The 112,754-nt window shown below is 70.5% G+C and carries 106 protein-coding genes and 6 pseudogenes (1 of these 112 only partly in view); 63 read left to right on the plus strand and 49 right to left on the minus strand.

Annotated features, from left to right (window positions below; all coding sequences use genetic code 11):
* The first annotated feature begins 131 nt into the window (after positions 1–131).
* From OG520_RS06605 to OG520_RS06620, 4 genes are all read left to right on the plus strand, one after another.
* Complete coding sequence (locus OG520_RS06605) at positions 132–1,427, plus strand: extracellular solute-binding protein (RefSeq protein ID WP_399329835.1); 1,296 nt, start codon at positions 132–134, stop codon at positions 1,425–1,427.
* A complete protein-coding gene (locus OG520_RS06610; RefSeq protein ID WP_399329836.1) occupies positions 1,417–2,331 on the plus strand; it encodes a carbohydrate ABC transporter permease in 915 nt (304 codons plus the stop codon). The genes OG520_RS06605 and OG520_RS06610 overlap by 11 nt, the downstream gene beginning before the upstream one ends.
* A 74-nt stretch (positions 2,332–2,405) precedes the next feature.
* Positions 2,406–3,185 (plus strand): carbohydrate ABC transporter permease, encoded by a 780-nt coding sequence (locus OG520_RS06615; protein ID WP_406016432.1) that lies wholly within the window; start codon positions 2,406–2,408, stop codon positions 3,183–3,185.
* Positions 3,186–3,253: 68 nt separating this feature from the next.
* On the plus strand, positions 3,254–4,354 hold the full coding sequence (locus OG520_RS06620) for a radical SAM protein (RefSeq protein ID WP_406012522.1): 1,101 nt from the start codon (positions 3,254–3,256) through the stop codon (positions 4,352–4,354).
* Here OG520_RS06620 and OG520_RS06625 read toward each other — a convergent pair.
* From OG520_RS06625 to OG520_RS06635, 3 genes are all read right to left on the minus strand, one after another.
* Complete coding sequence (locus OG520_RS06625) at positions 4,336–5,322, minus strand: mevalonate kinase (RefSeq protein WP_406012523.1); 987 nt, start codon at positions 5,320–5,322, stop codon at positions 4,336–4,338. The two genes, OG520_RS06620 and OG520_RS06625, sit on opposite strands and share 19 nt — an antisense overlap.
* Positions 5,319–5,813 (minus strand): NUDIX domain-containing protein, encoded by a 495-nt coding sequence (locus OG520_RS06630; RefSeq protein ID WP_406012524.1) that lies wholly within the window; start codon positions 5,811–5,813, stop codon positions 5,319–5,321. The genes OG520_RS06625 and OG520_RS06630 overlap by 4 nt, the downstream gene beginning before the upstream one ends.
* Positions 5,814–5,874: 61 nt before the next feature.
* Complete coding sequence (locus OG520_RS06635; RefSeq protein WP_406012525.1) at positions 5,875–6,960, minus strand: NAD-dependent epimerase/dehydratase family protein; 1,086 nt, start codon at positions 6,958–6,960, stop codon at positions 5,875–5,877.
* Between the two features lie 217 nt (positions 6,961–7,177).
* Between OG520_RS06635 and OG520_RS06640 the strand changes: the two genes are divergently transcribed.
* The gene (locus tag OG520_RS06640) at positions 7,178–8,821 is read left to right on the plus strand and encodes a hypothetical protein (protein ID WP_406012526.1); all 1,644 of its coding nucleotides are present in this window, start codon (positions 7,178–7,180) and stop codon (positions 8,819–8,821) included.
* 29 nt (positions 8,822–8,850) lie between these two features.
* On the opposite strand, the gene asnB is transcribed toward OG520_RS06640, so the two are convergent.
* A complete protein-coding gene (gene asnB / locus OG520_RS06645) occupies positions 8,851–10,698 on the minus strand; it encodes an asparagine synthase (glutamine-hydrolyzing) (protein ID WP_406012527.1) in 1,848 nt (615 codons plus the stop codon).
* A gap of 573 nt (positions 10,699–11,271) precedes the next feature.
* Here asnB and OG520_RS06650 point away from each other — a divergent pair.
* Both OG520_RS06650 and OG520_RS06655 read left to right on the plus strand, forming a co-directional pair.
* A complete protein-coding gene (locus OG520_RS06650) occupies positions 11,272–11,511 on the plus strand; it encodes a hypothetical protein (RefSeq protein ID WP_406012528.1) in 240 nt (79 codons plus the stop codon).
* 93 nt (positions 11,512–11,604) lie between these two features.
* The gene (locus tag OG520_RS06655) at positions 11,605–12,345 is read left to right on the plus strand and encodes a carbon-nitrogen hydrolase family protein (protein WP_406012529.1); all 741 of its coding nucleotides are present in this window, start codon (positions 11,605–11,607) and stop codon (positions 12,343–12,345) included.
* On the opposite strand, the gene OG520_RS06660 is transcribed toward OG520_RS06655, so the two are convergent.
* From OG520_RS06660 to OG520_RS06700, 9 genes are all read right to left on the minus strand, one after another.
* Positions 12,342–12,917, minus strand: coding sequence for a GNAT family N-acetyltransferase (locus tag OG520_RS06660; protein WP_406012530.1), 576 nt, complete (start codon positions 12,915–12,917; stop codon positions 12,342–12,344). The two genes, OG520_RS06655 and OG520_RS06660, sit on opposite strands and share 4 nt — an antisense overlap.
* Before the next feature lie 59 nt (positions 12,918–12,976).
* A complete protein-coding gene (locus OG520_RS06665; RefSeq protein WP_406012531.1) occupies positions 12,977–13,666 on the minus strand; it encodes an oligogalacturonate lyase family protein in 690 nt (229 codons plus the stop codon).
* Positions 13,666–14,037, minus strand: a complete 372-nt coding sequence (locus tag OG520_RS06670; RefSeq protein WP_406012532.1) for a hypothetical protein — start codon at positions 14,035–14,037, stop codon at positions 13,666–13,668. Before OG520_RS06670 ends, OG520_RS06665 begins: the two co-directional genes overlap by 1 nt.
* A 10-nt stretch (positions 14,038–14,047) precedes the next feature.
* Positions 14,048–16,399, minus strand: a complete 2,352-nt coding sequence (locus tag OG520_RS06675; protein WP_406012533.1) for a hypothetical protein — start codon at positions 16,397–16,399, stop codon at positions 14,048–14,050.
* Between the two features lie 366 nt (positions 16,400–16,765).
* Complete coding sequence (locus OG520_RS06680) at positions 16,766–18,595, minus strand: CocE/NonD family hydrolase (protein WP_406012534.1); 1,830 nt, start codon at positions 18,593–18,595, stop codon at positions 16,766–16,768.
* A gap of 127 nt (positions 18,596–18,722) precedes the next feature.
* Complete coding sequence (locus OG520_RS06685) at positions 18,723–19,667, minus strand: LD-carboxypeptidase (protein WP_406012535.1); 945 nt, start codon at positions 19,665–19,667, stop codon at positions 18,723–18,725.
* On the minus strand, positions 19,664–21,646 hold the full coding sequence (locus OG520_RS06690) for an LpqB family beta-propeller domain-containing protein (RefSeq protein ID WP_406012536.1): 1,983 nt from the start codon (positions 21,644–21,646) through the stop codon (positions 19,664–19,666). The genes OG520_RS06685 and OG520_RS06690 overlap by 4 nt, the downstream gene beginning before the upstream one ends.
* A gap of 18 nt (positions 21,647–21,664) precedes the next feature.
* Positions 21,665–23,008, minus strand: a complete 1,344-nt coding sequence (locus tag OG520_RS06695) for a M20/M25/M40 family metallo-hydrolase (protein ID WP_406012537.1) — start codon at positions 23,006–23,008, stop codon at positions 21,665–21,667.
* Positions 23,001–23,834: a M55 family metallopeptidase gene (locus OG520_RS06700; protein ID WP_399329852.1), complete on the minus strand. Its 834-nt coding sequence runs from the start codon at positions 23,832–23,834 to the stop codon at positions 23,001–23,003. Before OG520_RS06700 ends, OG520_RS06695 begins: the two co-directional genes overlap by 8 nt.
* A 216-nt stretch (positions 23,835–24,050) precedes the next feature.
* Between OG520_RS06700 and OG520_RS06705 the strand changes: the two are divergent.
* A pseudogene (locus OG520_RS06705) lies at positions 24,051–25,068 on the plus strand (ABC transporter ATP-binding protein).
* A 46-nt stretch (positions 25,069–25,114) separates the two neighbouring features.
* Entirely contained in the window at positions 25,115–25,522 is a 408-nt protein-coding gene (locus OG520_RS06710; RefSeq protein WP_406012538.1) for a GntR family transcriptional regulator, read from the plus strand.
* A gap of 69 nt (positions 25,523–25,591) precedes the next feature.
* On the opposite strand, the gene OG520_RS06715 is transcribed toward OG520_RS06710, so the two are convergent.
* From OG520_RS06715 to OG520_RS06725, 3 genes are read right to left on the minus strand one after another with little or no spacing between them, the layout of a single operon-like run.
* A complete protein-coding gene (locus tag OG520_RS06715; RefSeq protein WP_406012539.1) occupies positions 25,592–26,149 on the minus strand; it encodes a DinB family protein in 558 nt (185 codons plus the stop codon).
* A gap of 58 nt (positions 26,150–26,207) precedes the next feature.
* A complete protein-coding gene (locus OG520_RS06720) occupies positions 26,208–27,101 on the minus strand; it encodes an alpha/beta fold hydrolase (protein WP_406012540.1) in 894 nt (297 codons plus the stop codon).
* Complete coding sequence (locus OG520_RS06725) at positions 27,098–27,748, minus strand: TetR/AcrR family transcriptional regulator (protein WP_406012541.1); 651 nt, start codon at positions 27,746–27,748, stop codon at positions 27,098–27,100. Before OG520_RS06725 ends, OG520_RS06720 begins: the two co-directional genes overlap by 4 nt.
* 47 nt (positions 27,749–27,795) lie before the next feature.
* Here OG520_RS06725 and OG520_RS06730 point away from each other — a divergent pair, with 47 nt between their 5' ends.
* A complete protein-coding gene (locus OG520_RS06730) occupies positions 27,796–29,229 on the plus strand; it encodes an amidase (protein WP_406012542.1) in 1,434 nt (477 codons plus the stop codon).
* A 253-nt stretch (positions 29,230–29,482) separates the two neighbouring features.
* Here OG520_RS06730 and OG520_RS06735 read toward each other — a convergent pair whose 3' ends face one another.
* From OG520_RS06735 to OG520_RS06750, 4 genes are all read right to left on the minus strand, one after another.
* Positions 29,483–30,226, minus strand: coding sequence for a methyltransferase domain-containing protein (locus OG520_RS06735; protein WP_406012543.1), 744 nt, complete (start codon positions 30,224–30,226; stop codon positions 29,483–29,485).
* 111 nt (positions 30,227–30,337) lie between these two features.
* Entirely contained in the window at positions 30,338–32,770 is a 2,433-nt protein-coding gene (locus OG520_RS06740; protein WP_406012544.1) for a SpoIIE family protein phosphatase, read from the minus strand.
* 202 nt (positions 32,771–32,972) lie between these two features.
* Positions 32,973–35,432 (minus strand): MFS transporter, encoded by a 2,460-nt coding sequence (locus OG520_RS06745; RefSeq protein ID WP_406012545.1) that lies wholly within the window; start codon positions 35,430–35,432, stop codon positions 32,973–32,975.
* Positions 35,433–35,619: 187 nt separating this feature from the next.
* The gene (locus tag OG520_RS06750; RefSeq protein WP_406012546.1) at positions 35,620–36,063 is read right to left on the minus strand and encodes an SRPBCC family protein; all 444 of its coding nucleotides are present in this window, start codon (positions 36,061–36,063) and stop codon (positions 35,620–35,622) included.
* Positions 36,064–36,212: 149 nt separating this feature from the next.
* Between OG520_RS06750 and OG520_RS06755 the strand changes: the two genes are divergently transcribed.
* From OG520_RS06755 to OG520_RS06770, 4 genes are all read left to right on the plus strand, one after another.
* Entirely contained in the window at positions 36,213–37,253 is a 1,041-nt protein-coding gene (locus tag OG520_RS06755) for an Rv2578c family radical SAM protein (protein WP_399334795.1), read from the plus strand.
* A gap of 150 nt (positions 37,254–37,403) precedes the next feature.
* Positions 37,404–39,008, plus strand: coding sequence for an alpha/beta hydrolase (locus OG520_RS06760; protein WP_406012547.1), 1,605 nt, complete (start codon positions 37,404–37,406; stop codon positions 39,006–39,008).
* Between the two features lie 59 nt (positions 39,009–39,067).
* The gene (locus tag OG520_RS06765) at positions 39,068–39,325 is read left to right on the plus strand and encodes a hypothetical protein (RefSeq protein WP_406012548.1); all 258 of its coding nucleotides are present in this window, start codon (positions 39,068–39,070) and stop codon (positions 39,323–39,325) included.
* Between the two features lie 222 nt (positions 39,326–39,547).
* Positions 39,548–39,793, plus strand: coding sequence for a GNAT family N-acetyltransferase (locus tag OG520_RS06770; RefSeq protein ID WP_406012549.1), 246 nt, complete (start codon positions 39,548–39,550; stop codon positions 39,791–39,793).
* 14 nt (positions 39,794–39,807) lie between these two features.
* On the opposite strand, the gene OG520_RS06775 is transcribed toward OG520_RS06770, so the two are convergent.
* Positions 39,808–40,389 (minus strand): adenylosuccinate lyase, encoded by a 582-nt coding sequence (locus tag OG520_RS06775; RefSeq protein WP_406012550.1) that lies wholly within the window; start codon positions 40,387–40,389, stop codon positions 39,808–39,810.
* A gap of 359 nt (positions 40,390–40,748) precedes the next feature.
* On the opposite strand from OG520_RS06775, the gene OG520_RS06780 reads away from it, so the two are divergent.
* From OG520_RS06780 to OG520_RS06815, 8 genes are all read left to right on the plus strand, one after another.
* Complete coding sequence (locus OG520_RS06780; RefSeq protein ID WP_406012551.1) at positions 40,749–42,530, plus strand: 3-hydroxyacyl-CoA dehydrogenase family protein; 1,782 nt, start codon at positions 40,749–40,751, stop codon at positions 42,528–42,530.
* A gap of 133 nt (positions 42,531–42,663) precedes the next feature.
* Complete coding sequence (locus OG520_RS06785; RefSeq protein WP_385339086.1) at positions 42,664–43,479, plus strand: TetR family transcriptional regulator; 816 nt, start codon at positions 42,664–42,666, stop codon at positions 43,477–43,479.
* An 80-nt stretch (positions 43,480–43,559) separates the two neighbouring features.
* Positions 43,560–44,354: a GNAT family N-acetyltransferase gene (locus OG520_RS06790; RefSeq protein ID WP_406012552.1), complete on the plus strand. Its 795-nt coding sequence runs from the start codon at positions 43,560–43,562 to the stop codon at positions 44,352–44,354.
* A 370-nt stretch (positions 44,355–44,724) separates the two neighbouring features.
* Positions 44,725–46,098, plus strand: coding sequence for a crotonyl-CoA carboxylase/reductase (gene ccrA, locus OG520_RS06795; protein WP_406012553.1), 1,374 nt, complete (start codon positions 44,725–44,727; stop codon positions 46,096–46,098).
* A 1-nt stretch (position 46,099) separates the two neighbouring features.
* Positions 46,100–48,112 (plus strand): protein meaA, encoded by a 2,013-nt coding sequence (locus OG520_RS06800; RefSeq protein ID WP_406012554.1) that lies wholly within the window; start codon positions 46,100–46,102, stop codon positions 48,110–48,112.
* Positions 48,109–49,071 carry an HpcH/HpaI aldolase/citrate lyase family protein gene (locus OG520_RS06805; RefSeq protein WP_385338505.1) on the plus strand — a complete coding sequence of 321 codons (963 nt, stop codon included), beginning with the start codon at positions 48,109–48,111 and terminating at the stop codon, positions 49,069–49,071. The genes OG520_RS06800 and OG520_RS06805 overlap by 4 nt, the downstream gene beginning before the upstream one ends.
* Positions 49,072–49,073: 2 nt before the next feature.
* Positions 49,074–49,601 (plus strand): MaoC family dehydratase, encoded by a 528-nt coding sequence (locus tag OG520_RS06810; RefSeq protein WP_399334778.1) that lies wholly within the window; start codon positions 49,074–49,076, stop codon positions 49,599–49,601.
* 2 nt (positions 49,602–49,603) lie between these two features.
* Positions 49,604–50,809: an acyl-CoA dehydrogenase family protein gene (locus tag OG520_RS06815; RefSeq protein ID WP_406012555.1), complete on the plus strand. Its 1,206-nt coding sequence runs from the start codon at positions 49,604–49,606 to the stop codon at positions 50,807–50,809.
* Positions 50,810–50,844: 35 nt separating this feature from the next.
* Here the strand turns inward: OG520_RS06815 and OG520_RS06820 are convergent, their stop codons facing one another.
* A complete protein-coding gene (locus OG520_RS06820; RefSeq protein WP_266429158.1) occupies positions 50,845–50,988 on the minus strand; it encodes a hypothetical protein in 144 nt (47 codons plus the stop codon).
* Positions 50,989–50,990: 2 nt separating this feature from the next.
* Here OG520_RS06820 and OG520_RS06825 point away from each other — a divergent pair, with 2 nt between their 5' ends.
* On the plus strand, positions 50,991–51,638 hold the full coding sequence (locus OG520_RS06825; RefSeq protein WP_266429156.1) for a phosphatidylserine decarboxylase: 648 nt from the start codon (positions 50,991–50,993) through the stop codon (positions 51,636–51,638).
* 22 nt (positions 51,639–51,660) lie between these two features.
* Positions 51,661–52,482 (plus strand): CDP-diacylglycerol--serine O-phosphatidyltransferase, encoded by an 822-nt coding sequence (gene pssA / locus OG520_RS06830; RefSeq protein WP_399334774.1) that lies wholly within the window; start codon positions 51,661–51,663, stop codon positions 52,480–52,482.
* A gap of 157 nt (positions 52,483–52,639) precedes the next feature.
* Here pssA and OG520_RS06835 read toward each other — a convergent pair whose 3' ends face one another.
* A complete protein-coding gene (locus tag OG520_RS06835) occupies positions 52,640–53,161 on the minus strand; it encodes a hypothetical protein (protein WP_389976449.1) in 522 nt (173 codons plus the stop codon).
* A gap of 354 nt (positions 53,162–53,515) precedes the next feature.
* Here OG520_RS06835 and OG520_RS06840 point away from each other — a divergent pair, with 354 nt between their 5' ends.
* Positions 53,516–53,914: a DUF6221 family protein gene (locus OG520_RS06840; RefSeq protein ID WP_406012556.1), complete on the plus strand. Its 399-nt coding sequence runs from the start codon at positions 53,516–53,518 to the stop codon at positions 53,912–53,914.
* A 48-nt stretch (positions 53,915–53,962) separates the two neighbouring features.
* Here the strand turns inward: OG520_RS06840 and OG520_RS06845 are convergent.
* Positions 53,963–54,179, minus strand: a pseudogene (locus OG520_RS06845) (MFS transporter); the annotation flags it as partial.
* A 163-nt stretch (positions 54,180–54,342) separates the two neighbouring features.
* Here OG520_RS06845 and OG520_RS06850 point away from each other — a divergent pair.
* The 3 genes from OG520_RS06850 (at position 54,343) to OG520_RS06860 (ending at position 56,999) form a co-directional block, all read left to right on the plus strand.
* The gene (locus OG520_RS06850) at positions 54,343–55,170 is read left to right on the plus strand and encodes a PP2C family protein-serine/threonine phosphatase (protein ID WP_406012557.1); all 828 of its coding nucleotides are present in this window, start codon (positions 54,343–54,345) and stop codon (positions 55,168–55,170) included.
* A 201-nt stretch (positions 55,171–55,371) separates the two neighbouring features.
* A complete protein-coding gene (locus OG520_RS06855; protein ID WP_406012558.1) occupies positions 55,372–56,313 on the plus strand; it encodes an MASE1 domain-containing protein in 942 nt (313 codons plus the stop codon).
* A gap of 128 nt (positions 56,314–56,441) precedes the next feature.
* Entirely contained in the window at positions 56,442–56,999 is a 558-nt protein-coding gene (locus OG520_RS06860) for an SRPBCC family protein (protein WP_406012559.1), read from the plus strand.
* Positions 57,000–57,142: 143 nt separating this feature from the next.
* Here OG520_RS06860 and OG520_RS06865 read toward each other — a convergent pair whose 3' ends face one another.
* A complete protein-coding gene (locus tag OG520_RS06865) occupies positions 57,143–58,258 on the minus strand; it encodes a glycerate kinase (RefSeq protein WP_406012560.1) in 1,116 nt (371 codons plus the stop codon).
* A gap of 135 nt (positions 58,259–58,393) precedes the next feature.
* Here OG520_RS06865 and OG520_RS06870 point away from each other — a divergent pair, with 135 nt between their 5' ends.
* From OG520_RS06870 to OG520_RS06885, 4 genes are all read left to right on the plus strand, one after another.
* A complete protein-coding gene (locus tag OG520_RS06870) occupies positions 58,394–58,888 on the plus strand; it encodes an NUDIX domain-containing protein (protein WP_406012561.1) in 495 nt (164 codons plus the stop codon).
* Positions 58,889–59,076: 188 nt separating this feature from the next.
* On the plus strand, positions 59,077–60,285 hold the full coding sequence (locus OG520_RS06875) for a hypothetical protein (RefSeq protein WP_406012562.1): 1,209 nt from the start codon (positions 59,077–59,079) through the stop codon (positions 60,283–60,285).
* Between the two features lie 123 nt (positions 60,286–60,408).
* The gene (locus tag OG520_RS06880) at positions 60,409–61,170 is read left to right on the plus strand and encodes an SIR2 family NAD-dependent protein deacylase (RefSeq protein ID WP_406012563.1); all 762 of its coding nucleotides are present in this window, start codon (positions 60,409–60,411) and stop codon (positions 61,168–61,170) included.
* A 90-nt stretch (positions 61,171–61,260) separates the two neighbouring features.
* On the plus strand, positions 61,261–61,914 hold the full coding sequence (locus OG520_RS06885; RefSeq protein ID WP_406012564.1) for a class I SAM-dependent methyltransferase: 654 nt from the start codon (positions 61,261–61,263) through the stop codon (positions 61,912–61,914).
* A gap of 45 nt (positions 61,915–61,959) precedes the next feature.
* Here the strand turns inward: OG520_RS06885 and OG520_RS06890 are convergent, their stop codons facing one another.
* Entirely contained in the window at positions 61,960–62,364 is a 405-nt protein-coding gene (locus OG520_RS06890; RefSeq protein WP_406012565.1) for a (2Fe-2S) ferredoxin domain-containing protein, read from the minus strand.
* 336 nt (positions 62,365–62,700) lie between these two features.
* Here OG520_RS06890 and OG520_RS06895 point away from each other — a divergent pair, with 336 nt between their 5' ends.
* A complete protein-coding gene (locus OG520_RS06895) occupies positions 62,701–63,285 on the plus strand; it encodes a TMEM165/GDT1 family protein (RefSeq protein WP_266429130.1) in 585 nt (194 codons plus the stop codon).
* 85 nt (positions 63,286–63,370) lie between these two features.
* On the opposite strand, the pseudogene OG520_RS06900 reads toward OG520_RS06895, so the two are convergent.
* The 3 genes and pseudogenes from OG520_RS06900 to OG520_RS06910 all read right to left on the minus strand — a co-directional run bounded on the left by OG520_RS06900 (position 63,371) and on the right by OG520_RS06910 (position 66,888).
* Positions 63,371–64,548, minus strand: a pseudogene (locus tag OG520_RS06900) (IS30 family transposase).
* Between the two features lie 322 nt (positions 64,549–64,870).
* Positions 64,871–65,395: a methylated-DNA--[protein]-cysteine S-methyltransferase gene (locus OG520_RS06905; protein WP_406012566.1), complete on the minus strand. Its 525-nt coding sequence runs from the start codon at positions 65,393–65,395 to the stop codon at positions 64,871–64,873.
* 20 nt (positions 65,396–65,415) lie between these two features.
* Positions 65,416–66,888: an AlkA N-terminal domain-containing protein gene (locus OG520_RS06910; protein WP_406012567.1), complete on the minus strand. Its 1,473-nt coding sequence runs from the start codon at positions 66,886–66,888 to the stop codon at positions 65,416–65,418.
* 55 nt (positions 66,889–66,943) lie between these two features.
* On the opposite strand from OG520_RS06910, the gene OG520_RS06915 reads away from it, so the two are divergent.
* A complete protein-coding gene (locus OG520_RS06915; RefSeq protein ID WP_399334747.1) occupies positions 66,944–67,177 on the plus strand; it encodes a hypothetical protein in 234 nt (77 codons plus the stop codon).
* Here the strand turns inward: OG520_RS06915 and rpsN are convergent.
* Entirely contained in the window at positions 67,158–67,463 is a 306-nt protein-coding gene (rpsN, locus tag OG520_RS06920; RefSeq protein WP_399334745.1) for a 30S ribosomal protein S14, read from the minus strand. The genes OG520_RS06915 and rpsN overlap by 20 nt on opposite strands.
* Positions 67,463–67,699, minus strand: coding sequence for a 50S ribosomal protein L28 (gene rpmB, locus OG520_RS06925; protein WP_399334743.1), 237 nt, complete (start codon positions 67,697–67,699; stop codon positions 67,463–67,465). Before rpmB ends, rpsN begins: the two co-directional genes overlap by 1 nt.
* 66 nt (positions 67,700–67,765) lie before the next feature.
* Between rpmB and rpmG the strand changes: the two genes are divergently transcribed.
* From rpmG to rpsR, 4 genes are read left to right on the plus strand one after another with little or no spacing between them, the layout of a single operon-like run.
* The gene (gene rpmG / locus OG520_RS06930; RefSeq protein WP_406012568.1) at positions 67,766–67,930 is read left to right on the plus strand and encodes a 50S ribosomal protein L33; all 165 of its coding nucleotides are present in this window, start codon (positions 67,766–67,768) and stop codon (positions 67,928–67,930) included.
* Positions 67,931–67,963: 33 nt separating this feature from the next.
* Positions 67,964–68,218 carry a type B 50S ribosomal protein L31 gene (locus OG520_RS06935; RefSeq protein WP_406012569.1) on the plus strand — a complete coding sequence of 85 codons (255 nt, stop codon included), beginning with the start codon at positions 67,964–67,966 and terminating at the stop codon, positions 68,216–68,218.
* Complete coding sequence (locus OG520_RS06940) at positions 68,218–69,372, plus strand: CobW family GTP-binding protein (RefSeq protein WP_406012570.1); 1,155 nt, start codon at positions 68,218–68,220, stop codon at positions 69,370–69,372. The genes OG520_RS06935 and OG520_RS06940 overlap by 1 nt, the downstream gene beginning before the upstream one ends.
* Before the next feature lie 15 nt (positions 69,373–69,387).
* The gene (gene rpsR, locus OG520_RS06945) at positions 69,388–69,624 is read left to right on the plus strand and encodes a 30S ribosomal protein S18 (RefSeq protein ID WP_399334734.1); all 237 of its coding nucleotides are present in this window, start codon (positions 69,388–69,390) and stop codon (positions 69,622–69,624) included.
* A gap of 66 nt (positions 69,625–69,690) precedes the next feature.
* Here the strand turns inward: rpsR and OG520_RS06950 are convergent, their stop codons facing one another.
* Together OG520_RS06950 and OG520_RS06955 are read right to left on the minus strand one after the other, a co-directional pair.
* Positions 69,691–70,227 carry an O-acetyl-ADP-ribose deacetylase gene (locus OG520_RS06950; protein WP_385338564.1) on the minus strand — a complete coding sequence of 179 codons (537 nt, stop codon included), beginning with the start codon at positions 70,225–70,227 and terminating at the stop codon, positions 69,691–69,693.
* Between the two features lie 73 nt (positions 70,228–70,300).
* On the minus strand, positions 70,301–71,716 hold the full coding sequence (locus tag OG520_RS06955; RefSeq protein ID WP_399334730.1) for a phytoene desaturase family protein: 1,416 nt from the start codon (positions 71,714–71,716) through the stop codon (positions 70,301–70,303).
* A gap of 158 nt (positions 71,717–71,874) precedes the next feature.
* Here OG520_RS06955 and OG520_RS06960 point away from each other — a divergent pair, with 158 nt between their 5' ends.
* Positions 71,875–72,651 carry a DUF4037 domain-containing protein gene (locus OG520_RS06960; protein WP_406016433.1) on the plus strand — a complete coding sequence of 259 codons (777 nt, stop codon included), beginning with the start codon at positions 71,875–71,877 and terminating at the stop codon, positions 72,649–72,651.
* A gap of 168 nt (positions 72,652–72,819) precedes the next feature.
* Positions 72,820–73,609: pseudogene (locus OG520_RS06965) on the plus strand (SDR family NAD(P)-dependent oxidoreductase).
* Between the two features lie 16 nt (positions 73,610–73,625).
* On the opposite strand, the gene OG520_RS06970 reads toward OG520_RS06965, so the two are convergent.
* Positions 73,626–74,453: an inositol monophosphatase family protein gene (locus OG520_RS06970; RefSeq protein ID WP_406012571.1), complete on the minus strand. Its 828-nt coding sequence runs from the start codon at positions 74,451–74,453 to the stop codon at positions 73,626–73,628.
* Positions 74,454–74,516: 63 nt separating this feature from the next.
* A complete protein-coding gene (locus OG520_RS06975; protein WP_406012572.1) occupies positions 74,517–76,322 on the minus strand; it encodes a gamma-glutamyltransferase family protein in 1,806 nt (601 codons plus the stop codon).
* A 1,148-nt stretch (positions 76,323–77,470) separates the two neighbouring features.
* Here OG520_RS06975 and OG520_RS06980 point away from each other — a divergent pair.
* The 15 genes from OG520_RS06980 to OG520_RS07050 all read left to right on the plus strand — a co-directional run bounded on the left by OG520_RS06980 (position 77,471) and on the right by OG520_RS07050 (position 92,746).
* A complete protein-coding gene (locus OG520_RS06980) occupies positions 77,471–78,826 on the plus strand; it encodes a LuxR C-terminal-related transcriptional regulator (RefSeq protein WP_406012573.1) in 1,356 nt (451 codons plus the stop codon).
* 240 nt (positions 78,827–79,066) lie between these two features.
* Entirely contained in the window at positions 79,067–79,492 is a 426-nt protein-coding gene (locus tag OG520_RS06985; RefSeq protein WP_406012574.1) for a MarR family winged helix-turn-helix transcriptional regulator, read from the plus strand.
* Positions 79,493–79,550: 58 nt separating this feature from the next.
* Positions 79,551–81,014, plus strand: a complete 1,464-nt coding sequence (locus OG520_RS06990; protein WP_406012575.1) for an FAD-dependent monooxygenase — start codon at positions 79,551–79,553, stop codon at positions 81,012–81,014.
* 18 nt (positions 81,015–81,032) lie between these two features.
* Positions 81,033–81,356, plus strand: a complete 324-nt coding sequence (locus tag OG520_RS06995; RefSeq protein WP_406012576.1) for a TcmI family type II polyketide cyclase — start codon at positions 81,033–81,035, stop codon at positions 81,354–81,356.
* Positions 81,356–82,639: a beta-ketoacyl-[acyl-carrier-protein] synthase family protein gene (locus OG520_RS07000; protein ID WP_399334716.1), complete on the plus strand. Its 1,284-nt coding sequence runs from the start codon at positions 81,356–81,358 to the stop codon at positions 82,637–82,639. The genes OG520_RS06995 and OG520_RS07000 overlap by 1 nt, the downstream gene beginning before the upstream one ends.
* Positions 82,636–83,856 carry a ketosynthase chain-length factor gene (locus tag OG520_RS07005; RefSeq protein ID WP_406012577.1) on the plus strand — a complete coding sequence of 407 codons (1,221 nt, stop codon included), beginning with the start codon at positions 82,636–82,638 and terminating at the stop codon, positions 83,854–83,856. Before OG520_RS07000 ends, OG520_RS07005 begins: the two co-directional genes overlap by 4 nt.
* Positions 83,857–83,869: 13 nt before the next feature.
* Complete coding sequence (locus OG520_RS07010) at positions 83,870–84,139, plus strand: acyl carrier protein (protein WP_399334712.1); 270 nt, start codon at positions 83,870–83,872, stop codon at positions 84,137–84,139.
* A gap of 13 nt (positions 84,140–84,152) precedes the next feature.
* Complete coding sequence (locus OG520_RS07015) at positions 84,153–84,941, plus strand: SDR family NAD(P)-dependent oxidoreductase (protein ID WP_399334710.1); 789 nt, start codon at positions 84,153–84,155, stop codon at positions 84,939–84,941.
* 31 nt (positions 84,942–84,972) lie between these two features.
* Complete coding sequence (locus OG520_RS07020) at positions 84,973–85,911, plus strand: aromatase/cyclase (protein WP_406012578.1); 939 nt, start codon at positions 84,973–84,975, stop codon at positions 85,909–85,911.
* Between the two features lie 3 nt (positions 85,912–85,914).
* Positions 85,915–87,921: an SDR family oxidoreductase gene (locus OG520_RS07025; RefSeq protein ID WP_406012579.1), complete on the plus strand. Its 2,007-nt coding sequence runs from the start codon at positions 85,915–85,917 to the stop codon at positions 87,919–87,921.
* A 505-nt stretch (positions 87,922–88,426) separates the two neighbouring features.
* Positions 88,427–90,001: an acyl-CoA carboxylase subunit beta gene (locus OG520_RS07030; protein ID WP_399334704.1), complete on the plus strand. Its 1,575-nt coding sequence runs from the start codon at positions 88,427–88,429 to the stop codon at positions 89,999–90,001.
* Between the two features lie 8 nt (positions 90,002–90,009).
* Positions 90,010–90,222 (plus strand): acyl-CoA carboxylase subunit epsilon, encoded by a 213-nt coding sequence (locus OG520_RS07035; protein ID WP_406012580.1) that lies wholly within the window; start codon positions 90,010–90,012, stop codon positions 90,220–90,222.
* Positions 90,223–90,256: 34 nt separating this feature from the next.
* Complete coding sequence (locus tag OG520_RS07040) at positions 90,257–91,282, plus strand: LLM class flavin-dependent oxidoreductase (protein WP_406012581.1); 1,026 nt, start codon at positions 90,257–90,259, stop codon at positions 91,280–91,282.
* Entirely contained in the window at positions 91,275–92,525 is a 1,251-nt protein-coding gene (locus OG520_RS07045) for an MFS transporter (protein ID WP_406012582.1), read from the plus strand. The genes OG520_RS07040 and OG520_RS07045 overlap by 8 nt, the downstream gene beginning before the upstream one ends.
* Positions 92,522–92,746: a ferredoxin gene (locus OG520_RS07050; RefSeq protein WP_406012583.1), complete on the plus strand. Its 225-nt coding sequence runs from the start codon at positions 92,522–92,524 to the stop codon at positions 92,744–92,746. The genes OG520_RS07045 and OG520_RS07050 overlap by 4 nt, the downstream gene beginning before the upstream one ends.
* 99 nt (positions 92,747–92,845) lie before the next feature.
* On the opposite strand, the gene OG520_RS07055 is transcribed toward OG520_RS07050, so the two are convergent.
* The 7 genes from OG520_RS07055 to OG520_RS07085 all read right to left on the minus strand — a co-directional run bounded on the left by OG520_RS07055 (position 92,846) and on the right by OG520_RS07085 (position 99,316).
* Positions 92,846–93,970: a cytochrome P450 gene (locus tag OG520_RS07055; RefSeq protein WP_406012584.1), complete on the minus strand. Its 1,125-nt coding sequence runs from the start codon at positions 93,968–93,970 to the stop codon at positions 92,846–92,848.
* A 142-nt stretch (positions 93,971–94,112) separates the two neighbouring features.
* Positions 94,113–95,063, minus strand: a complete 951-nt coding sequence (locus OG520_RS07060; protein WP_406012585.1) for an SDR family NAD(P)-dependent oxidoreductase — start codon at positions 95,061–95,063, stop codon at positions 94,113–94,115.
* Between the two features lie 18 nt (positions 95,064–95,081).
* Complete coding sequence (locus OG520_RS07065; RefSeq protein ID WP_406012586.1) at positions 95,082–95,621, minus strand: TetR/AcrR family transcriptional regulator; 540 nt, start codon at positions 95,619–95,621, stop codon at positions 95,082–95,084.
* A gap of 179 nt (positions 95,622–95,800) precedes the next feature.
* Positions 95,801–96,547 (minus strand): class I SAM-dependent methyltransferase, encoded by a 747-nt coding sequence (locus tag OG520_RS07070; protein ID WP_406012587.1) that lies wholly within the window; start codon positions 96,545–96,547, stop codon positions 95,801–95,803.
* Between the two features lie 81 nt (positions 96,548–96,628).
* A complete protein-coding gene (locus tag OG520_RS07075; RefSeq protein ID WP_406012588.1) occupies positions 96,629–98,053 on the minus strand; it encodes an MFS transporter in 1,425 nt (474 codons plus the stop codon).
* Positions 98,054–98,180: 127 nt separating this feature from the next.
* The gene (locus OG520_RS07080; protein WP_399334684.1) at positions 98,181–98,630 is read right to left on the minus strand and encodes an RrF2 family transcriptional regulator; all 450 of its coding nucleotides are present in this window, start codon (positions 98,628–98,630) and stop codon (positions 98,181–98,183) included.
* A 182-nt stretch (positions 98,631–98,812) separates the two neighbouring features.
* Complete coding sequence (locus OG520_RS07085; protein WP_399334682.1) at positions 98,813–99,316, minus strand: nuclear transport factor 2 family protein; 504 nt, start codon at positions 99,314–99,316, stop codon at positions 98,813–98,815.
* Between the two features lie 188 nt (positions 99,317–99,504).
* Between OG520_RS07085 and OG520_RS07090 the strand changes: the two genes are divergently transcribed.
* Positions 99,505–100,290 (plus strand): SDR family oxidoreductase, encoded by a 786-nt coding sequence (locus tag OG520_RS07090; RefSeq protein ID WP_406012589.1) that lies wholly within the window; start codon positions 99,505–99,507, stop codon positions 100,288–100,290.
* Between the two features lie 73 nt (positions 100,291–100,363).
* Here the strand turns inward: OG520_RS07090 and OG520_RS07095 are convergent, their stop codons facing one another.
* On the minus strand, positions 100,364–101,152 hold the full coding sequence (locus OG520_RS07095) for an SDR family oxidoreductase (protein WP_406012590.1): 789 nt from the start codon (positions 101,150–101,152) through the stop codon (positions 100,364–100,366).
* Positions 101,153–101,982: 830 nt separating this feature from the next.
* On the opposite strand from OG520_RS07095, the gene OG520_RS07100 reads away from it, so the two are divergent.
* Positions 101,983–103,215, plus strand: coding sequence for a LuxR C-terminal-related transcriptional regulator (locus OG520_RS07100; RefSeq protein ID WP_406012591.1), 1,233 nt, complete (start codon positions 101,983–101,985; stop codon positions 103,213–103,215).
* A 111-nt stretch (positions 103,216–103,326) separates the two neighbouring features.
* Here the strand turns inward: OG520_RS07100 and OG520_RS07105 are convergent.
* Positions 103,327–103,552 (minus strand): annotated as a pseudogene (locus tag OG520_RS07105) (IS200/IS605 family accessory protein TnpB-related protein); the annotation flags it as partial.
* Positions 103,545–104,086, minus strand: a pseudogene (locus tag OG520_RS07110) (IS607 family transposase). The pseudogenes OG520_RS07110 and OG520_RS07105, both read right to left, overlap by 8 nt.
* A 114-nt stretch (positions 104,087–104,200) precedes the next feature.
* On the opposite strand from OG520_RS07110, the gene OG520_RS07115 reads away from it, so the two are divergent.
* Complete coding sequence (locus OG520_RS07115) at positions 104,201–104,932, plus strand: RNA-guided endonuclease InsQ/TnpB family protein (RefSeq protein ID WP_406012592.1); 732 nt, start codon at positions 104,201–104,203, stop codon at positions 104,930–104,932.
* A 626-nt stretch (positions 104,933–105,558) separates the two neighbouring features.
* On the opposite strand, the gene OG520_RS07120 is transcribed toward OG520_RS07115, so the two are convergent.
* The gene (locus OG520_RS07120) at positions 105,559–105,918 is read right to left on the minus strand and encodes a Zn-ribbon domain-containing OB-fold protein (protein ID WP_406012593.1); all 360 of its coding nucleotides are present in this window, start codon (positions 105,916–105,918) and stop codon (positions 105,559–105,561) included.
* 144 nt (positions 105,919–106,062) lie between these two features.
* Positions 106,063–106,734 (minus strand): TetR family transcriptional regulator, encoded by a 672-nt coding sequence (locus tag OG520_RS07125; RefSeq protein ID WP_399334824.1) that lies wholly within the window; start codon positions 106,732–106,734, stop codon positions 106,063–106,065.
* Positions 106,735–106,878: 144 nt separating this feature from the next.
* Between OG520_RS07125 and OG520_RS07130 the strand changes: the two genes are divergently transcribed.
* The 4 genes from OG520_RS07130 (at position 106,879) to OG520_RS07145 (ending at position 110,285) form a co-directional block, all read left to right on the plus strand.
* Positions 106,879–107,664: an electron transfer flavoprotein subunit beta/FixA family protein gene (locus tag OG520_RS07130; protein ID WP_406012594.1), complete on the plus strand. Its 786-nt coding sequence runs from the start codon at positions 106,879–106,881 to the stop codon at positions 107,662–107,664.
* A gap of 58 nt (positions 107,665–107,722) precedes the next feature.
* The gene (locus OG520_RS07135) at positions 107,723–108,685 is read left to right on the plus strand and encodes an electron transfer flavoprotein subunit alpha/FixB family protein (protein ID WP_406012595.1); all 963 of its coding nucleotides are present in this window, start codon (positions 107,723–107,725) and stop codon (positions 108,683–108,685) included.
* 308 nt (positions 108,686–108,993) lie between these two features.
* Complete coding sequence (locus OG520_RS07140; RefSeq protein WP_406012596.1) at positions 108,994–110,028, plus strand: sporulation protein; 1,035 nt, start codon at positions 108,994–108,996, stop codon at positions 110,026–110,028.
* Positions 110,028–110,285 (plus strand): twin-arginine translocase TatA/TatE family subunit, encoded by a 258-nt coding sequence (locus OG520_RS07145; RefSeq protein ID WP_406012597.1) that lies wholly within the window; start codon positions 110,028–110,030, stop codon positions 110,283–110,285. The genes OG520_RS07140 and OG520_RS07145 overlap by 1 nt, the downstream gene beginning before the upstream one ends.
* A 201-nt stretch (positions 110,286–110,486) precedes the next feature.
* Here the strand turns inward: OG520_RS07145 and OG520_RS07150 are convergent, their stop codons facing one another.
* Positions 110,487–111,512, minus strand: a complete 1,026-nt coding sequence (locus tag OG520_RS07150; protein WP_406012598.1) for an endonuclease/exonuclease/phosphatase family protein — start codon at positions 111,510–111,512, stop codon at positions 110,487–110,489.
* 54 nt (positions 111,513–111,566) lie between these two features.
* On the minus strand, positions 111,567–112,211 hold the full coding sequence (locus tag OG520_RS07155; RefSeq protein ID WP_399332897.1) for a M15 family metallopeptidase: 645 nt from the start codon (positions 112,209–112,211) through the stop codon (positions 111,567–111,569).
* Between the two features lie 186 nt (positions 112,212–112,397).
* Between OG520_RS07155 and OG520_RS07160 the strand changes: the two genes are divergently transcribed.
* Positions 112,398–112,754: the 5' portion of a response regulator transcription factor gene (locus OG520_RS07160; RefSeq protein ID WP_406012599.1), read on the plus strand. 339 nt of this gene lie beyond the right edge of the window; only the first 357 of its 696 coding nucleotides appear in the window; its start codon is at positions 112,398–112,400; the stop codon falls past the right edge of the window.

Here is a 112,754-nt window from a genome sequence, read left to right on the forward strand (position 1 = left end):
ACCACCGTCTTCCGGCCGAAACTCCGTGTCGCGGCGGGGAGCCTCGGTCCACGGGGTAGTGAGAAGACCGTCGCCGAAGTCGCCGTCGCCGAAGTCCTGTACGTCTCGATGAATCCCGCACGGAGGAATCCATGACACTGCGCCTGCCCCGTCGATCCGCGGTCCTGGGAGCCCTGCTGCTGTTCGCGGTGACGGGCTGCAGCTCGGGGGAGGGTGGCACATCGGGCGGACGGGCGGACGGCAACGGTCTGACGGTGTGGCTGACGGTGGACGCCCGCGAGAGCTGGCCGGAGATGGTCGCCTCCGCCAACGCCCGGTTCGCGAAGAAGCACCCGGGTGTGAAGGTCGACGTCCAGTACCAGCAGTGGACGACGAAGAACCAGAAACTGGACGCCGTCCTCGCGGGCCGGAACGTGCCCGACGTGGTCGAGATGGGCAACAGCGAGACCACCAACTACATCGTCAACGAAGCCTTCGCGCCGCTGGACCCGAAGACCTTCGAGCGATCCGGGCAATGGCTGCCCGCTCTCGCCGACGCCTGTCGCCTCGACAACCGGACGTACTGCGTGCCGTACTACGCGGGAGCGCGCGTCGGCGTCTACCGCACCGACTACTTCAAGAGCACCGGGATCACCCACGCCCCGCGCACCTATCCCGAGCTGATCTCCGACCTCGACCGGCTCAAGGCGAAGTACGGTGCCGAGGACCCCGGCTTCTCGGCCTTCTACATGCCCGGCCGCTACTGGTCCGCCGCCATGGGCTTCGTCAAGGACGCGGGCGGTGAGATGGCGGTGGAGAAGGACGGCCGCTGGCAGGGCGCCCTCTCCTCGCCGAAGTCCGTCGCCGGGCTCACCACCTGGAAGAAGCTCCTGGACGACTACTACGTCGGCGACCGGGCGAAGGACAACGGCGACCAGCCGGCCGTCGTCGGGCAGGGCAAGGTCGGCGTCTTCTACGGCAACACCTGGGAGGCGCAGGCCGCCGCCGACGCCCGCTCCGGCGGCGACCCACGCCTCAAGGGCAAGTTCGCCACCTTCGCCTTCCCCGGCCCCTCCGGGAAGCTGCTCCCGCCGTTCCTCGGTGGCTCCACGCTGGCCGTTCCCGCCAAGTCGCGGAACCAGGAGCTGGCCGCCGACTGGATCCGCGTGTTCACCGACGGCGAGTCGCAACGGAAGCTGATCGCCGCCAACACCCTCCCGAACAACACCGTGCAGCTCGCCGACGTCGCCGCCGGAGGAATCAACGGTCCGGCCGCCCAGGCCGCCGCGCGCGGCTGGGTCACCCCGCTCGCCCCCGGCTGGACCTCGGTGGAGAAGTCCAACGTCCTGCCCGAGATGCTGGAGCGCATCGCCACCGGAAAGGCGTCCGTGCGGGACGCCGCACGCGAGGCGGACCGCAGGATCGACGCGGTGATCAATGAGCGCTGATCCGGCCGGGCGAAGGCCGCGCCCCCATCTGCCCTACCTGCTGATCGCCCCGTCCTTCCTCGCCCTCCTCGTGGTCCTCGGCTACCCGCTGGTCGACATGGTGACCCTGGCCTTCCAGGACATGACCCGCAAGGAGCTGTTCAGCGGCGCGGCGCCGCCCTGGGCCGGTCTCGGACAGTTCCGGACGATCCTCGGCGACGGGTTCTTCTGGACGGTGGTGGCCCGCACGGCCCTGTTCACCGTCGTCTGTGTCGCCCTCACCATGGCGCTCGGCCTGTTCATCGCGCTGCTGATGCGGCGGACGTCGCCATGGGTACGGGCGGTCCTCGCCGGTGTGCTCGTCGCGGTGTGGGCGATGCCGGTGATGGTCGCCGCGGCCATCTTCCGCTGGCTCTTCGACGCGGACTACGGGCTCGTCAACTGGCTCCTGTCGACGCTGCCCGGCATCGACCTCGCCCGGCACAACTGGTTCACCGACCCCTGGCAGGGCTTCGCCGTGATCACCGCGGTCGTCGTCTGGGGCGCGCTGCCGTTCGCCGCCGTCAGCCTGCACGCGGCCCTCACCCAGATCCCGCCGGAACTGGAGGAGGCCGCCCTCATCGACGGCGCCCGCCCGTCCCAGCTCTTCCGCTACGTCACCTTCCCCGCGATCAAGCCTCTCTTCGTGATGGTCACCACGCTGATGGCGATCTGGGACTTCGGCGTCTTCAACCAGATCTGGCTGATGCGCGGCGGTCAGCCGGAGCGCGAGTACTACCTGCTCGGCGTCTACTCCTTCATCGAGTCGTTCGCCGTCAACCGCTACAGCACCGGGGCCGCGATCGCGCTGGTCACCGTCGTCCTGCTGCTCGCCGGTGCCGTCGTGTACCTGCGGCAGATGCTGAGGCTGGGTGAGACCGAATGAGAGCGGTACGGAAGGGGCAGAGGTCGGCGGCCGTGCGGCGGCCCCGACGCCGTTACGATCTCCTGGGCCTTCTCGTGGCCGCCACCCTGGGCTTCCCCGTCTATTGGATGGTCCTCACCGCGTTCCGGCCCGCGACCGAGATCCTCAGCCTGCCGCCCGAGTTCTGGCCGAGCAATCCCACTCTCGGCAACTTCGCCCGTGCGATGCGCACGGAGACCTTCTGGGCCAACGTCCGCTCCAGCGCCGTCATCGGTCTCGGTACCGTCCTCGTCTCCCTCCTGGTCGGCACCCTCGCCGCGTTCGCCCTCGCCCGCTTCCGCTTCGCCGGCCGCAAGGCGTTCGTCGTCGTGATCCTCACCGTCCAGATGATCCCGCTCGCCGCCCTCATCATCCCCGTCTACCTGCTGCTCAATGACGCCGGTCTCACCGACAGCCTCGGCGGCGTGATCCTCGTCTACCTCGTCTTCACGCTGCCGTTCACCGTGTGGATGCTGCACGGCTTCATCGCCGCGATCCCGGCGGAGCTGGAGGAAGCGGCGATGGTCGACGGCTGCGGCCGGTTCGGAGCCTTCGTCCGCATCGTCCTGCCGCTGCTCGCCCCCGGGCTCGTCGCCACCTCCGTCTTCGCGATGGTGCAGGCGTGGAACGAGTACGTCCTCGTCTACGTCCTGCTGTCCACCCCGGAGAAGCAGACCCTGAGCATCTGGCTGGTCTCCTTCCAGACCAGCTTCGGCACCGACTACGGCGGGCTGATGGCGGGCGCCACGCTCACCGCCCTGCCCGTCGTCATCTTCTTCCTGGCCGTCCAGCGCAAGATCGCCGCGGGACTGGCCACCGGAGCGGTCAAGGGCTGAGCGACAGCCGACCGCGACACCGGTACGACCCGCCGCCGACACCCGTACATCCCACGGAGGAGAACCCTGTGACGCACGACCGTCTCGACCTCGTCTCCAAGCTGTACCAGCCCACGGGCTGGCCCCGGATCCTCCGGGCCGCCGCCGGCGAACCCTCCTCCGCGCCGCTGGTCGTGGACCTCGACCCGACCACGTTCTGCGACCTGGCCTGCCCCGAGTGCATCAGCGGAAAGCTCCTCAACCAGGGCCGGTTCACCCCGGAACGGCTCGCCGCCCTCGCCGAGGAACTCGTCACCATGTCCGTACGGGCGGTGGTCCTCATAGGCGGCGGGGAACCGCTCGCCCATCGCGGCACCCGCAAGGTCTTACGCATCCTCGGCGAAGCGGGCCTGGCCGTCGGAGTCGTCACCAACGGCACGATGATCCGGCAGAACCTCGCCGAGCTCGCCCGGTACGCCACCTGGGTCCGGGTCTCCGTCGACGCCGGCACCGCCGGGACGTACGGCCTGTTCCGGCCCGACCGCAAGGGCCGCAGCGTCTTCGACAAGGTGATCGAGAACATGCGGCTGCTCGCCGCCGAGAAGACCGGCGCCCTCGGTTACTCCTTCCTGGTGATGTCGCGTCAGGAACCGGGCGGGCCGACCGTGACCAACCACCACGAGGTGCTGCGCGCTGCCGAACTCGCCCATGACATCGGCTGCGACTACTTCGAGACCAAGGCCATGTTCGACGACGACCACCACATCGTGCAGGTCCCCGGCGAGATGCTGGAGTCCGTCGACCGTCAGCTCGCCGAGGCCGCCCGGCTGGAGAGCGAGAGCTTCCAGCTCGTCAACTCCTCCACCCTCACCTCGCTGCGCGGCCACGTCGGTGCCGTCCAGCCCAAGGAGTACGACCGCTGCCGGGTCGCCGAACTCCGCACGCTGATCACCCCGTCCGGGGTGTACGTGTGCTCCTACCACCGGGGCAACCCGCTCGCGAAGATCGGCGACGCCGTCACCGACGACCTCGCCACCATCTGGCAGGACGCGGACCGGCGGGGGATCGTCGACCCCAGCCGGGACTGCCGGTTCCACTGCGCGCGCCACCGCTCCAACCTGGAGTTGGAGCGCATCGCCCGCGGAACCGGCGAACTCCCCGACGGGCAGGACTACGACCCCTTCCTCTGACCTCCGGCCACCGGTACCGGCTCCTGCCGGGCGCCCGGGGCTGCCGTGGTGGGCACGACCCGGGCCCCCGGATGGGAGACGAGCAGCGCCCGAGCGAGACGGGCCGCCGTCTCCGCCGCCTCGTCCGCCGGGCAGATGCCGACCAGCGCACCGCCCCCGCCGGCCCCGCTGAGCTTCAGCGGCAGGCCGGCGGAGCGCAGCGCGACCGTCCGCAGCTCCTCGAGGAACGGCGTGGACATCCGCTGGTGGTCCCGCATGGCTTCGTGGGCATCGGCCATTGCGGCCCCGAGCTCCGCCAGGTCCCGGCAGCGCAGCGCCTCCCACACCCGGCCCGACGCCTCGTCGGTCACGGAACGGTAGGCGGCCAGCGCGGGGTCGCCGGCCGCGAGTTGCGCCCGTACGTCCCGGATGTGGTGCCGGGTGTCCTTGCGGGTGCCGGAATCCACGACGACCACCCGCCACTGCTCGGGGAACTCCAGCCGGTCCCGGATGGCCGGAAGCCCGCGCTCGCGGCCGTCGAGGAGGAGCGCACCGCCTTCGACGACTGCCAGGTGGTCCATGCCGCCACCGTTGAAGACGGCGAACTCGAACTCGTACGCCCACTGCGTGATCGTGGCGTCGGAGACACGCTTCCCGCGGAGGGAAGTGTCCGCGAACGCCCGGAACAGCGCCACGATCCGCGCCGTGGACGACGACAGCCCGCTCGCCGCGGGTGCCTCGCTGCGTACCGTGACGGCGGGCGGTCGCGGGGCGAGTCCGGGCAGCCGTGCGCGCAGGAACGCCCACACCTCCCGCTGCCAGCTGTCCTCGGCCGCTTCGCCCGGCGCGGGGCCGGGACCGACCTCCACGGTCGTCATCAGGCCGAGCGCGAGACTCACCGATCGGCCCCCGCCGAGCCAGTCCAGGTCCTCGCCGGACAGACAGGCCCGGCAGGGCACCACCGCGCGTATCGGATGTATGGGGTTCACCGGGCCTGGAACCTGCCTTCCACGCGGAATCTCTCGTACATGGACAGCACCACCTCCGTGGGCGGATGCAGCGGTCGGGGCGGGGCGTCGAGCGGCCGGAACACGGCCTGGCGCACCTCGTCGGCGCCGGGCGACAGCTCCCCCGACCAGCGCCGGGTGACGAAGCAGAGCGCGAAGCAGTGCGTCACGTCCCCGTTCGGATAGGTCAGGGTGTGCACCCGGGGGTCGGAGAGGGTCCCGAACGCCACCAGGTCGTCCCGCTCCACCCGCAGGCCGGTCTCCTCCGCGACCTCGCGGACGGCGGCGTCGGTGAAGCCGCCGCCCTCCTCGCAGGAGCCGGCCGGGAGCTCCCAGACCCCGGTGTCCGCGCGCTGCTGGAACAGCCCACGGCCCTCGGCGTCGATCAGAAGCACCTGTGCGCCGGGCACCAGCAGCGTCCTGGAGCCGACTTGTCGGCGCAACGACCAGATGTAGGAACCGGTGTAGCTCATTGTGTACGTGTCGCCTTCGTCGCAGTCCGTGCGCCCCGCGGGCCCGTCCGTGCGCAGCGTGTCACGCCCCTTCCGGTTCGCCGGGCTCCTCGGCCAGCCAGCGTGGCATGGCGCCCGGCGTCGCCAGCAGCCACCGCACGTACCGGTCCACGCCCTCCGGGAGTTCGATGTGGGCCTGCCAGCGCAGGAGCTCGCGGGAGCGCTCGACGCAGGCGTAGCCGCCGAGCGGATCCCCCTCCGGGCGCGGGGTGACGATCCGCCGTGAGCCGGGGAAGTACGGGGCGATCAGATCGGCCACCTCGCGGACCGAAGTGGGCCGGCCCGTACCGACGTTCACGGTCTGCTCGGCCATCTGTTCCTCGATCAGGGCGAGCGCGGTGGCCTCGGCGACGTCGTCGACATGGATGAGGTCACGGACCTGGTTCCCGCCGCCGTTGAGCCGCATGGGCCGGCCGAGGCGCGCCTGGAGCGAGAGCCAGGGCACCATCCAGGAGTGGCTGCCCGGTTTGGGGATCTGGGGCTCGCCGTACACGGAGAAGTAGCGCACCACCGCGTACTCGGTGCCGCTGGAGGCGTCGAGCATCAGCCGGGTCTGGTGCTCCGCCCAGAGCTTGCCGTTGGCGTACACGGACACCGGGTTGAGCGGCATGTCCTCGTGGAAGACCTGCGGCCCCTCGACGTCGGGTGCGCCGTTGCCGTACACGGACGCCGAGGAGACGAGCACGAGTCGCTGAACCGGGAACCGCGCGGCCTGTTCCAGGACGACCTGGGTCCCCTCGACGTTGGCACGGAAGGCGATGTCGGGGCGCCGGGTGCAGGCTGCGACGTCCGCGTAGGCAGCCGCGTGGACCACGAAGTCGGCCTCCCTCAGCAGCGCCGCGACGGTGTCGGCGTCACGGACGTCGCCGACGACCAGCCGGGCGCCGCTGCGAGCCACGCCGAAGGTCTCGTGGCCGGACTCGGGATAGGCGTCCATGCGGTCCAGGACGGTGACGACGGCTCCGGCGCTCTGCAGCAGCGCGACCAGCCTGCTGCCGACGAGTCCGCCGCCGCCGGTCACGACGATGCGGGCATCGCGGAGCTTGTCGAGCCGGGAGCGGACGGTCTCCGCGGCGGCGACAGCGGTCGATTGGGGTAACGCGGGCATGAAAGCCTCTTTCCGGCGTCGGGGGAAATGCACGCGGTTCACGGACCCCGGCGTGCCGGGCCCAGCATCACGGGCCCGCCGTCCGCCTGCCAGAGGGCCATTTCGGCACTCTTGCGGGCCGTCGGCGCCGCCCGTACTGTCCGAATCCGGCTGGCTGACCCGGGCTTCGGACGGATACCCGGTGCGGTCCGGGCCGATCCGGACAGAGGGAGGACGTATGGCACGCCAACGGCTCAGCGCGGTGGTCATGACCCATCCCAGACGCCTGGCGGCGGCCGAGAAACTGGCCCTGAGCGCGCCTTCCGGCCTTCTGCGGGTCGTCATGGACCCCGACCCCACGGGCACTCCGTCGGTGCTGCGCACCGCGCTCGCCGCGTGGTCGTCGATCGAGGACGGGGCCACACATCAATTGGTGGTCCAGGACGACATGGTGTTGTCCGAAACCTTCCTCGACCGGGTCCGGTGCGCCATCGAGGAACTTCCGGACGCGGCGCTGGCCCTGTTCGCGCTCTGGGACTCCCGTAACGGGGCGGCTGCGCGCCTGGGGGCGATGGCGGGCGCCCGCTGGGTCGGCGCCGTCAACGAGTACTTCCCGTGCGTGGCGATCGTGCTGCCGCGCCGGTACGCCGAAGGATTCGTCGCCTACGGCAGGGAACGGCTCGGCGGCTGGCCCGACGACATCCTGATGCACCGCTATCTGAGCGTCCATGGTGTGCCGCGCTATGTCGCCGTACCCAATCTCGCCGAGCACGAGGACCGCGGCTCGATCTCCGGGAACGCCTTCCGCGGCCCGCGCCGCTCGGTCTGCTTCGTACCGGGTGACCGGCCCGGGAAGGAGGGCAGTACCCTCACCGGCCTGACGGTGCTGCCGTTCTTCAAGTACGGCGTCGCGCAGTGCGCGGTACGGGTCCAGGGCCCCGGCCCGCAACGGTGGCTGCACCTGGACGCGGAGCAGTACCTCCGCGGTGCCGGACTGTCCGCCGCGCTGCTGCGCCCACCCGGCGCCGACGCGGCCGAAGCGGACGTGAGAGGGACCTGGCTGACGGCTCTGGCCATGGGCTTCGAAGCCGCCCGCGCCGGACTCGACGACCCGCCCGCGGCATCGGAGGCATACGCGGAGGCGGTGGCGACGATCGGACCGGGCGGCATCAGCAACGCCAGCACGGAGGATCACATCGCACGCCGCCGCGAGCCCCTGGCCGAAGTGGCGCGGCGGGCGCTCCAGGCCGGGCGCGAAGCCGCCGCCGAGCACCGCACACGCCCGCGACGGCCGGGGGGCCTCGTCTGGCGCGGGGCGGCGACCCCGCTCGGCGAACATCTCGCGCGCAGGCTGGCCGACCGGCGGGAGCGGTGCGCCGCCGTGATCGACCTGACGCGACTCCACTCCGCCGAACCGGAGGTGATGGTCCATCCACAGGGTGACCCGGCCCCGTACACACTGAGCGTGGGTGAGCTCTACGGCCCCGGCTGCTCACGCCGCACCCCGATCGGCCGCATGGTGTGGGATGCGCTGCGCAGCCACCCGGTCGCGGCCGAGGGCGACCCGGACGCCGAGGTGCATCCCGTGTACGTGAACGACCTCGCCGACGCGATCGAGGCGGTTCTGCGTGCCCGGCCGGAGAACCGCGACATCGCGGTCGTCGCCGAGAAGCCGTGCACGGCTGCCGAACTGGCGCAGGCCGTGCACGGCGCCGTGCGGCCCGTACCGGTGCGGGCGGTGCCGGACGTCGAGCCGGGGTGGCACACCCCGGCCGGCACCGTGCGGCCCCCCGGCTGGACGCCCGCGACGGGGCTGGCACGTGGACTGCACTCCTTCGCCCAGTGGCTCGCCTACGAGGGAGTGCTGTCCGAATCGGACTGACCGTCATATGTGGGCCGTCGGCGGCCTGTTCAGCCGAGGAACAGTTCGGGCTCGTACAGATCCAGCCACATGGCCAGGTCCAGGGTGCGTTCCAGGCCGCGGCGGGACGCCGAGGTGACCTGGGGCGCGTGGTGGTCGGCCGCCCTGCGGAGCCGGTCGCGGTCGACGAGGTCGAACACGCGGTGGTCCGGGCGGGCGAGCAGTTCGCGGGCGTACCCCTGCAGGGCGATGGCGTACTTGGGGTCCTGGGTCGACGGATAGGGGCTCTTGGTCCTGTCGTACACCGACCGGGGCAGCACATCCGCGGTGGCCTCGCGCAGCAGGCTCTTCTCCCGGCCGTCGAAGGACTTGATGGCCCAGGGCGCGTTGTAGACGTACTCGACGAGCCGGTGGTCGCAGAAGGGCACCCGGACCTCCAGACCGACCGCCATGCTGGCGCGGTCCTTCCGGTCGAGCAGGACGCGCACGAACCGGGTCAGGTGGAGGTGACAGATCTTGCGCATGCGGTACTCGAAGTCGCTCTCGCCGGCGAGGCGTTCGATGCCGGCGACGGCGGTCTCGTAGCTGTCGCGGACGTACTCCCCCAGGTCGAGGGCCCGGCCGAGGTCGTCGCGGAGCACGCCCGAGTCCTCGCCGAAGTGCTCGGCGAACCGCACCAGCCAGGGGAAGGTGTCGGCGCTGCGGGCCTCCTCGTCGAAGAACTGGAGGTAGCCGCCGAAGACCTCGTCGGCGGACTCGCCGGACAGCGCGACGGTCGAGTGTTCGCGGATGGCCCGGAAGAGCAGATAGAGCGAGGCGTCCATGTCGCCGAGGCCCATGGGGATGTCCCGGGCCCGGATCATCCGGGCCCGTACCTCGGGGTCGGCGAGGGTGTCGGGGTCGAGCACGATGTCCCGGTGGAGGGTGCCCGCCTGCTGGGCCACGTCGTGCACGAACGGGGTGTCGGGGGTGGTGCGGAGCTCGTCGGCGACGAAGTTCTCGGTGCGTCCCACGAAGTCGACGGCGAAGGTGCGGACCTTCTCGCCGCTCTCGGCGAGCTGCCGGGCGGCGAGTGCGGTGACCGCCGACGAGTCGAGTCCGCCGGAGAGCAGGATGCAGCGGGGTACGTCGGAGACCAGCTGACGGCGCACGATGTCGTCGAGCAGCGACCGTACGGTGGCGATCGAGGTGTCCCGGTCGTCGGGGTGCGGGCGGGTCTCCAGCCGCCAGTAGACGTGCCGGCGCAGGCCGCCGCGGTCCACGGTGACGACCGTGCCGGGCTCCACCTCGTACATGCCGTCCCACACGGCGTGGCCGGGGGTCTTGACGACGGTGAAGAGCTCCCGCAGCCCGTCGAGGGTCACCCGGGGCCTGGCCAGCGGATTGGCCAGGATGGCCTTGGGCTCCGAGCCGAAGAGCACACCGTCGGGCGTCGGCCAGTAGTAGAAGGGCTTGACGCCCATCCGGTCGCGGATCATGACGAGCCGGTCGTGGCGGCCGTCCCAGATCGCGAAGGCGTACATGCCGTTGAGCCGCTCGGCGAGGGCCTCGCCCCACTCCAGATAGCCGCGCAGCACCACCTCGGTGTCCGAGTCGGTGGTGAACCGGTGCCCGCGGGCGGTCAGTTCACCGCGGAGTTCGATGAAGTTGTACGCCTCACCGGAGTAGACGAGGGCGACCGCCCCCTCGGGTGTGTCGACGGTCATGGGCTGACGCCCACCGGGCAGGTCGATGATCGCGAGCCGCCGGTGTCCGAGCGAGGCGTGACCGGCGGTCCAGGTCCCCCGGTCGTCGGGTCCCCGGCAGGACATGGTCTCCGTCATCGCGTCCAGTTTCGCGACCTCCTCGGCCCCCCGCAGATCGCGGTCGAAGGAGACCCAGCCGGCGATGCCACACATATGCGTCCTCCCGATCCGGTCCCGCCCGGCAGAACCAGTTGTATTTAGCAGCTATATGAGGAGCGTCTGCCTGCGATTGCGTACGGTCAACACGACCGTTACCTGGACGGGGGCACGCCCCTCATATTTTCGGCCGCGGTTTTCCGCTTCCTGTACGGAGCGCCGCGCTCCGGAACCCTTGTGGGAACGGCTCGTGGGCTCGGCAAGGAGCCCGAATCAGCCATCGGTAAAGACTTGCTCAACCCGGGGTCGGCCAGTGGGGTGGAAGGGTCCGGGCAAGGGGTCCGTGGTGGGTGCGTGGTGCGACGAGCGCGTCGATCTGGCTGCTGCCCCCATCGTTCGATCAACGAGCAGTCGATCACCGTCGATCAACTGAGTGAGAGACCCCCACCGGACGGAGCACGTCATTTCTCTCGTCGAGCACTCCTCCTCCACCCCCGCCGATGCGCGAACGGAACACCGCCCGCCGCCGTCCGGGAGCCTGCTGCGCCGGTGGGCGCCGTGGGCCCCCGGCCCGATGGCGCTGCTCGTCGGGCTCTGGGGAATCTGCCGCCCGACAGGATCCGGGAGCGCATGCCGGCCGACGAACGCATCGTGGTCGTACACGGCCTGGCGGGCCGGCCGCTGGAGACGGACGCACGCGAGGTGGTGAAGCGGGCGACCCTCGACGAGTTCTTCGAGGAGTGCACCGACCGGACGGTCACCCAGGCACGCATCACCGTGTTCGAGAGGCCCGGCCACTGCCGAATCGCCCCACCCCGCCCCGCCCCGGGTCACGGCCCGGGACCGCACCGGCCGGGGACCGCCCGATAGGCTGTCCACGACCCTGTTCGCGTCGGTGACCTGCGGTCCCTCCGGGGCAGCCCGCCCCGGAACGCCCGGCCGACCGGCTGATCCGGAGTACCCGTGCCCGTCCCCGCCCCGCTCACCGTCGCCGTCGCCCAGCCCGCCTGCGTTCCTCTCGACGTCGCCGCCAACTCCGCGGCCCACGCGGCGGCGGTCCGGCGTTCGGGGGCTCGGCTGGTCGTCTTCCCGGAGCTCTCGCTCACCGGCTACGACCTCGCCGCCGAGGCCGTGTCCCCCGACGACCCCCGGCTGCGCCCGCTCGTCACGGCCTGCGGCGAGGCGGGGGCGACGGCCCTGGCCGGGGCGCCGGTACGCGCCGCGGACGGGCGCGAGTATCTCGCCACCCTGGCCGTCACGGGACAGGGCGCGCGATGCGTGTACGGCAAGATGTGGCTGCACGGCGTGGAGTCCGACCGGTTCACCCCCGGCGAGAAGCCGCAGGTCCTGGTGGTCGACGGGCATCGGCTGGGGCTTGCGGTGTGCTACGACGCCGCGGTTCCCGAACACGCCGCCGGCACCGCCGCGCTCGGCATCGACGCCTATGTGGCGAGTACCCTCTACGGCCCCGGGCCCGAGCAGGCCGCCCGCCGCGACGGACACATGAGCCGCACGGCGCTCGCCCATGGGGTGTGGGCGGTGCTGGCCACCTCGGCAGGGCCGAGCGGAACGTACGAACAGACATCGGGCGGCTCCGGCATCTGGGCGCCGGACGGAACCGCGGTCGTGCAGGCCGGGCCCGAAGCCGGCGCCCTGGTGTCCGCCGCGGTGGGCGGGGCCCGGCCCGCGTCAAAGGCTTCCTAGGACTTCTCGCCGGTCATCTCGGCGGTCATCTCGGCGGTGATGGCCCACCGCTCGTGGTCGCGCCAGGCTCCGTCGATGAAGAGGAAGTCCGGCGAGAAGCCTTCGAGACGGAATCCGGCCCGTCGGACGAGGGCGAGGGAACCCTCGTTGCCGGGCTGGATGTTGGCTTCGAGGCGGTGCAGACCGAGCGGCCCGAAGGCGTACCGCAGGACCAGGTCCAGCCCATCGCCCATGAGGCCGCGTCCTGCCGCGTGGGCGAAGGCCCCGTATCCGAGCGCACCGCAGCGGAACGCGCCGCTGACGATGTTGTTGATGTTGATGAACCCCGCGATCCCGGCGGCGGGCCCGCTCCCGCCGCCGCGCTCGCAGACGAGGAAGCCCGCCCTCGTGGGGTCGTCGATCAGCCGGCCCGCGTAGGCGGCGTACGCGCGGGCCTCGTCGGGCGGGAAGAGCCAGGGGCTGTGCAAGTCCCGGCTCTCCCGCGCCCGACTGGTGAACTCCTCGGCATCGGCCAGTGCGAAGGGGCGGATGGCCGTGCGCCGCCCCTCGGCCAGATAGTCGCTCTCGGACATCACGCCAGCCTAAGGGCTGTCCCGCAATCCCTGGCGGGCGCGTGCCCCGGGACGGGTACTCAGGACACGGCCCGGGGCACGGGGACCCGGGCCACCGCGACCTCGCCGGTCGACGGATCGCCGTGGTTGTGGAGGACGGCGGTGCCGTCGGGCGTGAACACCGGGTGCGGGTGCCGGGGGTGCCGGTCGGCCGCCGTCCGGGCCAGGGGCGTACGGGCGCCCGTGGCGACGTCGACGAGCACGATGTCGGAGACCTGCCCCGCGTTCTGCCAGCCCCGGCCCGGCGCGTCGTGGGGACCGGTCGTGTCGACGACGGCCCACCGTCCGTCGCGGCTGATGTCGCAGTGCCAGTACCGTTCCCCCTCGCTGACGAGGCGTGCCGCCCGGCCGTCCGGGTGGACCGTGTACAGGCCGCGCGGCCCCGCCTCGCTCTCGCCGTACGCGCACACCACGGCGCCCAGGTCGTGGAACATCCAGCGTTCGTGACCCACGGCGAGCGTTGCGCCGTCGACCGCCTGCTCGAAGACGCACCGGCCCTCCGGCGCCCGCGTGGGGTGCCGGACCCAGATCCGGTCCGGGATCTCCCGGGCGGGCCCCTCGTGGGCGAAGGTCAGCCATGACTCGTCGTGCGGGCTGTGGGCCGGGTGGTTGGCGAACCAGCCCTTGCCGAAAAGCTCGTCGGCCTTTCCGGTGGACACGGAGATCTCCAGGCAGGTCACCGGTGCCTCCCGGTCCCCGGGCCGTTCCATCACCACCACCCGGTCCCCCGATGCCGTGAGGGAGCACAGGTTCTGCAGGGTGTGCCCGGGAGCGGCCGTGTACAGCCGCTCGGGGCACCGGAGTCCAGGTCGAGGACGTGGACCGCACCGTTCCAGACCCAGGCCACCCGTTCGGCGGCCAGGGCCACATCCGGCCAGAGCAGCTGCTCCGGCCCCGTGATGCTGGGTTCCGGTTCGTACAGGGGGCGTGCGGCACGCTCCTCGTCGCGCCAGCGGACGCTGGTGAGCCCGAGGGCGCCGGTGGCCGGTGAGTACCGGGTCAGCACCAGTCGTTCGCCCTCGGCGTGGAATCCGTTGGTGTGGGGGTAGGGCAGGTGCGCACCGGCGAGCAGAAGAGTCATCGCACGAGCCTCACGGACCGGAACAGGGGGGGTTCTTGGGCGAGGCGCCCACTCCGGCACCCCATTGGAGGTAGCCGTCACGCGCGTCGGTGGCGGTGCCCGCGTCGGCGTCGTTGACGAGGAACGACAGTCCGAACGTCCCGGTGGGCGGCCGGTCGAATCCGAGCGAGGTCCAGGGGACGGCGAGCCGGTAGGTGGTGGTCCGGGCCTTCTCGTCACGCACGACGGAGACATCCGCGCCCGGCGTGGGCCCGGCCTGCTGACCCGGCGGGGCGGCCCAGGTGTAGGCGACGGGGCCGCTCGGCAGCAGCGCCGCACCGACCTCCACCCGGTTGCCGTCGGGCGTGCCGGGGAAGCCCGAGTAGAGGTCGTACTGGATGGAGTCGACCTGCCAGGCCGCCGAAGGATCCGTCCGGTCCGCGTTGTGCACGTCGTCCTTGATGACCGCGTCCAGGATCAGGTCCTGGTCCGTGTGGGTGTAGCGGATGGTCCCGGAGAGATCGTCGGGGCCGGTCCTGGTACCACCCCGCAGACTCGCCCAGTTCCCGACGGAGTTCAGGTCCGCCGGTTCGAGGATGGTGTCACCCGCGGGTTCGACGGGGCTGAGGCTGAGCGAGCCGGAGTCCGCGGCATCGCCGGTCGTGACGGAGTAGGCGTAGGGCACGAACTGAGCGGTCCCGGTGGGGAGTTCGACGGTTCTCTCGGACGACTTCCCGGCCGGGACCGGGCCCGGATCCGCGATCGTGCCCATCCACGGCCCGACTCGCCAGCCCACCGGCGAAGGTGCCAGCGCCCGTTCCGGGTCGTTGTTGGTGATCCTCACGGTGAGGCCGCCACCGGTCCTCCTGATGTCGGGCCGCCCGGTCACGGTGTACGGCTCGACCACCTTCGTCGTGGTGCGCAGCAGGGCCCGACGGCCGAAGGAGGAGCTGACATCGCGTACGCCGGTGGTCGCGGTGGCGGGCACCTGCAGCGTGAGCGAGGTCCTCGCACCCGGCTTGGTCCTCAGCATGCCGTGCACGCCGTCGACCGTGACCGGCAGCCGGCGGGGCAGTGCGCCCGCCTCGGTGCGGTCCGCGGTGACGGTGACCTTCAGGCCGGCGCCGGTGACCGACTGCTCGGCCGTGCTCAGCGAGAGCGGCGAGTTCGTGACCGCCACGCCGGCGACCGGCCCTTCGAGGAAGACGGGGCTGCCGTCGAGGCCGAGCGTGACGCGCCCGGCCGTCGGAACGAGTGTGCTCCGCTTGCCGAACTGATCGGTCAGTGTCAGGGGCTTGTCGGTGCGGACCGAGACCGTGCGGGGCGAAGTGGCCCACAGGGAACGGGTGGTGGTGCCGTACGGGTAGACGTGGACGGCCGGGTCGCCCGCGCTCTCCCGGGCGCCGAGCTGCTTGCCCGCGGTCTGGCGGATGAGGACGGCGTTGGTGACGGCGGCGGGCTTGGGGGCCAGCCCTTGGACGCCGCCCCCGGCGCGCCGGAACAGGCCGAAGCGGTGTTCGCGTTCACCGGGGTTGTCGCCGTCGTCGAGGATGTCGTACCAGAAGTACTTGTCGGCACCGGCCGCGCGGGCCAGCGTCTGGGCGCGGATCAGATAGTCGGCCTGCTGGGTCTCGCTCCAACCGCCGGTGTTCGTGGGCCAGCCGTTCTCGGTGACCCAGATCGGCATCTTCTTGTGCGCCTCGACCTTCTTCACCAGCTGTGTGAACTCCCCGAGTGCCTTGATCTCCTCCGGCGGCGTGCCGGGCGCGTCGCCCGCGCTGCTGTAGTAGTTGACGCTGAAGGTGTCGAGGTAGTCCAGGCCGCCGCGGGCGATGAAGTCGTCGTGCCAGGCGAGCTGGGTGCCGGCCGAGGTGGGGCCCACCACATTGGCGTCCGGCATGGCCTGCTTCACCGCTCTGGCCATGTCGATATAGCACTTGGCGGTGATGCCGCAGGCCCCGTCGTTGAATCCGGTCCCGTTGAACTCGTTGTAGACGGAGAAGTCCTTGGTGTACGGGGCGTAGGCAGCGGCCGCTGCCGCGCCGAACCTGGCGAAGGCCGCCAGCCCCTCGGGGGAGCTCGGTGTCTTGCCGCCGTCGTAGAGCGGGTTGCGGTATCCGAGGATCGGCATGGTCCTGATGCCGCGTTTCGCCGCGTTCTTCAGCCCCGCGTCGAGGGGGTAGGCGCCGAAGTCGTAGACGCCCTTCTGCTTCTCCACCGACCAGTTGGCATCGGATCTGACCTCGCTCCAGCCCACGGTGGCGGCGGAATCGAGCAGTGCGTCCTCCCACCCCGGCTGCCAGCCGTAGTGCATGGCCACGGCGTAGTAGGGATCCTTGGCGGGCGCCGGGGTGACGACACCGAACGAGGTGGTCCGCGTCACCGGGGCGCCGGAGTCGGCGGTGGCGGTGAGCGTGTAGTAGCCGGGGCCGAGATCCTTGATGTCGAGGGCGGCCTTGCCCGACGCGACCTGCGCCGTGCCGGACTTCAGGGGTACGCCGTTCGCGTCGCCGATGGTCCAGCCGACCCGGTCGGCCGCGGAGGCGAAGGTGATCGGGCCCTGGTCCGCGCCCTGGGCGAAGAGCAGACGGCGAGCTGCTCGCGCAGCGCATCCGGAACCCGGACGGTCCGCACGAGGTACGGCACATCCTGCTGCCCGTCGAGATCCGGACGCGCGACTCCGCGCAGGCGTATCTGCGGGTGGTCGGGGCCGGGCAGGCCCGGCCGGCCTGACCCCGACCGGGCCGCGTCACTTCAGCCGGCCGCCGACCACCGGAAGCTCCAGCACGCCGGTGTCCTCCGGGGCGCTGACCACCGTGACCGGCTTGATTCCCCGGTTGCCCGAGTACGCGCTGTCGCTCGCCGCGATCACGAATTCGAGCCGGTGTCCGGCTTCGTACCGGTGGACGATGCCCGGGAGCCGCACGGTGAACGAGCGGGTGACGTCCGGCACCCGCACCGGGGAGACCAGCCGGTTCACCAGCGTCCTGCTCCCGTCCGGGGCCACGTCGTAGACCTTGGCGAACAGGACGAGCTTGTCGGCGGCGTCGCCGCTGTTCTGGACCCGCTCCGTCTTCGGCGAGACCACCTTCAGGGTGGCCTTCGGTGCGCCGACGACATCGACGGGGGACGTCAGCGGGGCGCTGGTCCAGCCGAGGTAGGTGCCCTTGGTGTCATAGGGCCTGGGGTCGGGCAGTCCGATCAGGCCGGCGAGCGAGTTCTCCGAATGGCTGGTGGGAACGGGCCAGTTGGCGTACTGACGGCTGCCCCGGGCGACCTTGGACCGGTTGTCGACGAGCTTGCCGTCGCCGGACAGGTACACCTTCTGCGAGAGGGCCGGCACGGAGTCCGCGGTGCCGTAACCGCTCTCCCAGTCGCGGTAGTAGGCGAAGTCCGGCCCGGTGTCGGTGTTCTTCCGGTGCTGGAGGTAGCGGTCGAACCAGGCGAGGACCCGCTGTCCGACGTAGCTGGTCTCCAGGTTGCCCTTGCCCAGGTCGAGTTCGCCGGGCACCTGCCCGCCGCTGTGCCCCCAGGCCTGCCAGATCATCTTGGCCGTGGTGCCCTGTGCCTTGAGGGTGTCGTACGTGGCGGTGGCCTCGTTCAGGTTGAACAGGCTGTCGGCCTGGCCCTGGACGAGTAGTGTGGGTGCCTTGACCTTGCCGAGGTAGTCGACCGGCGAGACGCTGCGCGCGTAGTCGAGCATCGCGGCGGTCCGGTCCGCCGGGTAGCGGCCGGAGTTGAGCAGCCGGATGGTGTCGCAGGCCCGTGACGCGAAGTGGAGGCAGGTGAGGTTGTTGAACCGGGACGGGTCGAGGCCGGCGTTGAGGACCGTCTGCCCCTCCCCCATCAGATAGAAGCCGTTGGTCCACTGCCACTTGAAGACCCCGCCGGTGTCGGACGAAACACCCTTGCGCGTACCGGCGTTGTTCGGGGCGAGCGCGTACGCCAGGTCGTTCCAGGTGATCAGCGGTACGAGGGCATCGACGCGGCGGTCGACGGCCGCGGTGGCCATCTGGATGGCACCGCCGTACGAGCCGCCGATCATGCCGACCCTGGGGTCGCCCCTGCCGTCCCGGGTGACGTAGTCGGCCTCCGTGCCGTCGTCGGCGGCGCGGGTCCCGGCGAGGAAGTCGATGAGCCCGGCGGCCGCCCTGCCGTCGATGGCCGGGTCGTCGAGGGTGATGAGACAGCCCGACTTGCCGAAGCCGAGGCCGGAGTAGACGAGGCCGACATAGCCGCGGGAGGCGAAGGCCTTGCCGATGGCGTCGGTCGAGCCGTCCGACTTGCTGCCGCCGAAACCGTTGGTGGCGAGTACGGCGGGGGCCGGGTGCTGTGCGTCGACCCCGGCGGGGCGGTACAGATCGGCATCGACGGTGCAGGAGCGACCGCCCGCCCGAAGGGTGAACTCCAGCGAGGTGACGGTGTATTGGCCGGCCTCGGCAGCGGTCGCCCGCGCCGCACCGGTGAGGACCAGGGGTGCGGCGAGCGCGGCTCCGGCCACATAGGCGACCGACTTCCGGGAGAACGTCCGGTAGCCGGACCGGGGGCGGGGAACAGCACGCGACACGAAGACCTCCACACCGAGGGCGCCTTACCGACCGGTAAGCAATGGACCGCGCTCATGCTGTGACACGTGTCATAGTGATGTCAACGCCCGGGTCGGCGTTTCCTGAACAATGCTCAACTTCTTTGCGGTACGAGGCCGTTCAGCGCAGCGCCGGCACCTCGACGGTGAGCGTGGCGGGACCGCCGTCGGCCGGTGCGTCCAGCGCGGCGGGCACGCCGAGCGGAATCGTGAGCGCCGTCGGTCCGTGCCCGAAGCCCAGCTCCTCGACGACGGGTACGCCCAGCGGGCCGAACCGGTCGGCGAGTACCGCCCGCACCTTCTCGTACGGACCGCAGCCCGCCCAGGAGCCGCAGACCACCCCGGACACCCCGTCGAGCGCCCCGGCCCGCAGCAGCTGGGTGAGGATGCGGTCGATGCTGTACGGGTCCTCGGTCGTGTCCTCGATCACCAGCAGCCCGCCCCGGGCCGACGTCCGGGCGTGCGGGGTGCCGAGGTCGGCGGCGAGCAGACTCACACAGCCGCCGTAGGTGATGCCGCGGGCCCTGCCGGGGACCAGTGCCCGCGCGGTAGGCAGTCCGAGGGTCCGTACCGAATCGGGCTCGAACAGGGTGGCCCGCAGGGACTCCTGGGTGTCCGGGTCCTTGAGGAAGGTCTCGGTGCCGGCCATCGGGCCGTGCAGGGTGGCGAGCCCCATGCGCCGGGCGAACGCCTCGTGGAGCACGGTGATGTCGCTGTATCCGACGAACACCTTCGGCCCGGCCGCGCGCATCGCCGCCCAGTCGACCAGGTCGACCATCCGGTGCACGCCGTATCCGCCGCGGGCGCAGATCACCGCGTCCACGGCCGGATCGCACCAGGCCTCCTGGAGATCCCTGGCCCGTGCCTCGTCGGTACCGGCGAGGTAGTCCAGCTCGGGATGGACCTGGCGCGCATGCGGTGCCTCGACGGGGTCCAGGCCCCAGCCGCGCAGTACGTCCAGGCCCGCCTCCAGCCGGTCGGCGGGCACCGGCCCGCTCGGTGACACGACGGCGATCCTGGCTCCCGGGCGCAGCCGGGCCGGGCGGGTCAGCGGTGCGAGGGTCACTTCTTCAGCTCCAGCCGCGGTACGTCGGTGCGGTCGATCCCGAAGGTCTGTGCGTACAGGGAGAGTTCGGCCTCCAGTGCGCGGATCATGGTGTCGGCGCGCCGGAAGCCGTGGCCCTCGCCCTCGAAGGTGAGATACGCGTGCGGGATGCCGCGTCCGTCGAGCGCGGCCAGGAACCGCTCGCACTGGACGGGCGGGCAGATCGGGTCGTCCAGCCCCTGGAGGAGGAGGAAGGGCGTGGTCAGCCGGTCGGTGCGGCCGGCCGGCGAGCGTTCGCGGTAGCGGTCCGGGACTTCGGCGAGCGGGCCGACCAGGGACTCCAGGTACTGCGACTCGAAGTCATGGGTCTCGTCGGTGCCCCAGCCGGTCAGGTCGAGGATGGGATAGATGATCGTCCCGCAGGCGTAGACATCGGTACCGGTCAGCGAGGCCGCGGTGGTCCAGCCGCCGGCGCTGCCGCCCCGGACGGCGAGCCGCCGCCGGTCGGCCGTGCCCTCGTCGGCCAGTGCCGCGGCGACGGCCGCGCAGTCCTCGACGTCGACGACGCCCCACTGCTCGCGAAGCCGGTTGCGGTAGGTCCTGCCGTAGCCGGTGGAGCCGCCGTAGTTCACCTCGGCGACGCCGATGCCCCGCGAGGTGAAGTAGGCGATCTCCAGGTCGAGTACGAGTGCGGCATGGCCGGTGGGGCCGCCGTGCGCCCAGACCACGTAGGGCGGCCGTTCGTCCTCGGGGCCGGACCGGTCGGGGCTGCGCGGCGGGTAGATGTGGGCGTGGATCTCGCGTCCGTCGGGCCCGGTGAAGGTGCGTTGCTCGGGCCGCGGGTAGTACGCGGGGTCGACGGCGTCCTGGTGCGGTGCCCCGATGACGCGGGTGCGGCCGGTCGCGGTGTCCAGTTCCACCACTTCGAACGCGCTGTACGGGCTCGCGGCGACGCCGATGACCCGGCTGCCGTGCACGGCGAGCGTCTCGGCCCACTCGGTCCAGGGCCCGGCGACGTCGACCAGTTCGCCGGTCTGCGGGTCGAGGATGCCGAGCGTGGTGGTGCCCTTGCCGTGGATGGTGGCGATCAGGCCGTTGTCCAGCGGCCGGAACCAGCTGAGGCCGATCTTCCAGAGCGGTCCGGCGAACTCCTGCTCGCGGGGGCAGAGCGCGACCGCGCCCCCGTTCGGGTCGGCGCGGTACAGGTTCCACCAGCCGCTGCGGTCACTGGCGAGGACGAGCTGCCCGTCGGCGCCCCACTCGATCTGCGGCACCGACTCCTCGGGTCCGCCGCCGAAGGCCCGGGGGTGGTGGAAGGTGCCGTCCTCGGCGACGTCCGCGAGGATCACCTCGGTGCCGTCCCACGGCATCCGGGGGTGGTCCCAGGCGATCCAGGCGGCCCGCCGCCCATCGGGCGAGAGCTTCGGCCCGGTGACGAACCGGCGGCTGTCGTCGGTGAGTTCGCGTACGGCGGAGCGGTCGTCGGCGGCCGAGCCGTCCAGCGGTACGGCGGCGATCACCCGGCGCAGCTCGGTGGGGCCCTCGCCGGTGAACTCCTCCAGGACGCACCACACTTCGCCCCGGTCGGGGTGGAGCTGCGGATCGGCCCAGCGCAGCCCGCCGCCGACGGCCGAGACCGGGGTGAGCGGCCAGGGCTCGTCGGTGCCGTCGGGGGCGTAGGCGTACAGCCGCTGGTCGGCGAAGTGGACGAAGACGATCAGCGGGCCGCCCTCGGCGCGCGCGGTCCCGGCCCAGGGCCGTCCGCCGTACTCGATGACCCGGCTCCGTACGTTCCACGGAGCGGGCAGCACGCACTGGGCGTCCCCGTCCGGCCGGCGGCGGACCAGGGCGCGGCGGCCCGCCTCGGCGGGGCGCGGCTCCGTCCACCACACCTCGTCGCCGACGGTGCCGACATACTCCGGGCGTCCGTCGTGGGAGGCGGCGAGCGCGGCGTCGATCGGCGACGGCCAGGTTCCGTGAGCCCCGGTGGGCAGCTTCATCGATTCCCCCTGTAGCGGTCAGGCAGTACGCAGATAGTGATCGAGGACGCGGACGCCGAAGTGCAGTGCCTCGACGGGGACGCGTTCGTCGACGCCATGGAACAGCGCCTGGTAGTCGAAGCCGACGGGCAGCTTCAGCGGCGAGAAGCCGTAGCCGGTGATGCCGAGCCGGGAGAACTGCTTGGCGTCCGTGCCGCCCGACATGCAGTACGGCACGACGTGGCCGGCCGGGTCGAAGCGTTCGATCGCGGCACGCAGCTTCGCGAACGTCGGCGAGTCGACCGGGGCCTGGAGCGGGACCTCGCGGTGGTGGAACTCCCAGTCGACGTCGGGGCCGGTCAGCCGGTCCAGGGTGGCGTGGAACTCGTCCTCGCCGCCGGGCACCATTCGGCCGTCGACGAAGGCGGTGGCGTGGCCCGGGATCACGTTGACCTTGTACCCGGCCTCCAGCATGGTCGGGTTGGAGCTGTTGCGGACGGTCGGTGCGACCAGGTCGGCGGCGGGGCCGAGCTTGCCGAGCAGTTCGTCCACGTCGAAGCCGGGGGCGTCGAGGTCGGCGTGGATGCCATGCAGGGCGGCGATCTCGGTGAGCGCGGCGCGGACCGTCGGGGTGAGCCGGACGGGCCATTCGTGCTCGCCTATCCGGGAGACGGCGGCGGCCAGTGCGCTGACCGCGTTGGCCGTGTTGACCTTGGAGCCGTGCCCGGCCTTGCCGTGCGCGGTGAGCTTCAGCCAGGCGGTGCCGCGCTCGCCCGCGGCGATCGGGTAGAGCGGCATGTCCGGTCCGCCGTGGAAGGTGAAGGCGCCGGATTCGCTGATGCCCTCCGTACAGCCGTCGAAGAGCTCGGCGTGCCGGTCGGCGAGGAAGCCGGAGCCGTCGTCGGCGCTGGCCTCCTCGTCGGCGGTGTACGCGATCACGATGTCGCGGCGGGGGCGGACCCCGGCCCGTGCCCAGGCGCGTGCGACGGCCAGGACCATCGCGTCCATGTTCTTCATGTCGATGGCGCCGCGCCCCCAGACGACACCGTCGCGGACCTCTCCGGAGAACGGGTGCACGGACCAGTCGGCCGCCTCGGCCGGGACCACGTCGAGGTGGCCGTGGACGAGCAGGGCGTCGGCGGACGGGTCGGTGCCGGGAATCCGGGCGACCACATTGGTGCGTCCGGGGGTGCGCTCCAGCAGGGTGGGTTCCAGTCCGGCGGCGGCCAGCCGCTCGGCGACGTACTCGGCGGCCGGGCGTTCGCGGCAGTCGCCGTCGCCGCGGTTGGTCGTGTCGATCCGGATCAGTTCGGAAGTGAACGTCACCGATTCGTCGAGCGCCTGCTGGTCGACGCTCTCCTGGGGGCGGGTCGCCTCAGCCATACTGTTCCTCCACGGCGGACGACACGATCGTCGTCACCGCCTTGAACGTGCGGATACCTTCGTACATCGTCGCGCTGGTGTAGGCGACGCGCCGTTCGCCGCTGGGTGCCACCCCGGGGACGACGGTGGCCGCCTGGGCCAGGTGCTCGGCGTCGAACTCCAGCTCCACGGTGAAGGGGCCGCCCTCCACCGGTGTGTGCCGCACGGCGAGCGCGGCGGCGTCCTTCGCCGCGGCGCGGATGTCCGCCGCGGTACGGGCCGGGGTGCGGCAGACCGCCGCGTACCGCGACACATGGTCCTTGACGGCGACCTTGCGGGCCCGGGGTGCGTAGCCCTCGGCGTCCACGCAGGTCAGGTCGTCGCCGGTGACGAGGACGACGGGTACCCCGTACTCGGCCACGACATGCGCGTTGAGCAGTCCCTCGCTCGCGCGGGCGCCGTTGAGCCAGACCCCGGTGATGGAGTTCGCCAGGTAGGTATGGGCGAGGACCCCCTCCGCGCCGGCGCCCGTGTGGTAGCCGACGAAGGCGATGGCGTCGACGTCGCCGTGCTGGATGCCCTCGACCATGGAGAGGGACTTGTGCCGGCCGGTGAGCATCTGGACCCGGTCGTCGAGCCGCTCCAGCAGGAGGTTGCGCATGGACCAGTGGGCCTCGTTGACGAGGACCTCGTCCGCGCCGCCGTCGTAGAAGCCGAGCGCCGCCGCGTTCACGTCGGAGGTGAACATGGCACGGCACCGCTCCCACTGGGAGGTGCCCGGCAGCACGTCGGCCGGCCAGGTCACACCGGTGGCGCCTTCCATGTCCGCGCTGATCAGGATCTTCATGCGGGCTCACGCTACGCGCCGAAGAACCGCCAGGCCAGAGCCGTCCGAACGTTCAATGGTCCAGTCCTCCGAAGGAAGCGCCGGGTACCCACCCGAACAGGTGCATGACGGATATCCACGTCACCGTCCGCAAGAGCCGATGCCCGAGGCGGTTTGACAGCCCCTCCCATCCCAGACCATGATTCCATTAATTGACTAATGGAATTGGGGCTATGCATGGCAGACGCATTCACTCCGGGAGGTGCCTCCGGCGCCTGGGCGCTGGAGGCCCGTGGACTCGGTAGGCAGTACCGGCGCGGCTGGGCACTGCGCGACTGCTCCTTCCGGCTTCCGGCCGGCCGGATCTGCGGTCTCGTCGGCCCCAACGGGGCCGGGAAGAGCACCCTGTTGGGGATGGCGACGCAGCAGGTGCAGCCGAGTCACGGGGAACTCCGGGTCTTCGGCGTGCCTGCCGAGGACCCCGCGGTGACGCCGAGGTTCGCTTTCCTCGGGCAGGACAAGCCGCTGTTCAAGAGGTTCACGGTGGCGGAGACGCTGCGGCTGGGCGCGGAGTTGAACCCCGGCTGGGACATGGCCGCGTCGGAGCGGATCGTCCGTTCGGGCCAGGTACCTCTGCACGCCAAGGTCGGCACGCTCTCCGGCGGTCAGCGCACCAGTGTCGCGTTCGCGCTCGCCTTCGGCAAGCGGCCCGATCTGCTGCTGCTCGACGAGCCGATGGCCGACCTCGACCCGCTGGCCCGCCACGACATGGGCGCGCTGCTGATGTCGGAGGCCGTCGAGCGCGGCACCACCGTGGTGATGTCCTCCCACATGCTCTCCGAGCTGGAGGACATGTGCGACTTCCTGCTGGTCGTCTCCGAGGGCAGGCTGCGGATGGCGGGCGACGCCGACGCGCTGGTCCCGGCCCACACGCTGGTGACGGGGCTGGTCACGGACGGGAACCCGGCCGATCTGCTGGCCCCCCACACGGTCATCGAAGCCACCGTCAAGGGCCGGCAGTTCCACGCGCTGGTGCGACCCGACGGCAAACTCTTCGGCTGGGGTCACTGCACCACCGACCGAAGCGGCGCACGATGCCTGCGTCAGGGAGAACGGCATCGTCGACAACGTGGTCGAGTACCTGAGGTACGACCAGATGCCGACCATGCAGTGGACCGGGGCGGGCTTCCTGCTCCTGGCCACGGTCGCCCTCACGGCGTTCACCCTGTGGCGGGACTCACGGCGCCCTCTTTAGGACCTGCCGCCGCGATTACGTATCGTTTCGGCAGTCCAACTGGAGGGTGAAGACGGTGGTCGTGTTCCGCATCGACAGACGCAGCGGAGTGGCAACGTACCTCCAGATCGTGCGACAGGTCGAACAGGCGCTGCGCATGGGCGCCCTGGAGGAGGGGGACCGGCTGCCCACGGCCGCGCAGGTCGCGGCCGAGACCAAGGTCAACCCGAACACGACCCTCAAGGCGTACCGCGAGCTGGAACGCGCGGGCCTCGCCGAGGTCCGGCAGGGAGCGGGCACCTTCGTCACCCGCTCCCTCGCCCCGGCCCAGGCGGGCCCCGACTCCCCTCTGCGCGCCTCGCTCGCCGAGTGGCTGAACGAGGCACGGGCGCAGGGGCTCAGCGGCCAGGAGGTCGACGCCCTCTTCCGGTCGGCCCACGCGGCCGTGTATCCGCCCGGGACGGACGACGGCTGAGAGGCGCTTCCGTACGCGTCGGGGTGTGCGGCTGCTCCGGTCCCGGGCCGGGACCGGAGCAGCCGCACCTCATCCCCCCACCGGGTAGTCGCCGGTGGCGCCGTCGGTCCGCTCGCGCAGCAGGTCCGCGTGGCCGTTGTGGCGGGCGTACTCCTGGATCATCACCAGGTACACCCAGCGCAGGCTGACGGTCCGGCCCCGGGTGGCCGACACGAACGTCTCGTCGAGGCCGCGCCCCGCCACGGCGGCCTCGCACGCCTCGATCTCGGCACGGAAGGCGGCGAAGTCGCGCTCGGCGTGCGCGGCGTCGACCCCTTCGATCCCCTCGTCACCGTCGCCCGGACCGGTGAAGACGTCACCGATCGGCTGGCCCGCGAAGCTCCGGCGGAACCACCAGCGCTCGATCTCCGCCATGTGCCGCACCAGGCCGAGCAGGCTGAGGTCAGACGGCTCGGCAGCGGTGCGCACGAGCTGTGCCGGGGCGAGCCCGGCGCACTTGGTGAGCAGTGTCTCGCGGTGCCACCGGAGCCAGCCGTCCAGCATGACCCGCTCGTCCACGGTGCTCGGGACGTTCAGCTGGTCGCCGTCGACCGTCGTACGTGCGATGCGAGGTGCCGTCCAGGTCATGACGGCCATCCTCACACCGGCGGTACGGGGTGTGAAGGACGACCGCCGCACACACCGCTCAGGTCAGTTCCCGCAGGAGCGGCTCCGGGTCCGCGAGGAGGAACAGATGACCGCCGTCGGTGACGGTGCGCAGCTCGGCGCCGGGAATCTGCGCGTGCGCCCAGCGCGCCACCTCGACGGGGACGTTGCCGTCCGCCTCGCCGTGCAGGAACAGGGTCGGTACGGAGAGCGAGCCCAGCGGGTCCGGCAGCGGGAGGGAGTAGCCGGCGAGGTCGGTGATGGCCGCGTCCACCCCCTGGCGCTGGCCCTCGGCCGTGTCCACGTCGGAGAGCGCCCGGAAGGCGGGGGTGCTCATGATCAGCCGATCGGAACGGGGCCAGGCGTCGAGGTTCGGCTCGCGCCTCGTCTTCTTGAAGATCCCCTTCCCCGCGAGCATCGGCCGGGCTATCGCCGGAGCCCAGAGGACGATCCGGTTCAGCCACTTGACCAGCGGGATCCGGCGCGCGTACGCCTCGCGGGGAGCCCCGGGAACGGCGGCGCAGGCGAGGATCAGTCGCGTGACCCGCTCGGGGTGCTTCTGGGCCGCCGAGAGCGCGTACCCGCCGCCGCCCGAGATCGCCACGAGCGGAGCCCGCTCGTGGCCGAGGTGGTCGAGCAGGGCCACGAAGTCGTCGTTCCAGCGGTGGAAGCCGCGGCCGGGCACAGGGTCGGTCCCGCCGTAGCCCGGACGGTCCGGGAAGACCAGATGCAGGCCCTCGTCCGCCGCCGCCTGCCGCAGCGCGAGGCCCTCGTATCGGCTGCCGGGGGTGCCGTGGAGCACGATCACGGGCGGGGCGGCGGGGTCGCCGTAGGAGCAGTACGTGATGCGGCGCCCGTTCGGGGCCGTCAGGCGATGCGTCTCCGGCAGGTCCGTCTCCGGCGTCTTCGGCAGGTCCGGCGGGGAGGGGGTCATCTCTGCTCCTCGTGGGATACGGGGTTGGCGGCAGCGGCGGCGATTCCGCCGATGACGAAGTCGAGGCCGAAGGAGAACCGGCGGTCGTAGTCGTGGTGGTCCGCGAACACCGACGCGGCCCGGCGTTCCGACGGGAGCTGGTGCAGTTCCAGATCGCCGCGGCCGAGGCGGATCGCCACATGGCCGGTGACGAAGTCGTGCAGGGTGCCGTACGCGTACGCGGCGGCCTCCTCGTCGAGCCCCGCACCGCGCAGCGCCGCCACGACCCGGTACGCGACGTCGTCGGCGCCGGGCCCGACGAGGGAGGCGCGGCGGTGCGCCTCCAGGATGACGGGGTGCCGCATGAGCAGGTCGTGGAGCGTGTCCGCGAACAGCAGGACGATGCCGCGCCAGTCGTCCGGCCAGTCCACCGACCGGGTCACCTCGCCGACGATCCGGGACACCAGCGCGTGCTGCAGCGCGTCGATGCCGCCCGTCGTGCGGTGGATCGCCATCGCTGACACGTCCAGCCGGTCGGCCAGCGCGCGGAAGCTCACGGCACCGAGCCCCTGGTCGTCGGCCAGTTCGGTCGCCGCGTCCAGGATCGCGTCGAGCGTCACCGCCCGGGGACGGCCGTTCTTCGGAGTGCTTGCCTTCTCGCCCACCATGCCCGCACCATATCGATACGCGTAACGAAACGGCAATGGGAGCGCCCATGACGGAATTGCACGACCTCACCGCCCTTCAACTGGCGGCCGCCTACCAGCGCGGCGAAACCAGTCCCACCGAAGTCGTGGACCATCTGCTGGCCAGGATCGGGGACGGCGACCGGGTGGGGGCGTTCACCACCGTGTCGGCCGACCGGGCCCGCGTCGCGGCGGCCGGGGCCGAACGCGTCCTGCGCACGGCGGACCGCACCGGACTGCCGCGCCTGTTCGGCGTACCCACCGCGGTCAAGGATCTGGAAGCCACCGAGGGCGTGCGCACCACGCTGGGTTCCGCGCTGTTCCGCGACTGGATTCCCGGGCACAACGACGAGATCGTCGAGGTCATGGCCGACGCCGGGCTGATCAGCCTGGGCAAGACCACCGTTCCCGAATTCGGGGCGGCCTGCTACACCGAGCCCGAGGTGTCCGCCCCGGCGCGCAGTCCCTTCGACCTCACCCGCAGCGCGGCCGGCAGCAGTGGCGGCGCGGCCGCGGCGGTCGGCGCACTGCTGGTGCCGATCGCGCAGGGCAGCGACACCGCCGGTTCGGTGCGCTCCCCCGCGAGCGCCTGCGGGGTGGTCGGGCTCAAACCCAGCCGCGGACTCGTCACCGCGGGCCCGGCCGGCAATGACGGGATGGGGCTCTCCGTACGGGGTCCGCTCGCGCGCACCGTCCGCGACACCGCCGCGTTCCTCGACGCGCTGACCACCCGTACCGGCGTCGGCACCGTGCATCCGCCCCGGGTCGACAGCTACGAGCGCGCGTGCGACGCACCCGTGCCACGGCTACGGATCGCGCTGGCCCAGGGGTCGGTCTCGGGCTCCCCCGTGGATCCCGAGGTCGCCGCCGCCGCCGAGCTCACCGCCCGTACGCTGGCCGGGCTCGGCCATGACGTGTTCGCCCGGGACCAGGCGCCGGACCCCGAGCTCACCGAGGGTTTCCAAGTGATGTTCACGGCGCTGGTCGGGTCCAGGACCATGGCGTTCGAGGAGTCGTCCCTGCGCCCGATCGTCCGCCATCTCCGGTCCCGTTCCCAGGAGTTCACCTCGGGCGAGCTGGCCGCCGCGATCGGTGTCGTGCAGGCCCGCGCCCGCGCCTGGTCGCTCGACCACGCGAACGCGGACGTGGTGATCACCCCGACCGTGACGACCCCGCCGACGCTCGTCGGGCAGCTGCGCAACGACGCGGACCCGGCGGCGGAGCTGGCCGCGATGACCGCGTTCACGGGCAACACCGTCCTGGCGAACGCCACCGGGTTCCCGGCCATCAGCCTTCCGCTGGGCTGGAGTTCGCAGGGCCTGCCGCTCGGGGTCTCGCTCACCGCCGGCTGGGGCCGCGAAAACCTCCTGCTCGGCGTATCGGCCGCACTGGAGGAGGCCCTGCCGTGGGCCCACCGCTACGGCGACCGGTCCACGGCGCCGGCACCGGCGGGCCGCCCCTGACCGGACCGCCGCCGGACCCCCGGGCGCGGTCCGGCTACTCGCCGGTGACGCCGTCGATACGCTCCCGGAGCAGGTCGGCCTCGACGAGGAGATCCTCGACCGAATCGACGAGATCGTCCCGCCCGGGGGCACCCTCAACCCCTCGGACACCGACTACAGCAGGCCGGCCCTGGCCGCCGCGGAGCGGCGGCGCAGGCCCGCCGCCTGACCGGCCGCGGCCTGCCCGGACGAGCCGGAACCAGCCATCGCCGCGCTACCGCCGGTCTCCGTTCCGGCGCTCCGCGGGACCCAGCACGAACCAGCGCGCGGGCAGCGCGACGCGGGTTCCGTCGGGCAGGAACTCGGTCTGGGCCAGGGCGGTCGCACCGCCGGCCAGGGTGGCGAGACCGGCCTCCTGGAGCAGCCGGCGCACCTCCTCCTCGGTGGCGCTCGCGGGCTTGAGCCCGTGGGCCAGGACCCGGCGCAGCTTCTCCGGCGGGCCGTCCGGGCCCTGCGCCACCTGCTGGAGCACATCCTTGGAGGCCGGGGTCGGCTCCACGACGAAGGCCCGTCCCCGCTCCCCCACCAGTGCCGCGATCGCCGCGGCGACGGCGGCCCTGGCCCCGGGCTCGCTCTGGTGGATCACCGCGCGCATATAGACATTGGCGTCGCCGATCCGCCCGTGCAGGGCCGCCACGGCCTCCTCGTCGACAAGGTCGAGCTGGGCGAACTCGGCGACGCCCTCGGTGTCCGCGCGGCGGGCGTGCGCGATGGCCGCGTGCGAGAGATCCACACCGATCGCGCGGGCGAAACGGGTGGCGAGATAGCGGGTCTGGGTGCCGTTGCCGCAGCCGAGGTCGACGACGGGCAGTGAGGTGTCGGCATGCGGCAGCAGCAGTTCGGTGTGGGGTACGGAGGTGAGCGACGGGTCGGAGTCCCAGATCGCCTCGCCGGGTGTGTCCGAGGTGGCGGACCAGTAGCCCTCCCATGCCTCGCGGTATCGCTGTGACACGTCCATGCGCACTCCCGGGTCCGTTCGTCCTGCGCTGTTCTGTTCAGGACCGGGCTACCGTCCCGGGACGGCCTCGGCAAGAGCGCGCACAGCATCCACCCGCCCGTGGCAAGGCTTTCACCAGGCGCGCGACCGGGGGCGCGGGATCCCGCTGAGTGCCTGTTCGAACCAGACGGTCTTGCCGTGTGCCGTGGTGCTGGTGCCCCATGCGCGGGCGAGGCTGCTCACCAGGAGCAGGCCGCGGCCCGACTCGTCGTGGGAGGCGGCGTCGAGCAGGGTGGCCGGGGCGGGTTCGTCGTCGCTGACCTCGCACAGCAGGGCACCGGTGCGGACCAGGCGGAGCCCGATGTGATGGCAGCGGCCGTGCTTCACCGCGTTGGTCACGAGCTCGCTGACCATCAGCTCGGCCGCCTCCACGGCGTCCGGCAGCTCCCAGTCGAGCAGCTTCCCGCGCACCAGGCGCCGGGATCGCGCCACCTCGCGCGGGTCCAGGGCGAGTTGCCACTCGGCGACGTCCTTGTCCGGGATGCCGTTCAGCCGGGCCATCAGCAGCGCCACGTCGTCCTTGCGTCCGCCGCTCGGGTTCAGGGCCCGGATGATCGTGTCGCAGGCGTCGTCCATGGAGGCGGCGGGGTGGGCCGCGGAGGCGCAGAGCGCGGCGAGCCCGGCGCCGATGTCCTGACCGCGCACCTCGACGAGGCCGTCGGTGCACAGGACCAGACGGTCACCGGGCCGCACCCGCACGGTCGCGGTCTCGAAGGCGACGCCGCCCACACCGATCGGGGCGCCGGTGGGCAGGGTCAGGAGTTCGGCCCGGCCGTCCTCGGCACGGACGAGCACGGGCGGGATGTGCCCGGCGTTGGCGATCTGGACCTCGGAACGGATCGGGTCGTAGACGGCGTAGAGGCAGGTCGCCAGATACAGCTCACCGAGGCGCTGCGCCAGGTCGTCGAGGTTGCGCAGCAGTTGGGCCGGCGGCATCTCCATGGTGGCCATGGTCAGTACCGCGGTACGCAACTGGCCCATCATCGCGGCAGAGTTGAGGCCGTGCCCCATGACGTCGCCGACGACGAGCGCGGTCCGGGAGCCGGGCAGCTTCACCGAATCGAACCAGTCGCCGCCGATCCTTCCGAGCCGGGCACCGGGCAGGTACCGGGTGGCGATGTCGCAGCCGGCCATCCGGGGTGCGACCTGGGGCAGCATGCTGTCCTGGAGGGTCTCCGCCACGTTCTCCTGGTACGTGTACATGCGGGCGTTGTCGAGTACGAGCCCGGCACGGGCGGCGAGTTCGGCACCCGTGGTGCGGTCCATGTCGTCGAAGGGCTCACGGCCGGGACGGCGCATCAGGACCATGAAGCCGAGCACCACGTCACGGGCCTTGAGCGGCACGATGAGCAGCGACCGGTGGGTGATCAGCGGACGCAGGTCGCGCTTCTCGAACTCGCCCGAGATCCGGTTGCTCAGCTCCTCGCCGACGTACGGGATGAGGACCGGCTCACCGGTGACCATGCACTGGAAGAACGGGGTGTGCTCGGGAAAGGCGATGGACTCGCCGACCGGGACGGTGTCGTCCCAGCGGCCGGGCTCGTCGTTGTGCTCGACCCAGACCCGGTGCCAGACGGTGGTGACGTCCGGCGGCCCGTCCGGGAAGCCCTCACCGGCGAGGACCGCGGCGCGCAGATGCGTACCCGCGAAGTCGGTGAAGCGGGGTACGGCGGCGCTGGTGACCTCGCGGATGGTGCGTTCCAGGTCGAGGGAGGTGCCGATGCGGCCGCTGACCTCGTTGAGGAACTCCAGCCGTTCGCGGACCGCCGCGTATTCGAGGTCCAGTTCGGGACGGGGGACGGCGCGGGGCGCGGGTGCTCCGTCGCCACCGCTTCGCGGGCTGTGGGCAAAGTGCTGGGAGGTGCGCCGCGGCACGCCCCAGTCAGGGGTGACCGGGACCCGGCTCCGGTGGCTGAACTCCAGGACGGGATAGCCGAGTTCGAGGACCTGGGCGACGATCCTGGTCGCCTCCCCCACACTCATGCTGGGCAGGATCTCGGGCAGCCGGCCCGCCAGCTCCTGGTAGCCGGGGAAGTCGGTGTGGAGCGCGAAGGCGGGGGCGACCGTACCGGTGTCCCGGCCGTCGCCCTTGCCGCCCCCGGCCAGCCGGCCGGCGTCCGCGGCCAGGACCAGGAGCCGCTCGGAACCGGGGCCGACCAGTGGGTAGGCCCACCACAGGACGTCGATCCGGCCCCGCTCCGGTTCGTCGACCCGGGCCCGGCCCGCCGTCGGGTAGCAGAAGGTCCCGACCGGCGCCCCCTCGGACTCGGGGCCGAAGCCGGTGCCGTCCTCCTCCGCCTGCCCCAGCACACCGGAGACCGGAAGGAGTTCACCGGCCGGCGAGCCGACCGCCCCCTGTCTGGTGACGCCGAAGAGCCGTCTGGCGCCGCTCGACCAGTGGGAGACGAGCCCGCGCTCGTCGACCACCGCAACGGCGAGCGGCACACGGCCCGTCGAGGCGTCACGCGGCAGTGGTGTCCGCTGCGCCGGCACATCGCGATCCATGGGTGGAAGGCTCCTTCCCCACCGCAACGTTCTGCGGTTCGTGACTCCACGGTACGGCCCCGCGGCCGGCGCCCGCCGGTCATCGGCCCCATCGCGGCCCGGGGTGGTACGCCCGGCGCACTGGTACGCGCACGGAGCGGTCCGGCCGGTGGCGCCGGGCCGGCCGGGGCGCCACCGGCCGGCCCGCCGTTCCTCCGGACGGTCAGTCCTCGTGCCCGAGTTGGAGGTCGCGTTCGGTGCGTCCGCCACCCGCGACCTGGAGCACGGTGGCCACGGGCGGGTAGCCGGCCGCGATCACCGTGTACTCGCCGGTGGACAGGTCCACGAACCGGAATGCCCCGTCGGGCCCCGTGGTGAGTGTGTCGACCACATTGCCCGCCGCGTCCAGGAGGGTGACCCGGGCGTCCTCGACGGGGCGGCCGCCGCTCGCCCGTACGATGCCGCGCAGCACCGCGCCGCCGGCGAGTTCGATGTCCTGCCGGGTCTCCCTGGCCGCCTGCACGCTCACCGGCAGCGCGGCGGGCCGGAAGGCGGGGGCGCTGGCGGCGAGGGTGTACTCGCCCGCCACCAACTCCGTGATCACATAACCGCCTTCACGGCCGCTGCGGGTGGAGGCGACGACTTCGCCGCGGACATCGGTGAGGGTGACGGCGGCATCGCGCACCGGAATGCCGTCGGCGGTGACGACGGTCCCGGCGAGGCGCCCGGCCCCGCCGAGCACCACGTCGAGCTCGACGGGCCGTTCGCCCACGGTGACGCTGACGGCCTGCGGCTGGTGTCCGCCGGCTGCGGCGATGAGGACGTACGAACCGGAGCCGGGCACGCTCAGCGCGTACCGTCCGTCGTCGCCGCTCGCGCCCCGTCCGACCTGCTGGCCCTGGACGTCGATGAGGGTGAGGGCGGCGCGCGGGACCTTCGTACCGTCGGAGTGCTGGACGCTGCCGCACACCGGCACGCCCGACAGGTAGACGGGCGGCGGTGCGGCGGCCTCGGTGGCCGAAGTGGTGCGGGCGGCCGGAACGGTCAGGGACTCGGCGGTGCTTTCGGGGCTGTGATGGGACACCAGCGGTTTCTCCTTGAGGAAGAAGGCGAAGAACAGGCCGAGCGCGAGCACCGGCACGAGGTAGAGGAAGATCCGCGGCATCGCGTCGGCGTACGCCTGGATATAACTGTCGCGCAGCGCGGGCTCCATCGCGTGGACCAGCTGCGGGGTGATCGACTCGGGGTCGGGGAGGTCGGCGCCGGACGGCAGGCGGACGGCGAGCGCGTCCGCGAGGCGGCCCGCGAAGAGCGTCCCGAAGACGGCGGCGCCGACGCTGCCGCCGATCTGCCGGAAGTAGTTGTTGGCACTGGTGGCGGAGCCGATGTCGGCGGGCTGGACGGAGTTCTGCACGGCGAGCACCAGCACCGGCATGATCAGCCCGATCCCGATGCCGAGCACGGCCTGCGCGATGCTGTATTCGATGCGTGGGGTGTCGGTTTCGAGGCGGGAGAGCAGCCACATCCCGACCACCGAGAACGCGCCGCCGAGGATCGGGTGGATGCGGTAGCGGCCGGTGCGGGAGATCAGCTGGCCGGAGACGACGGACGCGATGACGATGCCGCCCATCATCGGGAGCATCAGCAGCCCGGATTCGGTGGCCGTGGCGCCGTCGACCATCTGGAGGAAGGTCGGCAGATAGCTGGCGGCGCCGAACAGCCCCACCCCGACGACCGCCCCGACGAGCGCGGTGACATTGAAGATCGAGTCGCGGAACAGCCGCAGCGGGATGATGGGTTCGGCGGCCCGGTGCTCGACGACCAGGAACAGCAGAGTCGTTCCGGCGGCTCCGGCCCCCAGCCCCAGGATGGTGCGCGATCCCCACGCGTACTCCGTCCCGCCCCAACTGGTCAGCAGCACCAGGCAGGTGGAGGCGGCGGCGAGCAGCAGTGCGCCGAGGACGTCGAGGCGGGGCCGGACGGTGGGCCTGGGGAGTTTCAGTACGACGGTGATGACCGCGAGCGTGACCAGGCCGAACGGGACGTTGATGTAGAAGCACCAGCGCCAGGAGGCATGGTCGGTGAAGAAGCCGCCGAGCAGGGGGCCCGCCACGGACGCGAGGCCGAACGCGGCGCCGATGAGCCCCATGAACCGGCCGCGTTCCCGGGGCGGTACGACATCCGCGATGATCGCCTGGACTCCGATCATCAGCCCGCCGCCGCCGATGCCCTGGACGGCGCGGAAGGCGATCAGCTCGTCCATGGTGCGGGACCAGCCGGCCAGCGCGGAGCCGATGACGAAGATGACGATGGCGAACTGGAAGACGCCCTTGCGGCCGAAGAGATCGCCGAGCTTTCCGTAGATCGGCAGTCCGATCGTGGAGGCGAGCAGGTACGCGGTGACGGCCCAGGACATCTTCTCCAGGCCGTGCAGCTCGCCGACGATCTTCGGGAGCGCGGTGGCGACGATCATCTGGTCGAGCGCCGCGAGCAGCAGCGTGAGCATCAGCCCGAGGAAGATCAGCCGGATGCGGCGGGGGCTGGTCTCCGGTTCGCCGGACGGGGCGGGGGCCGCCTGAGCCGGCGCGGCCTCGGCAGGAGGCGGCGGGGGCGGCCCGGCGGGCGCCTCAGCGGTCCCCGCGCCGCCCGGCTCCTCCTCCAACAGAGTGATCCCACCCACCACGTGCTGCTCCCCTCGTCGCATCTGCGCCGCCCTTTTCTCGCATCGCGCGACGAGGGAGGGCAAACGCGACGGGGGGCGCCGACGGCGTACTCGGGGGGCTTAACTCCCGGTGGGAGCCACTACGGCGCACAACCGACGGGCCGAGAAAACCACCCGAACCGGTGAGGCCGGTCAAGAGCGGGGCGGGCTACTTCTCGACCTCGGCGGCGAGGTTCTGCAGCAGCTCGTCGTAGATGCGCCCGAGCCCCTTGGGCGCGAAGGTCCTCTCGAAGAATCCGCCGATGCCGCCGGCACCGTTCCAGACGGTCGAGACGACGGCCTTCGACCTGCCCTCACCGGCCGGGGTGACGGTCCAGGTGGTGACCATCGAGGAGTTGCGGTCCTTCTCCACGAGCCGGCCGTCGGTGGGCTCGGTGACCTCCAGCAGGCAGTCGCGCACCCGCTTGCTGGTGGCCTGGAGCTTCCAGTGGACAAGGGTGCCCTCGCCGTCACCGCCCTCACGCACCTCGTACTCGCTGAAGTGTCCGGGCAGCACCTTGCCCCGGACCTCCTTGTAGTCGGCCAGCGCGTCGAACACCGTCTCCGCGTCCGCCGCGATGACTCGCTCTGTCGTGGCCTCGACCTGCGCCATGGCTGTTCCTCCAGCACTCGGTTGTTCGGGGGTGTGCTGAGCCAATCACCTCCCGCACGCCGCTCAAAATCCGGTCCGGGACGAAGGGGAGAAAACGATCAAGGGAACAAGTGTTCTATTCTCTGTCCAGTGCTACCGAGGAGGCGTCCATGCGCTGGGACAATCTGGTCGAGAACCCCGCCACGACCGGGAACGGCGCGCTCTTCACCGCCGACGCGGTGACCACGCGCACCTTTGACACCCCCGAGTTCCGGGGGATCACCTTCCACGAGATCCGGGCCCGCTCGATCGTGAACCGGGTACCGGGCGCATCGCGGATGCCGTTCGAATGGACGGTCAATCCGTACCGGGGCTGTTCGCACGCCTGTGTCTACTGTTTCGCGCGCAAGACCCACAGCTATCTGGATCTCGACACCGGCCTCGGCTTCGACTCCCAGATCGTCGTCAAGACCAACGCCCCGGAGCTGCTGCGCGCCCAGCTCGCGTCCAGCCGCTGGCACGGCGCGCACATCGCGATGGGCACCAATGTCGACTGCTACCAGCGCGCCGAGGGCCGGTACCGGTTGATGCCCGGCATCATCTCGGCCCTGCGCGATCACGCGAACCCGTTCTCGATCCTGACCAAGGGAACGCTGATCCTGCGCGATCTGGAACTGCTGCGGCAGGCGGCCGAGGTCACCGACGTCGGCATCTCCGTCTCGGTCGGCTTCGTCGACGACGCGCTGTGGCGCACCGTCGAGCCCGGCACCCCGTCCCCCGCGCGCCGCCTCGACGCCGTCCGCACCCTGAGCGAGAACGGCATCGACTGCGGCGTACTGATGGCCCCCGTCATCCCGTTCCTCGGCGACCATCCGGACCAGCTGCGCGCCACGGTCCGCGCCATCGCCGCCGCCGGGGCGACCTCGGTGACCCCGCTCGTCCTCCATCTGCGGCCCGGCGCCCGGGAGTGGTACATGCAGTGGCTCGGGAACCACCACCCCCATCTGGTGCGGCGCTACGAGCGGCTGTACGCCGAGGGGGCCTACGCACCCAAGTGGTACCAGCGCCGCATCACCCGGTACGTCCACGAGCTGGCGACCGAATTCGGCATCGGGCCCTCGCACCGCGGCGCGGCCCGACGGCTCCCGGCACGGAAGGAACAGCACTCGCCGCTCGACGGCCCCGGGCCCACGCAGCTGACCCTGCTCTGATCTGCCGGAACCACCGCGGGGACCCGACGGACCAGCGCGGGCAAACGGGTCAACTCTTGATATAACAGGTCCTTCCTGGCGCGAATGCGGGGAGCATGCGGCGGGGGCTGCGCCACGCGCAGCCGTGTTTCCCCCACCACGGGAGGCCATATGACGAAACGTTCAGGAATTCTGTTCGCCGTCGGTGCGACGGTCGCCGGTCTGGTGACCGCCGCGCCGTCCCCGGCAACCGCCGACAACGGCGCGCGGCCCACCGCCGCGAAACTCCGATGGACCGACTGCGGCACCAAGTCGTATCCGCGGCTGCAGTGCTCATCGGTCAGCACCCCGCTCGATCATGACGATCCGTCGGGTCGGCGGATCACCCTCGCGCTGTCCCGCATCCCGCACACCGCGAAGACCTTCCAGGGCCCCCTGCTCGTCAACCCGGGCGGCCCCGGCGGCAGCGGCCTGACGATGGCCGGATTCGTGGCGTCCTCGCTGCCGGGGGCGATCGCCGCCCAGTACGACGTGATCGGCTTCGACCCGCGTGGCGTCGGCAGGAGCAGGCCGGCGCTGAACTGCGTACCGAAGTACTTCGATCCGCTGCGCCCCGACTCGGTGCCCGACTCGCCGGGCGTCGAGCAGGCCAACCGGAACCGGGCCCGTTCGTTCGCCGAGGCGTGCGGGCGCAAGTACCCGGACCTGCTGCCCCACATGGACACGGTGAGCGTCGCGAAGGACCTCGATGTGATCCGGCGGGCCACCGGCTCCCGGCAGCTCAACTACTTCGGGTACTCGTACGGCACCTACCTCGGCGCGGTGTACGCCAAGCTGTTCCCGGAGCGGGTGCGACGTCTGGTCCTCGACTCGAACGTCGACCCGGACGGCGTCTGGTACGACGACAACATCGGCCAGGACTACGCCTTCGACGCCCGCCACAAGGCGTTCGCCGCCTGGGTGGCGAAGCACGACGCCACATACCGGCTCGGCACCGACCCGGCGAAGGTCGAGAGCGCCTGGTACGCGATGCGTGCGGCCGTCAAGACGCACCCCGCGGGCGGGAAGGTCGGCCCGAGCGAGCTGGAGGACACCTTCCTGCCGGGCGGCTACTACGACGGGTACTGGCCGTATCTGGCCGAGGCGTTCGCCGCGTACGCCAACGACGGCGACCAGAACGCGCTCTTGAAGGCGTACAAGAAGTTCGGCGCCGTCGACGCCGAGGGCGACAACGGGTACTCGGTCTACTCGGCCGTACAGTGCCGCGACGCCCAGTGGCCCCGGCAGTGGAACACCTGGCGCGGCGACAGCCGGCGGGTGCACGCCAAGGCACCCTTCTTCGCCTGGAACAACAACTGGTACAACGCCCCGTGCGCCGACTGGCCGGTGGAACCGCTGAATCCGGTGCGCGTCTCCAACAGAGCGCTCCCGCCGGTGCTGCTCTTCCAGGCCACCGACGACGCGGCCACACCGTACGAGGGCGGCGTCACGCTGCACCGCAGGCTGCGCGGCTCCAGCCTGGTCGTCGAGCAGGGCGGCGGCAATCACGGCATCACGCTGGGCGGCAACGACTGCCTGGACACCTACTTGGCGGACTATCTCGCCAAGGGCACCGTCCCGCGCGGCGAGGGAAACCGGGGTGACGCGGACGCGGTGTGCGCCAAGTCGCCCGACCCACGGCCGCTGACCGGCGAGGCGGCTGCGAAGACGGCGCGGCGGACGGATTCCGGCAGCAGGGGCAGCACCCTGCACGGGCTGCTCGGCTTCCGCGGCTGACGGCGGCCCGCGGCCCGACTCGCATACGGGCCATCCTGACGGATGCCAGGATGGCCCGTATGACGACAGGGACCACACCCACCGAGATACATGTCCGGGACATGACCGTCGACGACTGCGAGGCGGTCACTCGGCTCCGGGTGCGCGGCTGGCAGGCGGCCTACGCGGGACTGGTGCCTCAGTCCTACCTGGAGGGCATGGACCGCACCGTCGCCGAGGACGCGGAGCGGCGCCGCGCGTCCCTGGCCCGGGGCACCACGCTCGTGAACGTGGTGGCGGAACGGCCCGGCCTCGGTGTGATCGGCTGGGCCTGCTAGGGCCTGTCCGGCGGATCAGGGTCGGGCAGGGCGCGGCGTCTGGTGCGGTGCATCGCAAGGCGCCGGAGCGTCCTGATAGCGGAGCTATCCGGGCGTTTCGGCAACGCCGCGAGGTGCCGTGCCAGACGCCGCGCCCCCGGCCATGATCCGCCGGACAGGCCCTGAGGCCCGTACCGGGAGAACGGCGGGCCGCCGGCGCGGGGCGAGCTGTACGCGCTCTACGTGGCGCCCGAGCAGATCGGGACCGGGGCGGGCCGCGCCCTGATGGCGGAGACACTCACCCGCGCCGCGGCCGACGGCTTCCCGGACCTGGCGCTGTGGGTCCTGAAGGAGAACGCCCCGGCCCGCCGCTTCTACGAGCGCGCGGGCTTCCGTCCCGACGGCGCCGAGGAGTCCTTCGAGGCGGACGGCGCGCTCGTGCCCGAGGTGCGGTACGTACGCGCCCTCGGCGGCCCCGCCGCCTCCTGAGGCCCGGCGCTTCCTCAGGGCGCGCCCAGCCGGCCGAGCGCGTCGCGGGCCGCGCCGCCCAGCCTGGGGTGCGGCAGAGCGGCCGCCAGCAGCGGGCGGGCCCGCTCGTCCCCCAGCTGCCCGAGCCCCTCCACACAGGCGAGCGCCACCCGCCAGTACGGGTCGTCCGGGGCGAGCAGCCGTTCCAGGGTGCTCATCAGCGCCGGTACGGACTCCGGGGCCCGCAGCGCGGTGAGCAGCCGCACCGGGTGCAGGGCGTACGCGGTGCGCAGGGTGTTGGTCGCCAGGGCGGCGGCGGCCCGGGGTGTGCGGGGGTCGCCGAGGCACACCAGGGCGTGGGCGGCGGAGACACACCGCTCCGGGTCGCGGTGGTTGAGCAGCAGGACCAGCGCCTCGAAGGCCCGCCGGTCTCCGCCGCAGCCGAGCCGGAAGGCGGCCATCTCGCGGGCCCAGAGCGGGCGTTCGCGTTCCACCAGGACACGGGCCAGCTCCTCCTCGTCCTCGGTGGCGAGCAGTCCGCGGTACACCGCCGACTCCCCCGCCGCGTCCGCCTCGTCAGCAAGCCGGTCCGCCAGCGACCGGAACTCCTCGTCCATGACCGTCAGCGTATCGGCGGGGACTCTGCGTATCGAGGGGCGGGGGAATGTGGCACGGCGCACAACGACCGGGGGCTGGCGCGCTCGTTACCGGGCAGTTAATCTCATGTGAGCGGGACACGATCCCCGTTTGCTCCGGTGGCCTGGTGACGCAGCCACCCGGAGTGCTTGTCGGTTCGGCAGTTTTGCGAGACGTGACTCCGGGACAGAGTCCGTCGCCCCTTCCGGGTCCTGGCGTGCTCATCGCGCCCCGGCCCCGAGTACCACGACACGCAATTCCCGCACGTGTCGCGCCGGTTCTCCCTCTCAGTGCGCGCCGCGCCTCCTCACAGTCGTCACTCATTCTCTGGAGTCCCGTGATGGACACCCCGCTCAGCACCATTGCCGTCGTCGGCCTCGGCACCATGGGCACCGGCATCGCCGAGGTCCTGGCCCGCGCCGGCCACGAGGTCATCGGCATCGACATCAGCGACGCGGCCGCCCGTCAGGCCGTCGCCGCCCTGGAAGCCTCGACCGCCCGCGCCGTGCGGCGCGAGCGGATCACCGAGGAGGAGCGGAGCGATGTCCTCGCCCGGTTCCGTACCTTCGCCGACCTCCGGGCCGCCGCGGAGGCGGAGCTGGTCATCGAGGTCGTGCCCGAGTCGTACGAGATCAAGCAGCAGCTCTTCCGGGAGCTCGACGCGATCGTCTCTCCCACCGCGATCCTGGCGACCGGCACCAACGCCCTTTCGGTGACCCGGCTGGCCGCCGAATCGCTGCGCCCCGAGCGCGTGCTCGGTCTGCACTTCTTCAACCCGGCACCGGCGATGAAGCTGGTCGAGGTGGTGTCCTCGGTGCTGACCGCGCCGCCGGCCGTCGAGGCGGTCACCGCGCTCGCCCGCAGCCTGGGCAAGGAGCCGGTCGCGGTCGGCGACCGGCCGGGCTTCGTCGCCGACGGGCTGCTGTTCGGGTACCTCAACCAGGCCGCCGCGATGTACGAGGCCAACTACGCCTCCCGGGAGGACATCGACGCGGCGATGAAGCTCGGCTGCGGCCTGCCGATGGGCCCGCTCGCCCTGCTCGACCTGATCGGGGTCGACACCGCCCGTACCGTCCTGGAGGCGATGTACTCCGAGTCGCACGACCGGCTGCACGCCCCGGCGCCCGTTCTCCGGCAGCTGAGCGAGGCAGGGCTGACCGGCCGCAAGTCGGGCCGCGGCTTCTACACGTACCAGGCGGCCGGCAGCCAGACCGTGGTGCCGGACGCGCTGACCCCTCGGGACGGCCAGGCGGCGGTGGCCGGGCGTACCGTGCGTTCGGTGGGTGTCGCGGGTTCCGGGACGATGGCCTCGGGGATCGCCGAGGTCTTCGCGAAGGCCGGGTACGACGTGGTGCTCGCCGCCCGCGGCCAGGAGAAGGCGGACACGGCGAAGGGCCGGATCGCCAAGTCGCTGGAGCGTTCCGTCACCAAGGGGCGGCTGACGGCCGAGGCGCGGGACGGGGCCCTGGCCCGGATCACCGCGGCCGGTTCGCTGGACGCCTTCGCCGATGTCGATCTCGCGGTGGAGGCCGTCGCCGAGGACCTGTCGGTCAAGCAGCAGTTGTTCGGGACCCTGGACAAGGTCTGCAAGCCGGGTGCCGTCCTCGCCACCACCACCTCGTCGCTGCCGGTCGTGGCGATCGCGCGGGCCACCTCGCGTCCGCAGGACGTGATCGGGATGCACTTCTTCAACCCGGCGCCGGCGATGAAGCTGGTCGAGGTGGTCCGTACGGTGCTCACCGCCGACGACGTCCACGCCACCGTCCGTGAGGTGTGTGCCGAGGTCCGCAAGCACCCGGTGGACTGCGGGGACCGGGCCGGTTTCATCGTCAACGCGCTGCTGTTCCCGTATCTCAACAACGCGATCAAGATGGTCGAGGAGCACTACGCGACCCTCGACGACATCGACGCCGCGATGAAGCTGGGCGGCGGCTACCCGATGGGCCCGTTCGAACTGCTCGACGTCGTCGGGCTCGATGTCTCCCTGGCCATCGAGAAGGTGCTGCACAGCGAGTTCCGCGACCCGGGTCTGGCTCCGGCTCCGCTGCTCGAACATCTGGTGGCCGCCGGCTGCCTCGGCCGCAAGACGGGGCGCGGCTTCCGCGAACATGCCCGGCGCTGAGAGGGTCCGCGACGCCGCGGAGCCCGCCGTCGGCCCCTCCGGGCCGGGGGCGGGGTGGGGAGGGCTGCTCGATCCTTCGGGCGGCCCGCCCCCACGGGCGCACTCGCCCGACCCGATGCAGTACGTTCACACCATGTCCCAGCCCGCCAGGTCCCCCCGTGTCTCCGCCGCGCCCGACGCCCCGGAAAGTGCCGCAGGCACGCGCGCCGCCGCCCAACGGCTCAAAATGCGCCGTGAACTGGCCGCCGCGGCGATGGAACTCTTCGCCACGAAGGGGTACGAGGCAACGACGGTCGACGAGATCGCGGGCGCCGCCGGAGTCGCCCGGCGGACCTTCTTCCGGCACTTCCGCTCCAAGGAAGAGGCGATCTTCCCGGACCACGACGACACCCTCGTCAGGGCCGAGGCCGTCCTCAATGCCGCACCGGCGCACGAGCACCCCCTCGACACCGTCTGCCGCGGCATCAAGGAAGTCATGAAGATGTACGCGGCGAAGCCCGCGGTCTCCGTGGCCCGTTACAAGCTGACCCGCGAGGTCCCCACCCTGCGCGAGGCGGAGATCGCCTCGGTGGCCCGCTACGAGCGGCTGTTCACCCGCTATCTGCTGGGCCATTTCGACGAGCGCGACCACCACGTCGGCAATGACGACCCGCTGCTGGCGGAGGTCGCGGCGTCCGCCGTGGTCACCGCGCACAACCATGTGCTGCGCCGCTGGCTGCGGGCGGGCGGCGAGGGTGACGTCGAGGCGCAGCTCGACCATGCCTTCGCGATCGTCCGCGACACCTTCGGGACCGGTATCGGGGCCGGCCGGACCGTCGGCGCCGAGCCCGCGAAGCAGCCGGCCGCCTCGGTGACGTCCCAGGGCGAGGTGCTGGTCGCCGTGGCGCGGACGGACGCGCCGCTCGACGAAGTGATGCGCACGATCCAGCAGGCGCTCCAGGACCGCTGACGGGGGCGTGCCGGCCGGCATGCCCCCGCCACCGCCGAAACCTGGTTGTCGCAGCCGCGCACCGGTGCTGTGGTGGGCGGATGAATCGTGATCACGAGGCACTGCTGGCCCTTTTCGACCGCGAGATGCGCGAGCACGCCCGCCCCGACGGCCCCGGCGTCCGGGTCGAGCGCACCGGTGACGTCGTACGGCAGGTCGGCACGGCCGACGACTGGAACGCCGTCGTCTGGTCGGACCCGGACCTGGATCCCGCACGTGCGGACGCGGTGATCGCGGCCCAGGTGGCGCACTACGCGGCGCTCGGGCACGGCGAGTTCGAGTGGAAGCTGTACGCGCACGACCGGCCGGCCGATCTGGCGCACAGGCTTCTGGCGGCCGGTTTCGAGGCGGAGGAGCCGGAGACCCTGCTGGTCGCCCCGGTCGCGGACCTCTCGACGGCGGTGGAACTCCCCGACGGCGTGCGACTGCGCACCGTGAGTGACGCGCAGGACGTGGAGCTGATGGCCCGCGCCCATGAGCGGGCGTTCGGCTCGGACTGGTCGCGGCTGCGGCATCAGGTGCTGGCCAGGCTGGCCGAGGACCCGGACGGCTTCGTCGGCGTCCTCGCCATGGTGGGCGACGAGCCGGTGAGCGCGGCCCGGATGGAGCTCTACCCGGGCACGGGCTTCGCGGGGCTCTGGGGCGGCGGAACGGTCGAGGCGTGGCGCGGGAAGGGCGTCTACCGGGCTCTGGTGGCCTTCCGCGCCCGGATCGCGGCGGAGCGCGGCTACCGCTACCTTCAGGTCGATGCCTCCGACATGAGCAGCCCGATCCTCCGGTGGCTCGGATTCGTGGCCCTGAGCACCACGACCCCCTATGTGTACCGGTCTCACTGATCGATCATTCGCCATCATCTACCCGGCATATCCCTGCGAAACACCCCCCTCACCGCTCATCGGTGCCTTGCGGGTGACAAGTGAGAGAAATTGTTGGCACCGAGTGCCTTGCCAGGTGTCACGGAGTGCCATACGTTGAAGTTGTCCGGGCGGCCGGCGTGCTGAGATCTCACGTACGCCGGCTGTCCCCGCAAGCGATTTGCCTGCGCGCCCGGACGCCTGCGTCACAGGCAACCCCTTCTGCTCCACAGAGCAAGCCGAAGCTTTGACAGCCGAACCGACGGCACCACCTCCACACCACACCGCTCCCCTCTTGCTCGCAGGGACTCTCAAGCGATCCCTCAGCGCCCCCATCCGCCGGAGGCACACCGTGAAGGAAATCCTGGACGCGATCCAATCGCAGGACAGCACAGCCGCGGACTTCGCGGCCCTGTCCATTCCTGAGTCGTACCGCGCGGTGACCGTGCACAAGGACGAGACCGAGATGTTCCACGGGCTCTCCACCCGCGACAAGGACCCCCGCAAGTCGCTGCACCTCGACGAGGTCCCGGTGCCCGAACTCGGGCCCGGCGAGGCCCTGGTCGCCGTCATGGCGAGCTCGGTCAACTACAACTCCGTGTGGACCTCGATCTTCGAGCCGATGTCCACCTTCGGCTTCCTGGAGCGCTACGGAAGGCTCAGCGAGCTCACCAGGCGCCACGACCTGCCGTACCACGTCATCGGTTCCGACCTGGCGGGCGTCGTCCTGCGGACCGGTCCCGGCGTCAATGCCTGGCACCCCGGCGACGAGGTCGTCGCCCACTGCCTCTCGGTCGAACTGGAGTCCTCGGACGGCCACAACGACACGATGCTCGACCCCGAGCAGCGCATCTGGGGCTTCGAGACCAACTTCGGCGGCCTGGCGGAGATCGCACTCGTCAAGTCCAACCAGCTGATGCCGAAGCCGCAGCACCTCAGCTGGGAGGAGGCCGCGGCTCCCGGCCTGGTCAACTCCACCGCGTACCGCCAGCTCGTCTCGCGCAACGGCGCCGGCATGAAGCAGGGCGACAACGTGCTGATCTGGGGCGCCAGCGGCGGACTCGGCTCGTACGCCACGCAGTTCGCGCTGGCCGGCGGCGCCAACCCGATCTGTGTCGTCTCCAGCGAGCAGAAGGCCGACATCTGCCGGAAGATGGGCGCCGAGGCGATCATCGACCGCAACGCCGAGGGCTACAAGTTCTGGAAGGACGAGCACAACCAGGACCCGCGCGAGTGGAAGCGGTTCGGCAAGCGCATCCGTGAACTCACCGGCGGCGAGGACGTGGACATCGTCTTCGAGCACCCGGGCCGAGAGACCTTCGGCGCCTCCGTCTACGTGACCCGCAAGGGCGGCACCATCGTCACCTGCGCCTCCACCTCCGGCTACAACCACGAGTACGACAACCGCTACCTGTGGATGTCGCTGAAGAGGATCGTGGGCTCGCACTTCGCCAACTACCGCGAGGCGTGGGAGGCCAACCGGCTGGTCGCCAAGGGCAGGATCCACCCCACGCTGTCGAAGGTCTACTCCCTGGAGGAGACCGGCCAGGCCGCGTACGACGTCCACCGCAACCTGCACCAGGGCAAGGTCGGTGTGCTGGCGCTGGCGCCGCGCGAGGGGCTGGGCGTGCGCAACGAGGCACTGCGCGAGCAGCACATCGACGCCATCAACCTGTTCCGTGACGCGTCAGCGGAGCGGGCCGACGAACACAACAAGGACGTCTGAGATGAGCGGGCGTCAGAAGGACCGCCCGTGGCTCATGCGGACCTACGCCGGCCACTCGACCGCCGAGGCGTCCAACGAGCTCTACCGGCGCAACCTCGCCAAGGGCCAGACCGGCCTGTCGGTCGCCTTCGACCTGCCGACGCAGACGGGTTACGACCCCGACCACATCCTCGCCCGCGGCGAGGTCGGCCGGGTCGGCGTTCCCGTCTCGCACCTCGGTGACATGCGCCGGCTGTTCCAGGACATCCCCCTGGAGCAGATGAACACCTCGATGACGATCAACGCCACCGCGATGTGGCTGCTGGCGCTCTACCAGGTGGTCGCCGAGGAACAGGGCGCCGATCCCACGAAGCTCCAGGGCACCACGCAGAACGACATCGTCAAGGAGTACCTCTCGCGCGGGACGCACGTCTTCCCGCCCGGCCCCTCGCTGCGGCTGACCACCGACATGATCGCGTACACGGTCAACCGCATCCCGAAGTGGAACCCGATCAACATCTGCAGCTACCACCTGCAGGAGGCGGGGGCCACTCCGGTCCAGGAGATCGCGTACGCCATGTCGACGGCCATCGCGGTCCTGGACGCCGTGCGCGATTCCGGTCAGGTGCCCGAGGAGCGGTTCGGCGATGTGGTCGCGCGGATCTCCTTCTTCGTGAACGCGGGCGTCCGGTTCATCGAGGAGATGTGCAAGATGCGCGCCTTCGGCCGCATCTGGGACCAGGTCACCCGCGAGCGGTACGGCATCACCGATGCCAAGCAGCGCCGCTTCCGCTACGGCGTCCAGGTCAACTCGCTCGGGCTGACCGAGGCGCAGCCGGAGAACAACGTCCAGCGCATCGTCCTGGAGATGCTGGCCGTCACCCTCTCCAAGGACGCCCGCGCCCGCGCCGTCCAGCTGCCGGCGTGGAACGAGGCGCTGGGACTCCCCCGGCCCTGGGACCAGCAGTGGTCGCTCCGTATCCAGCAGGTGCTCGCGCACGAGAGCGATCTGCTGGAGTACGAGGACATCTTCGCCGGGTCGCACGTCATCGAGGCCAAGGTGGACGAGCTGGTCGCCGAGTCGCTCGCCGAGATCGACCGGATCGAGCGGATGGGCGGCGCCATGGCAGCCGTGGAGTCCGGCTATCTGAAGTCCGAGCTGGTCTCCTCGCACGCCGCCCGCCGGGCCCGGATCGAGGGCGGCGAGGAACGGATCGTCGGCGTCAACATCTACGAGACGACGGAACCGAACCCGCTCACAGCGGACCTCGACGGGGCGATCATGACGGTCGACCCCGCCAATGAGGCCAGGGTCGTCGCCGCCCTGCACCACTGGCGCGACAACCGCGACGAGGCTCGCGCCACCGAAGCGCTGGCGGCGCTGAAGAAGGCCGCGGCGGGCACCGACAACATGATGGAAGCGACCGTGAAGTGCGCCCGCGCGGGTGTCACCACCGGCGAGTGGTCCTGGGCGCTGCGCGATGTCTTCGGCGAGTTCCGGGCCCCGACGGGCGTCTCGTCCGCGCCGGTCGCGGTGACCGCCGAGGCGGGCACCCCGCTCGCCCTGGTCCGCGAGAAGGTCGCCCGCACCGCGGCCGACCTGGGCGCCGGACGGCTGCGGCTGCTGGTCGGCAAGCCGGGCCTGGACGGACATTCCAACGGCGCCGAGCAGATCGCCGTACGGGCCCGTGACGCCGGTTTCGAGGTCGTCTACCAGGGGATCAGGCTGACCCCCGAACAGATCGTCTCGGCCGCGCTCGCCGAGGACGTGCACTGCGTCGGCCTGTCGATCCTGTCCGGCTCGCACGCCGAGCTCGTACCGGACGTGCTCACCCGGCTGCGCGAGGCGGGCGCCGCCGACATCCCGGTCATCGCGGGCGGGATCATTCCGCCCGCCGACGCGTCGGCCCTGATCGGGGCCGGTGTCGCCGCCGTATTCACCCCGAAGGATTTCGGTATCACGGAGATCATCGGCCGTATCGTCGACGAGATCCGGAAAGCGAACAAGCTCGACCCTCTGGAGGTCCCCGCATGACTGCCGTCAACCGCCTGCGTCCGCGCCGTTCCTGCCTGGCAGTGCCCGGCTCGAACCCGCGGTTCCTGGAGAAGGCCCAGGGCCTCCCCGCCGACCAGGTCTTCCTCGACCTGGAGGACGCCTGCGCGCCGCTCGCCAAGGAGGGCGCCCGGCACACCATCGTCGACGCGCTGAACAACGGTGACTGGACGGGCAAGACCCGGGTCGTGCGGGTCAACGACTGGACCACGCACTGGACGTACCGCGACGTCGTCACGGTCGTCGAGGGCGCCGGCCAGAACCTCGACTGCATCATGCTGCCCAAGGTCCAGGACGCCCAGCAGGTCGTCGCCCTCGACCTGCTGCTGACCCAGATCGAGAAGACGATGGGCTTCGAGGTCGGGAAGATCGGCATCGAGGCGCAGATCGAGAACGCCAAGGGCCTGGTGAACATCGACGACATCGCCGCCGCCTCGCCCCGCCTGGAGACACTGATCTTCGGCCCGGCCGACTTCATGGCGTCGATCAACATGAAGACCCTGGTCGTCGGTCAGCAGCCGCCCGGGTACGGCGCGGACGCGTACCACTACATCCTGATGCGCATTCTGATGGCGGCCCGTACGCACGACCTCCAGGCGATCGACGGTCCCTTCCTGCAGATCCGTGACGTGGACGCGTACCGCGAGGTCGCGGGCCGTGCTGCGGCGCTGGGCTTCGACGGCAAGTGGGTGCTGCACCCGGGCCAGGTGGACGCGGCCAACGAGGTGTTCTCGCCCTCGCAGGAGGACTACGACCACGCCGAGCTGATCCTCGACGCATACGAGTGGTGCACCTCCGAGGAGGGCGGCAAGAAGGGCTCGGCGATGCTCGGCGACGAGATGATCGACGAGGCGAGCCGCAAGATGGCCCTGGTCATCGCGGGCAAGGGCCGCGCGGCCGGTATGCAGCGCACCTCCAAGTTCGAAGCACCGGAGGCCTGATCATGCAGTTCGGGCGCACATACGAGGAGTTCGAGGTCGGTGCGGTCTACAAGCACTGGCCCGGGAAGACGGTCACCGAGTACGACGACCACCTCTTCTGTCTGCTGACCATGAATCATCACCCGTTGCACATGGACAGCAACTACGCGGAACGGACGACGGATTTCGGAAAGAATGTTGTCGTCGGCAACTACATCTACTCGCTGTTGCTCGGCATGTCCGTCCCGGACGTCTCCGGAAAGGCGATCGCCAATCTGGAGGTCGAGTCGCTGAAGCATGTCGCACCGACCTTCCACGGCGACACGATCTACGGCGAAACGACCGTTCTCGACAAGACTCCGTCAAAATCCAAGAGCGACCGCGGAATCGTCCACGTGGAGACCAAGGGCTACAAGCAGGACGGGACACTCGTCTGCGTGTTCCGCCGCAAGGTGATGGTCCCCACCGAGACGTACATCAAGGAGCGCGGCGGCGAGCAGCCCGGCCGCCCGGAGCTGAAGCAGCCTTCGCAGAAGAACGTGGAGAAGTAGCCATGACGCGACTCGCCCAGACCGCCGGCCTCAACGACGTCCAGCAGGAAATCCTCTCCACGGTCCGGGATTTCGTCGACAAGGAGATCATTCCGGTCGCGACCGGGCTGGAGCACCGTGACGAGTACCCCACCGAGATCGTCGAGGGACTCAAGGAGCTCGGCCTGTTCGGGCTGACGATCCCCGAGGAGTACGGGGGTCTGGGTGAGTCGCTTCTCACATACGCGCTGTGCGTGGAGGAAATCGCCCGCGGCTGGATGAGCGTGTCGGGGATCATCAACACGCACTTCATCGTGGCGTACATGCTGAAGCAGCACGGCACCCAGGAGCAGAAGGACACGTTCCTGCCGCGCATGGCGCTGGGCGAGGTCCGAGGCGCGTTCTCGATGTCCGAGCCGGCGCTGGGCTCGGACGTCTCGGCAATCACCTCCAAGGGCGTCAGGGACGGCGAGGAGTACGTCCTCAACGGCCAGAAGATGTGGCTGACGAACGGTGGCACGTCCTCGCTCGTCGCCGTTCTGTGCCGGAGTGACGAAGGCCGCCCCGAGGGGACCGCCCCGCACAAGTCGATGACTACATTCCTGGTGGAGAAGGAGCCCGGTTTCGGTGCGGTCCGGCCCGGTCTCACCATTCCCGGCAAGATCGACAAAATGGGTTACAAGGGCGTCGACACGACCGAACTCATCATGGATGGGCTACGAATTCCGGCCAATCGAGTGCTGGGTGGCACCACCGGTCGAGGGTTTTACCAAATGATGGACGGAGTCGAGGTCGGCCGGGTGAATGTGGCCGCGCGTGGCTGTGGCGTCGCACAACGTGCATTCGAGTTGGGTGTTTCCTACGCCCAGCAGCGCCAGACCTTCGGAAAGCCGATCGCCCAGCACCAGGCGATCCAGTTCAAGCTGGCCGAAATGGCCACCAAGGTCGAAGCCGCCCATGCAATGATGGTAAACGCAGCGCGCAAAAAGGACTCCGGGGAACGAAACGATCTGGAGGCAGGGATGGCGAAGTACCTCGCCTCCGAGTACTGCAAGGAAGTCGTCGAGGACGCCTTCCGCATCCACGGCGGTTACGGCTTCTCCAAGGAGTACGAGATCGAGCGCCTCTACCGGGAGGCCCCGATGCTGCTCATCGGTGAAGGTACCGCCGAGATCCAGAAAATGATCATCGGGCGCCGACTCCTCGAGGAGTACCGGTTCCAGGGGTGATTGTCCCTTTCGCGGTGATTTAGCCGCGAAGAAGATCACACCCTGTCATCCTCGGCCGGTGCCTTCCAGCCGTCCGACTCGGCTGCTGGCTTGCCCAGTTGTTGCTCGCAACCGATAACATCGCCGGAAAAGCCGCCGTCCCCCGTTGCCAGCGCGGCATCATCCGCTACGAAGGTCATCCATGCCCGACAGCCAAACCTCTGCACCACGCGGCGGGGTCCGCCTTGCGCGCGGAGCTTCGCCGTGGCTCCTCCCGACCGTCGCCACCGCGGCGCTCAGCCTCACCCGGGCCCGCAAGTCCGGACGCTGGGCCGCGGTCGCCGTGCCCACCACCGCGCTCGCGGCGGGCATGCTGTGGTTCTTCCGCGACCCCGAGCGCGAGATCACCCAGGGCCGGGTCATTTCGCCGGCCGACGGCGTGGTGCAGAGCATCATGCCGTGGAAGGACGGGCGCACCCGCGTCGCGATCTTCATGAGCCCGCTGAATGTCCACGTCAACCGTGCGCCCCTGGCCGGCACGGTGACGTCGGTCGAGCACATCCCCGGCGGGTTCGTTCCGGCGTTCAACAAGGAGAGCGAGAACAACGAGCGCGTTGTCTGGCACTTCGACACCGAGCTCGGCGACATCGAGATGGTGCAGATCGCGGGTGCGGTCGCCCGGCGCATCGTCCCGTACATCCCGCAGGGCACGAAGGTGGAACAGGGCGAGCGCATCGGTCTGATCCGCTTCGGCTCGCGGGTCGACATCTACCTTCCGGAAGGTGTCGATGTCGCGGTCGAGGTCGGCCAGGCCACCACTGCGGGGGTGACTCGAATTGACCGTGATTGATCCTGATACACAGGCAGGCTGGGTGCCCGAGTCGGAGTCCGAGGAGGACGCCGGCGAGGACATGCCGCTCTCTCTGCGGCTGTCGATAGCGGACACCCTCACTCTCGGTAACGCCACGTGCGGTTTCATGGCGGTGTACTTCACCACCACCGGAATCCTCATCCCGCACCTCACGGGCAGCGACGAGAGCGGCATGGCCCGGCACTCCGCGGCCACCGCCGTGATCCTGATGCTCCTGGCGGCGGTCTTCGACCTCTTCGACGGGCTCGTGGCGCGCAAGCTGCGCTCCTCGCCGATGGGTGCCGAGCTGGACAACCTCTCGGACCTGATCAGCTTCGGGCTCGCCCCGGCGTACTTCGTCCTGGTGTACGGCATGGTCGCGGACGACGCACACCAGAAGGTATCGGCGCTGGCGGCGATCGTGGTGCTGCTGGCGGTGGTGCTCAGGCTTGCGAGATTCTCGTGCGTGACCATGAAGGACGGCATGTTCCAGGGCATGCCGAGCCCCTTCGGTGCGCTCACGGTCGTCTCGATCGTGCTCCTGGAGCTGCCCTTCGTGCCGACGCTGCTGGCGATCGTCGGGGTGGCGTGGCTGATGGTCAGCCGGGTCGAGTACCCGAAGCCGCGGGGCGTCCTCGCGGTGGCGATGCTCAGCTGGATCGTGGCCGCGATGGGGCTCCTCGCCGCGTGGGCGTTCGACGCCCCCGGCGGTCAGCTGCTCCTCCAGACCGGCTGTGCGCTCCAGGTGGTCCTCGGTGCGGTCATCCCGCTCTTCGCGACCGCTCGGCGGGTGAACACCTTCCGCGACAACCGGCGTGAGGCACGGACGGCACAGCTGCCGTAGCGGCACGCAAGACACATACGGAAGGCCCCGGGTGCTCCCCGGCGGGTTCTAGCGATCCCCGCAACACCCGGGGCCTTCCGCATGCGGTGGGAGCTCGGGCAGCCGCCCCGCGAGGTCCCGCCGCACGGGGTTCCGTCCCAGTGCACGGGGCGCTGTCTCAGTTGGCGGGTTTCGCGTACCCGCTGCAGGCGAGCCCCTCGCCCCGGCGGCTGTTCCGCGTGACGTAGCTGAGCCCCTCCCGCACGGTGTCCGTGCTGAAGTGGACCGACTCGGGCGGCCGGACACCGATGTTCGCGCTGGGGCTGAACGCCAGATAGATCCCTATCGGCAGGAACAGCAGCGAGGCGGGTATCGCCAGGACCTGGAACAGGATGTTGCCGTCGGCGAAGCCGATGATCCACAGGGCCGCGACCACGCCCAGCAGGACAACGGCCGCGACCAGGGAGCGGGCCACCGGGCCACGGCGGAGGCGCTTGGTCGTCTCCAGGTCCTGGATGACGAACACGCCCTCCCGGCCGCACCGCCCGCACTTCAGCGCGGCCCGCAGCTCACCGTGGTCGGGGCGTCGTACCACGCACGTGGTCTCCCGCGTGTTGCTGCGCGTGAGGCCGGGCTCCTGTCTGATCTCCATCTGATGCACCATGGTGAGCTTGATCTGCTCCGGTACGGTCCACGACACTGGGTGCTCCTCAGCCCGGTCCATGAGACAGCGCCCTCTGCGGACGTGACCTGGATTGCGTCCACGGCCGGCTCCCGGCCGGCGTACGTGTGCCGAACAACCGTGCGCCGATCCCTCTCGGAAGGGATCGTGCCACAGACCGCCGTGCCCGGACCAGGGTCCACCGTTCCTGGCCAACTCGCCGATCGGGTAACGGCGTTGGACGGGCAGGTGCCCGGTGTCGGCTCAGCCCGAGGTGATCGGAAGCATGGGCACAGTATGTTGGGGCCCCTGGGAGTTCGAGCGGGGCGTCCGTTCCGCGGTGGGCGCGGTCCCCGGGAACCAGGCCATGATGATGAAGGACTCGGAACCCCGATGACAGACAACTCCGACATGATCGACTTCGTTCGGGCACGCCTCGCCGAGGAGGAACGCATCGCGCAGGCGGCGGGCGGCGACAGCTGGCGGTGTCCGGCCGATGTCCCCGGCGAAGTCCACGACCGGTCCGGGGGCATCGCGTTCAGCGTGCGGAATCTCGGTTTCGACCAGCACATCGCCTTCCAGGACCCCGCGCGCACGCTGCGCCGCATCGAGACGAACAGGGTGCTCCTCGACGAGTACGCGGAGGTCGCCGGCCTGGACACCGACCGGCCCGAGTCCGACTTCCGGTCCGGCCGGGCCGTGGGGCTGGGATTCGCCGTACGGCAGCTGGCCGCGGAGCACGCCGGCCACCCCGGATACCGGGCCAGGTGGCTCCCCCGGTTCATCCAGTAGCGGCCCCGCGTGGTCGGCGCCCGCCCCCGCGGGCACCGACCACCCCTCTCAGCGCTGTGCGCCCCGGGAGGTGCCCCGGAGTCCGGCCGCCGCTGAGGACGGCTCCCAGCAGGCAGAGGACGCCGGTGACGAGCACGGCGGTGTGCACCCCGTTCATGACTGCCTGGCCGCTCCCCTCCACGACCGCCGCCCGGAGCCCGGCGGGCATGTCGGGTGAGACGGGGGCGATACCCATGGCCACCGCGTCCCCGGCCTGCTCCAGCCCGGCACCCATAGGTATGTCAAAGGATGCTCTGGCGTGACGGGAGGCCGGGCCTCGGCCGCCGACCGCCTGCCACGGCCCTCCGTGCTCCTGCCACGGGCCCCCTGCGGACGGCGGCGGGAGGCTAAGGTTTCAGAAGGGGCGCATCGGACCGCCCAGGGACGCCATGCACCGACACCGCAGGGAACCGGACAACGCCCAGGAGCTTCTCCTCACCCTCGGGCGCCTTGTCGATCAGGCCCTGGAGAACATCAGGCTCCAGCGTGCCCGCGCCGAGCTCGGCCTGTCCCTGCAGCGGCACATGCTCCCCACCGGGCTGCCCGACTTCCCGGGCCTCCGGATCGGGGCCCGGTACGCGCCCTCGCAGGACGGCCTGGCCGTCGGCGGCGACTTCTACGACGCGTTCACGATGCGGGACGGGGCGGCGGGGATCGCCATCGGCGATGTGCAGGGGCACGGGGTGGAGGCCGCCGCTTTCATGGGTGAGGCCCGCGCCAGCCTCAGGGCGCTCGCCAGCATCACGGTCGACCCCGGCAAAGTGCTGGCTTGCGCCAACGATCTGCTGATCTCGCTGGGCGGCGACCTGTTCACGACCTGCTGCCTGCTGAGCGTCGCACCGGGGAGCGGCGAGCTGTCCGTGGCACGGGCCGGACACGTACCGATCGTCTGGGGCACCGATGACGGCGGCTCCGGCATCTCCCTCGACGCCGGCGGGGTGCCCCTGGGCATACTGCCCGACCAGCGGTACCCCGTGACCCGTCGTCGGCTGGAGCAGCCCGGGTACCTGGTCCTGCTGACCGACGGGGTCGTGGAAGGGCCGTCGTATCCGATCGACGAGGGGCTCGCCGCGGTGTCGGAGCTGGTCGGCGCGGCACACGGAGCCGATCCCGGCGAACTGGCCGCGCGGGTCATCGAGGTGGCGGACCTGACCGGCCACAAAGATGACGCCGCCGTGCTCGTCGTCCGCTTCGACGGTGTGCCGGGAGCGGCCTGAGGGGACGGGGCGTGACGCGGTCCGTGCGGTGTGGCGGGCGGCGCGGATGCCGGTGACGCGGGCGAGGGTGCGGGTACCGGTGACGCGGGTGCGGGCACCATCGGCGCGGGGGCCGGAACGTACCCCGTTCGCCGCCTTCATCGGCGCGATGTCGGCGCGCCCGCCCCGGCGGCACGACGTGGCGTGGTGTCTGATGCTGCTGTGGTGGACAGCGCACGGCTCCGGCAGCAGACGGCCAAGCTCCTGACGGTTCTCGCGGTGGCCGTCTGTTACTACGCGACGGCCCGCCTGGGTCTGCTCCAGCAACTGGTACGCGGTCAGGTCACCCCACTGTGGCCGCCGACCGGGATCGCGGTCGCGGCGCTGCTCGTGTTCGGTGTGCGCATCTGGCCCGGAATCGCTCTCGGCGCCCTCGCGGCCAACATCACCATCGGGCCTTCCGCTCTGCCCGTGCTGGTCATCGCCGCCGGGAACACGGTCGCCCCGCTCTGTTCCTATCTGCTGCTGCGGCGTGCGGAATTCCGCAACGAACTCGACCGGCTGCGGGACGCGCTGGCGCTGGTCTTCCTGGGTGCGCTGTCAGGCATGCTGATCAGCGCGACCGTGGGCACCGGCATCCTGGCCCTCTCGGGCGCGATCCAAGCCTCCGACTTCTGGCCCACCTGGTCGGTCTGGTGGACGGGCGACGCCATGGGCGTCATGGTCGTGACACCGTTCCTGCTCGTCCTGCGCAGAGCCCGCCGGCCGCACGACGTCGGCCCGGCCAGGTGGGCGGAGGCCGCCGCGCTGGGGGTGTGCACCGTGGCCGTCACCGTGCTGGTGACCGACACCGCCGGTGCTTCGCTGCTCTTTCTCGTGTTCCCGTTCCTGATCTGGGCCGCCTTCCGCTTCGAGCGCGCCGGTGCCGCGTGCTGCGCGCTGGGCGTGTCCACGCTCGCGATCCTCGCCGCCGGGCGGATGACCGGTCCCTTCGCCCACCACGGCCTGCTCACCAACATGATCACTCTCCAGGCCTTCAACGGCTCCGCCGCGCTCACCTCCCTGCTGCTGGCGGCGGTCGTCACCGAGCGGAACAGCACCTACCGCGAAATCAAGCGGCTCTGTGTACAACTCTCCGAGAAGGTGACCAGACAGGACCCATGAATCACTCCATCGGTCCTGCGACGGGTGCGAGAACCTGCCATCCGAAGCAGGCTGAGGGGCGACGGCACCGCGACGAGGGCAACCGGACGCCGAAACTCGGGCGGACGGGCGCCGTAAGAGGTGGAGCCATGCCCCATGTGTCTGCGAATGTCCATGTGTCCCGCCCCGCCGACGAGATATTCTCGTTCCTCCGGGATCCGCGGAACCTGGCCGAGTGGTCCTCGAGCATAGACCGGGTGATCGAGGGCCCGATCGCCACCGAGCTGGGTGACGAGTACACCTGCAAGTTTCCGGGCAGGCGACGGGCGCACCGCCTCCGGTGCACCGCGAGCACACCCGTCGAGTACCTGGCCTTCCGCGGTGCGGGCATGTGGACGCCACTGGGCCGCCACTCGCCGGAGCTGGAGTTCCGGCTGAGTCCGAGCCGACAGGGCACGACCGTCACCGTTTCGGTCAAGCCCCATCTGGACGGCGGCATGATCATTCTCGCGCCGTTCGTGACGATGGCCTGGCGCCGGGACCTGCCTTCCGAACTCCGGTGCCTGGCCGATCTGCTGGGCGACGGGGCCACCGCGGAGTCGGGTGCGGGCGAGCCGGGGGACGGTCGGGACCCGGGTACCGCGGGGGACGGTCGGGACGCGGGGGACGGTCAGGGCACGGCGCCCTCCGTGGGGTGGCCGGGATGACCGGGGGGGCGGGCAGGGGTGGGTTCCGCTGCGCGGAGCCGTCCCCTGCCCACCCCTTCCCGAAACCGGGGACGAACCCCCGGTACCTCGTTGTGTCCTCAATCGCCGGACGGGCTTGATCGCCATGGGCCCGGCACGGCGGGCTACAGCAGGAAGTCGCGGGCGAGCACCTCGGACACCCGTTCCAGCAGCGGTCCCGCCTGGGCCATGGAGACCGCGGGGTCCGGTTCCAGGTCCGCGAGGGCGTACGCGCGGCTGATGCCCGCCGCGGTCAGGGCCTCCGGCGGCAGGGCCAGCCGGCCGCAGACCGCCACGACCTCGATCCCCGCGGCGCGGGCTGCCGCCGCCACTCCGGCCGGGGCCTTGCCGTGCAGGGTCTGCTCGTCGAGCGAACCCTCCCCGGTGATCACCAGGGTGGCGCGCGCCAGCGCCGGGGCGAAGCCGAGGACGTCGAGCATGATCTCGATGCCGGGGCGGAACCGGGCGCCGAGGGCGACCAGCGCCCCGTAGCCGATGCCGCCCGCCGCTCCCGCTCCGGGCAGCGCGGCGTGGTCCGGGCCGAGCAGGGACGCGTAGTGGGTGAGCGCCGCGTCGAGGGTCGCGATGTCCTGCGCGGTCGCGCCCTTCTGCCTGCCGTAGACCTCGGGGGCGCCCTTCGGGCCGGTCAGCGGGTTGTCCACGTCGCTGGCGAGGATCAGGTCCACCTCGGCCAGTCGCGGATCGAGTCCGGACAGGTCCGCCTCCGCCAGCTCGGCGAGGCCGCCGCCACCGGGGCCGACGGGCTTGCCGTCCGCGTCCAGGAAGCGGGCGCCGAGCGCGGCCAGCATGCCCGCGCCGCCGTCCGTGGTCGCGCTGCCGCCGACGCCGAACACAATCGTCCGGGCACCCGCGTCGAGCGCGGCGGCGAGCAGCTCGCCGGAGCCGTATGTCGTGGCCGTGAGCGGGGCGAACACCCCTGCGGGCAGGTGCTGGAGGCCCGAGGCCTCGGCCATCTCCACCACCGCCGTGGTGCCGCGCAGCGCGTACGCCGCGGTCACCGGATCCCCGAGCGGCCCGGTCACCCGCGCCTCGCGGCGCTCGAATCCCGCGACCACCGCCGCCGCCACCGTGCCGTCGCCGCCGTCCGCCACGGGCAGGGTCTCGACCCGCACCTCGGGGACGACCCGCCGCAGCCCGGCCGTCACCCGCTCCGCGACCTGCACGGCCGTGAGCGAGCCCTTGAACTTGTCCGCCGCGACGAGCACGCGTGCGGTCTCCATCACTGCTCCGTCCGCCACCTTGCATCCCTTGCTTTCGAACAGGCAGTCGCGCCGCCCCCGACCCTATCCGCAGCGGATACCCGCTGCCCAGAGCCGTCGTCGCTCCGCCTCTGCCCCTGCTACTACGCTGCCCGCGTGACCACCACTGACTACACCTCCTACATCGCGGGGCTTCCCCGGGTGCTGGCCGCCGCGGCCACCGTGTTCCGGGACGACCGGGGGCGGGTACTGATCGTCGAGCCGAACTACCGGGACGGCTGGGCCCTGCCCGGCGGAACGATCGAGTCCGACGACGGCGAGAGTCCGCGGCAGGCCGCGCGGCGCGAGACGGCCGAGGAGATCGGTCTCGATCTTCAACCGGGACGGCTGCTCGCCATCGACTGGGCACGCGGCCCGCGGCGGCCGCCGATCGCCGCCTATCTGTACGACGGCGGAGTGCTGGACGAGGCCCGGTTGAAGGCCATCCGGCTCCAGGAGGAGGAGCTCCTGTCCTGGAAGCTGGTCGAGCGCGAGGAGATCGACAACTATCTGCTCGGAACTCTCGCGCTGCGCGTGAAGGCGGCGCTGGACGTGCTCGAATCCGGTGGTGGCGCGGTGGAGCTGGAGGACGGCCGCCCGGTGGGCGACTGACCCGCGGGGCCGGTGCCCACGTCCTCCCATTGCCGCATACAGCCCGTATTCCCGTTGTGCCCCGTTGTGCTGACCGGTCGTCAACTGGTAGTCCGGTCGACGGCTGCCGGACTCGCGCGTTCATGTGCCATTGGTCCGCAGTGCACGCCCGACCGGCATCATCCGGACTCCACGACAGCGGAGGGATCATGCGTACGCACACGGGACACCTCAGCGGGCTGCTGGCCACGATCGTCGCAGCGTTCGCCTGTACGGCAGTTGTCGCCACGGCGTCGACGGCGCTCGCGGAACCGGCATCGACCCCGGCCCCGGCCGCACACGGCAAGCTGCCGCTGTCGGTCGACGGCGGCGCCTGGCAGTCCGGCCATGTCCAGGGCATGGCCATCGACCGCCGCAAGGGCTTCATGTACTTCTCGATGACCAACCTGCTGGTCAAGACCGACCTCAAGGGCAACCCGGTCGGCTCGGTCACCGGATTCACCGGCCACCTCGGCGATCTGGACTTCAACGAGAAGGACGGCCGGGTCTACGGCTCGCTGGAGTACAAGGAGGCGAAGTCCTTCTACATCGCGATCCTCGACGTCGACCGCATCACCCGGATGAACATGGACGCCCAGTCCACGGGTGTCGTCTCGACCGTCTACCTCAAGGAGGTCGTGAAGGACTTCACCGCCGACATGAACGGCGACGGCGTCTTCGACGGCGATACGGGCAACACGCCCGACCACCGTTACGGCTGCAGCGGCATCGACGGTGTCGCGTTCGGTCCGGCGTTCGGCGACCGCCGCGGCAAGCGCGCCGGGAAGAAGCTGACGGTCGCGTACGGCGTGTACGCCAACGCCGGCCGCGCGGACAACGACCACCAGGTGCTGCTCCAGTACGACGTGACCCGGTGGAAGAAGTACGAGCGCCCACTGACCGAGTCGGCCCCGCACACCAGCGGACCCGCCCACGTCGACGGCAAGTTCTTCGCGTACACCGGGAACACCAATTACGGCGTGCAGAACCTGGAGTACGACGGGCACAGCGGCAACTGGCTGATGGCCGTCTACAAGGGCGCCAAGCCCGGCTTCCCCAACTACTCGGTCTTCGCGCTGGACGGTGCGCGCAAGCCGGTGCGCGGCCTGGTGCGCGGGCAGCAGCGCCCGGAGCGCGGGCTGCTGCTCCCGCTGCTGCGCGAGGGCGCGCACGACACCACGACCAGCACGTACGGGTGGCCGGCGCCGGGACAGTACGGGCAGTACGGGCTGGTCTCGCTCGACGACGGGCGGTTCTACGTCGCGAGGAGCGGCACCGTCCAGGACGGCGGCGTCACCAAGCAGACCGCGAGCGCCGTGCTGAACACCTGGACGGGTCTGACCCCGTCGCCGTTCACCCCGGCCGGCCCTGCGGCTTGACGTCCACCGCGTCCACCACGTCCACCACACGCACCACACGCACCTCGCGCACCACGGGTCCGACGGCTTCCTGAGGTCGAAATGGCCTCGCCCGGAGTGTCCGGCGCTGCGTACGCTCGCGGCATGACTCTCGTCGCGATCCTCAGCGGCGCCGGCATCTCCACGGACTCCGGCATCCCCGACTACCGCGGGCCCAACGGGCTCTGGCGCAAGGATCCGGAGGCCGAGAAGCTCGTCACGTACGACTTCTACATGGCCGATCCGGAGATCCGCCGCCGCTCCTGGCAGATGCGTCGCACCAGTGCGACCTGGGCCGCGGAGCCCAACGCGGCCCACCGCGCGGTGGCGGAGCTGGAGCGGTCCGGCGCCCCGGTGCGGGTGATCACGCAGAACGTCGACGGTCTGCATCAGCTCGCCGGGGTCCCCGCCCGCAAGGTCCTGGAACTGCACGGGACCGCGCGTGAGGTGGTCTGCACCCGCTGTCACGCCCGCTCCCCGATGGCCGAGGCGCTGACCCGGGTGGAGGCGGGAGAGGACGACCCGTCGTGCACGGTCTGCGGCGGCATCCTGAAATCGGCCACGATCATGTTCGGTGAGCGGCTCGATCCGGTGGTACTGGGCGAGGCGGTGTCGATCGCCAAGGCCTGTGAGGTGTTCATCGCGGTCGGTACGACGCTGCAGGTGCAGCCCGCCGCCTCGCTGGCCCAGATCGCGGTGGACAACGGGGCACGGCTCATCGTGGTGAACGCGGAACCGACGCCGTACGACGAACTGGCCGAGGCCACCATCCGCGAGCCCATCGGCACGGCACTGCCCGCACTGCTGAAGCGGCTGGCCGACGGCACGGGGCCGGTCGACGGTTCCGGTACGGCCACCGGGGGCTGAGTGGCAGGTGCGGCCGAGAGGCGCTCGGCCCTGCCGCGTGTGCGCCGACCCGGCCGGGAAGTGTCGGCGGGCAGCTGTACGGTCGCCCGCATGACAGAACCTTCACCCCTCGACACCACGCGCGCCTCGTACGACACCGTCGCCGCCGACTACGCCGTGCTGCTGGCCGACGAGATGGCGGACAAGCCGTACGACAACGCCATGCTGACCGCCTTCGCGCAACTCGTGACGGCGGGCGGCGGCGGGCGGGTGGGCGATCTGGGCTGCGGTCCCGGTCGGGTGACGGCGATTCTGCGCGACCTCGGGCTGACCGCCTTCGGCATCGACCTCTCGCCGGGCATGATCGCGGTGGCCCGCGAGACGTACCCGGGCCTCGACTTCGCCGAGGGGTCGATGACCGCCCTGGACCTGGCGGACGACAGCCTGGCCGGCGCGCTCGCCTGGTACTCCCTGGTCCACACCCCGCCGGAGCAACTGCCCGCGTTCTTCGCCGAGTTCCATCGCGTCCTGGCGCCGGGCGGCCATCTGCTCATGGCTTTCAAGGTCGGCGACGAGTGCGTCCGCCTGGAGCAGGCGTACGGTCATGCGGTGACGCTCGACGTCTACCGGTTCGTGCCCGACGCGGTGGCCGACATGCTCGCGAAGGCCGGGTTCCGCGTGCAGGCCCGGCTGGTCCGCGAGGCGGTCCAGTGGGAGAAGACCCCACAGGCCTTCTTCCTGATGGTGAAGCCCGAGGCGCGGTAGCGGCCCGGCCGTGATCCGCGGCAGACGGGACTTCTAAAACACGCCCTAGTGGTCGAGTTCCTGCTGTATGCGGCGCGAGGCGCGGAACGTGTACAGGTCGAGGATCTCCGGCGGGTCCACCAGCCCCGGACCGCCCGCCTCGACCCAGGCGACGATGTCCGCCACGGCGTCCGGGTCGTTGACCAGCCCGAGCCAGACCGGGCGGCCGCCGGCGCGACGGCCCTCGGCCGACGGCTGCACGACGACGACATTGGCCTGTTCGCAGGCGTCCAGGCACTCCACGGCGCGGACCGTGGCCAGCTCGCCGAGCGAGCGCCGCAGCTCGGCGAGCTGGCCGGCGTGGTCCACGTCCGGGACCTTGGGCGTCCCGCAGCAGCAACCGCGGCAGACACTGACGGTGGGCCGGGGCGCGCCCTGGGCGGGGACCGCCCTTCGGGTGCGGCGGCTCATGCGGGGACGCTTCCGGTGCGGGCTCGGATGATCACCATGGGACTGTACCCATCCCCACCACCGGGTCGAACATCTGCTCGCCCCCGTGAGCGGGTGGGGTACAGTTGGTGGCTGCGAAGGGGAGTAGCCCCGCAAACCGGTCGTCGACACACTGGAACCTTCGGGTTCCCGGTGGCCGGGCTCGTGGATCACCGCGGGCGGGCGAGACCTTCGGTCAGGTATGACACGCCCGCACTCCGTGGGCGCTGACGTCATGCCGGGCCGAGTGGTCCTCCGGAAGCCCCAGTGGCGCTTCGCGAAGGCCCGGGGCCCGGCTCCTACAGAAAGCCACCCGGAATGCACCTCGACCCCCTGGCGATTCTCACCGCCTTCGGGCTGATCTTCCTCGCGGAACTCCCCGACAAGACGATGTTCGCGTCGCTCGCCATGGGCACCCGCATGCGACCGCTGTACGTCTGGTTCGGCACATCGTCCGCGTTCATCGTGCACGTCGCCATCGCGGTGGGGGCCGGCAGCCTGATCGGGCTGCTGCCCGACTGGATCGTCAAGCTCGTCTCGGCCTCCCTCTTCGCGTTCGGGGCCTTCATGCTGCTGCGCGCCGGCGGCGGCGACGAGGACGAGGACGGCGGCACGAAGACGGTGACTGGTTTCTGGCCGGTCTACTCGACCGCGTTCATGGCCGTCTTCATCAGCGAGTGGGGCGACCTCACCCAGATCACCACGGCCAATCTGGCCGCGAGCAACGGCACTTGGTCCACGGCGATCGGGTCCGCGGCCGCTCTGATGTCCGTCTCGGCGCTGGCACTGCTCGCCGGGCGTTTCATCGCGAAGCGCGTGCCGCTGAAGACGGTCCAGCGGATCGGCGGGCTCTGCATGCTGGGGCTGGCGATCTGGACCCTGGTGGAGATCTTCACCGGCTGACGGCGCGCCCGTACGACACCTCCCGACGCGAGAACGGGCCCCCCACCGTTGGCGGATTCTCGGGGTCCTCGCAACACCTGATGGCCTATGCGGTCGTCAGTAGATCACGCAGGCGCTCGGCTGGGGTTCTCCAGCCGAGCGTTTTGCGTGGTCGGCCGTTGAGTTGCTGAGCGACGTGTTCGAGGTCTGCGGCGCTGTGCACGGACAGGTCGGTGCTCTTGGGGAAGTACTGCCGCAGCAGACCGTTGGTGTTCTCGTTCGATCCGCGCTGCCAGGGGAGTGCGGATCGCAGAAGTAGACCGGTACTCCCGTGGCGACGGTGAACTGCTTGTGCGCGGCCATCTCGCAGCCCTGGTCCCAGGTCAGCGAGCCGCGCAGGTGCGCGGGCAGGGTCTGGATCAAGGGCACCAGCACGTCACGGACCTCCTCGGCGGTGTGTCCGCCGGGCAGATGCCCGAGCATGACGTAGCGGGTGGAACGCTCGACCAACGTCACGATCGCGCTCTCGCTGCGGGGGCCGACGATCAGATCGCCCTCCCAGTGGCCGGGCACCGCCCGGTCCTCGACCTCGGCAGGCCGCTCGGAGATCATCACCATCTCGTCGACGAACCGGCGAGTGCGCTGCTCCGGGCCACGGTGTGGCTTGCGGCGGGTGCGCCCGGTGCGCAGCGCGAGTGCGATCTCGCGCCGCAGCCCGCCACGGGCCTGGACATAGATCGCCTGGTAGACCGTCTCCGGACTCACCCGCATACCCTCGTCGTCGGGGAACTCCATGACCAGAGCGTGACAGATCTGCTCGGGTGACCACTGCTGCTGCAGTTTGCCCGCGACGTACTCGCGCAGCGGACCGTCGTGGGCGAGCTTGGACTGCTTGGGGCGTGCCCGGCTCTTCGCCCAGGCCCGCTGTGCCCGGTGGGGCTGATAGACGCCCTCGACGCAACGGGCATCGATCTCACGTTTGACGGTGGATGCCGGCCGGCCCGGTGCCCGTCCGATCGCCCGCAGTGAGCGGCCCTCACGACGCATGTCGGCGATCAACTCCCGCTCGGCCACCGTCAGGAACCGTGGGTGCAGCTCGGCTTCGACTGCCGCAAGAGAGGGCGCCGACGTGACGGCGACGGTGCTGGTCATGCCCGTTGTGTAGTCGATCCTTCGCCCATCGGGGTGCAGGCGCGCGTTGCCGATCTTCCGGATCCCGCGGTCCCAGTCCTTGGCTGTGCGCTCGTGGACCCCGACCTGCGCCGCGGCATCCCGTCGTCGCACCCCCGACGCGCGAAGCCGGTCGTACTCCGCCCGCCCCGGATGCCCACTGGTGCCCGTCTTCCCACGACCACGGACGCCGGCCTTCCGCGCCCAGCCCGCCGCCGTGTGTCGGCTCACCCCAACCGCCCGAGCAGCACCCGAGACACTCCCGTTCTCCCGGTCCAGCGCCTCGAAGAACCGCGCCTTCAACTCCTCAAAATCCACGATCCCCGCAACTCCCTGAAATCCAGGGTGTTGCGGGGATCGCTAGAACCCGCCGGATGTCCGGGCCCGTTCTCGCGTCCACGGGCACGGGCGGCGCCGGAAGCGCGCCGGGGTGTCGTCAGAAGAGCGCCGGGGTGTCGTCCTCCGTACCGTTCTCGAAGGCCAGCAGCCGCTGCTTGCGGTCGAGTCCGCCGCCGTAGCCGGTGAGGCTGCCCGAGGCGCCGATGACACGGTGGCAGGGGACGATGATGCCCACCGGATTCTTACCGTTGGCGAGTCCCACGGCACGTGAGGCGCCCGGTTTGCCGAGGTTCTCGGCCAGTTCGCCGTACGAGCGGGTCTCGCCGTACGGAATCAGCCGGAGCTGCGCCCAGACACTGCGCTGGAACGGGGTGCCGTCCAGGTGCAGCGGCAGATCGAAGGTGCGCAGTTCCCCGGCGAAGTAGGCATCGAGCTGGCGGGCGGCCTCCATGAAGGGCCGGGGGTCGGTTTCCCCGAAGGTCTCCTCCGGCGGGCGGTGCCGCTGGCCGGTCATGTAGAGGCCCGCGAGGACCCCGTCGGTGGCGACGAGGGTGAGCGGACCGTACGGGCTGTCGATGACCGTGTGCTGTCTGGTCGCCGTTCGCGGATGCGTCGTTGTCATGGCTGGACTTCCCGGATTCCTCAGGTGGGCAGGTGGTTGATGGGGTGGTCGTCCACGGTCCACAGGTACTGGACCGCGTACGCCCGCCAGGGGCGCCAGGCGGCCGCGCGGGCGGTGAGCGCCGCGGGCGTCGAGGGGAGGCCGAGCTCCTCGGCCGCGCGCCGGATGCCGAGGTCGGTGGGGAGGAAGGCGTCCGGGTCGCCGAGCGCCCGCATCGCGATGACCTCGACGGTCCAGGGGCCGAAGCCGGGAAGGGCGGTCAGTTCGGCCCGCGCCCGCTCCCAGTCGGTGTCGGTGCCGAGCCGCAGCAATCCGTCGGCGAGCGCGCCGACGAGGGTGGTGAGGGTGGTGCGGCGGCTGCGTGGCAGGGCGAGCTGTTCGGGGTCGAGTCCGGCGAGCGCCTCGGGGTCCGGGAAGAGATGGCTGAGGCCGCCCTCCGGGTCGTCGACGGGCAGGCCGTGCGCGGTGACCAGACGGGCCGCGTGGGTACGGGCGGCGGCGGTCGAGACCTGCTGTCCGAGCACCGCCCGTACGGCGAACTCCGCGCCGTCGACGGTGCGCGGGACGCGTCGGCCCGGCGCCTTGCGCACCAGGGGAGCGAGGAGCGGATCGGCGGACAGCTGCTCGTCGACGGCCACCGGGTCGGCGTCCAGGTCGAGCAGCCAGCGGCAGCGGCTGATCGCGAGGGTGAGATCGCGCGGATCGGTGAGGGAGAGGCGGCAGGCGATGTGGTCGGGGCGCGGGGCGAGAGCGACGATGCCGTGCCCGTACCGCAGGGAGAGCGTGCGCCGGTAGGCGCCGTCTCGCCACTCCTCGACGCCGGGGACGGCGGTCGCGGCGAGGTGGCCGAAGAGGTTGCTGGGGTTGAGCGGGGTACGGTACGGCAGCCGCAGCGCTATCACTCCCGGAGTGGCCGGCGGTTCCGCGGACCGGGCGGCGCGGCTGCGCAGCTCGCCCGGTGCGAGTGCGAAGACCTCGCGGACGGTGTCGTTGAACGTACGGACCGAGGAGAACCCGGCGGCGAACGCGACTTCCGCCATGGGAAGTCCGGTCGTCTCGATCAGCAGCCTCGCGGTCTGGGCACGCTGCGCGCGGGCCAGGGCGAGCGGGCCGGCGCCGAGCTCGGCGAGCAGCTGGCGCTCGATCTGCCGGGCGGAGTAGCCGAGCCGGGCCGCGAGTCCGGGGACGCCCTCGCGGTCGACGACACCGTCCCGGATGAGCCGCATCGCGCGGGCGACGGAGTCGGCTCGGGCGTTCCACTCCGGGGAGCCGGGGCTGGTGTCGGGTCTGCACCGTTTGCAGGCCCGGAACCCGGCCTGCTGACAGGCCGCGGCGCTGGGATAGAAAGTCATGTTCACGACCTTGGGCGGCACTACCGGGCAGCTGGGGCGGCAGTAGATCCGGGTGGTCAGGACCGCCGTGAAGAACCAGCCGTCGAAGCGGGCGTCCTTGGACTGGACGGCCCGTACGCAGCGCTCGGTGTCGGTGTACATGGCTCAAGGATCCGTCACCCGGTACCCGGAGACTGGCGAGAATCCGACATCAACCTTGAGCTGCCAGGACTTCTTCGGCCTTCCGCGGCCCCGTCCGGCCTCCTCGCCGCGGGGCGGGGCCACGCTGCTCGGCCATGTCCCGGATCGAGCCGGAACCCGCATCGCGGGCCGGAGCACGCCGGGGCGGGCGCTGGCCGCGGTCGCGGCACCGCCCGCCCCGGCGCACGGCCATGTCGCCCACCGGGCGGAGGTGGGCGTCGACCCGGCCCTCACCAGGAGGACTTGGTGACCCCCGGCAGGAATCCGGCATGGGCCTGCTCGCGTGCGCGGACGCGGGAGAGGCCGAACTTCCGCAGGTAGCCGCGGGGCCGCCCGTCCACACTGTCCCGGTTGCGCACCCGGGTCGCACTGGCGTCGCGCGGCTGGCGCCGGAGCTCGTCCGCGGCGGCCCGCCGTTCGGCATCCGTGGCGGACGGCCGGCGGATGACCTCCTTCAACTCGGCACGACGGGCGGCGTACCGCTCGACGGTCGCCCTGCGCCTCTCGTTCTGCGCGATCTTGCTCTTCTTGGCCATCAGACCTTCACTCCCCTGGCGCGGATACGGGCGACGGCCGCCTCGATCCCGATGTTGTCGACGGCCCTGATCGCCCTGGCGCCGAGCGTCAGCCGGACGTACCGGCCTTCACTCGGCAGCCAGTACCTCTTGCGCTGGATGTTGGGGTCGAAGCGGCGCGAGGTGCGCCGGTGCGAGTGGGAGATGTTCTTGCCGAAGCCCGGCCGGGCGCCGGTCAGCTGGCAGTGGGCGGACATGGAGCTACCTGCCTTCCACGGGAAACCACTTGTTGGAAATGGAAATCATTGCCATATAGTAGCGGCATGCCTCGCAACGAACTACGCCCGGTCATCAAGCTCCGCTCCACCGCCGGGACCGGCTACACCTACGTCACCCGCAAGAACCGCCGGAACGACCCCGAGCGCGTGGTCCTGCGCAAGTACGACCCGGTCGCCCGCGAGCACGTCGATTTCCGCGAAGAGCGCTGACCCAGCCCCCGACCCCGATCGGAAGGACACCTCATGAAGCCCGGAATCCACCCCGCGTACGGCCCAGTCGTCTTCCGCGACAAGGCCGCCGACTCCGCCTTCCTCACCCGATCCACCGCGACCGCCGCGAAGACGATCGAATGGGAGGACGGGAACACGTACCCCGTCGTCGATGTCGAGATCTCCTCCGCGAGCCATCCGTTCTGCACGGGCACCGCCCGTGTCCTGGACACCGCGGGCCGCGTCGAGCGGTTCGAGCGCCGCTACGGCCGAAGCGGGGTGAACTGATGCGGGACAGCGGCCGGTTGCCCGTCGTGATCGTCGGCGGGCTCCACTCCGACGCCCGCAGGGAGGTGGTGGACCGGCTGCTGCGCACCGTCCCCGGCAGCGTCGCGGTCCACCACGATCTGGCCACCGCCGCCGAGGGCACCGTGCGACGCCTCGTACGGGACGCCTCGGGCGACCTGTCGCTCGGGGAGGCTCCGCTCGTCAACGACTGCGCCTGCTGCGCGTTGCGCGAGGACCTGGTCCCGGAGCTGGAACGGCTGGCGGGCATCGGGCCGGCCCGGCTCGCGATCGTCGAGCTGTGGGACTCCGTGGAACCCAGGGCGATGGCCGAGGTCGTCGTCGCGCACGGCGGCGAAGTCCTCGAACTCACCAACGTGATGACCGCCGTCGACCCCGCTCTCGTACTGCCCTGCCTCGGGAACGGCGACGATCTGGCCGAGGTGGGTCTCGCGGCGGCCGCCACGGACCGCCGGACCGTCGGCGACACCTGGGCGCGACAGCTGGAGTACGCGCCCGTGCTCGCTCTCGTCGACAGCGCGGCGGCCGACGAGGAGGACCACGCGCTGCTCGCACAGCTGCACCCGACGGCCCGTCAGGTGTCGGCCGGTTCACCCCAGCTGGGCCGGCTCGCCTTCGCCGGCTTCGACGTGGAAGCGGCGGCGGCCGCCCAGCCCCCCGCATGCGCGCTGCTGCCGCAGGAGGCGGAGGAGGCCGGGGTCGCCACACTCGTCTGGCATCGCCACCGCCCCTTCCACCCCGAGCGTCTCCACCGGGCGCTGGAGGACCTCTGCTGCGCGGCGGCACGCAGCCGTGGCCGCTTCTGGCTCGCCGACCGCCCCGACACCCTGCTGGCCTGGGACGCCGCCGGTGGTGCGCTCTGCGTGGAGAGCGCGGGACCGTGGCTGGCCTCCCTGCCGGACGCGGCCTGGGACATGGTGCCTCCCGTCCGCAGGGCGGCGGCCGCCCTCGACTGGCACCCCGAGCACGGCGACCGCTGCCAGCACCTCGTCTTCACCTCCCCCGGGCTCGACCGGGACGGGCTGGCCCGGCTCCTCGAATCCTGCCTGCTCACCGACACCGAATACGCCGCGGGCCCCGAGGCGTGGAAACAGCTCCCGGCCCCCTTCGGCCCACTCCTCGACCCGATCTCCTGAACCCAAGGAATTCTCATGGCACGACGCGACGATCCCCACCGTCCGCAGAAGCCCCGTCCCAACCCCCTGGACGCGGCCGGAATCACCCGCATCGACTACAAGGACACCGAGTTGCTGCGGAAGTTCATCTCCGACCGCGGCAAGATCCGCAGCCGCCGCGTGACCCGGGTCGACGCCCAGCAGCAGCGCCGGCTCGCGCGGGCCATCCGGAACGCCCGGGAGATGGCCCTGCTGCCCTACGCGCACAGGTAGCACCCGCACGCCGCGTGCGTTCGCCGGGCCCCACCCCGTCCGTCGGGCACACGCGGCGTCCGCGGATCAGCCCCGCGCCGCCAGTACCTCTTCGAACTCCGCGTACGCATGCGCGTCGAACAGCACGAACCGCACCTCCTCCACGGGCGGCGCGGCCTCCTCCACCACCGTGCGGACGGCGATCCTCGCCCCGTCGTCCATGGGCCAGCCGTAGATCCCGGTCGAGATGGCCGGGAAGGCGACGGTACGCGCCCCCAACTCCACGGCCGTACGCAGCGATTCCCGGTAGCACGAGGCCAGGAGGGCGGAACGGTCCTCGGAGCTGCTCCAGACCGGCCCGACGGTGTGGACCACCCATCGCGCGTCGAGTTCCCCGGCCGTCGTGGCGACCGCCTGGCCGGTGCGCAGGCCCTTTCCGTACTGCGACGCGCGCAACTTCCGGCAGGCGGCGAGGATTTCCGGACCGCCGCGCCGGTGGATCGCGCCGTCGACCCCGCCGCCGCCGAGCAGGGAGGAGTTCGCCGCGTTGACGATGACATCGACGGACTGCCGGGTGATGTCACCGCGGACCAGGGTGACGGTGACGCCCTCGGGTGTACGCATGGCTGACATCATGCCCTGTGAAGCCCTCGGAGCCTGTCGGGTGACCTCTGATCGAAGGCCGCCCGACAGGCTCTCAGTCCGCCCGCAGGCGCCGCCAGACCGCCTTCGCCGCATGGTGGCCCGACATGCCGTGCACCCCGGGGCCGGGCGGAGTGGCCGAGGAGCACAGGAACACCGCCGGGTGCGCCGTCGCGTACGGCACGCGTGCGAGCTTGGGCCGGAACACCGTCTGCAGGCCGGAGAACGCACCGCACGCGATGTCGCCGCCGACGTAGTTGGCATTGCGCCTCGCGAGCTCGGGCGGTCCCGCCACCGCGCGGGCGAGGACCAGGTCGCGGAACCCGGGGGCGAAGCGCTCCAGTTGCCGTTCGATGACGTCGGTGGCGTCGCCCTCCCAGCCCGACGGGACGTGTCCGTACACCCAGAAGACGTGACGGCCCTCGGGCGCGCGGGACGGATCGACCAGGCTGGGCTGTGCGGTGATCAGGAACGGCACGCTCGGGTCGCGACCCGTCACCGCGGCCCTCAGCGCGGAGTCGATCTCGCCGGCCGTGGGGCCGACGTGGACCGTGCCGGCCCGACGGGCCTCCTCCGCGGTCCAGGGGACGGGGCCCGACAGGGCGTAATCGATCTTGAAGCAGGACGCGCCGTACCGGTAGCCGCGGTAGGCGTGACCCAGCCCGGCGATGCGGGCGAGGGCGGTGGGCGAGGTGTCGAAGACGTAGGCGCGGGCGGGCGGCAGCTCGTCCAGACGCTTGACCTCCGTACCGGTACGGATCGTGCCGCCCTGTTCGCGTATGTACGAGGCAAGGGCGTCGGAGATGGCCTGCGATCCGCCGCGCGGCACGGGCCACCCCTTCTCGTGGGCCGCCAGCGCGAACAGCAGGGCGATCCCGCCGGTCGCCGGACCGCTGGTGGGCGCTATGGCGTGGGCGGCGAGCCCGGCGAACAGACCGCGCGCCTTCGCACCGTCGAAGCGGCGGGAGAGCAGCGAAGCGGGCTGGAGCGCGTCGAGACCGAAGCGCACCCAGCGGTAGGGGTCACGGGGCAGCCCGTCCCACGGGGTGCGCAGGAAGTCCTGGGCGAGGGTGTCCCAGTGGCCGAGGTAGGGGGCGACGAGCCTGCGGTACGCCCCCGCGTCCCGGGCCCCCAACGACATGGCGCTCTCCCCCACCGAGCCGGTGAGCACGGCGGCCGTGCCGTCCGGGAACGGGTGGGCGAGCGCCAGCTCGGGCTGGAGCCACTCCAGGCCGTGCCGGGCGAGCGGCATCGCGTCGAACGCGGGTGAGCCGATGCCCAGTGGGTGGACGGCGGAACAGGGGTCGTGCCGGAATCCGGGAAGGGTGAGCTCCTCGGTACGGGCGCCGCCCCCGACGGTCTCCTCCGCTTCGAAGACCTCCACGGCGAAGCCGCGGCGGGCCAGTTCGGCCGCGGCGGTCAGTCCGTTGGGGCCTGCCCCCACGACGACTGCATCGAGCATCGACGTCACCTTCGGACTCCTTTGTCAGCCGACGGCCAGGGCACCCAGGATATTCCGAGGCACCGACAGGGCGGTCGCGGGTATGGTCGCGCGCAATGAATACACCGAACTCCCAGGCCGCGCCCGTGACGGCCCGCGAAGCCACCGTGCCCGCCCATATCGCCGGCATGGCGTCCCGGCTCACCGCCCTGCCCGGCATCCGGGCCGTCGCACTGGGCGGCAGCCGGGCCCGCGGCGCCCACCGTCCGGACTCCGACTGGGATCTGGGCGTGTACTACCGCGGCACCCCCGACGTGGCCGCGCTGACCGCGCTGGCCTCCGAGGTACAGGGTTCCCCCGCCGAGGTCGCCGGTCCCGGCGGGTGGGGACCGTGGGTCGACGGCGGGGCGTGGCTGCGGGTGGACGGTGTCCCGGTGGACTGGATCCTGCGCGATCTGGACCGGGTGGAGGCGGTCTGGGCGGACTGCCGCGAAGGACGCTTCGAAGTGGGCGTGCAGCCCGGCCATCCGCTCGGGTTCTGGTCCCCCGCGTACCCCGGCGAGGTCGCGCTGGGGCGCGTACTCGCCGATCCGCACGGGGAGTTGTCGGCGCTTCGGCAGGAGACCCGGAACTATCCGGAGCCGCTGCGCGCCGCGCTCGTCGAAGCCGCGTGGGAGGCGGAATTCTCGGTGGCGGCCGCCCGCAAGTCGGCTCCCAACGGTGACACGCTCCATGTGTCCCTGTGCCTGTCACGGGCCTTCGGCATCCTCGCCCAGTCCCTCCACGCCCACCACCGCACCTGGTGTCTGAACGAGAAGGGCGCGTCGGCTGCGGCAGCGGCCCTGCCGGACACCCCCGCGCACTACACCGAACGGATCGGCGAGGCGCTGCGGGGCCTGGACGCGGCGGCGGTGGAGCGGGCCGCGGAGATCGTGAGGGACGTACGGTCGGCCTGTGGCGGCTGAGGTGGGCCGGTCGTGGCGGCGGTGGGCGCTCGACGCCGCTCAGTCCCGCCGAACGGCCGTGACGCAGCGGGCGCAGATCTCGCAGGGCGTCCCGTTCCTCCGGGGGTGAACTCGTCGGCGAGCCGGCGTTCGATCCGTACCGTTCTGGTCACCGGTGCCACCCAGGGAATGGGCCGCCACCTCGCGCTCGATCTGGCCCGCCGGGGCGCGACGCTGCTGCTGCACGGCCGGGACCGGGCACGCCTGGACGAAGCCGCCGCCGAGGCATGCGCGGCCGGGGCCGGGGCCGCCGTGCGCACCTGCCTCGCGGACCTGGCCGACCTGGATCAGGTCCGGTCCCTGGCCGCACGGGTCCGCGAGCGGGAGCCCCGGCTCGACGTCCTGGTCAACAATGCCGTGGTGGGTGGCGGCGTCTCTCCGCTCCGGCGCGAGGTGAGCCGCCAGGGCCATGAGCTCCGGTTCGCGGTCAACTGTCTGGCGCCCTGCCTGCTGACCCATGAGCTGTGGCCGCTGCTGACCGCGTCCGTACCCGCACGCGTGGTCAACGTGGCCCATCGGCCAGGCGCCCGTCGGCTTCGACGACGTCATGATGGAGCGCCACTACGAGGGGCTGGAGGCGTACTGCCGCAGCAAGCTCGCGCTGATCATGTCGACCTTCGGCCTGGCCGACAGGACCGCGGGCAGCGGGCAGCGGGCAGCGGGCAGCGGGGGCACGGTCAATGCCCTGCACCCGGCGCATCCGATGGACACCCGCGGCGTGCGGGAGTACGGGCTCACGCCGGCCGTCCCCGTCGAGGAGGGCGTGCGGCCCACCGTCCGGCTGATCACCGATCCGGCCCTGTCCGATGTCACCGGCCGATACTTCGACCGCTTCACGGACACGGCCGCCCATGAGCAGGCGTACGACGCGCAGGCCCGCGCCCGGCTCGGGGCGCTGACCCGCGAGCTCCTCGCCTGACCGGTGTCCCGTCCGGTCAGGCTTCGCCGCGCAGCGCCGCGAGGACGCGTTCGACGGTCGCCTCGTCGCGGGCCGCCGTGAACGGCAGGGTGTTGCCTCCGGCGATACGGAACGGCTCGCCGGAGAGGGTGGCCTGGGCGCCGCCCGCCTCGGTGACCAGCAGCAGACCCGCCGCGTGGTCCCAGGCGTACTCCCAGTTGAAGGCGACCGCGTCCAGGTCACCACGGGCGACGCCGAGGTATTCGAGACCCGCCGAACCGCAGGGGCGGGCGTCGATCCCCTCGGTGCGCAGGCCGAGCAGGGCGCGCTTCTGGGCGTCGGTGGTGTAGTCGGGGTGCGACATCGCCACACTCAGAACGGCCCCGGGGGCGGGCGAGCCGGAGCGTATCGGCTTGCCGTCGAGGGTGGCGCCGCGCCCTCGGACCGCGACCGCCATCTCGTTCAGGGCCGCGGCGTACGTCCATGAGGCCAGGAGTTCGCCGCGGTGGGCGAGGGCGACCAGGATGCAGAAGCCCGGTTCGCCGCGGACGAACTGGCGGGTGCCGTCGACCGGGTCGACGATCCACACGGGTGCGTCGCCGCCCAGGGCGTCGTTCACCTTCGGGTCGGCGTGGACCGCCTCCTCGCCGACGACGACGGAGCCGGGCAGGAGCCTGGTCAGGGACGCGGTGAGGTGTTCCTCGGCGAGGCGGTCGGCGGTGGTGACGAGGTCGTGCGGGCCGCTCTTCTCGACGATCTCGTGCGCGGCGAGCTGCCGGAAGCGGGGCATGATCTCGGCGGCGGCCGCTGCGCGAACCGCCGCCTCGACATCGGTCAGGTCCCCGGTAAGGAATTCATCGATCATGGCTCCAGCCAATCACGCCCCACCGGGACCCCGACGACCTGGTCATGTCGGGGAAGTGGCCGCTCAGCGTCCGACGGCGTACCCCTGCATGCCCCGCGGGTTGGCGGCCGCGAACAGCACTCCGGTCTCCGGGTCGCGGGCCACGGCGCACAACCGGCCCTCGGACCACGGATCACCGACGGTGACGTCATGGCCGCGGCGGCGCAGTTCCTCGACGACCTCCGGGTCCATGCCCGCCTCGACGGTGACGCTGCCGGGACGCATCCCGCGCGGGTAGAAGGAGCCCGGGAAGCTGTCGTTGTGCCAGTTCGGGGCGTCGATGGCGCCCTGGAGGTCGAGTCCGCCGCGGACCTCGGCGCGCAGCGCCACCGCCAGGAAGAAGTGCACCTGCCACTGGTCCTGCTGGTCGCCGCCGGGGGTGCCGAACGCCATGACCGGGACGCCGTCGCGCAGGGCCAGGGACGGGGTGAGGGTGGTGCGGGGGCGACGGCCGGGGGTGAGGGAGTTCGGCAGGCCCTCGTCCAGCCAGGCCATCTGGAGCCGGGTGCCGAGCGGGAAGCCGAGCTCCGGCACGACCGGGTTGGACTGGAGCCAGCCGCCGCTGGGGGTGGCGGAGACCATATTGCCCCAGCGGTCGACCACATCGACGTGGCAGGTGTCACCACGGGTCGTGCCGTCCTTGGCGACGGTCGGCTCACCGACGCCCGCCGTCGGGATGCCCATGGCGTCGAAACCGGTCCCGCCGGAGGCGACCGTGTGGGCCTGGCCGCTGAGCACGGGGGTGCGGCCGTCCGGGCTGCCGGGGCGCAGCTCGTACGAGGCCTCGACGGTGATGAGGGCGCGGCGCTCGGCGTTGTACGGCTCGGAGAGCAGCGTGTCGAGCGGAACGTCGGCGGCGTCGCCGTACCAGGCCTCCCGGTCGGCCATGGCGAGCTTGCAGCCCTCGATGAGCAGGTGGACGTAGTCGGCGCTGCCGTACCGCGGCAGCTCTGCGGGGAGCAGCGCGAGCTGCTGGAGGAAGGCGGGGCCCTGGCTCCAGCCGGCCGCCTTGGCGAGCGTCCAGCCGTTCCAGTCGTACGTGGCGGGCGCCTCGTAGGACGCGGACCAGCCGGCCAGGTCGGCGGCGGTGAGCGTGCCGGTGTGGCGGGTGCCGCTGGTGTCCATGGTGGGGCGGGCGGCCTGGCGGACCAGGGCCTCGGCGATGAAGCCCTCGCTCCAGATCCTGCGGGCGGCGTCTATCTGGGCGGCCCGGTCCGCTCCGCCGGTCTCCTCGGCCTCGGCGATCAGCCGGCGCCAGGTGGCGGCGAGCGCGGGGTTGCGGAACAGCTCGCCCGGCCGGGGCGACGTGCCGCCGGACAGGTACACCTCGGCGGAGGACCGCCATTCGGTCTCGAAGAGTTCGCGGACGGCCTCCACGGTCCGGCCGACCCGCTCGACGGGTGCGTGGCCGTCCTCGGCGTAGCCGATCGCGTACCGCAGCACCTCGGCGATGGTCTTGGTGCCGTGGTCGCGCAGCAGCATCATCCAGGCGTCGAAGGCGCCCGGCACGGCCGCGGCGAGCGGTCCGGTGCCGGGGACCAGGTCGAGGCCGAGGGAGCGGTAGTGGGCGATGGTCGCGCCGGCCGGGGCCGGGCCCTGGCCGCACAGCACCCGCACCTCGCCGTCCTTCGGCGCCAGGATCATCGGCACCTCGCCGGCCGGGCCGTTGAGGTGCGGTTCGACGACATGCAGGACGAATCCGGCGGCGACGGCCGCGTCGTAGGCGTTGCCGCCGTCCTCCAGGACGGCCATCGCGGACTGCGAGGCGAGCCAGTGGGTGGAAGAGACCATGCCGAAGGTGCCCTGGAGAGTGGGCCGGGTGGTGAACACAGGGTCTTTCACCTCGCTGTTTACGTGCAGCGGCCTGGATGCTGGGCGCTCTGGATCAATCCGGGGGAGAATCTGAGGAGTCTGTGCCGCTGCTCCCCTTCTCCCGCTCCCCAGAAGGCTATCGATCGCCCTGCGTCCCGTCCGCCCCGCCTCCGGCATGAAGTGGGCGTAGTGGTCGAGGGTGATGGTCGGCGACGAGTGCCCCGGCCACTTGGCGAGGGTTACGACCGACTCTCCTGCGTCGAGGACGAGGGACGCATGTGCCTCAACACGTGGAACCCGTCCTTCGGTGCGGCTTGCCACCGCCATGGCTTCGCCCCCTTGGCCTGCGGAAGGATGACGCCTGCCCTGGCCAAAGCGGGCTTCCAGATCTCGGTATTCCATGTGCTGGCAGCGATTGCGTTCCCCTACTTCGTCGTCAGCACAAGGCTGAACTCCTTCCCCTCCCCCGCTCGTCGGATCTCAATGCCGACCGCACCATGCCGAGTTGCTCTGAAGAACGTCACCGTCTCGTTTCAAGGACTGAGATGCGGCGGGAAATTCATCCTTACAAAACGAATTCTTTACCGAAGCGCCGCCATGGCGCCATGAACGGCGACTCGGCGTGCACGACTCCTCATGGAATTAGGCCGCATCTGTGAATGACAAACCGTCCGGGAGCCCCCGAATAGGCTTCACCACCACTGCTCCTGAACACATTTCACGCCAGACCGCGATTTCAAGCCACCAGCACTGACGGCGAGGCAAGCAAAACCACCGCTCCCATTTTCCCGGCACCACGCCGCACACTTCCGCCAGAGGCGCGATCAGCCTCGCAGTCGACGGATTGTGGCAACAGTCACGTTTCGGCAACTCGCCCGCGTCAGGAAGTCGCAAGAAGTGCACTCGACGACGCACCCGAACCCGCCCGGAAATCACCAGGTCAGCACGCCGGGACGGCATGCCGGGCCTCTACATGCCGCCGATACACGCCAATTGACATGCTTTCGGGTGACCAACGTTGTTCATGCGTATGCAATGAACGCCCTGTAGCGTCGACCTGGATTGAGGGCTTCCGCGAAGCGGAATACCGCCCGAGGACCGCCCACGGCCGCGCCCGGCAGCAGATCGAAGCCAGAGACCGGATGAACAGCAAGGGGGAAATGAAGATGATCGAGCACGACCGCAGGAACATACCTCGGCAGAGAAACTTCGCCCCAGCTCAGGCGGCCACCGCGGCCGGAGCAAGGGCCGGGGCCCTCCGGGAAGGCCATGACATCTACATACCGGGACGCTTCGACTCGGTCGAGAACGAACACATATCGCCTCCCGAGGCGCGCGTCTCTTTACACAGCATCGAACTGGCCAACCTCGGGATCAAGCGTGCCCTCGTCCACCAACAGGTCGAGGCGATCCTCGCAGCGGAGGACAGCCGGGGCAACCCGCACGGCATGTGGCCGACGATCCTGACGCTCCTCTACACCGGCGACATCGTCACCGCACACGCCGAGTGCCGTCGACTGGCCAAGGACGCCCGCTGGTCGGGCTCACCGCGGCACCAGGAAGTACTGACACTGCTGCGCGCGCGGATCAGTCTGCTCGAGGGCCACGGCGTCGAGGCCTCCAGCCTGCTCGGCGCACAGCTGACCCGCGGGCTCTCGCCGCACCTCAGTGGGCTCGCCGTCGCATGGCTCATCGAGGCACATGTCCTGTCCGGTGAACTGGGGCACGCACACCAGGTACTACGGGCTCACGGCCTGGCGGGCCGGCTCGACACCAGCCCTCCGGACCTCGTCCATATCCTGGCCGCGCGCGGCGCTCTGCAGCAGGCGGCCGGCCAGTTCCAGCACAGCCTGAAGGACTTCATGGCGTGCGGACGGCTGCTCGCCGAGCGCCGGGTCGCCAACCCCGCCGTCATTCCGTGGCGTTCACGAGCCTCATCTGCCGCGCTCGCGACCCAGCGGGGCGACCTTGCGCTCACCCTGGCCGAGGAGGAGCTGGCCGCGGCCCGCACCTGGGGCTCGCCACGCTGCATCGGCCTGGCGCTGCACGCCGTCGCGGTCGCCCGCAGGGAGGACACCTCGGTGGCGCTCCTGGAAGAGGCCGTGGAACTGCTCCATCTCGGCTACGCCCAGGGTGAGTTGATCCAGGCCCTGCACGATCTGGGGACCCTGCAGATCGACCGCAAGAACCTGCCCGCGGGCCGCAGCCATCTGGAGGCCGCCCTCATGGTGGCCCGGGAGAGCGGCAACCGGCTCTGGCAGCACAGCCTGGAATCCACTCTGGAGCGCCTGGACGTCCCCTGCCTCACCAGTCAGGAGCTGCACATCGGTCAGCTGGCGAGCGCCGGTTACAGCAACCGGCAGATCGCCGAAACCCTCTTCCTGGCGATCCGTACCGTTGAGTTCCATCTGTCGAGCGTCTACCGCAAACTCGCCATTTCCGGCCGGAGCGAGCTGCACTCCGCACTCCACACTCAGCGCCTCTCTTCTCTCAGGACCGACCACTGTTCTTCCGCCGTATAACCCCTACGTTCATACGCCGCTCACCCACAGTTGGGTGGGCGGCGTTTCACATTTCAAGGGTTCCTACAAGGGGACCTACGGGTGACCCGCAAGGGACCCTGCGGGTCCACCGTAGGCTTGCCCGTGGAACCTTGTAGCACGGCAGCCGATCATGCGAGTGTCTAGTGGTTAGAAATTCAACCGCGAGTCTGTACATGCGGGTTGAGAAACTCTCCCCGTATGCGAGGAAGTAGGTGCTTCATGCTCCAGCAGAACACCACCAAGCGCATCGGATACTGGCTTCTACATCTGCACCGACTCTTCGACGAGGCCACCGCAAAGGCCCTTGCCGAAGAGAATCTCAACCGGCGGCAGTGGCAAGTTCTGCACGCCATCAGCATTGGCGTGCGAACCGTCTCGGACATTGATGCGGCATTCTCTCCATTCCTGGTCGTGGACCGTGCGGACTCCTACCAGTCGGTGGTCGATGGATTCGTGGACCGTGGCTGGGTGTTGAGGCAGGGCGGCACGGTGACGCTCACCGAATCCGGCAGTGCGGCGCACACGCGGGCCGAGGTCCTGGTGAACGCGCACGCGGCCCGCTCGCTCGCCGGAATCTCCGAAGCCGAATTCCTCGCCGCCAATAACGTACTGGCCCGCATAGCCGCCAATATCGAGACCGAGTAGGGCTTGCCGACACCCGTCACCCACCGGGATCAGCTCCCCGGACGCTCTGGAGATTCACATGGACGCTTCAGTCATTGTCGTCGGCGCCGGGCCGGCCGGGCTCATGCTGGCCGGAGAACTGCGTCTGGCGGGCGTCGACACGATCGTGCTCGACCAGCTGGCGGAACGGACCGTCGAGTCCCGCGGGATCGGCTTCACGATCCGCACGATGGAGGTCTTCGACCAGCGCGGCCTGCTACCCCGGTTCGGCGAGATCCAGACAAGTGAGGCGGGGCACTTCGGCGGCCTTCCGCTCGACCTGGCGGTCCTGGACGCCGCCCACGCATCGGCGCGCACCATTCCCCAGTCCACCACCGAGTCCGTACTGGAGTCCCGGGCACGGGAGTTGGGCGCCGTCATCCGGCGGGGCGTGGAGGTCACCGGCCTCGCCGAGGACGGCGAAGGCGTGACCGTGATGGTGCGGGACTCGGCCCGTGCACTGCGGGCCCGCTATGTGGTGGGCTGCGACGGCGGTCGCAGCACCGTCCGCAAGCTCGCCGGGTTCGACTTCCCCGGCACGCCCGCGACCACCGAGCTGTTCCTCGCCGACCTCAAGGGCGTGGACCTGGAGCCCCGGATGACCGGGCAGCCCACCGACGGCGGCCTGGTGATGGTGGCCAAGCTGCCCGGCGGCATCCACCGCATCATCGTCGGAGAGCGGGGCACTCCCCCACAACGCCGTTCGGGGCCCCCGGAGTTCAGCGAGGTCGCCGATGTGTGGAAGCGGCTCACGGACATCGACATCTCCGGTGCCGAGCCGGTCTGGGTGAGCGCGTTCAGCGACGCGGCCCGGCAGGCCACCGAGTACCGGCGCGGCCGGGTGCTGCTCTCCGGGGACGCCGCGCACGTCCATCTCCCCGCGGGCGGCCAGGGCATGAACACCTCCGTACAGGACTCGGTCAACCTGGGCTGGAAGCTCGCCGCGGTGGTGCGGGGCACGGCGCACGAGGCTCTGCTCGACAGCTACCACGAGGAGCGGCACGAGGTCGGCCGCAGGCTCCTGATCAACACGCGGGCGCAGAGCCTGCTCATCCTCGGCGGCGAGGAGGTCTCCCCCATGCGGGAAGTGCTCGGCGAACTCCTCGACCACCCCGAGGTGGTCCGCCATCTCGCGGCGCGGGTCAGCGGCCTCGACATCCGTTACGACGTCGGGAGCGGCCGCAGTCCGCTGCTCGGTGCGCGTCTTCCGCAGCTCGACATGACCTGGGCACGAGGGCGCACCACGAGCACCGCGCTCCTGCGCGCGGGGCGCGGTGTGCTGCTCGACCTCGACGACAACGCGACGCTGCGCGGGCGAGCCGAAGCCTGGCGGGACCGGGTCGACATCGTGACGGCAACCCCCGTCGGCGTACCCGACGGCAGTGATCTGAAGGGGACTTCGGCGGTGCTCGTGCGCCCGGACGGACACGTCGCCTGGGCCGCTCCCGGTAGCCACCACGACCTGCCGATGGCCCTGGACCGCTGGTTCGGGCCCGCTCGATAGACAAGGAGAAGGGAAACCATGCACAGCACTTTGATCGTGGCCAGGATGGCACCCACCTCGGCCGAGAACGTCGCCGGGCTTTTCGGGGCCTTCGACCGGACCGACATGCCCGACCGCATGGGCACGCGTCGCCGTCAGCTCTTCGCCTACCGGGGCCTGTACTTCCACCTCCAGGACTTCGACGAGGACAACGGCGCGGGCCGCATCGAGGAGGCCAAGACCGATCCGCTGTTCACCGCGATCAGCGAAGACCTCAAGCCGTACATCGAGGCGTACGACCCGGCGACCTGGCGCTCCCCCGCGGACGCCATGGCCCGCCGCTTCTACGAATGGAGCGCGTGATGGGCGACGCCCACGACCGGCGCGTCGTGATCACCGGTGTCGGGGTTACCGCGCCGGGCGGGCAGGGGGCCAAGGGCTTCTGGAAGCTGCTCACCGACGGCCGCACGGCAACACGCCGCATCTCGTTCTTCGACCCGTCGGCGTTCCGTTCGCAGGTGGCCGCCGAGGCCGACTTCGACGCGGAGCTGTCGGGACTCACCCCACAGGAGATCCGGCGCATGGACAGGGCCGCGCAGTTCGCGGTGGTCACGGCGCGCGAGGCGGTCGCGGACAGCGGCCTGGAGTTCGAGACGCTCGCCCCACACCGCACGGGAGTGACGATCGGGAGCGCGGTAGGCGCCACGATGGGCCTTGACCAGGAGTACCGGACCGTCAGCGACGGCGGCCGCCTCGAACTGGTCGACCACGCCTACGCCGTGCCGCACCTCTACAACTACATGGTGCCCAGCTCCTTCGCGACGGAGGTCGCCTGGGCGGTGGGCGCCGAGGGCCCGAGCACGGTCGTCTCCACCGGCTGCACCTCCGGTCTCGACGCGGTGGGATACGCCGCCGACGTCATCCGGGAGGGCTCCGCGGACGTGATGATCGCAGGCGCCGCCGACGCGCCCATCTCGCCCATCACGGTGGCCTGCTTCGACGCGATCAAGGCGACCACGCCGCGCAACGACGATCCGCAGCACGCCTCACGCCCCTTCGACAACAGCCGCAACGGCTTCGTCCTGGGTGAGGGCTCGGCAGTCTTCGTCCTGGAGGAGCTCGAGAGCGCCCGCGCCCGCGGGGCGCGGATCTACGCCGAGGTCGCCGGCTTCGCGACCCGGTCGAACGCCTTCCACATGACGGGGCTTCGGCCCGACGGCAAGGAGATGGCTGAGGCGATCCGGGTCGCCCTCGACGAGGCACGGCTCGCCCCGCAGGACATCGACTACATCAACGCGCACGGCTCAGGCACCAAGCAGAACGACCGGCACGAGACGGCCGCATTCAAGCGCAGCCTCGGCGACCACGCCTACCGCACGCCGGTCAGCTCCATCAAGTCGATGGTGGGGCACTCGCTCGGTGCGATCGGCTCCATCGAAGTGGCCGCCTCGGTCCTCGCCATGGCCCATGACGTCGTGCCCCCGACCGCGAACCTCTACACCCCTGATCCGGAGTGCGACTTGGACTACGTACCGCTGACGGCCCGGGAGTGGAAGACCGACGCGGTGCTCTCGGTGGGCAGTGGATTCGGCGGCTTCCAGAGCGCGATCGTGCTCGCCGCCCCCGATCGGGCAGCTGCCCGATGAGGCCACGCACGGTGGTCACGGGGCTCGGCATAGTCGCGCCGACCGGCCTCGGCCTGACGGACTACTGGGCGGCCACGCTCGCCGGTCGGGGCGCGATCGACCGGGTCACGCGGTTCGACCCGTCGCCGTACGCCTCCCGGCTCGCGGGCGAGATACGCGGGTTCGATGCCAAGGAACACCTTCCCAGCAGGCTGCTTCCGCAGACGGACCGGATGACGCGCCTCGCCCTGGTCAGCGCCGACTGGGCGTTCGCGGACGCGGGCGTCGTCCCGTCCGAGCTGCCCGACTACGACGTCGGTGTCATCACGGCAAGCCACTCCGGCGGTTTCGAGTTCGGGCAGAACGAGCTGCGCGCACTGTGGAGCAAGGGCGGCCAGTACGTCAGCGCTTATCAGTCGTTCGCCTGGTTCTACGCGGTCAACAGCGGCCAGATCTCCATCCGCGGCGGACTGCGCGGCCCGAGCAGCGTGGTGGTCAGCGACCAGGCAGGCGGCCTCGACGCGGTGGCGCAAGCCCGTCGGCAGATCCGCAAGGGCACCCGCATGGTGATCTCCGGGGCGGTCGACGCCTCCATCTGCCCGTGGGGCTGGGTGGCCCAACTAACCAGCGGGCGCCTGGCCACCAGCGACGACCCGGAGCGCGCCTATCTGCCCTTCGACGGCCGGGCCGCGGGCCATGTGCCGGGCGAGGGCGGCGCGCTGCTCGTCCTGGAGAACGCCGAGCACGCCCTGGAACGTAATGCTCCGCAGGTGTACGGGGAGATCGCCGGGCACGCCTCCACGGTCGACCCACGGCCCGGCAGCGACCGCGCGCCGACCCTGCAGCGCGCCATGGACCTCGCCCTGGCCGACGCCGACTTGGCGCCGGACGACATTGACGTGGTGTTCGCCGACGCAGCGGCCGTGCCCGACCTGGACCGGGCCGAGGCGGAGGCGATCACCAAGGTGTTCGGGGTGCGCTCGGTACCGGTGACCGCGCCGAAGACGATGACGGGCCGCCTGTACTCAGGCGCGGCACCGCTGGACCTGGCGGCCGCGTTCCTGTCGATGCGCGACGGCGTGATCCCGCCGACCACCGGCTCCACGCTGTCCCCGGACTACGACATCGACCTGGTGACCGGCGCCCCGCGTCCCCACGCGGTGCGCGCCGCTCTCGTACTCGCCCGCGGCCAGGGCGGATTCAACTCCGCGATGGTCGTGCGGGCCGCCCACCACTGACGAAAGGAACGCCATGTCCACCACCGTTTTCACCCGGTCCGAGCTCAAGCGGATCCTCCTGGAGGCCGCGGGCACCGACGAGGAGGTCGACCTGGACGGGGACATCCTCGACACCGACTTCGGCGACCTCGGCTATGAGTCGCTCGCCCTCCTGGAGACGGCGGGGCGCATCGAGCGCGAGTACGGGATCAGCCTCGACGAGGACGCCCTCGGCAAGGCCCGCACCCCGCGCGCCCTGATCGACCTCGTCACCGCCCATCTGTCCGCCACCCACGCCGCCTGACCGGGAGCCGAACATGACCGACACCACAGCACACAAGGTTGCCCTGGTCACCGGTGCGACCAGCGGGATAGGCCTGGCATCGGCCCGGCTGCTCGCCCAGCAGGGGAACCGCGTGTTTCTGTGCGCCCGCGACGAGAAGGCCGTCACGAACACCGTCAAGTCCTTGCAGAACGAGGGCCTCGACGTGGACGGCACCACCGGCGACGTGCGCTCCAAGAAGCAGGTGGCCGGTGTGGTGCAGGCCGCGGTCGCCCGGTTCGGGCCCATCGACATCCTGGTCAACAACGCGGGACGCTCGGGCGGCGGGGTGACCGCCGACATAGCCGACGAGCTGTGGGAGGACGTCATCGCGACCAATCTCACCAGCGTTTTCCTGGTGACCCGCGAAGTCCTGAACGCGGGCGGGATGCGCACCAAGGCGCATGGCCGCATTATCAACATCGCCTCCACGGCCGGCAAGCAGGGCGTGGTGCTCGGCGCCCCCTACTCGGCGTCCAAGCACGGCGTGGTCGGCTTCACCAAGGCCCTCGGCAACGAGCTCGCGCCGACCGGCGTCACGGTGAACGCGGTGTGCCCCGGCTATGTGGAGACCCCCATGGCGCAGCGGGTCCGCCAGGGCTACGCGGAGGCGTACGACACCACCGAAGACGCGATCCTGCAGAAGTTCCAGTCGAAGATCCCGCTCGGCAGGTACTCGACGCCCGAGGAGGTCGCGGGCCTGGTCGGCTATCTCGCCTCCGACCTGGCGGGTTCCATCACCGCCCAGGCCCTGAACGTGTGCGGCGGCCTCGGCAACTTCTGATCCCGCCCGACCCGACTGAGGAGCAAGCATCATGACGACCCGTGAGGTCGAGCACGAGATCACCGTCATGGCGGCGGCGAAGGAGGTCTACCGGCTGCTCGCCAAGGTGGAGAACTGGCCGCGCCTCTTCCCGCCGAACGTGTACGTCGAGCACCTGGAACAGGAGGGCGACCGGGAGCGCATACGGATCTGGGCCACCGCCAACGGCGAGGCCAAGAACTGGACGTCGCGCCGCCACCTCGACCCGGAGGGGCTGCGCATCACCTTCCAGCAGGAGGTGTCGTCGCCGCCGATCGCCGAGATGGGCGGCACGTGGATCATCGAACCGCTGGGCACGGACGAGACCCGGCTGCGACTCCTGCACTCCTACCGGGCCATCGACGACGACCCCGAGTCGCTCGCCTGGATAGACGAGGCGGTCGACAGCAACAGCCGCGCCGAGCTGCCCGCGCTCAAGGCGGGGCTCGAAGAAGCCACGCAGACAGCGGAGTTGACACTTTCGTTCACGGACTCGGTGCGGGTCGAGGGGTCCGCGAAGGACCTGTACGACTTCATCAACGAGGCCGACCGGTGGACCGAGCGCCTGCCGCACGTCAGTACCGTCAAGCTCACCGAGGACACCCCCGGCCTGCAGGTCCTGCGGATGGACACCGTCGCCAAGGACGGCTCCGCGCACACCACCGAATCGGTGCGGGTGTGCTTCCCACACCAGCGGATCGCGTACAAGCAGACCACGCTGCCCGCGCTCATGACGCTGCACACCGGGAACTGGCAGTTCGAGGAGGGCGACGACGGGGTCGTCACGGCCACGTCGCAACACACCGTCGTCGTCAACGCGGAGAACATCACCAAGGTCCTGGGCCCGGACGCGGGCGTCAAGCGGGCCAGGGAGTTCCTGCGCAGCGCGCTCGGCGCCAACAGCCGGGCCACCCTGGACCACGCCAAGCGATACGCGGAAGCGCGGCGTTGACCGATGCCGCTCATCTCGACTCCCCCGACGGACACCGATGTCGTGATCGTCGGTGCGGGGCCCGTCGGGCTGCTGCTCGCCGGGGACCTGCGCACGCACGGCGTGCGCACCACCGTCCTGGAGCAGCTCAGCAAGCCGATGACCGAGTCACGGGCATCCACGCTGCACGCCCGCACCATGGCGGTGTTCGAGGAGCGCGGCATCCTCGACCGGCTCGGTGAGCTGCCGGACGGCGGCCACGGCCACTTCGGGGGCATGCGGCTCGATCTGACCGCCGCCGACCCCGGCCACCAGTACGCCGGTCAGTGGAAGTGCCCGCAGACCCGCATCGAGTCGGTCCTCCAGGAGCGGGCCCTCGATCTCGGGGCGCAGATTCGGCGCGGTCTGCTTCTGGTGTCCCTGACCGACCGGGAGGGGCACGTCCTGCTCGAGGCCGTCGGGGACGACGGCGAGCGCGCCCGTGTCACCAGCGCTTTCGTGGTGGGGTGCGACGGAGGCGACAGCACCGTGCGGCGGCTCGCGGGCTTCGACTTCGCGGGCGATGCCGCGACGCGCGAGATGCTGCGGGCCGATGTGGCGGGCATTGACGTGCCGGCCCGGCGCTTCGAGCGGCACCCGAACGGCCTGGCCGTGGCGCACCGTTGGCCGGACGGCAGCACCCGTGTGATGGTCCATGTCTTCGGGACGGACCCGAAGGAGCGCACCGGGCCCCCCACGTTCGACGAGGTCGTCACCGCGTGGGCGGAGGTCACCGGCGAGGACATCGGCCACGGGACGCCCCTGTGGCTGAACGCGTTCGACAACACGAGCCGCCAGGCGACCCAATACCGCAAGGGTCGGGTCCTGCTCGCGGGCGACGCCGCCCATGTGCAGATGCCCGTCGGCGGGCAGGCACTCAATCTCGGCCTGCAGGACGCCGCCGAACTCGGTGGACGCCTCGCGGGGCGGGTCAGGTCACAGGACCAGGACGACCTGCTCGACGGCTACGACCTCGTGCGCAGGCCCATCGGCACGCACACCCTCAAGAACATCCAGGCGCAGTCGCTGCTGCTCCTCGGCGGACCCGAAGTGGAGCACCTGCGGGACGTGTTCGGCGAACTCCTCGGCTTCGGTCCGGTCCGCCGCCACCTGGCCCGCATGATCAGCGGCCTCAGCCGTTCCCCTGCCTCCGTGGCACCGGGAGCATCCCTCGCCGAGGGGATCCCACACGACCCGACCGCATCAAGTGACAGGAGTTCGAAGATGGGCAGGCTCGCCAACAAGACGGCGCTGGTCACCGGTTCCAGCCGGGGCATCGGCCGCGCCACCGCACAACGCCTCGCCCGGGAGGGCGCCCTCGTCATCGTGCACTACGCCTCCGACACGGCCTCCGCCGACGAGACCGTGGAGCTGGTCGAGCGGGACGGCGGCCGTGCCTTCCCGGTCCGCGCGCAGCTCGGCGTACCCGGTGACGTACACGAGCTGTTCCTCGGTGTGGAGCTGGGCCTGAAGGAGCGGACCGGGGAGACCAAGCTCGACATTCTGGTCAACAACGCGGGCGCCACCACTCCGACCGGGCTCGCCCCCGAGGACGTCACGGTCGAGGAGTTCGACCGGCTCTTCGCCGTGAACGCGAAGGCTCCTTTCTTCATCGTGCAGCGGGCGCTCTCGCTGCTTTCCGAGGGCGGCCGCATCATCAACATCTCGTCGGGGCTCACCCGGTTCGCCAGCCCCGACCAGGTGGCGTACGCCATGACGAAGGGCGCCATCGAGCAGATCTCGCTGCACTTCGCCCGGCACCTCGCCCCGCGCGGCATCACCGTGAACAGCGTGGCGCCCGGCATCACCAACAACGGCAGCGCGGTCTTCGACATCCCCGAGGCAGTGGAGCAGATGTCCCAGCTCTCCGCGTTCAAGCGGGTCGGCGAGGCCGTGGACGTCGCGGACGTCGTGACGTTCCTGGCCAGCGACGAGGCCCGCTGGATCACCGGGTCCTTCGTCGACGCGAGCGGCGGCACCCTGCTCGGCTAGGGCCTGTCCGGCGGATCAGGGCCGGACAGGGCGCGGCGGCTGGTGCGGTGCATCGCAAGGCGCCGGAGCGTCCTGATAGCAGAGCTATTCGGACGTTTCGGCAACGCTGCGAGGTGCCGTGTCAGCCGCCGCGCCCCCGGCCATGATCCGCCGGACAGGCCCTAGGGCCTTTCGTTTGGATCAGGCCGGATCAGGGAGCGGGGTCCGGTGCTGTGGATCGCAAGGCGGAGGAGGGAGCAGACGCGGAGCGTCGGCGACTGACGACAACGCGGCGAGGCGCAGCACCAGGGCACGCGAGCCCGGCGTGATCCGAACAAAGGGCCCCAGGGGGTGTCTGACAAATGCCTGCGGCGTCGCGGTGTCCGGCACGCACACTCGCGGCGTGCCGAACCGCCCACGTGGCTCCGCCACGCAGACGCTCCGGCGCCTTGCGATCGCACGCACCGGACACCGCTCCTTCTCCCGCACTCATTTATCAGACACCCCCTGACCACCAGGAGCGACGATGACCACCGCGCAGGCATCTGTGACCACCGCCACCGACCGGCTCGGCGAACTCAACGAACTCAAAGAACTGGCACGGCTCGGAGCCGACCCGAAGGCCACCGAGCGCCAACACGCCAAGGGCAAGCTCACCGCGTACGAACGCATCGACCTGCTGCTCGACCCGGGCACCTTCACCGAGGTGGAGCCGCTGCGGCGGCACCGCGCGACCGGCTTCGGCCTGGAGGCGAAGCGCCCGCACACCGACGGCGTGGTCACAGGCTGGGGCACCGTCGAGGGCCGGACGGTCTTTGTGTACGCGCATGACTTCCGCATCTTCGGAGGCGCGCTCGGCGAGGCGCACGCCCAGAAGATCCAGAAGATCATGGACATGGCCATCGCGGCCGGTGCCCCGCTGGTCTCGCTGAACGACGGCGCGGGCGCCCGAATCCAGGAGGGCGTATCGGCGCTCGCCGGGTACGGCGGCATCTTCCAGCGCAACACCCGCGCCTCCGGGGTCATCCCGCAGATCAGCGTGATGCTCGGGCCCTGCGCGGGCGGCGCGGCCTACTCGCCCGCGCTCACCGACTTCGTGTTCGCGGTCCGCGGCATCTCGCAGATGTTCATCACGGGCCCGGACGTGGTGCGTTCGGTGACGGGCGAGAAGGTCACCCAGGACGGGCTCGGCGGCGCCGATGTGCACGGCGGCGTGTCGGGCGTCGCACACTTCGTGCACGACGACGAGGAGAGCTGCCTCGCGGACGTACGCCTCCTGCTGTCGATGCTGCCGTCCAACAACCGGGAGCTGCCGCCCGAGGCACCGAACGGCGACCCGGCCGACCGGCGCGTGGACCGCCTGCTCGACCTGGTGCCCGCGGACGGGAACCGGTCGTACGACATCCGCGACGTGATCAACGAACTCGTCGACGATGACGAGGTGTTGGAGGTACATGCCCAGTGGGGCGCCAACCTCGTGTGCTCCCTGGCGCGGCTCGACGGCCAGGTGATCGGCGTCGTCGCGAGCCAGCCGTCGTCGCTCGCCGGCGTCCTGGACATCAAGGCCAGCGAGAAGGGCGCGCGGTTCGTGCAGTTCTGCGACGCCTTCAACATCCCGCTGCTCACCCTCGTCGACGTGCCGGGCTTCCTGCCCGGTGTCGACCAGGAGCACGAGGGCATCATCCGGCGCGGCGCGAAGCTCCTGTACGCGTACTGCAACGCGACCGTGCCCCGCATCTCGGTAATCCTGCGCAAGGCGTACGGCGGCGCGTACATCGTGATGGACTCCCGCTCGATCGGCACCGACCTGTCCTTCGCCTGGCCCACCAACGAGATCGCGGTGATGGGCGCGGAGGCCGCGGCCGATGTCGTCTTCCGCCGTGAGATCGCCGCGTCCCAGGACCCGGCCACGACCCGCGAGCAGAAGATCAAGGAGTACAAGCGGGAGCTCGTTCACCCCTATTACGCGGCCGAACGCGGCCTGGTCGACGATGTCATCCACCCCGGCGACACCCGCTCCGTCCTGATCCGCGCGTTCGCGATGCTGCGCCGCAAGGACGTCGACCTGCCGCAGCGCAAGCACGGCAACCCCCCGCAGTGAGCAGCCGGTTGACCGGTTCCGACGGGTCCTTCTTCCTGCGCGTGGAGAAGGGCAGCCCGGACGTGATCGAGCTGAGCGCGCTCACCACCGTCCTGTACGCCCGGCTGGCCGCCACCCAGCAGGAGCCGCAGGAGTCCGAGCGCCCGCTGGCGCGCTGGCGCCGCCCCGAGCGCGCGCCCGGCTTCCGAGGCCCGAGGACCTGGCAGCGCGGTCCCAGCTGAGCACCCGCACCCCACAAGACACGGAGACCAGAGCATGGATGTCGGACTTCTCTTCGATCTGCGCAACCCGGACCAGTGGCACAGGCCCTGGGCCGACCACTACGCCCGTTCCCTCGAATTCTGCGAGGAGGCCGACCGGCGCGGCGCGGGCGGCCTCTGGTTCACCGAGCACCACCTCTTCGAGGACGGCTACCTGCCGCAGCCCCTGACGTTCGCCGCGGCCGCCGCCGCCCGCACCCGCAACGCCCGCATCGGCACCGCGGTCCTGCTCCCCAACCTCCACAAGCCCGCCCAGCTCGCCGAGGACGCCGCGGTCGTCGACCTGATCAGCGGCGGCCGTCTGGAAATTGGCTTCGGCGCCGGATACCGGGTGCCCGAGTACGACTTGTTCGACGCCGACTTCAAGAACCGCTTCAAGCAGGTCGAGCGCAACATCGTCGAGGTCAGGCGGCTTTGGGAGGAGGGCGGCATCACTCCAGGACCGCTCCAGACGCCGGTTCCGCTGTGGGGCGGCTTCTACGGTCCGCGCGGCGCCCGCATCGCGGGACGGCTCGGCATCGGCCTCCTGCACATCTCGCACGAGATGTACGGGCACTATCGCGAGGGCCTGATCGAGGGCGGCCACGGCCCTGAGCTCGCCCGGGTCTCGGACCTGCTTCCCGTGATACTCGCCGACGACCCCGAAGCAGCGTGGCCCCGCGTCGCACCGCATGTCGCCCACCAGATGAACACCTACCGGCAAGGCTCGGTGGAGGGCACGGACCACCCCAGGCCACCGCTGCTCAGCCCCGGCGACTTCCCCGAGACCCCGAAGGCCGACGGCTCCTGGTCGACCCTGGAGATCCTCACGCCCGAGGACGCCGCGGTCCGCATCCACGAACGGACCAAGGGGCTCCCGGTGAAACACCTCATCTTCTGGGCGAGCGTCGCCGGGATGCCGGACGACCTCGTCGTCCGCAACATCGAGTTGGTCAGCGAGCGCCTGCCCGCGCTGCTCGCCGAGGCCGCCACCTCCGGCGCCGCCGAATCCCGCCCGGCCGGGGTGTCCTCAGGTGGCTGAGCCACTCGCCCGGGAAGGCACCTCCGCGCGGGCCCGACGCGGCACATGGCGGCTCCTGTTCATCCTGTCGGGGAACATGGTCCTCGACGCCATCGAGGTCTCGGTGGTACTCATCGCCCTGCCCTGGATCGGCGCCGACCTCGGCCTGTCCGTGTGGACGGTGCAGTGGCTGATGAGCGGCTTCGCCGCCGGTTTCGCCGCGACACTGCTCCTTGGCCCCCGTGCCACCGCGCGGTGGGGCCTGCGCCGCTGCTACCTCGTGGCGATGCTGGTGTTCGCCGCGGCCTCTGTGGCGGGCGGCTCGGCCGACTCGACCGCCCTCCTGATCGCCTCGCGCGTCCTCAAGGGCGGCTGCGCCGCCCTCACCGCGCCCGCCGGGCTGGCCCTGATCACCACCACGTTCCCTGACGGCCCGCAGCAGCGGCGGGCCGTGTCGGTGTACTCCCTGTTCGGCGCGGCCGGGTTCACCCTCGGCCTGCTGCTCTCCGGGGTGCTCACTGCGGCGAGCTGGCGCTGGACGTTCCTGTTCCCTGCGCCGCTCGCCCTCGTGCTCCTGGTGTGGGGGCTGCGGGTGATCCCGCGCACGGGACGCCGGACGCCGCCGCGCCTGACGGCGGGGCTCGCCCGCAACGGCCCGCTGATCCGCTCGACGCTCGGGGCGGCCACCCTCAACGGCACCTACGCGGCACTGCTCCTCCTGGTCACCTTCCAGGCGTACGACCACTTCGGATGGCGGCCCTGGCAGCTGGCGCTCGCGCTGCTCCCCGCGTGTGTACCGCTCGCGGTGTCCGTGCCCTTCGCCGGCCGTCTGGTCGCCCGATTCGGTACGCGGCTGCCGATCGCCGCCGGGGCGGCGGCCGCGTTCGCGGGCCAGCTGCTCCTGCTGCTGGGTCCCGAACCCACCTCGTACGTCATCGGTGTGCTGCCGACGCTCCTTCTCGTCGGCGCCGCCATGGCGCTGTCCTTCGCCGCCCTGAACATGCAGGCCACCCGGGACGTCGAACCCGGACTGCGCGCGGCGGCGGTGCCGCTGTTCCAGACAGGCGTGCAGCTCGGCGGCGTCCTGATGCTGCCCCTGACCGCCGCCCTGCTCACCCACTTCGGCGGCTACCGGCCGGCGCTCCTGGCCATCGCGCTCGCCGGGGCGGCCGGGGTCGGCATCGCGGTCACCGGAACACGATCCGGCCCACCGGGAGTTGACCGATCCGCCCCTGAGCCCCGGAAAGAGAGGAACTCGCCATGACCGCTTCCCTGGAGATCACCGTGGAGGAGGACAAGTGTGTGGCCTCGGGGCAGTGCGTGATGACCGTGCCGGAGGTCTTCGACCAGCGCGTCGAGGACGGTGTCGTCATCCTGCTGGACGCGCGGCCGCCCGCCGCAGCCCATGACGAGGTGCGCGCGGTGGTAGCTCTTTGCCCGGCCGCCGCCATCCGCGTCACCGAGGGGCAGCGGTCGCGCGGCTGACCCCCGACCGCGCTGTCCTGAGCAGCCTGGAGCCGCCCTCCGACCACGAGGGCGGCTCACACATGTGCGACGTTCCGCCCGGGGAATCCCCCGGGCGGATCACCACTCGGCGGGAAGGCTCTTGACCCCGTACACCAGCGATTCCGTGCGGTACTCGATCTCCTCGAACGGGACCGCGAGCCGCAGGTCCGGGAAGCGGCGGAACAGTGCGGGCAGCGCGATGCCGAGCTCGAGGCGGGCGAGTTGCTGACCGACGCACTGGTGCCGACCGTAGCCGAAGGCCAGATGCGGCACCGGCTTGCGGCGCAGGTCGAGCTCGTCCGCGGGCGAGGGCAGGGCGGCGCCGTGGTTGGCCATGAGCGTCGAGACGACGACGTGCTCCCCGGCACGTATCTCCTGGCCGTTGGCCGACAGGTCGGTGTTCGCCTTCCTGACCAGCGGGGGCGCCACCGCGAGGAGCCGCAGCAACTCCTCGACGGCACCGCCGGACAGCTCGTCGTCGTCGCGCAGGACCGCCAGCTGCTCCGGGTGCGACAACAAGGCAAGGACACTGAGCCCGATCATGCCGGAGAGGGTTCCGTGTCCGGCCACGAGGACATCCAGGCCCATGCCGACCAGCTCGTCGTCGCTGAGCTCCGCACCGTGCTTGCGCACCAGGTCCCCGAGGATGTTGTCGCCCGGTTCCCGACGGTGTGCGGTGACCAGTTCGGCCATGTAGTCGATCATGGCCGCGAAGTTGTCCTGCTGGACCTCCAGCGTGGTGTCGACGCTGCTCGCGATCGAACTGCGCTCCAGGATGCCCGCCCGGTCCTCGAGCGGTGCCCCCAGCAACTCGCAGATCACGATCAGGGGCAGCGGTTCGGCGAAGGTCTTGATCAAGTCGACGCCCGGACCGGCCTTCTCCACGGCGTCAAGGTGTTTCTCGACGATCTGCTCGATCACGCCGCTGAGCGCCCGGATCCTCTTCATCGTGAAGGCGCCGGCCTGCATCCGGCGATACCGGGTGTGCTCGTCCCCGTCGTAATTGAGCAGGACGCCCGGCTGGTTCATCACCGAGCGCGGGCCGGTCCAATGCGGATCGAAGGCGAACCCGACCTCGTAGCGAGCGTCGGCCAGCACCGCGCGGGCATCGTCCTCACGAGTAATGAGTACGGCTCCGACCTCGCCGAGCTGGGAGTTCGGCACCGGAACTCGGTGCAGCAACGGGTCTTTGTGCAGCTCCACGAGATCAGGTCCGGGCCGGAATGGACACTTGGCCTGACGGTGATTATGGGGCATCGACACCGGTTCGGTCATGGCATTCATTACCTTCCTGACGACACAAGGGTAATTCAGCGGAAAGTGCATACCGGCTGCAGGCCGTTTGTCATGAGGCGCGCACCCTGTCACGCAAGAGTTCCCGTGTGATGCTGTCGAGCCGCGCCGCGGAGCCCTTGTCGAACGCCGGGCGAAGGAGACTGAGAGGTGTGCCCTCCACAAAGGCGCTCAGCGGTTCCCGGGGCGGAGCGTCGATGATCTCGAGGATCGGCGGGACGGTGAACTCGACCGGCTGCGCGGCCCTCTTCATCTGGTCGATGTGAGCCGCGGTGGCAGCGTCGAATTCGCCCGCGAAGCCGGTGCGTGTCCCACCGGGGAACAGCAGTACATACCGGGCACGACGCGTGCTCCCTCCCTCGGCGAACGAGACACCGAGCAGGTCGTTGAGGCGGCCGCCCTGGAACATGGCCGACCAGCCGTCGTAGTTGCGTTCGAAGCCGAGGTCGTCCCACTGGATGCCCGGCGCCCCCACGCCAGGACCGGCGACGTTCATCACGACCGGCGCTTCGGCCTTGTTCATCAGGTCGGCCAGGCCGTATCCGAGCAGGTACCGGCTGAGGTAGTACAGCGCGAAATTGTGCTCGATCCCTTCGGAGGTAACCATTCGATGGCTGCGGAAGTACCGTGCACACAAAACGAGTACGTCCACCGCCGCGAACCGATCCTTGATCTCCGCAATGACGCGCTGGTTCTCGCTGACGAGGCTGAGGTCGGCCTCGATGAAGAAGGCACGGTCGGCCGCACCCACCCTCTGTGCCGTGTCGAGGAACTTCTTCCCCTTCACCGGATCCGGACCGAGGACGACCACCTGGTCGCCCCGGCCGAGATAGGTGTTCGCGAGCGCCTGCCCGATACCGGAAGTGCCCCCTGTGACAACAATGGTCTTCACCGTGATCCTCCTCGGAACACTGAGTCGTGAGATTTTGCGCGACAGAAAAGCTCCCGCCCGCGGGCAGACTCCACCCCTGGACGAGTAGCAAAGAAAGAGAAATCGGGACAAGGAGTCAGAGAAAGAAACTCAGACGGTCGCGGCGGCGATTTCCGCCCGGACCACGTCACTGGCGAGTCCGACGGCCGCTTCCGCTGCACCGGTGGAACCCAAGGTCGACCCGTTCACGTAGAGACCGTCGATGATCAGCATGATCCGGTCGCCGAGCCTGCCCGGGTCCGCGGCCGGAGTCCTGCGTGCAAGGCCCCGCAGTTGCTCGCGCACGCGTCGGAAATGCTTCAGGGAAACCTGATGTGCCGGATGGTCCGGGTCGGGAAACTCCGCATGCGTGTTACGGAGGGGGCAGCCCCTTGCGTTCGGCGCCATGCCCTGGACCGCCCGGACCAACTCGACGAGCCGGTCCTCGGGCGCGTCCACCGTGGCACACACACCGGTCACAATCCGGTCCCAGGCCTCGGCGGACCGCTCGAGATACGCCACCACCAGCTGGTCCTTGCCGGGGAACTCCCGATAGAGCAACTGCTTGCCACAGCCGGCTTCGTCGATGATCTGCTGCATACCGACCGCGTGCACGCCCCGCTGGTCGAAGAGATGGGCAGCGGCGTCCAAGATGCGCTCGCGGGTACCGGCAGCAGGTTTCCGGGGCATGGGCCGAGGCTAGCAGACCAATCGGTCCCGTACTGGCTGAATACCGATCGTCACGACTGCTCGTGTGGCACACTCCGGCCTCCATGTCCGAGTCCTGAGCCCTGGGCCGCGCCATCCACGCGAGCCAGGGCAGCGGAGCCTCACCTACGCTGCGCACGCACATAGGACATCGGTGTCAGCACCCGCCCGTGTTCGTCCACCTGGATCGCGTCCGGGCCCGGCCTGGCACCGGTGTCCCGGGCCACCGCTTCGCCCAGCTCGGCCAGGAGTTCGCGGGTGAAGCTCGTGGCGAAGACAGCTTCGGTCATGTCCTGGATCTCCCAGTGCCGGCCGAGGTTCGCGTGCAGATTGGCCTTGCTGATCAGGGCCTCCGCCACGATCGGCGTCCCCGACGGCACGGATTCCGCGAAGCAGAACAGGTGGAGCGCGGCACCCGGTCGGCACACCCGGTGGAGCGCTGCAGCGTACGCCGACCTCTGCTCGTCGTTCAGGCAGTGGTAGAGGCCGCTGTCGAGCACGGTGTCGAAATCGCTTCCGACACCGCCCAGTTCGGTGGCATCGGACATCAGGAACCGCACCTGCACGCCATGGGCCTCGGCCCGCCGCGCCGCCTGCTCGATCGCGCTGGGCGAACCGTCCACGCCGGTCACCTCATACCCTTGGCCCGCCAGCAGAATGGCGTTCTCGCCCAGTCCGCAGCCCGCGTCGAGCACCTTGCCGCTGAAGCCGCCCGCGCGCGCCAGATCCACCACGGCTCGCTGGGGCTCACCGATGTCCCAAGGAATCAGCACCTCACCGGGGGCGACGCCGTCGAAGGACGCGCGCCCCGCGTACAACGCGTCGTATTCCTTGTCCTCTTGAGAGAAAGTCCGCTCTTGCGCGGCCATGCCGGTCCCCTTGTCGCTCGCAAGCTCGTCAACCAACGCTTGGTGGATCTGGTGCGCCCTGGATGTGGGGCAGTTGCGTTCCTACTGGACGCTGTTCGCTTCTTGCGCCGTCGCGGCCGCAGGGGCTGCCTCGGCCTCGGAGCCGGCCGTGGGACGCATCCGTAACGCAACGATGAGCGTGAGGACGACGACCGCGGCCATGGCCAGGAAGACGTCGGAGTAGGCCGAGCCGTCATCGCCGGAGTAGAGGGGGTTGATGGCGTCACTGCCGCTCTGCTGCCTCGCGGACACCAGCACGCCGAACGCGGCGGGGCCGGTACCGGCCCCGAGGAACTGGGCCCCCTGGAGGATCCCGAGGCCGACACCGGCCTGCTCGTGGGGCAGCTCGCTTGCCGCAGCGCCGATGATGGTGGTCATCACAAGCATGAAGCCGATGCTCAGCCCGAGGATCCCGACACCGGCGAAGACCACCGAGGAGCCGCCGGTGAAGGACGAGAGGAACAGCGAGAACAGCCCGATGAGGCCGAGCCCGGAGAGCACCAGGAGCCGCGTGGCGACGCGGCCGGCGAGGCGCCCGATCCACGGCGAGAGAAGCGCGGTCATGACTCCGGCCGGGATCATGACCAAGGCGCCCTCACCCGGGGTGAGTTCGTTGACCTCCACCAGCAGCAGCGGGACGAACACCAGACCGCCGAGGTTGACGACCATGGCCAGGAACGCGACGAGGATGCCGGTCCGGTAGACGCGATTGGTGAACAGCGATGGCGGAACGAACGGCTGGTCGACACGGACGGTGCGCACCCCGAAGAGCACGAGCGCCGCGATCGCGACCACGAGGCTGCCCCAGGACAGGGGTTCGGTGAAGCCGGAGACCTGGGCCCGGGTCATGCCGAACAGGACGAGACCGGCTCCGAGGCCGAGGAGCATGCCACCGGGGAGGTCGAGCCGGCCCGAGCCCTGCGGAGTCTCGTCCGGGAGTACGCGCATGGCCGGGAATAGCAGCAGCAGCGAGACCACAAGCATGATCCAGAACAGTGCGGGCCAGCCGAGCGCCTGCCCGATGCCGCCGCCCAACGCCGGTCCAGCGGCGGTGCCGACGCCCGCACCGGCGGAAACGACGCCGATCCCGACACCGCGCCGCTCCGGCGGCAGCAGCGTCGTGACGGCGAAGATCGAGAGCACGGGGATCGCGGCCGCGCCGATGCCCGTCACGATCCGCCCGGCCACGAGCACGGCCAGACTCGGGGAGATCGCGCAGATCAGGCTCCCGACGGCGTAGGTGAGGAGTGCGAAGGCGAAGAGACGACGCAGGCTCACGCGGTCCGAAATGCGGCCGTACAGGGGAATCCCGACCGAGAACATCAGCAGGAAGCCAGTGACGACCCAGGCAAGCTCCGCCTCGGATGCCCCGAACTCGGACCCGATCGTCGGAAGCATCAGATTGACCATGTCGCTGGCCGTGACCGTGACGAGGATCGCCGGCATCAGCAAGGCCAGTAAGCCCATTCCTGAGCCGGTCCGCTCGGTCGTTGTCGACGTGGAAGTCATTCGAGGCCCTTCGGGTGACTTTCCGCCACCATGGTAGTTACAGTTAGGGCAAAAGAGGGGCGGAGGACACCGCCTCCGCCATCGGTCAGTTGGTGACGCGTTGCGCGACCTCGCGCTCACTGGCCAGCACTTGCCGGACAAGGTGGGCGATCGTCGTCCGCCCGAGCCGTTCCTTCATGGCCCGCTCCGCGTCCTGGAACTCCACCTCGAGCAGCTTCTGCATGTTCCGCCCCACCTCGCATTCGGCGCTCGGCGGATGCGGGTACCGCGAAAGGATCGGCCCCGCCTCTACGGCGGTGTACGCGTCGTAGAGCGTGATCTCACGGGCGGGCCGGGCAAGCGACCAGCCGCCGTTGCGCCCCTCGGTGGACCAGACCAGACCGGCATCCCGCAGACTGCCGAGGATCCGCCGCACCAGAACCGGATTACTGGCCAGGCTCTCCGCCATCTCCGCGGAGGTCAACGAGTGATCCCAGCGCCCCAGCATGGTAAGTGCGTGAATCGCGACCGCACTCCTGCTGCTGATGCTCACCATGACCCCTTCGCGACCGTCGCCTCGCCGATCCAACTGCAACAACGCTAGTAGCAGTTTGATTCAAGTGTCAATCCGGCATGCCGGTCGTGGGGTCCCTCTGGGGCACCAGTTCGAAGCGCACTGCCCCTAGAACTAGTTGAATCTGCGGACGAGCGTGGCAACGGGATCGTGCGCGTGCGACATCACCAGGGCCAGCGCCATTCCTTGTTCTGCGGAACCACCCAGTAGTGGTCCAGTTCGACGCGATCGAACAGCCATCGTCCGTCCTCGATCACATAGGTGTCGGAGAACCGGCCGACGCTCTGGTGCACGAGGTCCGCCTTGTCGAACCTGACGTGCTCCACGAAGAAGCAGGCGCCGGACGCACGGTCGCCTTCGACCTCCACCTGATGGACCTGGTTGAAGTTCCTCAGGGCCACCTCGGAGGCACCTTGGAGCTCGACCATCTTCGGCAGCAGCGCGCTGTAGTACTCCTGGATCTCCGCGCGCCCACGGGCATCGCCGAAACTTCCGTAGGCCAGGTGCGCGTCCCTCGTGAACAGGGCGCCGAGGCCGTCCCAGTCCAGCGAGTTGAGGCAGTGGTGGAAGGCATTGCGCAGCTTCGTGAGCTCACGGATCGCCTCGAGCTCCCGCACTCTGGCCGACAGTTCGTCGATCCGGGCCACCAGGTCAACCTCGTCCGCCATCGTGCATCCTCTCGAGCGCCGCCGGATCCCGTTCCGCCTCTTACCGAAACCGGACCGAGAGTCGCAGCCGCAGGACACACGTCACAAGGCCCGCGCGCCCTTCCTGTGGTCGGTCCGCAATCCTCGAATTCCCTCACGTGATTAGGGTCGAGCCGCAGGAACGCCGGCGACACCCGACGGGAGACACCGTGAACCAGTCGAAGCGCATAGCCCTGATCAGTGGCGCGGGCCGCAACATCGGCGCCGCGACGGCCAAGGAGCTGGCCGGCCGTGGTTACCACGTAATCGTGAACTACCGGAGCGACGCCGACGCGGCAGCGGAAGTGGTCACGGAGATCGAGTCGCGCGGCGGCACGGCGGAGGCGGCGCAGGCCGACGTCTGCGACGCCGACCAGGTCGGCCGCCTTGTCGAGCGGGTACGGGCCGACCACGGGCGCATCGACCTGCTGATCTGCAACGCGAACACCGTGACACCGCCCTTCGCGTCCTTCGCCGAGCTGGACTGGGATGCATTCGCCGCAAAGGTAGACGGGGAGCTCGCCGGCTCCTTCTTCCTCACCCAGCGCACACTCGCCATCATGCGCGAACAGCGGTCGGGCAGGATCATCTACATCTCCAGCACGGCGTCGGACACCATCGGCATGGCCCTGCCCCATTCTGTCGCCAAGGCTGCGCTGAACACATTCAGCCGCCACATCGCCGGTATCGCCGCCGAGCACGGGGTGACCGTGAACACCGTCGCCTTCGGCGCCGTGCACACCGACGCCACATCGGAGTTCAGTGAGGACTTCTGGAAGTACACGACCGCCCGTTCCGTGGCGGCGCGCAGGGTGGAACCGGCGGACGCCGCGCGCGCCGTGGCCCTCGTCGCCGACGACGGCTTCGGCTTCACCTCTGGCCAGGTAATCCGGGTCGACGGCGGATTCGAGGTCCTTGACCAGCAGCTGCATCCGCTGGCGGACAGTTTCCGCTGACGGCGTTCCGTAGGGCCGGCCGTCGGCGCCCGGCCCTACGGGACTCCCCGGCGCGGCGCGGGCACCCACTGGGCTATTCGAAGTGCCGCACCATCGGGTGGAGTTGTTGGTCCAGAACCTCGAAGCCGCCGTCCACTCGAAGCACTTGGCCCACCGAAGCGATGAAGTCTTCGTCGGCGAGCATCGCGATGCTGCGCGCCGCCTCGTCGGCCTCGAGCAGCCGGCCGGATGCCGATCGGCTCTCCATGAACTTGCGGAGGTCGTCCGTCATGACACACGCGGTGGCGTCGGTCCGCACCGCGCCGAATGCGACCGTGTTGACGACGACCCCGTACTGCGCGGCGACTCCCGCGACGTGCCGGCTGAAGGTGTTGAGCGCGGCCTTGGCCGTGGAGTGGGCAGCGACGGTGCCGATCGAATCCGCCGCGGTGCTCGAAACGTAGACGATCCGGCCCTTCCGTTCCTCCGTCATACCGCGCAGCACGCCCTGGGTGAGGAAGTACGCTCCCGCCAACTCCCCGTTCACCTTCCCGATGAAGTCGTCCCAGGAGAGCGTGAGCAGAGGCTCGAACGGCGGATTCACCGTGTTGGCGTTGCAGACCAGAGCGTCGATGCGGCCGCGGTCGGTGCGAATGCGGTCGAGCATCCCGGACACCTGCTCGGGGTCACAGACATCGGCTCGGACGGCCTGGGCCGATCCGCCCGCGGCCTCGATCGCGCTCACCACCTCCGCTGCCGCGTCGGCATTCTGACGGTAGTTCACGACCACGTGGTAGCCGCGCCTCCCCATCTCCCCCGCGGTAGCCGCTCCGATCCCGCGACTCGCGCCGCTGATCAGCACCACCCGCTGTGACTGCTCCACGTTTCCTCCCTGGTCCCGGGCGTCCGGGGTCTGCCCGTCACGTGACCTTGGACCCGAACCCGCCATGTTGTCTCTACGGGTCTCCACCAGATTCCCCGCCCCTTCCTACGGGCGTCCCGCGGGACTCGATACACCCTCTTGCAGGTATCGGGACCGGCTGCGAGGGTCCGTCATGCACAGATACATGGAGGGACCAGGTGCCGCATTGCCGACTGTCGAGCGATGTTCAAGTTCGCCCGACGCCTTGCTCTCTATTTTACCTTTGACAGAAGCTTGGTCTTGTGACACGATCCCGACACTGGGAGATGGACCGATCGGTCCCGAATCAATGGAGATTCGCCGTTCGGAGCTTTCAAAACCGGGGAACATTCTCAGCAGGAGGGGTTTACTCAAGGTCGAGGCAGCGATCTCGCGACACTATTGATTAACCCCAATATTAAATCTCCTGTCGGCGCCGGGGGCTACAGCCTCATGTCGCAACTGCCCTGTTTCGCCGAGCGGTCCCCAGTCCGACCTCCATCGACAGTCATCAGTGGCGATGCCGCAGATCCGGCGGTCAGTCGCAGGCGCCCTGTCCAAACTTCCCGGACAAGAGACGCCGTCATGACCATGCAGAGCGACCAGCATCTTTGCCACCGTGCGACCACCTCACGGAGCGAGGCCAAAAGCCTTCTTTCTACCCAACGCGACCCTGTCCGTTTCGTGTTGTGAAGTGGCGTCATTCGTCAACTATGGGGGTAGCAAAAATGTCCGGAGATGATAGGAAGTGCCAAACCATAAAGACCGGTGCGAGAACCGATGAGGTCTCCACGTTTCTGACGGCCAGGCAGGTGGCGATTACCTACGCACCAGGAATCTCCCTCACTGAAGACCGCACACTCTTGCCGTCTGACGAGTCAAGTCTCGCCCTGAGCAATATCGAGTTCGCGAATCGCGGAGTTGACCGCGCGATGGTCAATGAGCAGGCCAAATGGCTGCTCGATGCGGCGGAGCCGCACAAGAACCCACACCGCACGTGGCTCGCGATCCTGGCCCTGCTCTACGCCGGAGACCTCGACTCCGCCGACGCGCAGTGCAAGCGACTCCGGGACGATCCCGCGTGGGCAGACTCGGCCCCGCGTCAAGAACTGCTCACGCTGTTGCAGGCACGGAGCAGCCTGCTCGCGGGGAAGGCCTGCCGAGCCGCGGACATGCTCCAGACCATGCTCGATCGCGGTACGTCGACGCAGTCGGCCTGCCTCGCGGTCGCTTGGCTGATCGAGGCGCTGGTCCACCTCGGCGAACTCGACCGAGCGCACCGGATACTGCTCGACAGCAAGCTGGCCGGCCCGCTGGACCCCGACCTGCCTGACCGTGCGCACATCCTGGCCGCCCGTGGGGCCCTCCACATGGCCGGCGGGCAATTCCGGCACGCCATCGACGACTACATGGCCTGCGGTTGGGTCCTCGACACCTCCTTCGTAGTCAATCCGGCAGTGATCCCTTGGCGTTCGAGGGCCGTTTTCGCGGCGCTGGGCGCCCGTCGGTACGACTTGGCGCTCGCCCTTGCCGAGGAGGAGCTCATCGCGGCGAGGAAATGGGGATCACCGCGTGGAATCGGCATCGCACTGCATGCCGTGGGAGTGGCACGCCGAGACGACACCTCGGTCGCCGTGCTCGAGGAGGCCGTGGCGCTGCTGGCCCAGGGACATGCGTGCACCGATCTCATGCAGGCCCTCTACGACCTCGGCACGATGCAGATCCGGCGGCAGGACGTGGCAGAGGGACGCAGGCGGCTCGACGAGGCGGCCATGGTGGCGCACGAGTGCCGCAACGCCTTCTGGCAGGAGCGCATCCGCTTTGCCTTGGAGCGTCTCCAGGCGCCTGCCAACACCTCGAAGCTCACCCGGCAGGAGGAGAAGATCGCCTACCTGGCCCGCGCCGGACACAGCAACCGGCACATCGCGCAGATGATATTCCTGACGGTCCGGACCGTCGAATTCCACCTGTCCAGCGTGTACCGGAAGCTCTCCATCTCCGGTAGGCGGGAACTCGTTTCCGCGCTGAGCTCCGTTCCGTCATAGCCCTCGTGTCTTCAGGCGCTGTCCGCCAATACCGGTCCGGACGGCGCCTGATGACGCCAGGCCGGCTCCCGGGCCCCCTCTCGGGCCGGCCCGGTTCTTCGGGCGGCTTCTCGGCCGTCAGGCCCCGCTTACGGGCCGCCCATGACTCGGTGGAGTGCTCCAGGCCGTCCGCGCAACGCGCTTTGAGGTCCTTCGAGGCGAGCGATCCCAGATGCGCACCCACCAGGCGCAGAACCTTCTCATCCTGGAGCGTGAGGTCTTTGAGCCGGGTACGTACCGCCACACCGGACGGGCCGGGAGCGACGAACGGCGCAGCGATCGGGTGGAGGTCAGCCATGTTCGGCGGCTTCCAGTGCCTTGCGGGCGCGGTTCTTCGCCGACCTGCGCCCGTACAGGCGGGCGCAGAACGAGGTCAGTACCTCCACCATGTCGCGCACCAGGTCGTCCTCGACCACGCCGTCGTCCAGCACCAGCAGGCGACGGCCCGTCGCGGACAAGGCGGCCTCGACAAGCTCGACGTTCATCCGGCCGAGCCGGTCCTTGTGCTCCACCGCCACGCAGGTCACGTGCGGGTCGGCCAGCAGACGCCGGGCCTTGGAACGGCAGCCGTTCATCCCGGAAGCGATCTCGCCTCAACGCGAACGACTCGGTGACCGGCCTTCGCTGCCCACGCCGACAGCCGAGCGACCTGGCGTTCCAGATCGCTGTTCTGATAGCGCGAGGAGACGCGGGCATACAGGCCCAGACCGCCGATGGCCTCGTGCGTGGTGTTCGCGTCGATGTTCACCAGGATCGTGCGCGGCGCGACCCGCTGAGCCGGTTCCGGCAATATCCCTTCACGGAACCAGCGATACGCGGTCTGCGGATGCACGCCATGCGTCTTCGCTCATTCCGTCAGATTCACGCTCTGACAACGACACTCACTCACACATGGATACGCTCACTCACCCGACTTCGAGGACCAGCAGGTGCACACCCCCGTCACGTGCGCCGGGCTGAGAAACGCCTCACGAAGGCGCAGCGGGCGTTGTCGCGGGCGCGGAAGGGCTCCGCGCGCCGGGCGAAGGCGCGGCAGCGCGTCGCCCGCCTCCACCATGAGCTCGCTGTCCGGCGGGGCACGGCATTGCACACCGTGACGAAGGAGCTGGCGACCCGTTTCGCGACGGTCGCGATCGAGGACCTCAACGTCCTCGGCATGACGAGCTCGGCGCGCGGCACCGTGGAAGTGCCGGGTACGAGGGTGCGGCAGAAGGCCGGCCTCAACCGGGCCATCCTCGACGTTGCCCCTGGTGAGCTGCGGCGCCAGCTCGACTACAAGACTTCCTGGTACGGTTCCCGGCTCGCGGTCCTGGACCGCTGGTGGCCGTCCAGCAAGACCTGCTCGGCCTGCTCATGGCAAAACCCACGCCTGGCCCTGGCCGACAGGACGTTCCACTGTGACAGCTGCGGACTGCGGATCGACCGCGATACCAATGCAGCCCGCAACATCGCAGCCCACGCCGTCCTCGACGCCACCCACCCAGCAGCACAGGTCGTCCCTGGCAGAGGAGAGACCGAAAACGCCCGCGGAGCGCCTATCAGACTTCCCGACCCCCGGGCCGGGGAGCAGGCTGCGAAGAAACGGGAAGGCGCCAGGCTCACCAGCCCGGCGTCACCTCGGCGGAGCATTCCGCCGGCATCCCCCAACCCACGCCAAGAACAAGCAAAGCTGTTCTGAAAGGCCAGGCCACAAAGGGGTCCGGCCCCGGCCCACGGAGGACGACCGTCGCACCGGGTGGAGCATCACCGATTCACGCAGTCCACGACGCCCCTCCGGCAGAAACCGCCCAACCGCAGCACACGGCCTGCCGCGTCAGGAAGGCCAAGCCCATGGTCTCCAGAGCCCTCCCCGCCAGGAGAAGCCGCAGCTGAACGCCTTACCCGGGGACTCCCCAGGGGGAGCGGCTGGGGAGTCCCCGGGTTGGGCGGGGAGCTCGTGGGGAGTTTGATCTGCACAACCCACACGACGCTGAAAGGCGACGAAAGATGAATCACCGCAGGTCAGCACCACCCTTGGCGACGAATCAGCAGGTCAGCGCCCTGCGCTAGGAGCCTCCATGCCGAAGGTGCCCTGGAGAGTGGGACGAGTGGTGAACATGCCCTGCTTCCTTGTCACTTGAACGGATGCGGAGGCACGGATGACGTCACCGACGGGCCCGGAGAGAATCCCGTCGGTCCGGAACCGCTCCTCCGCCGCCCCGGCCACCGGGCAGACTGTCGATCACTCGTCGCCGCTCCGGGCCCGCCTCCGGCGAAGACCGCCGGGGCGAAGGAGCCCGGACGCGCAGGGAACCGCGGGGGCGATCAGAACCACTCGTCGCACGCGGGCGGTTCGCAGAGCTCGAAGACCACGTCACCCGCGTCCGGACCGTCCACGGCGACGGGGCGCACCTGGGCGCCGACCGACACCCGGTGCGGGGCCGCGCCCACGACACGGCAGCGGAACACGAAGCCTTCGGGGAGCCGGACGAGGGACTCGTTGCGCGCGGCCTCCGTGTAGCGGTGGACGACGCCGGACCTCACCACGACGCCCAGACCGTCGCTGTGTTCGGGCTTCAGATCGCTCGACGCGCACACCGGGCACAGCAGCCTCCGGAAGGAGGCCGTGCCGCACCAGCGGCACAGGTGGTAGTTCAGGCCGGCTTCCTCATGCACCGTCTGCACGGTGCCACTTGATGACTGGGACACGTTCGACCCCCTGCGCTCGGCTCGGATGCGCCGTACCTGCGCGTCGGCGCGTTCGCACCATAGGGCACTGAGTGCCGAAGCGTAAAGACACTCAGTGCCAGATCGAGTCGGGCCGAAGGGTCAGCCCTGCCCGATGGCCGACTCGATCTGCTGCACCACGCGCCACATCGGAGCTCCCTTCGCGGCGACCATCACCACCACGTCACCTTCGGCCGGAGGAACGGCCGCGCCCCCGGCCGTCCCGCTCCCCCACACCCGACGCACCATCCCGAGTGCGTGATCGACGGCGGCCTCCGCGTCCCCCTCGCCGCCCGAACGCAACCACGTCCGCAGCCCGTTGTTGTGCGCGGCGACCACGGACGCGGCGATCACCTCGGCGCGCAGCGCCCCGTCGTCCGATTCGCCGTACCTGCCGCGCAGATACCCGGCCAGCGTCTGCTCGTACCGCCGCACCACGGACAGTTCGTAGGTACGCAGCCCGGGTACCTCCCGGGTGAGCCGGTACCGCTGGACGGAGAACTCCGGATTGGCGGCGTACATGCGCAGCACCAGCCGGGCCGCGTCGCTCACCGCGTCCACCGGCTCGGCGTCGCCGGCCTCCGCCAGGAACGCGGTCATGTCGGCGAGGCACCGCTCGTGATCCGGGAAGACCGCGTCCTCCTTGGAGGGGAAGTACCGGAAGAACGACCGGCGCCCGACCCCGGCCCGCGCCACGATGTCGTCCACCGTGGTCTGTTCGAAGCCCCGCTCCAGGAAGAGCTGGAAGGCCGCCTCGGCGAGCGCCTCCCGCATCGGGGCCTTCTTCGCCGGTCTGCGCGCGTCAGTCATGCCCGGAACGTAGCACCGGAGAGCCCCCTATGGCACCAGGTTCCTTTACAGAGGGTACTGAGTGCCATATCGTCATCCCTACGAACCACACCAGGTAGGAGAGCCGGCGTGAGCTTGAGGATCGTTGTCTGTGTGAAGTACGTGCCCGACGCCACTGGTGACCGGCATTTCGCCGATGACCTGACGGTGGACCGTGAGGATGTGGACGGTCTGCTGTCGGAGCTCGATGAGTACGCGGTGGAGCAGGCGTTGCAGATCGCGGACGAGGCGGACGATGCGGAGATCACCGTGTTGACGGTGGGTCCGGAGGATGCCAAGGACGCGTTGCGCAAGGCGTTGTCGATGGGTGCGGACAAGGCGGTTCACGTCGAGGACGACGATCTGCACGGCAGTGATGTGATGGGTACGTCGCTGGTGCTGGCGAAGGCGGTGGAGAAGGCCGGGTATGACCTGGTGATCGCGGGGATGGCGTCGACGGACGGGACGATGGGGGTGCTGCCGGCGGTGCTGGCGGAGCGTCTGGGAGTGCCGCAAGTGACGTTGCTGTCCGAGGTGTCGGTGCAGGACGGGGTGGTGCGGGGCCGTCGTGACGGTGACAGTGCGTCGGAGCAGCTGGAGGCGTCGTTGCCGGCGGTGGTGTCGGTGACGGACCAGTCGGGTGAGGCGCGTTACCCGTCGTTCAAGGGGATCATGGCGGCGAAGAAGAAGCCGGTGCAGTCCTGGGATCTGGGTGATCTGGGGATCGGGGCGGAGGAGGTCGGTCTGGCGGGTGCGTGGACCGTGGTGGATTCCGCTGCGCAGCGTCCGGCCCGCAGTGCGGGCACGATCGTGAAGGACGAGGGTGAGGGCGGCCGGCGGTTGGCGGAGTTCCTCGCGGGTCAGAAGTTCATCTGATCCCCTCTGTCGTCCCTTTCCCTCTGTTTCTTTGCTACTCGCAGGAGTTTGAAGTCCCATGGCTGAAGTTCTCGTCTTTGTCGATCACGTGGACGGTGCGGTCCGTAAGCCCACGCTGGAGTTGTTGACGCTGGCGCGTCGGGTCGGTGAGCCGGTCGCGCTGGCGGTGGGTGCGGGTGCTGCCGGTACGGCGGGTGTGCTGGCCGAGCACGGTGCGGTCAGGGTTCTGACCGTGGAGGCGCCGGAGTTCGGTGAGTATCTCGTGGTGCCGAAGGTGGATGCGTTGCAGGCGGCGTGCGCGGCGGTGTCGCCGGTGGCGGTGCTGGTGCCGTCGTCGGCGGAGGGCAAGGAGATCGCGGCGCGTCTGGCGGTGCGTATCGGGTCGGGGATCATCACCGATGCGGTGGATCTGGAGGCGGGTGAGGAGGGTCCGGTCGCGACGCAGTCCGCGTTCGCGGCGTCGTTCACGACCCGGTCCCGGGTCTCCCGGGGTGTCCCGGTGATCACGGTCAAGCCGAACTCGGCTGCGGTGGAGGCGGCTGCGGCCGCGGGTGCGGTCCAGGCGCTGGAGGTGTCGTTCTCGGCGCAGGCGACGGGCACGAGGGTGACCGCGCGGACGCCGCGCGAGTCGACGGGGCGTCCGGAGCTGACCGAGGCCGCGATCGTGGTGTCCGGCGGGCGTGGTGTGAACGGTGCGGAGAACTTCCACCTCATCGAGTCGCTGGCCGACTCCCTCGGTGCGGCGGTCGGTGCCTCGCGTGCCGCGGTGGACGCGGGGTGGTACCCGCACTCCAGCCAGGTCGGCCAGACCGGCAAGTCCGTCTCGCCGCAGCTGTACATCGCGTCGGGCATCTCGGGCGCGATCCAGCACCGGGCCGGCATGCAGACGTCCAAGACGATCGTCGCGATCAACAAGGACGCCGAGGCCCCGATCTTCGACCTCGTCGACTACGGCGTCGTCGGCGACCTCTTCCAGGTCGTCCCCCAGCTCACCGACGAGGTCAACGCCCGCAAGGGCTGACCCGCGGCGCAACCGCAGGACACGTCCGACGGTCCGGGGCCGTGTGGTGCACACGCACCACACGGCCCCACACCCATTCCGACCACCATCCCGTACGGTAAAAGCACGGCAAAACACGCACGTCAAGCGGCTACCCGGACCTCCTGAGCGATCCTTTTCGGACTTTCCCGTCCGCCGACCGCCCTCACGGCTCCGGAAGCCTCGTCACCGGCCCTATGCTCTACACGTCTGTAGAGAACGGGAGCCGCCGCAGGCGTTCCCGGACTCCCCCGCACCCCTCGTACGCACGTAAGGGAGTGAACGCCTCAATGGTGTTCAAACGACTGCTCGGCTCGCTCGGCGTGGGCGGCCCCACCGTCGACACCGTCCTCACCACCGGGGCGGCCGCTCCCGGCGGTCCCCTGTCCGGCCAGGTCCATCTCAAGGGCGGCAGCGCCGACTTCGACATCGACCACATCGCGCTGGAACTCGTCGCGCGGGTGGAGGCCGAGCACGAGGACGGCGAGGACGAACACGTCGTGGTCTTCGAGCGTTTCGTCGTCGGCGGCGGCTTCCGGCTGGCCGAGGGCGAGAAGCTCAGTGTGCCGTTCACGGTCGCGCTACCGTGGGAGACGCCGATCACCGAGCTGTACGGGCAGAGCCTGGGCATCGTGCTCGGCGTACGCACGGAGCTGGCGGTCGCCGGCGCCAAGGACAAGGGCGATCTCGATCAGCTCGCGGTGGGCCCGCTGCCGGCGCAGGAGGCGATCCTCGAAGCGTTCGGACAGCTCGGCTTCGGCTTCAAGTCCGCGGATCTGGAGTACGGCCGAATCGGCGGCACCGGCCAGCAACTCCCCTTCTACCAGGAGATCGAGCTGGCCCCGTCGCCGCAGTACGCGCACGCGGTCAACGAGATCGAGGTGACCTTCCTCGCCACCGCGGGCGGCATGGAGGTGGTCCTGGAGGCCGACAGGCGCGGTGGACTCCTCTCCGGCGGGCACGACGCACTCACCCGGTTCACGGTCGCGCACGACGGCATCCACCATCAGGACTGGCAGGCTCTGGTCGACGGCTGGCTCCGGCAGCTGATCGAGCACCGGTCGGCGTACGCGGAAGGCTCCGCGTACGGACACGGCGATCCGTACGCCGGGCACCACGGCCACGGGCCCGGTCACGGCCACGACGGTGACCACCACCACGACGGCGGTCACCGCTCCGGGCCGGGCCTGGGAACGGCCGTCGCGGTGGGCGCGGCCGGGCTCGCGGTCGGCGTCGTCGGCGGCATGGTCGCCGCCGAAGTCGTGGACGAGGTGGGGGACTTCTTCGAGGACGACAACGATGACGACGGGGACGGGGACGACTGATGTTCGGAATCAGCGAGATCGCGATCATTCTGATCGTGGTCATACTCGTCCTGGGCGCCAAGAAGCTCCCCGAACTGGCCCGTTCCGCGGGCAAGTCGGCCCGCATCCTCAAGGCCGAGGCGAAGGCGGTGAAGGAGACGGAGGGCGCCGAGGGGGAAGCGGGGGCACCTCGTGTCATCCGCGGCGAGACCGTCGCCCGGCACGACGCCGGGGACCCGCAGCGGGATTTGGGGCCGCGGTCCCAGGACCGCGTATGAGTCACCCGGCCCGGTAGGCGTCACGCCGGAGTCCGTCCGGTGCCGACGCGCTTGCTGCCTGATCGCCGGGGTCCTTCATCCGCGGCACCGGCTGCTGTTCGTCCACGGTCCCCACCCCGCGCCCCCCGGCCGGGCGGTCGCGGCCCGGGGTGCCCGAGCCGGCCTCCGCACGGGGCCGGCGGGGGCCGCCCGCCGCATGGCCTATGCCTTGAGCCTGGCGGCGACCGGCCGGTGGTCGCTGGCGGTGGCGGGGAGGGTCCAGGCGTCGGTGGGGGTGACGCCCCGGGTGAGGATGTGGTCGATACGGGCGATCGGGAAGGCCGCGGGCCAGCTGAAGCCGAAGCCGGTACCGGCCTTGTCCTCGGCCGGCGTCAGCCGGGACACCAGAGGCGCGAGGTTGCGGTCGGTGGTGGTGCCGTTGAGGTCGCCCAGCAGGAGGACCTTCTTCTGCTCCTCGTGGTCGAGGGCCCGGTCGAGGGCGGTGAGGGTGTCATCGCGCCGGGCGATGGTGAAACCGGATACGCCGAAGCGGACCGAAGGCAGATGGACCACGTAGACGGCGACGGGGCCGTTCGGTCCCTGGATCCGGGCGCGCAGCGAGCGGCTCCAGCCGGGATCGATGGTGAGGCGCCGGGACTCGGTGATGGGGTAGCGGCTCCACAGGGCGACGGTGCCGATGTGCACGGAGTGGGTGAGCCGGGGGTCCAGCACCTTCCGGTAGGCGGGCAGGGCGTCGTCGGTGATTTCTTCCAGGGCCACCAGGTCGGGGTCGGCGGCCAGCAGCGTCCGGACGGTCGCGGCAGGGTCGGGGTTGGTGGCGTTGACGTTGTGGGTGACCACGGTCAGGTTCGGCTCGGCATCGCTGCGCCCGCCGAGGAACAGGGACGCGAACACGGCGGACCACGCGGCGCCGAGAAGGAGGGCGGCGATGACGGCCGGCACGGACCTGCGGAGCAGGGCGGCCAGGAGCAGCACCGGTACGGCCAGGCCGGTCCAGGGCAGCACGGTTTCGAGCAGGCTGCCCAGGTTGCCCGGCGAGTTGGGCACGAACGAGTGGCAGACCATCACGATCCCGGTCGCCACCGCGACGGCGCCCGGAATCCAGTTCCTGCGCCGTCCCGGGCCGGGCCGGCCGGGGCCGGGTTCGGCGGGCGGTGTCCCGGCGGGATCGGAGAAGCCGCCTCCGATGTACACATCCGGGTACGGGTCCTCGCACGGATCGGCCATGGCATGTCCTTCGGAAGGGGGCGGCGCTGAATCAGGGGCTGAACGCATCGCCGGTCAGCCGGCGGCGTTGCTCAGGGGAGCCGGGCAGGTGCCACCGGGGCCGGTCAGGAGCTCGAAGTGCCACATCTCGTTGCTGTAGACCTGGCACAGGCCGTAGTCGGAGCCGTTGCGGATGAGCCAGTCGTCGGCATCGGTGGGACCGATGTCGACCGCCTTTCCGGACACGTGGGTCGACTTCTGCGGGGTGTTCACGAACTGCCTGGCCTTCTCCGGGCTTCCGTACTTCTCGATGCCCTCGTCCAGCAGGCGCTGCTGGTGTTCCTTGCTGCGCCATCCCGAGGTGACCCGGAGTTCGATGCCGTCGTCACGGGCGTCCCGGGCCGCCTCCTGGACGGCCTTCAGCAACGGTTTGTCCAGCCGGCCGATGGCCGGGTACCGGGTGTCGAAGGGGGTGAGCTCCCGACCGCTCGGTATGTCGCCGCCTTCGGTACCCTCGGGAGTGGCCTCCGTGGTCGCTTCGCCGCCGTCCCGCTCATGGTCCGCCGCCGCGGCGGCACGCGCGGCCGGTTCGCTCCGAGCCGTCACGCCCCATGTCGCCGCCAGCGCCACCACCACGACCGCACCGACTCCTGCCACCGTCCGGCCGGGGAAACGGCGCGCTGCCGTGGTGGAGCGGTTCGCGGTGGGGTTGTGGTGCATGGTGGCCTCCGGGCATCTCGGACGTGGCGGCGGGTGCCGCGGACGGATGCTTCGAGTGAACGGCAGGCCATGTTGTCGGGCCGTTTCGATTTCCCGATACGTTTTCGATATCCCCGGACCGTTCCCATGGGAGCAGTCCGACAGGCCGGCAACCGGCCGGGTGAGGCGCAGAGCAGGAGAGACCGTATGCGGGTGCTGATTGTCGAGGACGAGTTGTATCTCGCCGAGGCGGTGCAGGCGGGGCTGAGGCTCGAAGCCATCGCCTCCGACATCGCCGGGGACGGCGACACCGCCCTGGAACGCCTCGCCGTGAACGAGTACGACGTCGTCGTACTCGACCGCGACATCCCCGGCACCCACGGTGACGACGTGTGCCGGATCATCGTGGAACGGCGCCTCGGCTGCCGCGTGCTCATGCTGACCGCGGCGGGCCTGATCAACGAGAAGGTCACCGGGTTCGAGATCGGCGCCGACGACTACCTGACGAAGCCCTTCGACCTGAAGGAGCTGGTCGTACGCCTCCGCTCACTGGCCCGCCGGCCC

This window comes from Streptomyces sp. NBC_00984 (assembly GCF_045162475.1).
Taxonomy (GTDB): domain Bacteria; phylum Actinomycetota; class Actinomycetes; order Streptomycetales; family Streptomycetaceae; genus Streptomyces.

What these genes read in the sequence shown, in the direction of transcription:
- OG520_RS06605 (WP_399329835.1), top strand. Translation starts at nt 132, where the DNA reads ATGACACTGCGCCTGCCCCGTCGATCCGCGGTCCTGGGAGCCCTGCTG.
- OG520_RS06610 (WP_399329836.1), top strand. Translation starts at nt 1,417, where the DNA reads ATGAGCGCTGATCCGGCCGGGCGAAGGCCGCGCCCCCATCTGCCCTAC.
- OG520_RS06630 (WP_406012524.1), bottom strand. Translation starts at nt 5,813, where the DNA reads ATGAGCTACACCGGTTCCTACATCTGGTCGTTGCGCCGACAAGTCGGC.
- OG520_RS06635 (WP_406012525.1), bottom strand. Translation starts at nt 6,960, where the DNA reads ATGCCCGCGTTACCCCAATCGACCGCTGTCGCCGCCGCGGAGACCGTC.
- OG520_RS06640 (WP_406012526.1), top strand. Translation starts at nt 7,178, where the DNA reads ATGGCACGCCAACGGCTCAGCGCGGTGGTCATGACCCATCCCAGACGC.
- asnB (WP_406012527.1), bottom strand. Translation starts at nt 10,698, where the DNA reads ATGTGTGGCATCGCCGGCTGGGTCTCCTTCGACCGCGATCTGCGGGGG.
- OG520_RS06650 (WP_406012528.1), top strand. Translation starts at nt 11,272, where the DNA reads ATGCCGGCCGACGAACGCATCGTGGTCGTACACGGCCTGGCGGGCCGG.
- OG520_RS06660 (WP_406012530.1), bottom strand. Translation starts at nt 12,917, where the DNA reads ATGTCCGAGAGCGACTATCTGGCCGAGGGGCGGCGCACGGCCATCCGC.
- OG520_RS06665 (WP_406012531.1), bottom strand. Translation starts at nt 13,666, where the DNA reads ATGGAACGGCCCGGGGACCGGGAGGCACCGGTGACCTGCCTGGAGATC.
- OG520_RS06670 (WP_406012532.1), bottom strand. Translation starts at nt 14,037, where the DNA reads ATGACTCTTCTGCTCGCCGGTGCGCACCTGCCCTACCCCCACACCAAC.
- OG520_RS06690 (WP_406012536.1), bottom strand. Translation starts at nt 21,646, where the DNA reads ATGAAGCTGCCCACCGGGGCTCACGGAACCTGGCCGTCGCCGATCGAC.
- OG520_RS06695 (WP_406012537.1), bottom strand. Translation starts at nt 23,008, where the DNA reads ATGGCTGAGGCGACCCGCCCCCAGGAGAGCGTCGACCAGCAGGCGCTC.
- OG520_RS06700 (WP_399329852.1), bottom strand. Translation starts at nt 23,834, where the DNA reads ATGAAGATCCTGATCAGCGCGGACATGGAAGGCGCCACCGGTGTGACC.
- OG520_RS06715 (WP_406012539.1), bottom strand. Translation starts at nt 26,149, where the DNA reads ATGACCTGGACGGCACCTCGCATCGCACGTACGACGGTCGACGGCGAC.
- OG520_RS06720 (WP_406012540.1), bottom strand. Translation starts at nt 27,101, where the DNA reads ATGACCCCCTCCCCGCCGGACCTGCCGAAGACGCCGGAGACGGACCTG.
- OG520_RS06725 (WP_406012541.1), bottom strand. Translation starts at nt 27,748, where the DNA reads ATGGTGGGCGAGAAGGCAAGCACTCCGAAGAACGGCCGTCCCCGGGCG.
- OG520_RS06730 (WP_406012542.1), top strand. Translation starts at nt 27,796, where the DNA reads ATGACGGAATTGCACGACCTCACCGCCCTTCAACTGGCGGCCGCCTAC.
- OG520_RS06735 (WP_406012543.1), bottom strand. Translation starts at nt 30,226, where the DNA reads ATGGACGTGTCACAGCGATACCGCGAGGCATGGGAGGGCTACTGGTCC.
- OG520_RS06740 (WP_406012544.1), bottom strand. Translation starts at nt 32,770, where the DNA reads ATGGATCGCGATGTGCCGGCGCAGCGGACACCACTGCCGCGTGACGCC.
- OG520_RS06750 (WP_406012546.1), bottom strand. Translation starts at nt 36,063, where the DNA reads ATGGCGCAGGTCGAGGCCACGACAGAGCGAGTCATCGCGGCGGACGCG.
- OG520_RS06755 (WP_399334795.1), top strand. Translation starts at nt 36,213, where the DNA reads ATGCGCTGGGACAATCTGGTCGAGAACCCCGCCACGACCGGGAACGGC.
- OG520_RS06760 (WP_406012547.1), top strand. Translation starts at nt 37,404, where the DNA reads ATGACGAAACGTTCAGGAATTCTGTTCGCCGTCGGTGCGACGGTCGCC.
- OG520_RS06765 (WP_406012548.1), top strand. Translation starts at nt 39,068, where the DNA reads ATGACGACAGGGACCACACCCACCGAGATACATGTCCGGGACATGACC.
- OG520_RS06775 (WP_406012550.1), bottom strand. Translation starts at nt 40,389, where the DNA reads ATGGACGAGGAGTTCCGGTCGCTGGCGGACCGGCTTGCTGACGAGGCG.
- OG520_RS06780 (WP_406012551.1), top strand. Translation starts at nt 40,749, where the DNA reads ATGGACACCCCGCTCAGCACCATTGCCGTCGTCGGCCTCGGCACCATG.
- OG520_RS06785 (WP_385339086.1), top strand. Translation starts at nt 42,664, where the DNA reads ATGTCCCAGCCCGCCAGGTCCCCCCGTGTCTCCGCCGCGCCCGACGCC.
- OG520_RS06790 (WP_406012552.1), top strand. Translation starts at nt 43,560, where the DNA reads ATGAATCGTGATCACGAGGCACTGCTGGCCCTTTTCGACCGCGAGATG.
- OG520_RS06800 (WP_406012554.1), top strand. Translation starts at nt 46,100, where the DNA reads ATGAGCGGGCGTCAGAAGGACCGCCCGTGGCTCATGCGGACCTACGCC.
- OG520_RS06805 (WP_385338505.1), top strand. Translation starts at nt 48,109, where the DNA reads ATGACTGCCGTCAACCGCCTGCGTCCGCGCCGTTCCTGCCTGGCAGTG.
- OG520_RS06810 (WP_399334778.1), top strand. Translation starts at nt 49,074, where the DNA reads ATGCAGTTCGGGCGCACATACGAGGAGTTCGAGGTCGGTGCGGTCTAC.
- OG520_RS06815 (WP_406012555.1), top strand. Translation starts at nt 49,604, where the DNA reads ATGACGCGACTCGCCCAGACCGCCGGCCTCAACGACGTCCAGCAGGAA.
- OG520_RS06820 (WP_266429158.1), bottom strand. Translation starts at nt 50,988, where the DNA reads ATGACCTTCGTAGCGGATGATGCCGCGCTGGCAACGGGGGACGGCGGC.
- OG520_RS06825 (WP_266429156.1), top strand. Translation starts at nt 50,991, where the DNA reads ATGCCCGACAGCCAAACCTCTGCACCACGCGGCGGGGTCCGCCTTGCG.
- OG520_RS06840 (WP_406012556.1), top strand. Translation starts at nt 53,516, where the DNA reads ATGACAGACAACTCCGACATGATCGACTTCGTTCGGGCACGCCTCGCC.
- OG520_RS06850 (WP_406012557.1), top strand. Translation starts at nt 54,343, where the DNA reads ATGCACCGACACCGCAGGGAACCGGACAACGCCCAGGAGCTTCTCCTC.
- OG520_RS06860 (WP_406012559.1), top strand. Translation starts at nt 56,442, where the DNA reads ATGCCCCATGTGTCTGCGAATGTCCATGTGTCCCGCCCCGCCGACGAG.
- OG520_RS06865 (WP_406012560.1), bottom strand. Translation starts at nt 58,258, where the DNA reads ATGGAGACCGCACGCGTGCTCGTCGCGGCGGACAAGTTCAAGGGCTCG.
- OG520_RS06875 (WP_406012562.1), top strand. Translation starts at nt 59,077, where the DNA reads ATGCGTACGCACACGGGACACCTCAGCGGGCTGCTGGCCACGATCGTC.
- OG520_RS06880 (WP_406012563.1), top strand. Translation starts at nt 60,409, where the DNA reads ATGACTCTCGTCGCGATCCTCAGCGGCGCCGGCATCTCCACGGACTCC.
- OG520_RS06885 (WP_406012564.1), top strand. Translation starts at nt 61,261, where the DNA reads ATGACAGAACCTTCACCCCTCGACACCACGCGCGCCTCGTACGACACC.
- OG520_RS06890 (WP_406012565.1), bottom strand. Translation starts at nt 62,364, where the DNA reads ATGAGCCGCCGCACCCGAAGGGCGGTCCCCGCCCAGGGCGCGCCCCGG.
- OG520_RS06895 (WP_266429130.1), top strand. Translation starts at nt 62,701, where the DNA reads ATGCACCTCGACCCCCTGGCGATTCTCACCGCCTTCGGGCTGATCTTC.
- OG520_RS06905 (WP_406012566.1), bottom strand. Translation starts at nt 65,395, where the DNA reads ATGACAACGACGCATCCGCGAACGGCGACCAGACAGCACACGGTCATC.
- OG520_RS06910 (WP_406012567.1), bottom strand. Translation starts at nt 66,888, where the DNA reads ATGTACACCGACACCGAGCGCTGCGTACGGGCCGTCCAGTCCAAGGAC.
- rpsN (WP_399334745.1), bottom strand. Translation starts at nt 67,463, where the DNA reads ATGGCCAAGAAGAGCAAGATCGCGCAGAACGAGAGGCGCAGGGCGACC.
- rpmB (WP_399334743.1), bottom strand. Translation starts at nt 67,699, where the DNA reads ATGTCCGCCCACTGCCAGCTGACCGGCGCCCGGCCGGGCTTCGGCAAG.
- rpmG (WP_406012568.1), top strand. Translation starts at nt 67,766, where the DNA reads ATGCCTCGCAACGAACTACGCCCGGTCATCAAGCTCCGCTCCACCGCC.
- OG520_RS06935 (WP_406012569.1), top strand. Translation starts at nt 67,964, where the DNA reads ATGAAGCCCGGAATCCACCCCGCGTACGGCCCAGTCGTCTTCCGCGAC.
- OG520_RS06940 (WP_406012570.1), top strand. Translation starts at nt 68,218, where the DNA reads ATGCGGGACAGCGGCCGGTTGCCCGTCGTGATCGTCGGCGGGCTCCAC.
- rpsR (WP_399334734.1), top strand. Translation starts at nt 69,388, where the DNA reads ATGGCACGACGCGACGATCCCCACCGTCCGCAGAAGCCCCGTCCCAAC.
- OG520_RS06950 (WP_385338564.1), bottom strand. Translation starts at nt 70,227, where the DNA reads ATGCGTACACCCGAGGGCGTCACCGTCACCCTGGTCCGCGGTGACATC.
- OG520_RS06960 (WP_406016433.1), top strand. Translation starts at nt 71,875, where the DNA reads ATGGCGTCCCGGCTCACCGCCCTGCCCGGCATCCGGGCCGTCGCACTG.
- OG520_RS06970 (WP_406012571.1), bottom strand. Translation starts at nt 74,453, where the DNA reads ATGATCGATGAATTCCTTACCGGGGACCTGACCGATGTCGAGGCGGCG.
- OG520_RS06980 (WP_406012573.1), top strand. Translation starts at nt 77,471, where the DNA reads ATGATCGAGCACGACCGCAGGAACATACCTCGGCAGAGAAACTTCGCC.
- OG520_RS06985 (WP_406012574.1), top strand. Translation starts at nt 79,067, where the DNA reads ATGCTCCAGCAGAACACCACCAAGCGCATCGGATACTGGCTTCTACAT.
- OG520_RS06990 (WP_406012575.1), top strand. Translation starts at nt 79,551, where the DNA reads ATGGACGCTTCAGTCATTGTCGTCGGCGCCGGGCCGGCCGGGCTCATG.
- OG520_RS06995 (WP_406012576.1), top strand. Translation starts at nt 81,033, where the DNA reads ATGCACAGCACTTTGATCGTGGCCAGGATGGCACCCACCTCGGCCGAG.
- OG520_RS07000 (WP_399334716.1), top strand. Translation starts at nt 81,356, where the DNA reads ATGGGCGACGCCCACGACCGGCGCGTCGTGATCACCGGTGTCGGGGTT.
- OG520_RS07005 (WP_406012577.1), top strand. Translation starts at nt 82,636, where the DNA reads ATGAGGCCACGCACGGTGGTCACGGGGCTCGGCATAGTCGCGCCGACC.
- OG520_RS07010 (WP_399334712.1), top strand. Translation starts at nt 83,870, where the DNA reads ATGTCCACCACCGTTTTCACCCGGTCCGAGCTCAAGCGGATCCTCCTG.
- OG520_RS07015 (WP_399334710.1), top strand. Translation starts at nt 84,153, where the DNA reads ATGACCGACACCACAGCACACAAGGTTGCCCTGGTCACCGGTGCGACC.
- OG520_RS07020 (WP_406012578.1), top strand. Translation starts at nt 84,973, where the DNA reads ATGACGACCCGTGAGGTCGAGCACGAGATCACCGTCATGGCGGCGGCG.
- OG520_RS07025 (WP_406012579.1), top strand. Translation starts at nt 85,915, where the DNA reads ATGCCGCTCATCTCGACTCCCCCGACGGACACCGATGTCGTGATCGTC.
- OG520_RS07030 (WP_399334704.1), top strand. Translation starts at nt 88,427, where the DNA reads ATGACCACCGCGCAGGCATCTGTGACCACCGCCACCGACCGGCTCGGC.
- OG520_RS07040 (WP_406012581.1), top strand. Translation starts at nt 90,257, where the DNA reads ATGGATGTCGGACTTCTCTTCGATCTGCGCAACCCGGACCAGTGGCAC.
- OG520_RS07050 (WP_406012583.1), top strand. Translation starts at nt 92,522, where the DNA reads ATGACCGCTTCCCTGGAGATCACCGTGGAGGAGGACAAGTGTGTGGCC.
- OG520_RS07070 (WP_406012587.1), bottom strand. Translation starts at nt 96,547, where the DNA reads ATGGCCGCGCAAGAGCGGACTTTCTCTCAAGAGGACAAGGAATACGAC.
- OG520_RS07075 (WP_406012588.1), bottom strand. Translation starts at nt 98,053, where the DNA reads ATGGGCTTACTGGCCTTGCTGATGCCGGCGATCCTCGTCACGGTCACG.
- OG520_RS07080 (WP_399334684.1), bottom strand. Translation starts at nt 98,630, where the DNA reads ATGGTGAGCATCAGCAGCAGGAGTGCGGTCGCGATTCACGCACTTACC.
- OG520_RS07085 (WP_399334682.1), bottom strand. Translation starts at nt 99,316, where the DNA reads ATGGCGGACGAGGTTGACCTGGTGGCCCGGATCGACGAACTGTCGGCC.
- OG520_RS07125 (WP_399334824.1), bottom strand. Translation starts at nt 106,734, where the DNA reads ATGCGGGAGGCGCTCGCCGAGGCGGCCTTCCAGCTCTTCCTGGAGCGG.
- OG520_RS07135 (WP_406012595.1), top strand. Translation starts at nt 107,723, where the DNA reads ATGGCTGAAGTTCTCGTCTTTGTCGATCACGTGGACGGTGCGGTCCGT.
- OG520_RS07140 (WP_406012596.1), top strand. Translation starts at nt 108,994, where the DNA reads ATGGTGTTCAAACGACTGCTCGGCTCGCTCGGCGTGGGCGGCCCCACC.
- OG520_RS07145 (WP_406012597.1), top strand. Translation starts at nt 110,028, where the DNA reads ATGTTCGGAATCAGCGAGATCGCGATCATTCTGATCGTGGTCATACTC.
- OG520_RS07150 (WP_406012598.1), bottom strand. Translation starts at nt 111,512, where the DNA reads ATGGCCGATCCGTGCGAGGACCCGTACCCGGATGTGTACATCGGAGGC.
- OG520_RS07155 (WP_399332897.1), bottom strand. Translation starts at nt 112,211, where the DNA reads ATGCACCACAACCCCACCGCGAACCGCTCCACCACGGCAGCGCGCCGT.